The organism is Cutibacterium sp. LaCa_255 (assembly GCF_057458005.1).
In genome coordinates this window covers 2070692-2185243 of sequence record NZ_CP190956.1, presented here as the reverse complement: position 1 = coordinate 2185243, position 114552 = coordinate 2070692, and the positions used below count along the sequence as shown (strand labels likewise).

Annotated in this window: 109 protein-coding genes, 4 pseudogenes and 1 riboswitch (2 of these 114 only partly in view); of the genes and pseudogenes, 66 read left to right on the top strand and 47 right to left on the bottom strand. The window is 63.2% G+C overall.

Features of this window, described 5'->3' with window-relative positions:
* On the top strand, positions 1 to 818 hold the end of the coding sequence (locus ACP8ML_RS09955) for a hypothetical protein (protein ID WP_171048665.1). 1045 nt of this gene lie to the left of the window's left edge; the window shows 818 of its 1863 coding nt (coding positions 1046–1863); the start codon falls outside the window, past its left edge; its stop codon occupies positions 816 to 818.
* Positions 819 to 1086: 268 nt separating this feature from the next.
* Positions 1087 to 2280, top strand: coding sequence for an elongation factor Tu (gene tuf / locus ACP8ML_RS09950; RefSeq protein WP_065673155.1), 1194 nt, complete (start codon positions 1087 to 1089; stop codon positions 2278 to 2280).
* Between the two features lie 160 nt (positions 2281 to 2440).
* Here tuf and ACP8ML_RS09945 read toward each other — a convergent pair whose 3' ends face one another.
* The 3 genes from ACP8ML_RS09945 to ACP8ML_RS09935 form a co-directional block, all read right to left on the bottom strand.
* Positions 2441 to 4102, bottom strand: coding sequence for an alpha/beta hydrolase (locus tag ACP8ML_RS09945; RefSeq protein ID WP_117189707.1), 1662 nt, complete (start codon positions 4100 to 4102; stop codon positions 2441 to 2443).
* 215 nt (positions 4103 to 4317) lie between these two features.
* Entirely contained in the window at positions 4318 to 6291 is a 1974-nt protein-coding gene (locus tag ACP8ML_RS09940) for a bifunctional metallophosphatase/5'-nucleotidase (protein WP_117189708.1), read from the bottom strand.
* Between the two features lie 103 nt (positions 6292 to 6394).
* Positions 6395 to 8092 carry a glutamine--tRNA ligase/YqeY domain fusion protein gene (locus tag ACP8ML_RS09935; protein WP_117189709.1) on the bottom strand — a complete coding sequence of 566 codons (1698 nt, stop codon included), beginning with the start codon at positions 8090 to 8092 and terminating at the stop codon, positions 6395 to 6397.
* Positions 8093 to 8220: 128 nt separating this feature from the next.
* Here ACP8ML_RS09935 and gltX point away from each other — a divergent pair, with 128 nt between their 5' ends.
* Entirely contained in the window at positions 8221 to 9639 is a 1419-nt protein-coding gene (gene gltX / locus ACP8ML_RS09930) for a glutamate--tRNA ligase (RefSeq protein ID WP_249361329.1), read from the top strand.
* 57 nt (positions 9640 to 9696) lie between these two features.
* Here the strand turns inward: gltX and ACP8ML_RS09925 are convergent, their stop codons facing one another.
* Positions 9697 to 11601, bottom strand: a complete 1905-nt coding sequence (locus ACP8ML_RS09925) for a 6-carboxyhexanoate--CoA ligase (RefSeq protein ID WP_065673152.1) — start codon at positions 11599 to 11601, stop codon at positions 9697 to 9699.
* 560 nt (positions 11602 to 12161) lie between these two features.
* Between ACP8ML_RS09925 and rpsJ the strand changes: the two genes are divergently transcribed.
* Genes rpsJ through rpsQ form a run of 11 tightly spaced genes read left to right on the top strand, consistent with a single transcriptional unit; the run spans position 12162 to position 17757 of the window.
* Positions 12162 to 12473: a 30S ribosomal protein S10 gene (gene rpsJ, locus ACP8ML_RS09920; protein WP_002514870.1), complete on the top strand. Its 312-nt coding sequence runs from the start codon at positions 12162 to 12164 to the stop codon at positions 12471 to 12473.
* Between the two features lie 11 nt (positions 12474 to 12484).
* Positions 12485 to 13156 carry a 50S ribosomal protein L3 gene (gene rplC, locus ACP8ML_RS09915; protein WP_015582162.1) on the top strand — a complete coding sequence of 224 codons (672 nt, stop codon included), beginning with the start codon at positions 12485 to 12487 and terminating at the stop codon, positions 13154 to 13156.
* Entirely contained in the window at positions 13153 to 14058 is a 906-nt protein-coding gene (rplD, locus tag ACP8ML_RS09910) for a 50S ribosomal protein L4, sunset domain variant (protein WP_065673151.1), read from the top strand. Before rplC ends, rplD begins: the two co-directional genes overlap by 4 nt.
* Positions 14055 to 14363, top strand: a complete 309-nt coding sequence (gene rplW, locus ACP8ML_RS09905) for a 50S ribosomal protein L23 (RefSeq protein WP_004809053.1) — start codon at positions 14055 to 14057, stop codon at positions 14361 to 14363. Before rplD ends, rplW begins: the two co-directional genes overlap by 4 nt.
* Positions 14364 to 14389: 26 nt before the next feature.
* Positions 14390 to 15226, top strand: a complete 837-nt coding sequence (gene rplB / locus ACP8ML_RS09900; RefSeq protein WP_015582163.1) for a 50S ribosomal protein L2 — start codon at positions 14390 to 14392, stop codon at positions 15224 to 15226.
* Between the two features lie 15 nt (positions 15227 to 15241).
* A complete protein-coding gene (rpsS, locus tag ACP8ML_RS09895; RefSeq protein ID WP_002544164.1) occupies positions 15242 to 15523 on the top strand; it encodes a 30S ribosomal protein S19 in 282 nt (93 codons plus the stop codon).
* A gap of 17 nt (positions 15524 to 15540) precedes the next feature.
* Positions 15541 to 16002, top strand: coding sequence for a 50S ribosomal protein L22 (rplV, locus tag ACP8ML_RS09890; protein ID WP_021107861.1), 462 nt, complete (start codon positions 15541 to 15543; stop codon positions 16000 to 16002).
* Between the two features lies 1 nt (position 16003).
* Entirely contained in the window at positions 16004 to 16813 is an 810-nt protein-coding gene (gene rpsC / locus ACP8ML_RS09885) for a 30S ribosomal protein S3 (RefSeq protein ID WP_021107860.1), read from the top strand.
* Between the two features lies 1 nt (position 16814).
* Positions 16815 to 17234, top strand: a complete 420-nt coding sequence (rplP, locus tag ACP8ML_RS09880; protein ID WP_002516060.1) for a 50S ribosomal protein L16 — start codon at positions 16815 to 16817, stop codon at positions 17232 to 17234.
* A complete protein-coding gene (gene rpmC / locus ACP8ML_RS09875; protein ID WP_004809049.1) occupies positions 17234 to 17482 on the top strand; it encodes a 50S ribosomal protein L29 in 249 nt (82 codons plus the stop codon). The genes rplP and rpmC overlap by 1 nt, the downstream gene beginning before the upstream one ends.
* Before the next feature lie 2 nt (positions 17483 to 17484).
* Positions 17485 to 17757 (top strand): 30S ribosomal protein S17, encoded by a 273-nt coding sequence (gene rpsQ, locus ACP8ML_RS09870; RefSeq protein WP_004809048.1) that lies wholly within the window; start codon positions 17485 to 17487, stop codon positions 17755 to 17757.
* Positions 17758 to 18363: 606 nt separating this feature from the next.
* Here the strand turns inward: rpsQ and ACP8ML_RS09865 are convergent.
* The gene (locus tag ACP8ML_RS09865) at positions 18364 to 19266 is read right to left on the bottom strand and encodes a hypothetical protein (protein ID WP_249361325.1); all 903 of its coding nucleotides are present in this window, start codon (positions 19264 to 19266) and stop codon (positions 18364 to 18366) included.
* A gap of 819 nt (positions 19267 to 20085) precedes the next feature.
* Here ACP8ML_RS09865 and rplN point away from each other — a divergent pair.
* The 15 genes from rplN to ACP8ML_RS09790 all read left to right on the top strand — a co-directional run bounded on the left by rplN (position 20086) and on the right by ACP8ML_RS09790 (position 32826).
* The gene (gene rplN / locus ACP8ML_RS09860; protein ID WP_004809047.1) at positions 20086 to 20454 is read left to right on the top strand and encodes a 50S ribosomal protein L14; all 369 of its coding nucleotides are present in this window, start codon (positions 20086 to 20088) and stop codon (positions 20452 to 20454) included.
* Positions 20455 to 20823: a 50S ribosomal protein L24 gene (gene rplX, locus ACP8ML_RS09855; RefSeq protein ID WP_004809046.1), complete on the top strand. Its 369-nt coding sequence runs from the start codon at positions 20455 to 20457 to the stop codon at positions 20821 to 20823.
* Positions 20820 to 21452, top strand: coding sequence for a 50S ribosomal protein L5 (gene rplE, locus ACP8ML_RS09850; protein WP_016666106.1), 633 nt, complete (start codon positions 20820 to 20822; stop codon positions 21450 to 21452). The genes rplX and rplE overlap by 4 nt, the downstream gene beginning before the upstream one ends.
* Before the next feature lie 7 nt (positions 21453 to 21459).
* Positions 21460 to 21645 (top strand): type Z 30S ribosomal protein S14, encoded by a 186-nt coding sequence (locus tag ACP8ML_RS09845; RefSeq protein WP_002515981.1) that lies wholly within the window; start codon positions 21460 to 21462, stop codon positions 21643 to 21645.
* A gap of 165 nt (positions 21646 to 21810) precedes the next feature.
* The gene (rpsH, locus tag ACP8ML_RS09840) at positions 21811 to 22218 is read left to right on the top strand and encodes a 30S ribosomal protein S8 (RefSeq protein ID WP_004809044.1); all 408 of its coding nucleotides are present in this window, start codon (positions 21811 to 21813) and stop codon (positions 22216 to 22218) included.
* Positions 22219 to 22246: 28 nt separating this feature from the next.
* Positions 22247 to 22789, top strand: a complete 543-nt coding sequence (rplF, locus tag ACP8ML_RS09835) for a 50S ribosomal protein L6 (RefSeq protein ID WP_117189712.1) — start codon at positions 22247 to 22249, stop codon at positions 22787 to 22789.
* Between the two features lies 1 nt (position 22790).
* Entirely contained in the window at positions 22791 to 23174 is a 384-nt protein-coding gene (gene rplR, locus ACP8ML_RS09830; RefSeq protein WP_016666103.1) for a 50S ribosomal protein L18, read from the top strand.
* A gap of 24 nt (positions 23175 to 23198) precedes the next feature.
* A complete protein-coding gene (gene rpsE / locus ACP8ML_RS09825) occupies positions 23199 to 23846 on the top strand; it encodes a 30S ribosomal protein S5 (protein ID WP_004809041.1) in 648 nt (215 codons plus the stop codon).
* The gene (gene rpmD / locus ACP8ML_RS09820; RefSeq protein ID WP_004809040.1) at positions 23846 to 24028 is read left to right on the top strand and encodes a 50S ribosomal protein L30; all 183 of its coding nucleotides are present in this window, start codon (positions 23846 to 23848) and stop codon (positions 24026 to 24028) included. The genes rpsE and rpmD overlap by 1 nt, the downstream gene beginning before the upstream one ends.
* A gap of 1 nt (position 24029) precedes the next feature.
* Positions 24030 to 24470 carry a 50S ribosomal protein L15 gene (rplO, locus tag ACP8ML_RS09815; protein WP_015582166.1) on the top strand — a complete coding sequence of 147 codons (441 nt, stop codon included), beginning with the start codon at positions 24030 to 24032 and terminating at the stop codon, positions 24468 to 24470.
* 328 nt (positions 24471 to 24798) lie between these two features.
* Complete coding sequence (locus tag ACP8ML_RS09810) at positions 24799 to 25782, top strand: ABC transporter permease (protein ID WP_016666101.1); 984 nt, start codon at positions 24799 to 24801, stop codon at positions 25780 to 25782.
* A 12-nt stretch (positions 25783 to 25794) separates the two neighbouring features.
* Positions 25795 to 26802 (top strand): ABC transporter permease, encoded by a 1008-nt coding sequence (locus ACP8ML_RS09805; RefSeq protein ID WP_063280062.1) that lies wholly within the window; start codon positions 25795 to 25797, stop codon positions 26800 to 26802.
* Positions 26799 to 28931 (top strand): ABC transporter ATP-binding protein, encoded by a 2133-nt coding sequence (locus ACP8ML_RS09800; RefSeq protein ID WP_016666099.1) that lies wholly within the window; start codon positions 26799 to 26801, stop codon positions 28929 to 28931. Before ACP8ML_RS09805 ends, ACP8ML_RS09800 begins: the two co-directional genes overlap by 4 nt.
* A gap of 267 nt (positions 28932 to 29198) precedes the next feature.
* Positions 29199 to 30911, top strand: coding sequence for an ABC transporter family substrate-binding protein (locus tag ACP8ML_RS09795; RefSeq protein ID WP_065673147.1), 1713 nt, complete (start codon positions 29199 to 29201; stop codon positions 30909 to 30911).
* Between the two features lie 208 nt (positions 30912 to 31119).
* Positions 31120 to 32826 (top strand): ABC transporter family substrate-binding protein, encoded by a 1707-nt coding sequence (locus ACP8ML_RS09790; RefSeq protein ID WP_065673146.1) that lies wholly within the window; start codon positions 31120 to 31122, stop codon positions 32824 to 32826.
* A gap of 80 nt (positions 32827 to 32906) precedes the next feature.
* On the opposite strand, the gene ACP8ML_RS09785 is transcribed toward ACP8ML_RS09790, so the two are convergent.
* A complete protein-coding gene (locus tag ACP8ML_RS09785; protein WP_249361326.1) occupies positions 32907 to 33596 on the bottom strand; it encodes a hypothetical protein in 690 nt (229 codons plus the stop codon).
* 45 nt (positions 33597 to 33641) lie between these two features.
* On the bottom strand, positions 33642 to 35477 hold the full coding sequence (locus tag ACP8ML_RS09780; RefSeq protein WP_486702924.1) for a prenyltransferase/squalene oxidase repeat-containing protein: 1836 nt from the start codon (positions 35475 to 35477) through the stop codon (positions 33642 to 33644).
* Positions 35463 to 35702, bottom strand: a riboswitch (cobalamin riboswitch). It overlaps the preceding gene by 15 nt.
* 223 nt (positions 35703 to 35925) lie before the next feature.
* On the opposite strand from ACP8ML_RS09780, the gene ACP8ML_RS09775 reads away from it, so the two are divergent.
* Positions 35926 to 38331: a leucine-rich repeat domain-containing protein gene (locus ACP8ML_RS09775; RefSeq protein ID WP_065673887.1), complete on the top strand. Its 2406-nt coding sequence runs from the start codon at positions 35926 to 35928 to the stop codon at positions 38329 to 38331.
* A 133-nt stretch (positions 38332 to 38464) separates the two neighbouring features.
* On the opposite strand, the gene ACP8ML_RS09770 is transcribed toward ACP8ML_RS09775, so the two are convergent.
* From ACP8ML_RS09770 to ACP8ML_RS09715, 12 genes are all read right to left on the bottom strand, one after another.
* Entirely contained in the window at positions 38465 to 39163 is a 699-nt protein-coding gene (locus ACP8ML_RS09770) for a tetratricopeptide repeat protein (RefSeq protein WP_016666093.1), read from the bottom strand.
* Positions 39163 to 40116 carry a VWA domain-containing protein gene (locus ACP8ML_RS09765; RefSeq protein ID WP_065673886.1) on the bottom strand — a complete coding sequence of 318 codons (954 nt, stop codon included), beginning with the start codon at positions 40114 to 40116 and terminating at the stop codon, positions 39163 to 39165. Before ACP8ML_RS09765 ends, ACP8ML_RS09770 begins: the two co-directional genes overlap by 1 nt.
* Positions 40113 to 41102, bottom strand: a complete 990-nt coding sequence (locus ACP8ML_RS09760) for a vWA domain-containing protein (RefSeq protein WP_016666091.1) — start codon at positions 41100 to 41102, stop codon at positions 40113 to 40115. The genes ACP8ML_RS09765 and ACP8ML_RS09760 overlap by 4 nt, the downstream gene beginning before the upstream one ends.
* Positions 41093 to 41560, bottom strand: coding sequence for a DUF4381 family protein (locus tag ACP8ML_RS09755; RefSeq protein ID WP_016666090.1), 468 nt, complete (start codon positions 41558 to 41560; stop codon positions 41093 to 41095). Before ACP8ML_RS09755 ends, ACP8ML_RS09760 begins: the two co-directional genes overlap by 10 nt.
* The gene (locus tag ACP8ML_RS09750) at positions 41557 to 42486 is read right to left on the bottom strand and encodes a DUF58 domain-containing protein (protein WP_138774615.1); all 930 of its coding nucleotides are present in this window, start codon (positions 42484 to 42486) and stop codon (positions 41557 to 41559) included. Before ACP8ML_RS09750 ends, ACP8ML_RS09755 begins: the two co-directional genes overlap by 4 nt.
* Positions 42487 to 42488: 2 nt before the next feature.
* On the bottom strand, positions 42489 to 43505 hold the full coding sequence (locus ACP8ML_RS09745; protein WP_065673884.1) for an AAA family ATPase: 1017 nt from the start codon (positions 43503 to 43505) through the stop codon (positions 42489 to 42491).
* The gene (locus tag ACP8ML_RS09740) at positions 43489 to 44439 is read right to left on the bottom strand and encodes a hypothetical protein (RefSeq protein WP_016666087.1); all 951 of its coding nucleotides are present in this window, start codon (positions 44437 to 44439) and stop codon (positions 43489 to 43491) included. Before ACP8ML_RS09740 ends, ACP8ML_RS09745 begins: the two co-directional genes overlap by 17 nt.
* On the bottom strand, positions 44436 to 45836 hold the full coding sequence (locus ACP8ML_RS09735) for an ATP-binding cassette domain-containing protein (protein WP_065673883.1): 1401 nt from the start codon (positions 45834 to 45836) through the stop codon (positions 44436 to 44438). Before ACP8ML_RS09735 ends, ACP8ML_RS09740 begins: the two co-directional genes overlap by 4 nt.
* Positions 45833 to 46813, bottom strand: coding sequence for a hypothetical protein (locus tag ACP8ML_RS09730; protein WP_065673882.1), 981 nt, complete (start codon positions 46811 to 46813; stop codon positions 45833 to 45835). The genes ACP8ML_RS09735 and ACP8ML_RS09730 overlap by 4 nt, the downstream gene beginning before the upstream one ends.
* On the bottom strand, positions 46810 to 47799 hold the full coding sequence (locus tag ACP8ML_RS09725) for a hypothetical protein (RefSeq protein WP_065673881.1): 990 nt from the start codon (positions 47797 to 47799) through the stop codon (positions 46810 to 46812). Before ACP8ML_RS09725 ends, ACP8ML_RS09730 begins: the two co-directional genes overlap by 4 nt.
* The gene (locus tag ACP8ML_RS09720) at positions 47796 to 48944 is read right to left on the bottom strand and encodes a hypothetical protein (RefSeq protein ID WP_117189393.1); all 1149 of its coding nucleotides are present in this window, start codon (positions 48942 to 48944) and stop codon (positions 47796 to 47798) included. The genes ACP8ML_RS09725 and ACP8ML_RS09720 overlap by 4 nt, the downstream gene beginning before the upstream one ends.
* A 276-nt stretch (positions 48945 to 49220) precedes the next feature.
* Positions 49221 to 49874, bottom strand: coding sequence for a hypothetical protein (locus tag ACP8ML_RS09715; RefSeq protein ID WP_065673759.1), 654 nt, complete (start codon positions 49872 to 49874; stop codon positions 49221 to 49223).
* Between the two features lie 169 nt (positions 49875 to 50043).
* Between ACP8ML_RS09715 and secY the strand changes: the two genes are divergently transcribed.
* The 14 genes from secY (at position 50044) to ACP8ML_RS09645 (ending at position 62585) form a co-directional block, all read left to right on the top strand.
* A complete protein-coding gene (gene secY / locus ACP8ML_RS09710) occupies positions 50044 to 51366 on the top strand; it encodes a preprotein translocase subunit SecY (RefSeq protein WP_065673760.1) in 1323 nt (440 codons plus the stop codon).
* Positions 51363 to 51932 (top strand): adenylate kinase, encoded by a 570-nt coding sequence (locus tag ACP8ML_RS09705; RefSeq protein WP_065673761.1) that lies wholly within the window; start codon positions 51363 to 51365, stop codon positions 51930 to 51932. The genes secY and ACP8ML_RS09705 overlap by 4 nt, the downstream gene beginning before the upstream one ends.
* A 1-nt stretch (position 51933) precedes the next feature.
* Positions 51934 to 52773 carry a type I methionyl aminopeptidase gene (gene map / locus ACP8ML_RS09700; RefSeq protein ID WP_021107845.1) on the top strand — a complete coding sequence of 280 codons (840 nt, stop codon included), beginning with the start codon at positions 51934 to 51936 and terminating at the stop codon, positions 52771 to 52773.
* 637 nt (positions 52774 to 53410) lie between these two features.
* Positions 53411 to 53914, top strand: coding sequence for an endonuclease domain-containing protein (locus tag ACP8ML_RS09695; RefSeq protein ID WP_249361272.1), 504 nt, complete (start codon positions 53411 to 53413; stop codon positions 53912 to 53914).
* Positions 53915 to 53949: 35 nt separating this feature from the next.
* Entirely contained in the window at positions 53950 to 56046 is a 2097-nt protein-coding gene (locus ACP8ML_RS09690; RefSeq protein ID WP_249361270.1) for a prolyl oligopeptidase family serine peptidase, read from the top strand.
* A 155-nt stretch (positions 56047 to 56201) separates the two neighbouring features.
* A complete protein-coding gene (gene infA / locus ACP8ML_RS09685) occupies positions 56202 to 56423 on the top strand; it encodes a translation initiation factor IF-1 (RefSeq protein ID WP_002514837.1) in 222 nt (73 codons plus the stop codon).
* A gap of 78 nt (positions 56424 to 56501) precedes the next feature.
* Complete coding sequence (rpmJ, locus tag ACP8ML_RS09680) at positions 56502 to 56615, top strand: 50S ribosomal protein L36 (protein WP_002514836.1); 114 nt, start codon at positions 56502 to 56504, stop codon at positions 56613 to 56615.
* Positions 56616 to 56993: 378 nt separating this feature from the next.
* Positions 56994 to 57368: a 30S ribosomal protein S13 gene (gene rpsM, locus ACP8ML_RS09675; protein WP_004809012.1), complete on the top strand. Its 375-nt coding sequence runs from the start codon at positions 56994 to 56996 to the stop codon at positions 57366 to 57368.
* A gap of 71 nt (positions 57369 to 57439) precedes the next feature.
* Positions 57440 to 57847 (top strand): 30S ribosomal protein S11, encoded by a 408-nt coding sequence (rpsK, locus tag ACP8ML_RS09670; protein WP_004809011.1) that lies wholly within the window; start codon positions 57440 to 57442, stop codon positions 57845 to 57847.
* A 30-nt stretch (positions 57848 to 57877) separates the two neighbouring features.
* On the top strand, positions 57878 to 58483 hold the full coding sequence (rpsD, locus tag ACP8ML_RS09665) for a 30S ribosomal protein S4 (protein WP_004809010.1): 606 nt from the start codon (positions 57878 to 57880) through the stop codon (positions 58481 to 58483).
* Between the two features lie 250 nt (positions 58484 to 58733).
* Positions 58734 to 59753, top strand: coding sequence for a DNA-directed RNA polymerase subunit alpha (locus ACP8ML_RS09660; RefSeq protein WP_065673763.1), 1020 nt, complete (start codon positions 58734 to 58736; stop codon positions 59751 to 59753).
* 265 nt (positions 59754 to 60018) lie between these two features.
* The gene (gene rplQ / locus ACP8ML_RS09655) at positions 60019 to 60600 is read left to right on the top strand and encodes a 50S ribosomal protein L17 (RefSeq protein WP_117189391.1); all 582 of its coding nucleotides are present in this window, start codon (positions 60019 to 60021) and stop codon (positions 60598 to 60600) included.
* A gap of 117 nt (positions 60601 to 60717) precedes the next feature.
* Positions 60718 to 61956: a glycosyltransferase gene (locus ACP8ML_RS09650; RefSeq protein ID WP_016666073.1), complete on the top strand. Its 1239-nt coding sequence runs from the start codon at positions 60718 to 60720 to the stop codon at positions 61954 to 61956.
* On the top strand, positions 61953 to 62585 hold the full coding sequence (locus ACP8ML_RS09645) for a hypothetical protein (protein WP_065673766.1): 633 nt from the start codon (positions 61953 to 61955) through the stop codon (positions 62583 to 62585). The genes ACP8ML_RS09650 and ACP8ML_RS09645 overlap by 4 nt, the downstream gene beginning before the upstream one ends.
* 43 nt (positions 62586 to 62628) lie before the next feature.
* Here ACP8ML_RS09645 and ACP8ML_RS09640 read toward each other — a convergent pair whose 3' ends face one another.
* Both ACP8ML_RS09640 and ACP8ML_RS09635 read right to left on the bottom strand, forming a co-directional pair.
* Positions 62629 to 63993: an MFS transporter gene (locus ACP8ML_RS09640; RefSeq protein ID WP_065673767.1), complete on the bottom strand. Its 1365-nt coding sequence runs from the start codon at positions 63991 to 63993 to the stop codon at positions 62629 to 62631.
* Between the two features lie 364 nt (positions 63994 to 64357).
* On the bottom strand, positions 64358 to 64978 hold the full coding sequence (locus ACP8ML_RS09635) for a superoxide dismutase (RefSeq protein ID WP_065673768.1): 621 nt from the start codon (positions 64976 to 64978) through the stop codon (positions 64358 to 64360).
* Between the two features lie 701 nt (positions 64979 to 65679).
* Here ACP8ML_RS09635 and ACP8ML_RS09630 point away from each other — a divergent pair.
* Both ACP8ML_RS09630 and ACP8ML_RS09625 read left to right on the top strand, forming a co-directional pair.
* On the top strand, positions 65680 to 66366 hold the full coding sequence (locus tag ACP8ML_RS09630) for an ABC transporter ATP-binding protein (protein ID WP_171048628.1): 687 nt from the start codon (positions 65680 to 65682) through the stop codon (positions 66364 to 66366).
* Complete coding sequence (locus tag ACP8ML_RS09625) at positions 66348 to 67967, top strand: ABC transporter permease (RefSeq protein ID WP_117189389.1); 1620 nt, start codon at positions 66348 to 66350, stop codon at positions 67965 to 67967. The genes ACP8ML_RS09630 and ACP8ML_RS09625 overlap by 19 nt, the downstream gene beginning before the upstream one ends.
* On the opposite strand, the gene ACP8ML_RS09620 is transcribed toward ACP8ML_RS09625, so the two are convergent.
* The 6 genes from ACP8ML_RS09620 to trmB all read right to left on the bottom strand — a co-directional run bounded on the left by ACP8ML_RS09620 (position 67951) and on the right by trmB (position 74040).
* Positions 67951 to 68778 (bottom strand): ECF transporter S component, encoded by an 828-nt coding sequence (locus tag ACP8ML_RS09620; protein ID WP_065673573.1) that lies wholly within the window; start codon positions 68776 to 68778, stop codon positions 67951 to 67953. The genes ACP8ML_RS09625 and ACP8ML_RS09620 overlap by 17 nt on opposite strands.
* Positions 68775 to 70430: an ABC transporter ATP-binding protein gene (locus tag ACP8ML_RS09615; RefSeq protein ID WP_117189388.1), complete on the bottom strand. Its 1656-nt coding sequence runs from the start codon at positions 70428 to 70430 to the stop codon at positions 68775 to 68777. The genes ACP8ML_RS09620 and ACP8ML_RS09615 overlap by 4 nt, the downstream gene beginning before the upstream one ends.
* A complete protein-coding gene (locus ACP8ML_RS09610) occupies positions 70427 to 71689 on the bottom strand; it encodes a CbiQ family ECF transporter T component (protein ID WP_171048621.1) in 1263 nt (420 codons plus the stop codon). Before ACP8ML_RS09610 ends, ACP8ML_RS09615 begins: the two co-directional genes overlap by 4 nt.
* A gap of 73 nt (positions 71690 to 71762) precedes the next feature.
* The gene (locus ACP8ML_RS09605; RefSeq protein WP_065673575.1) at positions 71763 to 72383 is read right to left on the bottom strand and encodes a class I SAM-dependent methyltransferase; all 621 of its coding nucleotides are present in this window, start codon (positions 72381 to 72383) and stop codon (positions 71763 to 71765) included.
* A complete protein-coding gene (gene truA / locus ACP8ML_RS09600) occupies positions 72383 to 73219 on the bottom strand; it encodes a tRNA pseudouridine(38-40) synthase TruA (protein WP_117189387.1) in 837 nt (278 codons plus the stop codon). Before truA ends, ACP8ML_RS09605 begins: the two co-directional genes overlap by 1 nt.
* Positions 73216 to 74040, bottom strand: a complete 825-nt coding sequence (gene trmB / locus ACP8ML_RS09595) for a tRNA (guanosine(46)-N7)-methyltransferase TrmB (protein WP_065673577.1) — start codon at positions 74038 to 74040, stop codon at positions 73216 to 73218. Before trmB ends, truA begins: the two co-directional genes overlap by 4 nt.
* 228 nt (positions 74041 to 74268) lie before the next feature.
* Here trmB and ACP8ML_RS09590 point away from each other — a divergent pair.
* Positions 74269 to 74583 (top strand): annotated as a pseudogene (locus tag ACP8ML_RS09590) (DUF1540 domain-containing protein).
* Positions 74584 to 74714: 131 nt separating this feature from the next.
* Here ACP8ML_RS09590 and ACP8ML_RS09585 read toward each other — a convergent pair.
* Positions 74715 to 75611 (bottom strand): hypothetical protein, encoded by an 897-nt coding sequence (locus ACP8ML_RS09585; RefSeq protein ID WP_117189386.1) that lies wholly within the window; start codon positions 75609 to 75611, stop codon positions 74715 to 74717.
* A 235-nt stretch (positions 75612 to 75846) separates the two neighbouring features.
* A pseudogene (locus ACP8ML_RS09580) lies at positions 75847 to 76794 on the bottom strand (hypothetical protein).
* A gap of 481 nt (positions 76795 to 77275) precedes the next feature.
* On the opposite strand from ACP8ML_RS09580, the gene rplM reads away from it, so the two are divergent.
* The 4 genes from rplM (at position 77276) to ACP8ML_RS09560 (ending at position 80697) form a co-directional block, all read left to right on the top strand.
* Positions 77276 to 77719 carry a 50S ribosomal protein L13 gene (gene rplM, locus ACP8ML_RS09575; RefSeq protein WP_065673603.1) on the top strand — a complete coding sequence of 148 codons (444 nt, stop codon included), beginning with the start codon at positions 77276 to 77278 and terminating at the stop codon, positions 77717 to 77719.
* Between the two features lie 22 nt (positions 77720 to 77741).
* Positions 77742 to 78263: a 30S ribosomal protein S9 gene (gene rpsI, locus ACP8ML_RS09570; protein ID WP_065673579.1), complete on the top strand. Its 522-nt coding sequence runs from the start codon at positions 77742 to 77744 to the stop codon at positions 78261 to 78263.
* 303 nt (positions 78264 to 78566) lie between these two features.
* Positions 78567 to 79919, top strand: a complete 1353-nt coding sequence (glmM, locus tag ACP8ML_RS09565; RefSeq protein ID WP_065673580.1) for a phosphoglucosamine mutase — start codon at positions 78567 to 78569, stop codon at positions 79917 to 79919.
* Between the two features lie 109 nt (positions 79920 to 80028).
* A complete protein-coding gene (locus ACP8ML_RS09560; protein WP_249361280.1) occupies positions 80029 to 80697 on the top strand; it encodes a hypothetical protein in 669 nt (222 codons plus the stop codon).
* Between the two features lie 37 nt (positions 80698 to 80734).
* Here the strand turns inward: ACP8ML_RS09560 and coaA are convergent, their stop codons facing one another.
* Both coaA and ACP8ML_RS09550 read right to left on the bottom strand, forming a co-directional pair.
* The gene (gene coaA / locus ACP8ML_RS09555; protein WP_036976191.1) at positions 80735 to 81718 is read right to left on the bottom strand and encodes a type I pantothenate kinase; all 984 of its coding nucleotides are present in this window, start codon (positions 81716 to 81718) and stop codon (positions 80735 to 80737) included.
* A 129-nt stretch (positions 81719 to 81847) separates the two neighbouring features.
* Positions 81848 to 82864, bottom strand: coding sequence for an esterase/lipase family protein (locus ACP8ML_RS09550; RefSeq protein ID WP_065673582.1), 1017 nt, complete (start codon positions 82862 to 82864; stop codon positions 81848 to 81850).
* 178 nt (positions 82865 to 83042) lie between these two features.
* On the opposite strand from ACP8ML_RS09550, the gene glmS reads away from it, so the two are divergent.
* A complete protein-coding gene (glmS, locus tag ACP8ML_RS09545) occupies positions 83043 to 84890 on the top strand; it encodes a glutamine--fructose-6-phosphate transaminase (isomerizing) (RefSeq protein ID WP_117189384.1) in 1848 nt (615 codons plus the stop codon).
* A 65-nt stretch (positions 84891 to 84955) separates the two neighbouring features.
* On the opposite strand, the gene ACP8ML_RS09540 is transcribed toward glmS, so the two are convergent.
* Genes ACP8ML_RS09540 through ACP8ML_RS09525 form a run of 4 tightly spaced genes read right to left on the bottom strand, consistent with a single transcriptional unit; the run spans position 84956 to position 87987 of the window.
* Positions 84956 to 85729 (bottom strand): amino acid ABC transporter ATP-binding protein, encoded by a 774-nt coding sequence (locus tag ACP8ML_RS09540; protein WP_016666051.1) that lies wholly within the window; start codon positions 85727 to 85729, stop codon positions 84956 to 84958.
* Positions 85726 to 86391 (bottom strand): amino acid ABC transporter permease, encoded by a 666-nt coding sequence (locus ACP8ML_RS09535; protein ID WP_117189383.1) that lies wholly within the window; start codon positions 86389 to 86391, stop codon positions 85726 to 85728. Before ACP8ML_RS09535 ends, ACP8ML_RS09540 begins: the two co-directional genes overlap by 4 nt.
* On the bottom strand, positions 86375 to 87034 hold the full coding sequence (locus ACP8ML_RS09530; RefSeq protein ID WP_117189382.1) for an amino acid ABC transporter permease: 660 nt from the start codon (positions 87032 to 87034) through the stop codon (positions 86375 to 86377). The genes ACP8ML_RS09535 and ACP8ML_RS09530 overlap by 17 nt, the downstream gene beginning before the upstream one ends.
* Before the next feature lie 23 nt (positions 87035 to 87057).
* Positions 87058 to 87987 (bottom strand): transporter substrate-binding domain-containing protein, encoded by a 930-nt coding sequence (locus ACP8ML_RS09525; protein WP_117189381.1) that lies wholly within the window; start codon positions 87985 to 87987, stop codon positions 87058 to 87060.
* A 267-nt stretch (positions 87988 to 88254) separates the two neighbouring features.
* Here ACP8ML_RS09525 and ACP8ML_RS09520 point away from each other — a divergent pair, with 267 nt between their 5' ends.
* Positions 88255 to 88602 (top strand): holo-ACP synthase, encoded by a 348-nt coding sequence (locus ACP8ML_RS09520; protein WP_065673585.1) that lies wholly within the window; start codon positions 88255 to 88257, stop codon positions 88600 to 88602.
* 113 nt (positions 88603 to 88715) lie between these two features.
* Complete coding sequence (locus tag ACP8ML_RS09515; RefSeq protein WP_138774614.1) at positions 88716 to 89882, top strand: ROK family protein; 1167 nt, start codon at positions 88716 to 88718, stop codon at positions 89880 to 89882.
* 13 nt (positions 89883 to 89895) lie between these two features.
* On the opposite strand, the gene ACP8ML_RS09510 is transcribed toward ACP8ML_RS09515, so the two are convergent.
* From ACP8ML_RS09510 to ACP8ML_RS09490, 5 genes are read right to left on the bottom strand one after another with little or no spacing between them, the layout of a single operon-like run.
* On the bottom strand, positions 89896 to 91212 hold the full coding sequence (locus ACP8ML_RS09510; RefSeq protein ID WP_249361267.1) for an ABC transporter substrate-binding protein: 1317 nt from the start codon (positions 91210 to 91212) through the stop codon (positions 89896 to 89898).
* Positions 91213 to 91267: 55 nt separating this feature from the next.
* Entirely contained in the window at positions 91268 to 92206 is a 939-nt protein-coding gene (locus ACP8ML_RS09505) for a carbohydrate ABC transporter permease (RefSeq protein WP_065673588.1), read from the bottom strand.
* A 7-nt stretch (positions 92207 to 92213) separates the two neighbouring features.
* The gene (locus ACP8ML_RS09500; protein WP_249361265.1) at positions 92214 to 92615 is read right to left on the bottom strand and encodes a carbohydrate ABC transporter permease; all 402 of its coding nucleotides are present in this window, start codon (positions 92613 to 92615) and stop codon (positions 92214 to 92216) included.
* Positions 92573 to 93121 (bottom strand): carbohydrate ABC transporter permease, encoded by a 549-nt coding sequence (locus ACP8ML_RS09495; protein WP_486702923.1) that lies wholly within the window; start codon positions 93119 to 93121, stop codon positions 92573 to 92575. The genes ACP8ML_RS09500 and ACP8ML_RS09495 overlap by 43 nt, the downstream gene beginning before the upstream one ends.
* A 28-nt stretch (positions 93122 to 93149) precedes the next feature.
* Positions 93150 to 95309: an alpha-galactosidase gene (locus ACP8ML_RS09490; protein ID WP_117189378.1), complete on the bottom strand. Its 2160-nt coding sequence runs from the start codon at positions 95307 to 95309 to the stop codon at positions 93150 to 93152.
* Between the two features lie 188 nt (positions 95310 to 95497).
* Between ACP8ML_RS09490 and ACP8ML_RS09485 the strand changes: the two genes are divergently transcribed.
* Entirely contained in the window at positions 95498 to 96943 is a 1446-nt protein-coding gene (locus tag ACP8ML_RS09485) for an NAD(P)H-hydrate epimerase (protein ID WP_021107825.1), read from the top strand.
* Positions 96944 to 97010: 67 nt separating this feature from the next.
* On the opposite strand, the gene ACP8ML_RS09480 is transcribed toward ACP8ML_RS09485, so the two are convergent.
* The gene (locus ACP8ML_RS09480) at positions 97011 to 98150 is read right to left on the bottom strand and encodes a glycosyltransferase family 4 protein (RefSeq protein WP_117189377.1); all 1140 of its coding nucleotides are present in this window, start codon (positions 98148 to 98150) and stop codon (positions 97011 to 97013) included.
* Between the two features lie 1372 nt (positions 98151 to 99522).
* Here ACP8ML_RS09480 and ACP8ML_RS09475 point away from each other — a divergent pair.
* The gene (locus tag ACP8ML_RS09475) at positions 99523 to 100992 is read left to right on the top strand and encodes a DEAD/DEAH box helicase (protein ID WP_117189375.1); all 1470 of its coding nucleotides are present in this window, start codon (positions 99523 to 99525) and stop codon (positions 100990 to 100992) included.
* A gap of 27 nt (positions 100993 to 101019) precedes the next feature.
* Here ACP8ML_RS09475 and ACP8ML_RS09470 read toward each other — a convergent pair whose 3' ends face one another.
* Complete coding sequence (locus ACP8ML_RS09470) at positions 101020 to 101700, bottom strand: HNH endonuclease family protein (protein ID WP_171048627.1); 681 nt, start codon at positions 101698 to 101700, stop codon at positions 101020 to 101022.
* 187 nt (positions 101701 to 101887) lie between these two features.
* On the opposite strand from ACP8ML_RS09470, the pseudogene tsaE reads away from it, so the two are divergent.
* The 6 genes and pseudogenes from tsaE (at position 101888) to ACP8ML_RS09440 (ending at position 107291) form a co-directional block, all read left to right on the top strand.
* Positions 101888 to 102779: pseudogene (gene tsaE / locus ACP8ML_RS09465) on the top strand (tRNA (adenosine(37)-N6)-threonylcarbamoyltransferase complex ATPase subunit type 1 TsaE).
* The gene (gene tsaB, locus ACP8ML_RS09460; protein WP_065673595.1) at positions 102779 to 103447 is read left to right on the top strand and encodes a tRNA (adenosine(37)-N6)-threonylcarbamoyltransferase complex dimerization subunit type 1 TsaB; all 669 of its coding nucleotides are present in this window, start codon (positions 102779 to 102781) and stop codon (positions 103445 to 103447) included. Before tsaE ends, tsaB begins: the two are co-directional and overlap by 1 nt.
* The gene (rimI, locus tag ACP8ML_RS09455) at positions 103444 to 103905 is read left to right on the top strand and encodes a ribosomal protein S18-alanine N-acetyltransferase (RefSeq protein WP_065673596.1); all 462 of its coding nucleotides are present in this window, start codon (positions 103444 to 103446) and stop codon (positions 103903 to 103905) included. The genes tsaB and rimI overlap by 4 nt, the downstream gene beginning before the upstream one ends.
* Positions 103898 to 104941: a tRNA (adenosine(37)-N6)-threonylcarbamoyltransferase complex transferase subunit TsaD gene (gene tsaD / locus ACP8ML_RS09450; protein ID WP_065673597.1), complete on the top strand. Its 1044-nt coding sequence runs from the start codon at positions 103898 to 103900 to the stop codon at positions 104939 to 104941. Before rimI ends, tsaD begins: the two co-directional genes overlap by 8 nt.
* Positions 104942 to 105073: 132 nt before the next feature.
* The gene (locus ACP8ML_RS09445) at positions 105074 to 106408 is read left to right on the top strand and encodes a C1 family peptidase (protein ID WP_117189373.1); all 1335 of its coding nucleotides are present in this window, start codon (positions 105074 to 105076) and stop codon (positions 106406 to 106408) included.
* 700 nt (positions 106409 to 107108) lie between these two features.
* Positions 107109 to 107291 carry a hypothetical protein gene (locus tag ACP8ML_RS09440; protein ID WP_081302671.1) on the top strand — a complete coding sequence of 61 codons (183 nt, stop codon included), beginning with the start codon at positions 107109 to 107111 and terminating at the stop codon, positions 107289 to 107291.
* A gap of 63 nt (positions 107292 to 107354) precedes the next feature.
* On the opposite strand, the gene ACP8ML_RS09435 is transcribed toward ACP8ML_RS09440, so the two are convergent.
* The 3 genes and pseudogenes from ACP8ML_RS09435 to ACP8ML_RS09425 all read right to left on the bottom strand — a co-directional run.
* Positions 107355 to 108095 carry an ABC transporter permease gene (locus ACP8ML_RS09435; protein ID WP_117189372.1) on the bottom strand — a complete coding sequence of 247 codons (741 nt, stop codon included), beginning with the start codon at positions 108093 to 108095 and terminating at the stop codon, positions 107355 to 107357.
* Complete coding sequence (locus ACP8ML_RS09430) at positions 108092 to 108442, bottom strand: hypothetical protein (RefSeq protein ID WP_249361286.1); 351 nt, start codon at positions 108440 to 108442, stop codon at positions 108092 to 108094. Before ACP8ML_RS09430 ends, ACP8ML_RS09435 begins: the two co-directional genes overlap by 4 nt.
* A 165-nt stretch (positions 108443 to 108607) precedes the next feature.
* Positions 108608 to 108919, bottom strand: a pseudogene (locus ACP8ML_RS09425) (ATP-binding cassette domain-containing protein); the annotation flags it as partial.
* A gap of 147 nt (positions 108920 to 109066) precedes the next feature.
* Here ACP8ML_RS09425 and ACP8ML_RS09420 point away from each other — a divergent pair.
* Positions 109067 to 110047, top strand: coding sequence for an IS481 family transposase (locus ACP8ML_RS09420; protein WP_486702922.1), 981 nt, complete (start codon positions 109067 to 109069; stop codon positions 110045 to 110047).
* A 118-nt stretch (positions 110048 to 110165) separates the two neighbouring features.
* Here ACP8ML_RS09420 and ACP8ML_RS09415 read toward each other — a convergent pair whose 3' ends face one another.
* Entirely contained in the window at positions 110166 to 110690 is a 525-nt protein-coding gene (locus tag ACP8ML_RS09415) for an EXLDI protein (protein ID WP_036975464.1), read from the bottom strand.
* 624 nt (positions 110691 to 111314) lie between these two features.
* Between ACP8ML_RS09415 and ACP8ML_RS09410 the strand changes: the two genes are divergently transcribed.
* Positions 111315 to 111839, top strand: a complete 525-nt coding sequence (locus tag ACP8ML_RS09410; RefSeq protein ID WP_249361308.1) for a hypothetical protein — start codon at positions 111315 to 111317, stop codon at positions 111837 to 111839.
* 290 nt (positions 111840 to 112129) lie between these two features.
* Here the strand turns inward: ACP8ML_RS09410 and ACP8ML_RS09405 are convergent, their stop codons facing one another.
* Positions 112130 to 112312 (bottom strand): hypothetical protein, encoded by a 183-nt coding sequence (locus tag ACP8ML_RS09405; protein WP_016666027.1) that lies wholly within the window; start codon positions 112310 to 112312, stop codon positions 112130 to 112132.
* Between the two features lie 459 nt (positions 112313 to 112771).
* Here ACP8ML_RS09405 and ACP8ML_RS09400 point away from each other — a divergent pair, with 459 nt between their 5' ends.
* A complete protein-coding gene (locus ACP8ML_RS09400; RefSeq protein WP_117189634.1) occupies positions 112772 to 113263 on the top strand; it encodes an NUDIX hydrolase in 492 nt (163 codons plus the stop codon).
* A 124-nt stretch (positions 113264 to 113387) separates the two neighbouring features.
* Positions 113388 to 114552, top strand: partial view of an ABC transporter substrate-binding protein gene (locus tag ACP8ML_RS09395; RefSeq protein ID WP_117189635.1) — the 5' portion only. Its footprint extends 5 nt past the window's final position; 1165 of the gene's 1170 nt are visible here — the first part of the coding sequence; its start codon is at positions 113388 to 113390; its stop codon lies off the right edge, out of view.

Sequence of the window (114552 nt, the reverse complement as noted above, 5' to 3'; positions counted from 1 at the left end):
TGGATGAGGACTCTTCTGCGCCATCGGACGAGGGCGAGACGAGCACTCAGATCATCAGGGGCAGCGCGCCTTTGAAGTTGGACGTGCCGCTGGAAACCAAGAAGACCAGCACAACGGTGCACCTGAACCCGGGGGGAGAGGTCTCGTACGAGGCCAATCTGACCTTCGACAATGCTGTCCTGGGGGACAACAAGGAGGAGGTCAAAACACTGCTCCGGGGAGCCGGGAACTGGTCGGTTGAGCAAAAAACTGACAAGAGCACCACCCGGTACACGGTCAAGGGGAGCGCCGACGACCCTCTCACCTTCAGCAAGAAGTACTCGGGAAGTGATTCTCCCCTGGTTGTAGAGAACGAACTGAAGCGGACGACGTTCAAGAACCACTGGATGATCGCCATTACCCCCTTAGCTTGGATGCCGAGGGGCGAACTCAAGGTCATTACCGATCACGGCAAGTTCGACGATGGCAGCTCTGAAAGGACGTGGACAACCGGCGAATCTACGGTGTTCAGCGCCCGTGCGAGTACCCTGCGGACCGGTCCTGTCGTTGCCGCGGTCGTCATCGGGGTTCTCATTGTCGCCGCCGCTGTTCTGGCCTACTTCAAGCGCGATGCTATTCGGGCACGGAGTAAGAAGCGTGCTGAGGCTGCGCGTCAGCGGGCTGCCCAGAACGGGCAGTACCGAATTCCTGTGCAGGGTCACACGCAGCAGAATCAGCAGCGGCCATCGCACCCCGGCGCCCCGGTGCCTCCGCCGCCGGGCGGATACCCGCCTGACCACAGTGGCGGTGGCCAGTGGACAGAAAACGATCTGCAATAGGCGCCCTTTCCTCCAGCGATGGAGGTGCCCGCTGCCACGTGGCGCGTCGGGTCATGGATCCGGCGTGCAGTCGTGGCGGCGGCTGGCGCATTGTGGCCAGCAGGAGGGAAAGACCTGGTTTGACTATCCCTGGGCACGTGCAGAATAATGAGAGAAGTTCCCTGACCTCTGGTCGGGGGTCCGTCCAGAAACGTTCCTGGGAACCTCCCAGGAATATCCACATGACGCGTCCCGTGCACAAGCGGGCGACATTCCAGAAGGAGCCCCAGTGGCAAAGGCCAAGTTCGAGCGGACCAAGCCGCACTGCAACATCGGCACCATCGGACACATCGACCACGGCAAGACGACCCTCACCGCGGCGATCTCCAAGGTGCTGCACGACAAGTACCCGGAGCTGAATGAGGAGTCGCCGTTCGACCAGATCGATAAGGCTCCCGAGGAGCGTCAGCGCGGCATCACCATCTCGATCGCCCACATCGAGTACCAGACCGAGAATCGTCACTACGCTCACGTTGACTGCCCCGGTCACGCTGACTACGTCAAGAACATGATCACTGGTGCTGCCCAGATGGACGGCGCCATCCTCGTGGTCGCCGCCACCGACGGCCCGATGCCCCAGACTCGTGAGCACGTCCTGCTCGCCCGCCAGGTGGGCGTGCCGGCCATTGTCGTCGCCCTCAACAAGTGCGACATGGTCGACGACGAGGAGCTCATCGAGCTCGTCGAAATGGAGGTTCGCGAGCTGCTGACCTCGCAGGACTTCGACGGTGACAACTGCCCGGTCGTTCGCATCTCCGCCTTCCAGGCCCTCCAGGGTGACGAGAAGTGGACCCAGTCGATCCTCGACCTCATGGATGCCGTGGATGAGTACGTCCCGCAGCCTGAGCGTGACCTCGACAAGCCCTTCCTCATGCCGATTGAGGACGTCTTCACCATCACCGGTCGTGGCACCGTTGTCACCGGTCGTGTTGAGCGCGGCGTCGTCAAGACCAGCGAGGAGGTCGAGATCGTCGGTATCCACGACAAGACTCAGAAGACCACCGTCACCGGCGTCGAGATGTTCCGCAAGATCCTCGACGAGGGTCGCGCTGGCGAGAACGTCGGTGTTCTGCTCCGTGGCACCAAGAAGGAGGACGTCGTTCGCGGCATGGTCCTCTGCAAGCCCGGTTCCACCACCCCGCACACCGACTTCGAGGGCCAGGTCTACGTTCTGAAGAAGGATGAGGGTGGCCGTCACAAGCCGTTCTTCTCGCACTACAGCCCCCAGTTCTACTTCCGCACCACGGACGTGACTGGCACTGTTGAGCTCCCCGAGGGCACCGAGATGGTTATGCCTGGTGACAACACCGACATGACCGTCCACCTGATCCACCCGATCGCCATGGAGGAGCAGCTCAAGTTCGCCATCCGTGAGGGCGGTCGCACCGTCGGTGCTGGTCGTGTCACTAAGATCATCAAGTGATGTGATCTGAGTTTTTGACGAGGTCCGTCCCCACGGGGGCGGACCTCGTTGCATGTCTGGATATGGGTGGAGGAGGCCGGGCAAGACGTGGTCCACATTCGTGGCAACCACCCAGCTGCGAGGGGATGGCGCGCGACATCAGCCCCCACAGACGCGGCGATCACCGAGGAGCTGAGGTCTTGGGGATCGCTTTCGCGATGGCATCCATGGTGTGACGATCGCAGTGAATGCCGAGGACTGCCGACCAAATGGGGATGAATTCGCTGTGGTAGTTGTGCCCATGCCCACCAGGCGGAGTCGTCGACAAGGCCATGTCGGCCGTGACCTGCCAGAAACTCGACCATGGCGTCCACTGAATGTGGGGATTGACGTCGTCTCCAGCGCGCTCGCGCATCCAGTCGGGCTCTGACCAGATCATCTCGGGGGACCACCACGTCACCGGATCGGACGGGTGCTGTACATAGGCGATGCGTGTGTGGGCTGACCAAGGAGGATAGGCGGCTCCCCAATGGTCGTGGTAGATCTCGCCCGGATTACCCATGAACCTCACGATTCGGCCATCGTCGATCACGGGGACGATGGCGGGGGACCCCTCTCGTCGGTTCGCCTCCAAATCCTTCCAGATCGGCGTGAACCCGGGGGTTCCGACCCACACGGCGCCGTCAACCTTGGCGATCATGTCGTCGATGGATGGGAAGGCGGACTGACCACCGTAAGAACCCAGGGACACACCGCTCGTGTAGAGCTTCGGACGAGTTTCGGGGGCCAGGGTGGCCCAGTAGTCGTGGATGACGCTGAACAGGGCCTGGGCACCTTCTTTGGGCGATTCGCGGTCCAGGAGGAAGGCCCCGACGCTGCCCAGGTACGAGTACTGCATCGTGGCCGTCGCGCAGTCACCGCCGGTGAGATATTCCACGGCCGACACCGACCACTCCTCGATCCAGCCGGACCCGGTGCCGTTCTGGACGACGAGCGCCTTGCGATTGAACGCCCCAGTACGGATGAGCTCGGCGAGAACGCCATTCGCCTCGGCGACGTAGTCACGACGGGAATTGAGTCCGGCGTAGACGCGGATGGGCTCCTTGGCCGACTGACCGGTGACCTTTTCGATCATGGCGGCGTCGGGGCCGTCAGTGACGGCATCCTTGCCCTCCCGGCCCAGGCTGTCCCAGGTCTGAAGTGAGGCGGAGGATCCAGACCGAAGAGGCGACGTCGGGGGTTTCCGTCCGGCGGCCGTCTGCGCATTGGTCTCAGCCATGACGTGGGCAACACCGTTGGCCGTCGTCCTGACGATGACATTGTTCGTGGCCCAGAGCAGGAGTGAGATGCTCAGCACCACGACGACGATTGCCAGTACCGGCTGGGCGATGAGACGGTGCACGCCGGTGTACAGATTTCGGATGCCATGAGCGATGAGGCGGATGAGCAGTACCGTCGCGGTGAAAAGGATCAGCCCCGTGAACACGCCAATGGTCTGCGCGACCCAGACCTTCCGTGGCAGACCGACTTCCTCTGAAACGTGCTTCTGCTGTCTCGTGCACCACACGAACATCCACAGCGATATCAGGGCGAGAATGGCGTACCAGCTACGTCGGATGCCCCGGACCGCGTGAGTTGAGATCATCACCTGCAAGCGCGTGATCTCAGCCAGCCACCGGGAAATCCGCCCGATGAGCCCTCCGACCCCATAGGCGAGAAGGGTCGACAACCACACGTTGATGGCCACCATCCACCAGGTCCGGGGGACCAAGGACGGTGTCAGGGCGGTCCACAGACCGAAAAGGGCGAAGACGAGGCCAGCAATGCTGGCACGGCGCAGCACCCTTGCCGGCCAACGTCGGTTGCCCAGCCGAGCCGGGAGTCCATGCCTGGGATCCCGCGGAACGATTTGGGTTGTCAGCGCTGCGTCCTTTCATCTGTCAGTGGTGGAGGTTGCCGTCTCCAGGTGCCACGGGACACTCTTCCACGTCGTGAGGACAAGAAGGGCCTCGGCTTACCAAGTCGGGTGGGCCGAGGCTCAACTGTTGTCGGAACCGGTCAGACGCCGGTGCGCGGCAACGTGGTCGGACGATCGCCGGAACCGGGCATGATGCCGTTGCCGGGCTTCGTGCCGTCGCCGAGCTTGGTACCGTTGCCGGGCTTGCCCGTGGCCGGCCAGGTCTCCCCAGTCGTGGTGAGGAACCAGTTGCGATCGAAGAAGTCCTTCGGATCGATGGTCTTCATCTTCGAGGCGGTGTCGATGAGCAGCTGACGGATCTCGAGGATCTCGTCCCAGACGACCGGGGCCTCCGCGACGTGCGGGTAGGCGCCGCCACCGCTCATGCGGTAGTTGTTGATGGCCAGGACGAACTTCTGGTCGTCGGTGACCGGCTTGCCCTGCCAGGACAGGCCCAGGATGCGCTTGCCCACCGGCTTGGAGACGTCGATGGAGTACTTGACACCGGTGACGGCGTCGTAGTTGTAGTCCCACACCGGCTTGCCCTGGTAGTCAGCCTGGGTGTCGCCGCCCTCGCTGGCCGGAGCCGGGTTGACGATGGCGCCCTTCTTGACCTGCTTGAAGTACTTCGCGGAGTACTCCAGGTAGTCCTTGAGTTGTTTACCGGTGAGCAGGAGGCCTGCCAGTGTGTTGTCGAAGACGTACAGGCCAGCGATGTCCTTGATCTTGACATCGCCCTTCGGGAAGGCGGCGGTGCGTGAGAACGGCGAGACCTGGGCGATGACCGGAATACCGTCGTACTTGCCACCCTTGATCGCCTTGGCGACGGTGTCGGCCTCGACCTTGCCGATGAAGTCGAGGATCGGGGTGTCCTCAACCATCGAGCGCTCGGTGGTCAGCTTCGTCGTCGAGGTGGCGACGACCGAGTTGACGTACGTGACGGTGGCCTTGTGGCTGGCCTGCAGCTCGGGGTCAGAGGCGAACTCCTTGTCCTCCTCGACGTCACGGGTGTAACGCGGCTTCACGGCGACCTTGTCGTGGAGCACGGAGACCTTGCCGTCGGAGAAGTCGAGCGGGATCGTCACCTGGGAGACCGAACGGGCCCAGTAGTCGGGCTGGGTGATGACGACCTTGTGGCCCGAGATGCCGTCGATGATCTCGACCGGGTCGTCCTGGTGGGTGTGACCGATGACGACGAGGTCGACCTCGGGAACGGATTTAGCCAGGACGGTGGCGTTGTTCTCCGGCAGACCCTTGTAGACCGGGGTGGCCTGGTCCTCCGACAATCCGGCGTGGACGAGGACGACAACGACGTCAGCCCCTTCCTTGCGCAGCTTGACCGAGTGCTTCGCAGCGGTCTTGACCGGGTCGGCGATGTCGACGTTGCCAGTGAGGTTCGCCTTGTCCCAGACCATCGAGCCAGGGGTGGTGACGGCGACGACGCCGACCTTGACCCGGTGGCCGTCGACGGTCTTGGTGAGCATGAGAGTGCCCTGGGTCAGCGGCTTGCCGGTCTTGAGGTCGATGACGTTGGCGCACAGCAGTGGGGCGTCGAGGTCGTTCTTGTAGCGGTTGAGTTCCTTGAGTCCGTAGTTGAACTCGTGGTTGCCGATGTTGGCCGCGTCATAACCAACGAGGTTGAATGCGCGGGCCATGACCTCGGTGCGGCCAAGTTTCTCGGGCTGCTTGGCAGAGAGGTAGGTCAGCGGGGTGCCCTGGATGGTGTCACCGTTGTCGAGCGTGACGACGGAGTCGGCCCCCTTCTCGGCGCGGACCTGCTTGACGATGGTGGCCACCCGGCTCACGCCCAACGGAGCTGAGGACCGCCCCTTGTCCGACGGCGAGTAGGGAGCGTCGGCGAAGTAGTCCCAGTCGTAGACGTGACCGTGGATGTCCGTGGTGGCGAGCACCGTCAGTGCTGCGGCACCGGCAGCAGAGCCTGCGGTGGCGGGAGCGGAAGACGTCGACGGCGACGCGAAGGAATTCCCGACGGCAGTCATCGCGAGCCCTGTCCCCAGGGTGCCGACCAGCACGGCGCGACGCGACAGGTTCGTACCAAGTGGGTTGTCATGCATGGATGGTGTCCTTCTAACGGGATAGGAAAGCGGTACCATCTTTGCCGAAAGAAGTGACGGACGGGTGACAATTTGATGGATTGCTGCCGTCAACAACACCTGTTCAGCCCTGACGCCTCTGCAGCTGGGCCCATTCGTCACGCAGACCAACGGTGCGGTGGAACACCGTGGTGTCCTGATCCGCCGCGAAGTACCCCAGCCGCTCGAACTGCACCACCTCGCCGGGGAGCACCTCGGCCAGGGCCGGTTCGGCCATGACGTTGGTGAGGGTCTCGCGCGAGTTCGGGTTGAGGTCGTCGAGGGCCTCGCCGCTCTCCGATCCGGGAATCTCGGCGGTGAAGAGACGGTCATAGAGGTTCGCTGTCACCGGCACGGCGTGGGCGGCGGACACCCAGTGCATCGTCGACTTCACCTTGCGACCGTCGGGGGCGGTGCCGCCGCGGGACTCCGGGTCATAGCTGGCGTGAACCTCGGTGATGGTGCCGTCAGGGTTCTTGACGACGTCAGTGGCCGTCACCAGGTAGGCACCACGCAGACGCACCTCGCGACCGGGGGAGAGACGGAAGAACTTGCGGGGCGGGTCCTCGCGGAAGTCGTCGGCTTCGATCCACAGCTCACCGGTGAAGGGGACGCGCCGGGTGCCGTCATCAGGATTCTCCGGGTTGTTGACGAGCTCGAACCATTCGACGACCGGGTTGCCGTTCTCGTCAGTAGGCCAGCCGTCGAGGACCAGTTTGAGCGGGTGCAGGACGGCCATGCGGCGCTGCGTGGTGGCGTTGAGCTCGCGGCGCACGAAGGACTCGAACTCCTCGATGGCCTTCACGGAATTGTTCTTGGTGGTACCGACGGCCTGGCAGAAGGCACGGATGGCGGCAGCCGGGTAGCCACGACGACGCATCCCGCGCAGGGTGGGCATGCGGGGGTCGTCCCAACCGTCGACGACGCCGTCGGTCACCAGGGACTTGAGGCGACGCTTCGAGGTGATGGTGTGGGTCAGTTCGAGACGGGCGAACTCGCGCTGCTTGGGGGCCGGGGCGTCGAGCGGCACATGGGCGAGGAACCAGTCGTATAGGGGTCGGTGGCTGTTGAATTCCAGGGAACACAGCGAATGGGTCACACCCTCTATGGCGTCGGACTGACCGTGGGCCCAGTCGTAGGTGGGGTAGATGCACCACGTAGTGGCGGTCGAGTGATGGGCCTGGTGGCGGATGCGGTACATGATGGGGTCACGAAGCCACATGTTCTCCGCCTGCATGTCGATCTTGGCGCGCAGACAGCGGGAGCCGTCGGGGAACTCGCCGTTGCGCATCCGCTCGAGCAGATCGAGGGATTCCGCTGCGGGACGGTCGCGGTAGGGGCTCTCGATGCCCGGCTTGCCGTAGCCGCCCTTCTGCTCGCGAATCGTCTCGGGGGACTGGTCGTCGACGTAGGCCAGGTCCTCGCGGATGAGGTACTGGGCCCACTCGTACAGCTTGTCGAAGTAGTCGGAGGCGTGGACGACGTGGGCGGGGGAGTAGCCGAGCCACTCGATGTCCTCGATGATCGACTGGACGTACTCAACCTCCTCGGTGCCCGGGTTGGTGTCGTCCAGACGCAGATTGCAGATGCCGCCGAAGTCCTCCGCGACGCCGAAGTCAGTGACGATGGCCTTGGCGTGGCCAATGTGCAGGTAGCCATTGGGCTCGGGTGGGAATCGGGTCTGGACCCGTCCTCCATAGGTGCCCTGTTCGTTGTCCGCGCGAACGACCTGACGAATGAAGTCCGAGCCGGACTCGGCCGAGGTTCCAATGGGTTCTGCCATGGCGGGAACCTTACCGGAGTCTGTCGGTACTTCCCGATAGACTCCGAGGCATCATGACTGAGTTGCATCCCGCGCGCACACGCGTCGCCCCCTCGCCCACCGGAGACCCTCACGTCGGTACGGCCTACATGGCGTTGTTCGACAAGGCTTGGGCCCAGCGCACCGGCGGCCAGTTCGTGCTGCGCATCGAGGACACCGACCGCAACCGTCTGGTGGAGGGTTCGGAGGAACAGATCTACGAGACCCTCGACTGGCTGGGTCTGTCCCCCGACGAGTCGCCGCGGGTCGGTGGACCGTACGAACCGTACCGGCAGTCTGAGCGTTTGGACACCTACAAGCCGCTCGTCGACAAGCTCATCGAGTCTGGTCACGCCTACCGTTGCTGGTGCTCCCAGGAGAGGCTCAAGGCACTGCGCGAGGAGCGCGCGGCCGCGAAGTCCTCGGACTCCGGTTACGACCGCATGTGTCTGGGCATGTCCAAGGAGGAGCGGGCCAAGCTGCCGGGTTTCACCGAGACACCCGTCGTGCGCATGCTCATCCCTGAGGACGTCGAGCTGGAGTTCGACGATCTCATTCGCGGCAAGGTCCACGCCCCACGTCCCGATGACCAGGTCATCCTCAAGGCCGACGGATTCCCGACGTACCACATGGCCGTCGTCGTCGACGACCATCTCATGGGCATCGACACCGTCGTTCGTGGTGAGGAGTGGATCTCTTCGACGCCGAAGCACCTGTTGCTCTACAAGTGGCTGGGTTGGGAGGTGCCGAGGTTCGCGCACATGCCACTGCTGCGCAACACCGACAAGTCCAAGATCTCCAAGCGCAAGAACCCGGCTGCTCGGTTGATGTGGTTCCGTGAACAGGGTTACCTGCCCGAGGCGCTGCGCAACTTCTTGCAGCTGCTGGCATACCCGACGATCGCCGAGGGCCAGGAGATGGAGGACCTCGACTCCTTCGTGTCCCGCTTCGACTGGGCGAGCGTCTCCACCGGCGGGCCGGTTTTCGACGTCACCAAACTTGACTGGCTCAACGGCCAGTACATCCGCAGTCTTGACGCCGAGGACCTCACCGATCGCGTGCTCGAGTACGCCGATCGCACCGGACAGGCCCAGGAGGTGCTCGGTCGTGATCTGACGAGTGAGGACCGTGAGATCATCCACGCCGCCATGTCACTCATTCGTGAGCGTCTGGTGCTGCTGTCGGAGGCACTGCCGAAGCTGGCATTCCTGCTGATCGACGACGATGCCCTGGTCTTCGACGGGGATTCCGTGGCCAAGCTCAAGGCAGGAGCCGACGAGATTCAGCAGGCGTCCACCGAGGTCCTCAAGGGTCTTGACGACTTCTCCGCCGATGCCATCCAGGCTGCGCTGCGCACCAAACTCTGCGACGAGATGGGTATCAAGCCGCGTCTCGCCTTCGCCCCGATCCGCGTCGCCGTCACCAGTTCGCGGGTGTCCCCGCCACTGTTCGAGGCCATGGAGATCCTCGGCAAGGAGTCGACCCTTCGTCGTATGGAGCGGTTCTGCGCCGAGCTGGATTCCAAGTGATCGGAATTCTTCAGGGAGAAGGGTGCGTCTGAGGTGATCTCGGATGCACCCTCTTTTTCAGACGGTGTTGAGAACGTCGCGCAGTGAGTCGACCAGCGCATCAATGTGTGCATCGGTATGTGCAGCGGTCAGGCACACCCGCAGGATCGCCTCGCCCCTGGGGACTGCCGGGTAGCGGATGGCGCCGATCATGAGTCCCCGTCGTCCCAACTCCTCTTGCGCCGCGACGGCACGATCCTCGGGACCCACCGGAACCCTGATGATCGGACCGAGATCATTGGCTGCAGGGGCGGGAATGAGCCCGGCTTCGAAGAGTGCACGGCGCGCGCGGGCCACAGTGGTCTGGAGCCTCTGGACGGGAGAGACGTCAGTTCGTAGTTGATGCACGGATGCCGCCACGGCTGCTACGACGGCGGGGGAGGGGGCGCTGGAGAACACGTATCCTCGAGCGCAGTTTCGAATCAGTGTTGCCAGAGTCTCGCAGACGCAGACGAAACCGCCCTCGACGCCCAGGGCCTTGCTGGCCGTTCCCAGCAGGATGTCCGGTCGCAGTTCCTGGGGCAAACCTTCGGTGACGCCACGCCCGGTGGGCCCGACAGTGCCTATCCCGTGGGCGTCGTCAACGATGGTCAAGGCGCCGTGACGACGTGCGATCCGGGCGAGGTCAGCAACGGGAGCGACGTCACCTCCCATGGAGTAGACCCCCTCCGTGAGCACGATGGCTCTTTCGGTGGTGACGTGATCAAGGGCATGGTCGACGGCATCGAGGTCAGCATGAGGGACGACGACCGTGCGCGCCCGAGCCAACCGGCACCCGTCGATGAGGCTGGCATGGTTATCCGCATCGGAGACGACGGTGACGTCAGGACCTGCCAACAGCTGCATGGTCGCGACATTTGCCTGATAGCCGCTGGCCATGAGGACTGCCCGGGGATACCCCAACCATGTGGCGATCTCGTGTTCAGCATGGTGGTGTGCCACCGAGGTTCCTGTCGTGAGGCGTGAGCCGCCAGAACTGCATCCCAGCTTACTGATGACGTTGATCATGGCCTCCTGGACGGCCGGCTCCGTGGACATGCCGAGGTAATCGGAGGAGGAGAACAGCAGGGCAGGACCGTCGGTGGTGATGGCGTCAGGAATCTGAGACGACGAGAAGGTGCGTGGATGGCGCTCGAGGCCGGAAGCCCGCCACGAGTCGAGACGGGATCGAATGTGGTCATGCCAGGACGTGGTGGTGTCAGTACTGGGAGAGTGGGTGGCAGGTCCGATGAGAACGGGGTGATTCTCCAGCCAGTCCGTGACCATGGCGGGATCTGCGCACGAGGTGTCGACAAGAATGACGCGGCCCCCGTTGGGGTCCCCATCGGCCTTGACGTTCGTCACGGTTGTGTACACCCCGTCGACGCAGACATAGCCACGGGTGTAATGGGGATCGTCGGAGATGCAGAGTTCCGCGAGAACTCCGGGTGCAGCAGCAACCTTGCTCGCGAGGAGGACCGCTTCATGATGGTGCCTCTTGTGAGCCAAGGACGTCCCCGGGGCAGATTCCGTGAGATCCCCGAATCGAGTCACACGAACGCCACGCAAGGGATCGGTTTCCAATCGTCGTCCACTGCCCACCTCGACCATGGCAGCCCCACGCATCGTCGGTCCGGCGGTGAGAATGCGCATGATCTCCTCCGGATTGGGCACGAATCGGGACAAGACGTCAAGGAAGTGGTGATGTGCGGAGTCGATGTCGATGCATTCGTTGATGTCTGCGGGCAGGGCAGGGATGACAGCGGGATCGGCGTCAAGCTGATCCAGGCTGAGTCGCACCTGCCGAGCCTCGACGGTGTGACCAGGGGAGAGCGCGCGATGGATGAGCCCCGTCAACGTCTGCCCGATCATGTCCGGAGACACCAGCGACTCGGCTCCGCTGACGTGGTACGGCTCCCCGTCGATGATTCCGGTCGCGCGCATCCGCACACTCCACCAAGGCGTGGCAGTAGGTGTTTGCGATGGATTTGACATGATGACTCCTCGGCGTTGGCGACCGCTCAACATTGAACACCATTCAATTCCCTGGGGTTCAGAGAGGCCGTCATTCCGATTTGCCTTGTTGGTTCATCGGTGACAGACTGTACAAGTTGCTCCGAACGGGGCTGCGGTGCGTCACGCTCATGATCCTTGAGGTCGAGCCCGGCCACTGAAGCCCGACGGCAGAGGTGTCACCACCACGGTGAGTCCGCTGCCGGGCCCACGGGAGCGGGTCAGCATCGGAAGTCGGCAGACAAATCCACAGTGTTCACGGGGTCCTCGATGACTGGTGAGCGGTGGGCGTCCTGCGGCTTGTGATGCGCGACACGCCCGAGCGCGTGGGTCGGGGAGGGGTGATGTGACCTCCCGGTTTTCACACCAGTTGGAAACCGTCAGGTTGGGACCAATGAGGAGTTCGCTCCTCACGCCGGAACCCTCTGGGCGTACCGGACTCCCATGTCAGGGAATCTTGGACGCGGCAGAGACGAGTAGAAGGAACAACTGTGGCGGGACAAAAGATCCGCATCAGGCTGCGGGCCTACGACCACGAGGTCATCGACTCGTCGGCGCGCAAGATCGTCGACACGGTGACCCGCACGGGTGCCAAGGTCGCCGGCCCGGTGCCGCTGCCGACTGAGAAGAACGTTTTCTGTGTGATCCGTTCGCCCCACAAGTACAAGGACAGCCGCGAGCACTTTGAGATGCGCACCCACAAGCGGCTCATCGACATTCTCGAGCCGACCCCGAAGACGGTCGATTCGCTTATGCGTCTCGATCTGCCGGCCGGTGTCGACATCGAGATCAAGCTTCCGTGAGGTTGAGCACCATGACCAATGAACGCACTGTCAAGGGCGTGCTGGGCACCAAGCTCGGCATGACCCAGCTGTGGGACGAGCACAACAAGCTCGTTCCTGTGACCGTCATCCAGGCCGGGCCGTGTGTCGTCACCCAGGTGCGCACCCCCGAGACTGATGGCTACTCCGCCGTCCAGCTTGGTATCGGAGCCGTCAAGGCCAAGAAGGTCACCAAGCCGGAGGCCGGCCACTTCGAGAAGGCCGGCGTGACCCCTCGACGTCACCTCGTCGAGTTGCGTACCGCCGATGCCTCTGAGTACACCCTGGGCCAGGAGATCACCGCTGACGTGTTCTCCGAGTCCGATTTCGTCGACGTCACCGGCACCAGCAAGGGCAAGGGCACCGCTGGCGTCATGAAGCGTCACGGCTTCGGCGGCCTGCGTGCCACCCATGGTGTGCACCGCAAGCACCGCTCGCCGGGCTCCATCGGCGGCTGCTCGACGCCAGGCAAGGTCATCAAGGGCCTCCGCATGGCTGGCCGCATGGGTGCCGAGCGTGTGACTGTCCAGAACCTGCAGGTTCACTCCGTCGACGCCGAGCGTGGGATCATGCTGGTCCGTGGCGCCGTTCCCGGCCCGAAGGGGTCCCTGCTCGTCGTCCGCAGCGCCGCCAAGAAGGCCGCCAAGAATGGGGATGCCGCATGAATGAGACCAAGACCATCGACGTCCTTGACGTCAAGGGCAAGAAGGCCGGATCGGCTGAGCTTCCCGGTGACGTCTTCGACGCGAACACCAACATTCCCCTGATCCATCAGGTCGTCATCGCCCAGCTCGCGGCTGCCCGTCAGGGCACCCACGCCACGAAGACTCGTGGCGTGGTCTCCGGTGGCGGCAAGAAGCCGTGGCGTCAGAAGGGCACCGGTCGTGCCCGTCAGGGTTCGACCCGTGCACCACAGTGGGTCGGTGGCGGCACCGTTCACGGTCCGCAGCCGCGCTCCTACGCTCAGCGCACCCCCAAGAAGATGGTGGCCGCTGCTCTGCGTGGTGCTCTGTCCGACATGGCTCGCGACAATCGCATCTTCGTCGTGACCTCCCTGGTTGACGGTGACAAGCCCTCGACCAAGCAGGCCAAGGCCGTCCTCTCCGGTCTCGCCGAGCTCCGCAAGGTGCTCGTCGTCCTGGATCGCAGCGAGGAGGTCGCCTGGCTGTCCGTGCGCAACCTCAACGGGGTCCACGTCCTGGCCGCCGATCAGCTCAACACCTACGACGTCGTCAACGCGCGGACCATCGTGTTCAGCCAGGCCGGACTTGACGCCTTCGTGGGTGCTCGCAGCGCCAGCACCCAGGCCCTGGCCGCTGAGTCAGAGGTCCCGGAGACCAACGTTGCGGACCAGCATCCCTACGGTGAGGACTCCTTCCGCGGAGACAACCCGCCGGCCGGATTCGACATCAAGGGCAACGAGGACTCCAAGAAGTTCCACGCCCCGACGTCGCCCTGGTACGGACGCACCATCGCTGAGGTGTGGTTCCGTTCCGCCGAGGCTGCTGAGGCCGCTGGCTTCGTCAACGCCGTCAAGTCTGACTCCGACAAGGAGGACGCCAAGTGAGCGAGCTGAAGATCCGAGATCCCCGGGACATCATCCTCGCCCCGGTTGTCTCCGAGAAGAGCTACAGCCTGCTCGACCAGAACACCTACACGTTCCTGGTCAAGCCGACTGCCAACAAGACCGAGATCAAGATCGCGATCGAGCAGATCTTCGGTGTGAAGGTCACCTCGGTTAACACGATGAACCGCAAGGGCAAGGCACGCCGTACCCGCTTCGGCATGGGCAAGCGTCCCGATACCAAGCGTGCCATCGTGACCGTCGCCGAGGGTGATCGCATCGACATCTTCACCGGCCCGGTCGCCTGAGCCGCGAGAGAAGGAACGAAGTACCAATGGGTATCCGCAAGCACAAGCCCACCACTCCGGGCCGTCGCGGCTCGAGCGTGTCGGACTTCGTCGAGCTCACCCGCTCGACCCCTGAGAAGTCCCTGCTCGTTGCCAAGCCCAAGACCGGTGGACGCAACAACACTGGCCGCATCACCACCCGCCACATCGGCGGTGGACACAAGCAGGCCTACCGCATCATCGACTTCAAGCGTTACGATAAGGACGGCGTGCCGGCCAAGGTCGCTCACATCGAGTACGACCCGAACCGCACTGCTCGCATTGCCCTGCTCCATTACGCCGACGGTGAGAAGCGTTACATCATCGCCCCCGATGGCGTCAGCCAGGGAACCGTCGTGGTGTCCGGCCCCGAGGCCGACATCAAGCCGGGCAACAACCTGCCGCTGCGCAACATCCCGGTCGGTACCACGGTTCACGCCGTGGAGCTGCGTCCGGGTGGTGGCGCCAAGATGGGTCGCTCCGCTGGCGCGTCGGTGCAGCTGGTCGCCCGCGAGGGCAAGTACGCCACCCTGCGCCTCCCCTCTGGTGAGATGCGCATGGTGGACATCCGTTGCCGCGCCACCATTGGCGAGGTCGGCAACGCCGAGCAGACCAACATCAACTGGGGCAAGGCCGGCCGTAACCGCTGGAAGGGCATCCGCCCGACCGTCCGTGGTGTGGTCATGAACCCGATCGACCACCCGCATGGTGGTGGCGAGGGTCGTACCTCTGGTGGTCGTCACCCGGTGAGCCCCTGGGGCAAGCCCGAGGGTCGTACCCGTAACAAGAACAAGGCGAGCAGCCGTCTCATCGTGCGTCGCCGCAAGTCCGGCAAGAAGCGCTGATTGGGAGTCTGAGACATGCCACGCAGTCTGAAGAAGGGCCCCTTCGTCGACGAGCATCTGGCCAAGAAGGTCACTGCCCAGAACGAGGCGGGCACGCACAACGTCATCAAGACCTGGTCACGTCGATCGATGGTTACCCCCGACATGATCGGGCACACCATCGGCGTGCACGACGGTCGCAAGCACGTCCCGGTTTTCGTGACCGAGTCGATGGTCGGGCACAAGTTCGGAGAATTCGCCCCGACCAGAACCTTCAAGGGTCACGTGAAGGACGACAAGAAGGCGCGCAGGCGCTGACGAGAGGGATCTGATTCATGAGCAACACTGAGAGGCCCAGCCGTCGCGCCGCCCTGCTCGGCGATCGCCCCGGCTCGTACGCCATCGCGCGTCACGTCCGGATGAGCGCCAGCAAGTGTCGTCGCGTTGTCGACCTGGTTCGCGGAATGGACGCCGCTGACGCGGTGGACATGCTGAAGTTCCAGCCGCAGGCCGCGGCTGAGCCGGTTCGCAAGGTCATCGCCTCGGCCATGGCCAACGCCGAGCAGACCGAGGGTCTGCGCGCCGAAGACCTGTACATCTCGCAGGCCTTCGTTGACGAGGGCGTCACCATGCGCCGCATCCGTCCCCGCGCCAAGGGATCCGCCAGCCGAATCCTGAAGCGCTCCGCCCACATCACCGTGGTTGTCGAGCCCAAGGACGCCCGTCCGGCCCCCAAGAAGGCCAAGAAGGGTCGCCCGGCGGCTGCAGCCAAGTCCGAGACCGAGAAGGGAGCCTGACATGGGCCAGAAGATCAACCCCCATGGTTTCCGTCTCGGTGTGACGACCGATCACAAGACCCGCTGGTACGCCGAGAAGCAGTACGCCGAGCTCGTGGGTGAGGACGTCAAGATCCGGGAGTGGCTCCACAAGAACCTGGAGCGCGCCGGTATTTCGTCCATCGAGATCGAGCGTCGCTCCGAGCGCGTGACCATCTTCCTCTACGCCGCCCGCCCGGGCATCGTCATCGGGCGCAATGGCGCCGAGGCCGAGCGCGTGCGCGGTGAGCTCGAGAAGCTCACCGGCAAGCAGATTCAGCTGAACATCCTCGAGGTCAAGAACCCCGAGACCGATGCCCAGCTGGTCGCCCAGGGAATCGCCGAGCAGCTCGCTGCCCGTGTCGCCTTCCGTCGCGCCATGCGTAAGGCCCAGCAGTCCGCCATGAACGCAGGCGCGCTTGGTATCCGTATCAAGTGCTCCGGTCGTCTGGGCGGTGCCGAGATGAGCCGTTCCGAGGGTTACCGCGAAGGTCGTGTGCCGCTGCACACCCTCCGCGCTGACATCGACTACGGCTTCTTCGAGGCCCGCACCACCTTCGGCCGCATCGGTGTCAAGGTGTGGATCTACAAGGGCGACGTCACTGGCACCCGTGCTGAGCGCGCTGCCCAGAAGGCTGCTCGCCAGGCCGCCCAGGGCGGTCGCGGTGGACGTGGTGGCCGTCGTGGTCGGGGTGATCGTCCCGACCGTCGCGGTGGACGTCGTCGCGCCGAGGCCGCCAAGCAGCAGTCCGCCGAGACCCCGGCCCCGCAGACCGAGAACGCAGGAGCCTGACATGTTGATTCCTCGTCGAGTGAAGTACCGCAAGCAGCACCATCCCAAGCGGACTGGCGCTGCCAAGGGCGGCACCCAGCTGGCCTTTGGTGACTACGGCATCCAGGCCACCGAGGGTGGGTACCTGACCAACCGTCAGATTGAGGCCGCTCGTATCGCCATGACCCGCTACATCAAGCGTGGTGGAAAGGTGTGGATCAATGTCTACCCGGACCGCCCGATGACCAAGCACCCCGCCGAGTCCCGTATGGGTTCCGGTAAGGGCACGCCTGAGTGGTGGATCGCCAACATCAAGCCCGGACGAGTTCTCTTCGAGCTGTCGGGTGTGCCGGAGGACGTGGCCCGCGAGGCCATGCGTCTGGCCATCCACAAGCTGCCGATGAAGGCTCGTTTCATCTCTCGTGAAGGCGGTGACAACTGATGCCCAAGCTTTCTGCTGCTGAGCTGCGCCAGCTTTCCGGTGAAGAGTTGCGCAACAAGGTTCGCGAACTCAAGGAGGAGCTGTTCGGGCTGCGTTTCCAGTCGGCGACCGGCCAGCTCGAGAACACGGCTCGCCTGCGTGAGGTCCGCAAGGACATCGCTCGCGTCTACACCGTGCTCCAGGAGCGCAACCTCAACATCGTCGATGATCCTGACGCTGCCAATCCCGAGAACGATAAGGAGGCCTGAGCATGAGCGAGAACACCGCTGAGCGGACGACCCGCCGCAAGGTCCGTGAGGGACTGGTCGTGTCCGACAAGATGGACAAGACGATCACCGTCCTGGTCGAGGACCGTGTCAAGCACCCGCTGTACGGCAAGGTCATGACCAAGTCTGTGCGCCTCAAGGCCCACGACGAGAAGAACGAGGCTGGCATGGGAGACCGCGTGCGGATCATGGAGACCCGTCCGCTGTCCGCCACCAAGCGCTGGCGTCTGCTCGAGATCGTCGAGAAGGCTAAGTGACCCACTGGTGAGTTGATCACCAGGTTTTGCTGCAAGGCGACCCATCCGAGAGGGTGGGTCGCTTTGTTGTGTTTGTGGTCGCGGGGGAGTGGGCGCGTGTGGGAGTGAGGACGTGGCACGGATGCGCGTCACGTGACTGACGTGAGCCACTTCTCCATGAAGCCCCGAGCCAGCTGCGCCAAGTATGCGCAGTTGCGCCGCCTCTGGCCATTTGCGCCGTCGTTGTTTACCTGCGCCACCTGTGCTCAGTTGCGCCGCGGTTGAGCACCTGCGCCATTCCTGTTCACTTGCGACAGGGGGGTGACGGCTTAGTCTTCTGTAGCGTCAGTGACCGGCGTCCCGTTGCGCCGCCTCCGATTATCTGCGCCACTGTCGCGCACCTGCGCCTCGGCTCCCTTCTCGACCTGCGCCGTTGGTAAGCAGTTGCGCCTCTGTAGCGCGTGCGGGCGAAGCGGTTGCCGACGTGAGGCCATCAGTTGCGCCATGGTTGTGCAGTTGCGCCGGGCAAAGACGGCGCAACTGCACGTCCAAGGCGCAGGTGGCGTGGACTGGTGGGATGACGTCGTCAGAACGACCGGCTTTGATGGCCCCCCGGTAGCCGTTGTTTCACCCCGCCTGCGGCCCAGCAGCACGCCCCGCGCGGTCCAGGGCACGAAGAATGCGCTGCGCCGAACCATCGGTAGTGGCGAGGTCCTTGACGGTAAAACGAAGTACCGTCCAACCGGCGTCGACGATCCCAGCCTCCCGCTTCTTCTCGGCGATGATGACGTCCTGGACGCTCTGGCCAGGTTTCAACAGAGAGCCGTACTTCGTCCGACCGTCATATTCAGCCAGGACGCGTTCGTCCGGCCATGCGAAGTCTCCTCGGCCCAAGAACTGGCCAGTTGAGTTCCGGATCACGAACTGCGGTACTGGTTGCGGCATGCCTGCGCAGTGCCATTTCGCGCGTATCAGTGATTCTCCGGGACTCTCGATCCTGCCATCGGCAAACGCCACAACTTGACGCGCATGGCCCAACCCGCGAGGCCGACCGCATGTTTCCAACACATCAGCGAGTACCTGCGGATCCGCGCCGAGACGTAGCCCCGCATCGGCCGTCATCAGTCCGGTTTCAAAGCCGAATTCAGTGGCCATGTCGATGACGGTCCGTTCAAGGGTCGTTGTCCGGCGCCCGTCGATGACGACGACGTGCTCCGGTGGGAGCATTCGGCCGATCGTCGTCATGAGGCGTCGTCGGTGGCCGCCGCCGGGGCGCGGGTTCGTCACCCAGAGGTGGTCCAGGCCCTTCGAGGGCAAGGGAAGGGCGTGAACCGCGGACGCCGTCACGTGGCTGAGGGCCGAGGTTGGCGCGAGGAAGGAGGCTGCCGTGACGAGGTCCAACTGGTGTTGTCGTGCTGTCGTCTCGCCCGCGTTGGCCCATGCTCCGGGGCGTAGTGGGATTAACCGTCCTTCGTTCACCTCTCGGGCGATTGCTCGTCGCGATGTCCCTGATGCGGCGAGTGAGGTCACGGTGTGAATTCTGCGATTGGTCGGCATGGAGGCAGTCAGCCACGGCGGAGACGAAAAAGGGGAGGGGCGAATTGCGAATCTGTGGACAACCTCGGGATTGTCGCGGTCACTGCAGGAATGCCATGGAAATCCTGCGCAAAATAGCCGAATGGGGCTCCGGGCTGTGGATAACTGCGACGTCAGGCACGTCGGCGGCGGGTCTGTCCGTGCAGCGTCATGTCACCAGCAGGTCGCGCCTTGGACGTGCAGTTGCGCCGTGTTTGCCCGGCGCAACTGCACAACCATGGCGCAACTGATGGCCTGACGTCGGCAACTGCCCGGCTCGGACGCGCAATGGAGGCGCAACTGCTTAACAATGGCGCAGGTCGAGAAGGGAGCCGAGGCGCAGGTGCGCGACAGTGGCGCAGGTGAGCAAAGGTGGCGCAGCTGGAGGAAGCCAGGAACCAGGCGCTGCGGGCCCCCAAGGAGGCCGTCTGAAAACCGGACATCCGGCACCTTGCCATCCCGTGCACGCTGCCATCCGGCGGGGGAGTCAGACCACCGCCGTTACACCAGGTCGCCGTCAATTCGCTATCCCGGCTGAAGAGAGTTAAACTGCTCAAGTTGTCTTGCGACTGTGCCCACCTTCAAGCACAGTACGGAGCTTCCGACTCCACGGAGACGGAGGCCATCGTGCGCCGCCCGAGGGTGGCGGGACCTCTCGCGGACGACAGCCGCGTGCCCCCTGAGGTACGGGTTGCCCCCTGGCAAAATCCAGGGGGTTCGTGTTCAACAGTCCTACCAGGCCCGGGAGGGAACCAGTGGGACAAAGGAGAAGACATGATCCAGCAGGAGACGCGACTCAAGGTCGCCGACAACACTGGTGCGAAGGAGCTCCTTTGCATCCGTGTTCTCGGTGGATCGAAGCGTCGCTACGCCTACCTCGGTGACACCATCGTGTGCACCGTCAAGGACGCCATCCCCGGCGGAAACGTAAAGAAGGGCGAGGTCGTCAAGGCCGTCGTTGTTCGCACTGTGAAGTCGCACCGCCGTCCCGACGGGTCCTACATCAAGTTCGACGAGAACGCCGCCGTGCTTCTCAAGAACGACGGGGAGCCTCGTGGTACCCGTATCTTCGGCCCCATCGCCCGCGAGCTGCGCGAGAAGAAGTTCATGCGTATCGTCTCGCTCGCCCCGGAGGTGATCTGAGTGAAGTCCCTCAACATCAAGAAGGGTGACCGCGTCAAGGTCATCGCCGGAAACGACAAGGGCACCATCGGTGAGGTTCTCTCGGTGGACCCGGCCCGTGAGCGCGTCGTCGTCGAGGGTGTGAACATTCGTAAGCACCATCGTCGTGACATGCCCACCCCGCAGGGCGGCACCACCAAGGGCGGAATCATCCAGTCCGAGGCCCCGATCCACGTCTCGAACGTCCAGCTCGTGACGAAGATCGACGGCAAGGACGTCGTGACCCGTGTCGGCTACCGTCGTGAGGACGTCACCAAGCGTCGTCCTGACGGCTCCGAGTACGCCGCTCAGCGCAGCGTCCGCTACCTCAAGAAGGAGGAGGCCAAGTGAGCACCGACACCTTCGCGCACGAGATGCCTCGTCTGAAGAAGCAGTACCGCGAGCAGATCCGTCCTGCCATGCAGGAGGAGTTCGACTACAAGAACCCCATGCTCATCCCCGGTCTCGAGAAGATCGTGGTGAACATGGGTGTTGGTGACGCCGCTCACGACTCCAAGGTCATGGACGGTGCCGTTCGCGACATCACCGCCATCACCGGCCAGAAGCCGCAGGTCACCAAGGCCCGCAAGTCCATCGCTCAGTTCAAGCTGCGTGAGGGACAGCCCATCGGTTGCCACGTCACCCTTCGTGGTGACCGCATGTGGGAGTTTGCTGACCGTCTGCTGACCCTGGCCCTGCCCCGTATCCGCGACTTCCGCGGACTCAACTCGAACCAGTTCGACGGCAAGGGCAACTACACGTTCGGCCTGTCCGAGCAGGTCATGTTCCTCGAGATTGACCAGGACAAGATCGACCGCGTCCGTGGCATGGACATCACCTTCGTGACCACCGCGCAGACGAACGAGGAGGGCAAGGCCCTGCTCAAGCACCTGGGATTCCCGTTCAAGGCGAAGGATGACTCGAAGAAGGCGAAGACCAAGCGCGGTCCCGCCTACTACGCCAAGAAGAAGAAGAAGTGAGGATCTGATGGCCAAGACAGCTCTGAAGGTCAAGGCGGCCCGCAAGCCCAAGTTCGGTGTCCGTGCTTACACCCGTTGCCAGCGCTGCGGTCGTCCGCACTCGGTGTACCGCAAGTTCGGCCTGTGCCGAATCTGCCTGCGCGAGATGGCCCACGCCGGTCAGCTCCCGGGTGTCACCAAGTCCTCCTGGTGACCAGCGCGCGTCCGTCAAGGATGCAGATCCATGGGCCCTACCAGGCCCCGGCGGGTTGGTAACCCGCCCCACAAACACCTGAACAACACAGAAGGTCCCCGAGCCGGACGCCCCAGGGGAGGACGGCAGCAGGGAAACCGTTGTGAGAAAGAGGCCAAACCAGCCATGACCATGACTGACCCGATCGCAGACATGCTGACCCGTCTGCGCAACGCCAACCAGGCGTACCACGACCAGACGTCGATGCCTCACTCGAAGATCAAGGCCGGAATCGCCGAGATCCTCAAGTCGGAGGGCTACATCGCCGACTACAAGGTCAACGAACCCAAGGAGGGCGAGGTCGCCAAGACCCTGACCCTCACCCTCAAGTATGGCGAGAGCCGTGAGCGTTCCATCGCTGGCGTTCGCCGTATCAGCAAGCCCGGACTTCGCGTCTACGCCAAGTCCACCGCCCTGCCTAAGGTGCTCGGCGGCCTGGGCATTGCCATCATCTCCACCTCTCAAGGGCTGCTCACTGACAAGCAGGCCCACGAGAAGTCCGTGGGCGGGGAAGTCCTCGCCTACGTGTGGTGACCGTCGACGAGACAGATAGGAGTAATCAATGTCGCGCATTGGCAGGCTTCCCATCGCCGTCCCGTCCGGTGTCGAGGTGAAGCTTGATGGGCAGGACGTGGAGGTGAAGGGTCCGAAGGGAACCCTGAACTTCACCGTTCGCGAGCCCATCACCGTGAGCAGGAATGATGAGGGAGAGATCCTCGTTGAGCGTCCGGACGACGAGCGTGAGAACCGCTCGCTGCACGGCCTCACCCGTACTCTCATTAACAACATGGTCATCGGTGTGACCGAGGGCTACGAGAAGAAGCTGGAGATCCAGGGCGTGGGTTACCGCGTGATGTCCAAGGGTCCCAAGCAGCTCGAGTTCAACCTCGGCTTCTCGCACCCGGTGATCGTCGACGCCCCGGAGGGAATCACCTTCGCCGTCGAGAACCCCACCAGGTTCTCGGTCCAGGGCATCGACAAGCAGGTCGTCGGCGAGACCGCGGCCAACATCCGCAAGCTTCGCAAGCCGGAGCCCTACAAGGGCAAGGGTGTGCGTTACGAGGGCGAGAACGTCCGTCGCAAGGTTGGAAAGGCAGGTAAGTGACATGGCAAGCACCCTGACTGTTCGCAAGAGCCTGTCCGACCGCGCCAAGGCACGTGCTCGTCGCCAGGCCCGTGGTCGCAAGAAGATCTTTGGGACCGTCGAGCGTCCCCGCATGGTCGTGACCCGTTCGTCGAAGCACGTCTTCGTCCAGGTCATCGACGATGTTGCCGGAAACACCCTCGTGTCGGCTTCCACCATGGAGGCTGAGCTGCGCGAGATGTCCGGGGACAAGACCGCCAAGGCTGCCCGCGTTGGCACCATCATCGGTGAACGCGCCAAGGCCGCTGGCATCGACAAGGTCGTCTTCGACAAGGCCGGGAACCAGTACCACGGGCGGATCGCCGCGCTGGCCGATGCGGCCCGCGAGGCCGGTCTCGACTTCTGACCCACGAAAGGCAAGTGAGCAACGATGAGTGGAACCCAGCGCCGCGGTGGCGGTGCAGGTGGTGAGCGTCGTGGCCGTGACAACCGTCGTGGCCAGAACGATCGCAACCGCAATCAGAATGAATATCTCGAGCGCGTCGTGGCGATCAACCGCGTCGCCAAGGTGGTCCAGGGTGGCCGTCGCTTCAGCTTCACGGCGCTGGTCGTCGTGGGTGACGGCGAGGGCACCGTGGGCGTCGGCTATGGCAAGGCCAAGGAGGTGCCCGCGGCCATCGCCAAGGGTGTCGAGGAGGCCAAGAAGCACTTCTTCAAGGTGCCGCTGGTTGGCCGTACCATCACCCACCCGGTGATTGGTGAGAAGGCTGCCGGTGTCGTCCTGCTGCGTCCGGCTTCCCCCGGTACCGGTGTCATCGCCGGCGGTTCGGCCCGCGCCGTTCTCGAGTGCGCCGGCGTGCAGGACGTGCTCGCCAAGTCCCTTGGCTCCTCCAACGCGATCAACGTGGTTCACGCCACCGTTGCCGCGCTGCAGCAGCTCGAGGAGCCCGAAGAGGTTGCCCGTCGCCGTGGTAAGTCCGTTGAGGACGTCGCCCCGGCAGCCATGCTTCGTGCCCGCAAGGAGGCCGACGAGGCCGCTGCTGCCGCCCGCATGGAGGAGAAGGCAGGGGTCAACTGATGAGCAAGCTGAAGATCACCCAGATCAAGTCCGGCATCTCTACGAAGCCGAATCATCGCGAGACCCTGCGCAGCCTCGGACTGAAGCGCATCGGTGACACGGTCATCAAGGAGGACCGCCCGGAGTTCCGCGGCATGGTCCAGACCGTTCGTCACCTCGTCACCATGGAAGAGGTGGACTGACATGGCTATTGAGCTCCATGACCTCAAGCCCGCTCCTGGTGCCCACAAGGCCAAGACCCGTGTTGGTCGTGGTGAGGGTTCCAAGGGCAAGACCGCTGGTCGCGGTACGAAGGGCACCGGCGCACGCAAGAACGTGCCCGAATTTTTCGCCGGCGGCCAGATGCCGATTCACATGCAGGCCCCGAAGCTGGGCGGGTTCCACAACCCGTTCCGCACCGAGTACCAGGTCGTGAACCTGGACAAGGTCGAGGCCCTGTTCCCCAAGGGCGGCAAGATCACCGTCGACGACCTCGTCGCCGTCGGTGCCGTCCGTGACAACGAGCTCGTCAAGGTTCTCGGAACCGGCGAGCTGACCGTCAAGGTCGACCTCGTCGTCGACGCCTGGTCCAAGTCAGCCCAGGAGAAGATCGAGAAGGCTGGCGGCAGCGTCACCAAGCGCTGATGCCAACTGCAAGTATCAAGTGACGTCGTGAACACGACCGAATGACGTGTGAGGGACGGGAAACATCACAGTTTCCCGTCCCTCTTGTCATCTGCCCGTGCAGTGCATTTGCAATGACGAAATGCATCGCCCTTTTGGTCTCAACAGACAGACCCAGGGGTTTGGTGTGTGTAAGATCACACGCACCAAAACGGCCCGCGTGCCGAGATGACCCCATGCCGAATCGTGTGCAGCGGTAGAAACTACCACCAGGGTCACTCCCCGGCCACACTCGCCGGCGGCCCACCTGCCCTCCCGGCAGGCCTGCACACTGTGAGAAAGGACGATCGTGCTCAGATACGTGGTGCGTCGCCTCATCAATTACGTCGTGCTGTTGTTCATTGCGGTTTCCTTCGCATACCTGCTCGCCTCGTATGCCTTGGACCCGCGCAACGCTTTCGACCAGACGAATCCGAAGCTCAACTGGACGGCGATCAACCAGTCACTGACCAACTACAACATCAACCCCGACACCAGCATCTGGGTGCGGTACGAACGGTGGTTGAAGATGGTGTTCCTGCACTGGAACTGGGGCTGGACCCCACATGGTGACGCGATCAACTCGCTGATTGGCACCCGCATCGGTGTGTCCGTCCGTCTCGTGATCTGTGGAACGATCATCGGCATGGTCGGCGGTGTCGCCATCGGTGCCTGGTCGGCTGTCCGCCAGTACTCGGTCGCTGACCGAATCGTGTCCTTTCTGTGTCTACTGCTCATCTCGACCCCGACGATGGTGTTGGCGGTCCTGCTGCAGCTCGGTGCCATTCACATCAACCAGGCGACCGGAACGCAGTTCTTCCAGTTCATCGGTGAGGTCGGATCTCACGGCAATTACTTCGGGGCCGAGCTACTCAGCCGTATGCAGCACCTGCTGTTGCCGACGATCTCCCTGTCGGCGTTGAGCCTGGCGAGCTACTCGCGGTACCAGCGCAACCTGATGCTCGACACCCTCGGTGCTGACTACGTCCGTACCGCACGTGCCAAGGGTCTTCGCAAGGGACGCGCCATCCGTCACCATGCGCTGCGCAACGCCATCATCCCGATGGCCACCTATTTCGCCTTCGGCGTGGCCAACATCTTCGTCGGTGCCACCATTTCCGAGCAGGTCTACGCCTGGAACGGTGTCGGTTCCTACTCCGTGATGTCGATTCAGCAGAACGACATCAACGGTTCGGTCGCGGTCGTCGCCTTCTCCGGCCTCTGCACCCTGACGGGTGCCCTTCTGTCCGACATCCTCATTGCGGTCATCGATCCGCGTGTCCGGGCTCGATGAGGAGGAGCCGTCATGTCTGAACCCACCAACAACTCCAGCGTTGAGCTCAACACCCCGAAGACGGGCCCCTGCGCCCCCATCAAAGGTCCCGACGCCCTGAGCGCTGCCGAGCGCAACGAGAAGCACAAGCCGGGACGCAATGAGCGTGACGGCAAGCACATGTCGCGTAGCCGTCTGATCCTGCGACGTTTCTGGCGTCCGGTTGGCTCCAAGATCGGTGTCATCGGACTCGCCCTCGTCGTCCTCCTGGCCCTCATCGGCCCGTACATCGCCAACTGGGACTACTGGGTGGTTGACGACAACGCCTTCCTCGCGCCGCCGGACCAGTACCACTGGTTCGGTACAAGCCAGGGTGGCTTCGACCTGTTCGCCATGACGGTCGAGGGTCTGCGCAAGTCGCTCATCATCGGTTTCTGCGTCGCACTCATCGTCGAGACCCTGGCCGCCCTCATCGGTTCGGCCGCGGCCTACTTCGGCAAGGTGGCGGAGAAGATCATCCTGTGGTTCATCGACCTGCTGTTGGTGATCCCGTCTTTCCTCATCATCGCCATCCTGAGCCAGCACACCTCCGGCAAGAGCACCTCGACGGCCCTGCTGATCGTTCTGCTGTCGGCATTCAGCTGGATGCTGTCGGCCCGTGTGGTCCGCGCCATGACCCTGTCGGTGGTCAATCTCGACTACGTTACGGCCGCTCGTTTCATGTCGGTGCCGCCGTTCACGATCATCGTCAAGCACGTCATCCCGAACATCGCCAGCTACCTCATCATCGACCTGACCCTCGGTGTGGTAGCGGCCATCATGAGCGAGACGGTGCTCTCCTTCTTCGGTTTCGGCGTGCAGAAGCCGGAGACCTCCCTGGGCACCCTGCTGGGTGACGGCATGACGGCGGTCACGACCTCACCGTGGCTGTTCATGTTCCCGGCCGGCGTGCTGGTGATCCTGCTGCTGAGCGTCAACTTCATCGGAGACGGCCTGCGTGACGCCGTCGATCCCTCCTCCAAGTCTGGTGGTAAGGCATGAGCAAGAAAACTGCCACTGCGGCCAACCTGTCCGACGCCCTTCCCGAGCGTCAGGAGGGTGTGCCGGTCCTGCAGATCAAGGACCTCAACGTCCGCTTCCCCTCCGAGGACGGCGTCGTTCATGCCGTGCGTGGGGTCAACATGACCGTTCATGCCGGCGAGGTCGTCGGCCTGGTGGGCGAGTCCGGTTCCGGTAAGTCCGTCACCTCGATGTCGGTGATGGGCCTGCTGGACGAGGGCGCCAGCGTCGAGGGGTCCATCAAGCTTCACGGTACCGAGCTGCTGGGACGTGACGACAACTGGATGTCGGACGTGCGAGGCAAGAAGGTCGCCATGATCTTCCAGGACCCGCTGAGCGCCCTGACCCCCGTGTACACGATTGGTGCCCAGATCGTCGAGGCCCTTCAGATCCACTCGAACATGTCCGACAAGGACGCCTGGGACCGAGCCCTCGAGCTGCTCGACATGGTCGGCATCCCTAACCCGGAAGTTCGTGCCAAGGCCTTCCCGCACGAGTTCTCCGGTGGTATGCGTCAGCGCGTCGTCATCGCCATGGCGATCGCCAACGACCCCGACCTCATCATCGCCGACGAGCCGACGACGGCTCTCGACGTGACCATCCAGGCGCAGATTCTCGATCTGCTGCGGGTGGCCCAGCGTGAGACTCACGCCGGTGTCGTCATGATCACCCACGACCTCGGTGTCGTTGCTGGTCTGGCCGACCGGGTGGCCGTCATGTATGCCGGTCGCATCGTCGAGCGGGCCAACGTCGACGAGTTGTTCTATCGCTCCCGTCACCCGTACACCATCGGTCTGCTGGGATCCCTGCCTCGTCCTGACCTTGACAAGGACGAGCCGTTGACCCCGGTCGAGGGCAACCCGCCCTCCCTGCTGAACCTGCCGTCGGGCTGTCCTTTCGCGCCACGCTGCCCGATGGCGATTGATGCCTGTCGTCAGGCCGAGCCTGAGCTGACGCCCACCGACCTGGACAAGCACGAGGCCGCCTGCATACGGCACGCCGAGCTCATCGACCGCACGTACGCGGAGATCTACCCGCAGGTCGGGGAGCGCAAGAGCCGCTTCAAGGCAGCGCTTGGGACCTCCGACCGCGAGGCCCTTGAGGACGTCCTGGAGGTCAAAGACCTGGTCAAGACCTACCCGCTCATGAAGGGTGCGGTCTTCAAGAGGCGCGTTGGCACCGTCCATGCCGTTGACGGCATCTCCTTCCGGATCAAGAAGGGCGAGACCCTCGGCCTGGTGGGTGAGTCTGGCTGTGGCAAGACCACGACGATCATGTCGATTCTCGAGTTGGCCAAGCCGGAGGCGGGTACCGTCGTCGTTCTGGGACGTGACGCGGCCAGGATGAATGCGAAGGATCGCAAGGAGACCCGTCAGGACCTCCAGGTGGTCTTCCAGGATCCGATGGCATCCCTGGATCCGCGTCTTCCGATTGCCGACATCATCGCCGAGCCTCTGAAGTACAACGGTTACCCGAAGAACAAGATCGCGGAGCGGGTCGACGAGCTGATGGCCTTGGTCGGCTTGGAGCCCGCTCACGCCAACCGCTACCCGCGGAACTTCTCCGGTGGCCAGAAGCAGCGTGTCGGTATTGCCCGTGCACTGGCCCTCAACCCGAAGTTGCTGGTGCTCGACGAGCCGGTCTCGGCCCTCGACGTGTCGATTCAGGCTGGTGTGTTGAACCTGTTGGAGGACCTGCGCGAGAAGCTGGAGTTGTCCTATCTCTTCGTCGCCCACGACCTGTCGGTGGTCCGCCACATTGCTAACCGTGTTGCTGTCATGTACCTGGGGCGCATCGTCGAGTTGGGCGAGGTCTCGGAGGTCTTCGACCACCCGATGCACCCGTACACCCAGGGCTTGCTGTCGGCCATCCCGGTGCCCGACCCGTCCAAGGAGCACAACCGCCACCGCATCTTGCTGGAGGGCGACCTGCCGTCACCGGCCGCACCGCCGCCCGGGTGTCCATTCCACACTCGCTGCCCGAAGTTCAAGGAGCTCGACGAGGCCTCCCAGGCCACGTGCATGGGGGAGCGTCCTGAGCTGTTCTACCCGCAGCCGGACATCGATCGGCGCACGGCATGTCACTTCCCCGAGGAGATCCGGGTGTTCTGAGACTCTGCAGTGAATCCCTGACATGGGGTGGTGCCGTTGCGACGCCACCCCATGCGTCATGTTCAGGGCCCGCCTGGTGGTCTCGTCGGCGCCTTGACCGATGGGCGGGTGTGATCTTGACGATAATCACGGTTGGATCAAGGAAAGGTCAAGATTTCATAACGAAACCGCATTCTGGGGCCGTTTGCACTGGTCGGTCCGGGCCAGGAGTGCCAGGCTCATGCCATCCCGATCCACCCAGGATCCTCAACTTTCCGGAGGTTTACCGTGCGCAAGACCTTGACGACCGCAGTGGCTGCTCTGGCCGTGGGCTCGCTTGCCCTGACTGGCTGCGGACAGAAGAACCAGTCCGGCGGTGACCAGAACAAGGGCGACAAGGCCACGTCGGCGAGTGCGCCGCTGGCTGCCCTGAACATCAAGCCTCGTGACCAGATCAAGGACGGTGGCACCCTCCGCCTGACCATTACCACCTTGCCGACAGGCTGGAACCCGATGCAGGTCGACAACAACTCAGTTGACCTGCAGACAACTATCTGGCAGTTCATCGGTGTCAACAACTTCGATATTGCCGAGGATGGCACTCCGAAGCCGAATCCGAACTACATCGAGTCGGTCAAGGTGGACACCAAGGATGGCAAGCAGGTTGTCACGTTGCACCTCAACCCGAAGGCGAAGTGGAATTCGGGTCGCACTATCGATTACACGGACTACCAGGCCACCTGGAAATCCTCCAATGGTGAAAACGACAAGTTCCTTCCCGCCACCACCGATGGTTTCAACCAGGTGACGTCGGTGGAGAAGGGCGACAAGGACACCGACGTCGTCATCAAGTACAAGGCGACTTATCCCGACTGGACGGCGACATGGAGCAATGTGTTGCCGAAGGAGGGTATCTCTGACCCCAATACCTTCAATTCCGGCTGGAAGACCCCGAACCCTGACTGGTTCACTGGCCCATTCACCCCCACCAAGGTCGACCAGGCCTCCAAGACCCTGACCGTCAAGCGTAATGACAAGTGGTGGGGCGATAAGGCGAAGCTTGACACCGTCACCTTCAAGGCGATGGAGGACGCTGCCAAGACGAAGGCTTTCGCCAACAAGGAGATCGACGTCGCCGACATCATCATCACCAAGGATGGTTATGAGACGGCCAAGAAGCGTGATGACGCCGACATGCGTGCTGCCGGTTCGCTGCAGTGGCGCCACTTCACCTTCAACGCCAAGTCGGCGAGCCTCTCGGACAAAGAGGTTCGTCAGGCCATCGTCAAGGGCATCAACCGTCCGGCCATCGCCAAGTCCGATCTTGCGGGATTGCCGGTTCAGGCCGACTCGGTGATGCTCGGCAACCACTTCTTCATGCCGGGCCAGCCTGGTTACAAGGACAATTCCGGGGACTACAAGTACGACCCGAAGGCTGCCGAGAAGCAACTTGATGAGGCCGGTTGGAAGAAGCAGGGTGACTACCGCGTCAAGGACGGCAAGACCCTCACCGTCAATTACGCTCAGCTGACCGGCGTGCCCACCTCCGAGAATGAGGGTGCGCTGTTCAAGCAGGACATGGCGAAGATCGGAGTCAAGGTCAACCTCGTCAACACTCCGTCCAGCGATATGCAGAAGGTGCTGACGAACCACTCTTTCGACGTCATCGCGTTCACTTGGCAGGGCACCCCGTACCCGATGGCCAACGTCCGTCAGATCTATGGCGCTGCTGCTGAGGGCTCCAAGAAGCCGTCGCAGTCCAACTTCTCCCAGATCATCGATCCCGAGGTTGAGAAGCTCATCCCGCAGATCGACACTGAGATGGACGTCAACAAGCGACGCGAGCTCACCAATGAGGCCGACAAGCACATTTGGGACGATGTGATGGTGCTGCCGTTGTACCGGCGCATCATGTTCTCCGGTGCCCCGAAGAACCTTGCGAATTACGGCTCCGCGACCTTCCAGAGCACCCGTGGCGAGGACATCGGTTACGTCAAGTGAGCTTGATGGGTGATTGATCCGGAAAGGGCCCGGCAATGGTAGTTGTCGGGCCCTTTTCATGGCTTGTACAGGCGATTTCGGAGAATCGCGTGGCCGGGGGTGGTTTCGCGGCTCCAATGGTGGTTTCGTAAGGTGTGATGTCCGGTTTCCGAAGAAGAAGCCGGATCGTGGCAGGAGCGTCCTGCCATTCACTTCACTGGAGGACATCTTGCGCAAGGCGATCGTGGCCCCTGTGGCGCTGCTGGCCGTGTCGGCCATGGCACTCACCGGGTGCGGACAGAAGAACCAGTCCGGCGGAAGCAAGCAGTCAGGGGTGACGTCGGAGTCGGCCCCGATGGCCCAGCTCAACGTGGCTGACCGGAGCCAGCTCAAGGACGGTGGCACGTTGCGCCTGGCCATTGAGCAGCTTCCGACGGGATGGAACCCCATGAACGTCAATGGCAACACTGTTGACCTCTCAGCGACGATCTGGAACTTCGCCGGCGTCAACAACTTTGACATTGCTGAGGACGGCACTCCGAAGCCGAACCCGAACTACATCTCCTCGACCGATGTGGAGACCAAGGGCGGCAAGCAGGTCGTGACCCTGCACCTCAACCCGAAGGCCAAGTGGAATTCCGGTCGTACCATCGACTACTCGGATTACCAGGCCACCTGGAAGGCCAACAACGGTTCTGAGCCCGGCTTCCTTCCGGCCAGCACCGATGGTTTCAACCAGATCACCTCGGTGGAGAAGGGCGACAAGGACACCGACGTCGTCATCAAGTACAAGGCGACTTATCCCGACTGGACGGCGACATGGAGCAGCGTTCTGCCCAAGGAAGGGGCGAAGGACGCCGCTACCTTCAACGAGGGATGGAAAAAGCTGAACCCGGACTGGTTCGCCGGACCGTTCATTCCGACCAAGGTCGACCAGGCCTCGAAGACCCTGACCGTCAAGCGTAATGACAAGTGGTGGGGCGAGAAGTCGAAGCTTGACACCGTCACCTTCAAGGCGATGAACAACGCCACTCAGACCAAGGCTTTCGCCAACAAGGAGATCGACGCTGCGTCGGGCATTGTCACGAAGGACGGCTACCAGACGGCGAAGAAGCGTCCCGACGCCGAGATGCGTCAGGCCGGGTCGTTGCAGTGGCGTCACTTCACTTTCAACGCCAAGTCGGCGAGCCTTTCGGACAAGAAGGTTCGTCAGGCCATCGTCAAGGGCATCAACCGTCCGGCCATCGCCAAGTCCGATCTTGCGGGATTGCCGGTTCAGGCCGACTCGGTGATGCTCGGCAACCACTTCTTCATGCCCGGTCAGGCTGGTTACAAGGACAATTCCGGGGACTACAAGTACGACCCGAAGGCTGCCGAGAAGCAGCTCGAGGATGCCGGTTGGAAGAAGCAGGGTGATTACCGCGTCAAGGACGGCAAGACCCTGATGATCAACTATGCCCAGCTGACCGGTGTGCCGACCTCTGAGAATGAGGGTGCGCTGTTCAAGCAGGACATGGCGAAGATCGGCGTCAAGGTCAACCTCGTCAACACCCCGAGTGACTCCTTCACCCAGACGCTGAGCAGCCACTCCTTCGACGTCATTGCCTTTGCCTGGAACGGCACCCCGTATCCGATGGCCAACATCCGTCAGATCTACGGTGCCTCCGCTGAGGGCTCCAAGAAGCCGTCGCAGTCCAACTTCTCCCAGCTGATCGATCCTGAGATCGAGAAGCGCATTCCCAGCATTGACGCCGAGTCGGATGTCTCGAAGCGTCGTGAGCTGACCAACCAGGCCGACAGGATCATCTGGGACAACGTCATGACCCTTCCGCTGTACCGTCGCATCTCCTTCACCGCGGTTCCGAAGAACCTGGCGAACTACGGTGCTGCGACCTTCCAGACCGTGCACGCAGAGAACATCGGTTTCCAGAAGTGACGATGAGTTCTCAGGTATGAGAAGCGGGGCCGGGGATGATTCCCCGGCTCCGCTGTCACCGCGGTTTGTTGCGGTATGTGTCAGGACTGACGACGGCGACGCACGACGAGTGCGACGATGAGGGCGATGACCACGACGGCAATGACGACGATCGTGGCAACAGGCCCGGACTTGGAGCCATTGTCTGACGACGTGTCGGCGTTCTGGGTCTTCTTGGTGTTGTCGCCGGTCAGCTGGAAAGAGGCGCCACCGGCGCTCCCGGCGGCCAACTTGGGGGGAGTGCAGGACTTGGTCTTTGGCTTGTTGTAGCACCAGCCTTCGATCGATCCGGGGGCCGGCTTGTACTGGTCAGCACCCTTCTCGGAGTAATCCCACGCAGCCCCGGCGCCGGAGGCGTGGTAATACGCCCAGTACTGACCGTTAAAAGTCTTGGGGCAGGTTTCGGGATGGTTGTTCATCGTGCAGATGAGACTGGATTTGTTCTTGCCGACGGTAATTCCGGCCTTCTTGAGGGCGTCGGCGCCGGTGGATGGCGAGTTGACGCACTGGTTGGACAGCACTTTCTGGTCATCTGTGATGACGAAGACCCAGACGTTGTTGGCGTTGAGGCAGTCGTCAATGGCTTTCGCCTGTCCAGTTTCGGCGCTCGGTGAAGGTGTGGCCTGCGCGGCGACCGAGAAGAAGATGGTCAGGGTGGCGAACAACACAGCGGCGAGCACTCCAACCATGGGTCGGAGTGCTCGCCGACTCTCGATGCGGGGAATACTCACCTGACGATCATGCCTCAGAGGAGAGTATTCGACCCAGCAGCTGTCTCAGACGCCGGTACGCGGCAGCGCTGGACGGTCCGAGGGACGGTTCGACGGGCCGACCGGGGCTGGTGTCACTGGGGCGGGTGCCGTGGCCGATCCAGTTGCGGTGGCCGTTTCGGTGGCGGATGGCGTCGGAGTGGCCGATCCGGTCGGGGTCATCGTCGGTGTGCCGGTGGGAGTGACGGTCGGGGCCACTGTCGGGGAGACGGATGGCTTCGGCGTCTGGGTCGGGGTCACGCTCGGATTCGGAGTCGGGGTAGCCGAGGGGTCGTATGGTGTTAGACGGGCATCCCAGCTCGGTCCAGCATTCCAGTCAGCGGCGGAGGACTTGAAGTACCAGCCTTCAATGGATCCGGCCTTGGGCTGGGCGCTCGCGGCGCCGGTCCTCGAGTGCTCCCATGTCGCCGACTTGTCAGCGCCAGCCGGGGTGGCGTGCCAGTAGGACCAGTACGCCTCGTGGGTGTCGGTTTTCGTCGGGTAGCCGTTGATCATGGTGACCATGCTGCCCTCGGCCTTGACGATGAATCCGGCGGACTCAAGCGCCTCCAGACCATTGCCGAACTTCGAGGCGCAAGCACCCTCGGAGGTGCCGTCGTGCTGCTCAACGTAGACCCACACATGGCCCACGGCGATGCACTTCTGGGCGCCGCCCATGTCACCGGGCTTGCCGGTAGGGGTGACAGTGGGCTTGGTGGTTGGGGTGGTTTTGCAGGAGGGGGTGTTTTTGGGGGTTTTGCCGGACCATGTTGAGGCGTAGCCGTGGCCGGTGATGGCCATGATTGCTTGGTCGGTGGCCATGATGTTGGGTTCGTGGTCGTTGCGTTGGGCTTGCCATGCGCCGACTTTCGTGAGGTTTTGTTGGCGGATGAGCCATTGTTTGACGGTTGTCATGTCTTCGCCGCGTTCTGCGAGTGCGCTGGCGAGCATGCCGGTGGAGTTGGCGGCGGAGTAGGTTTCCCAGTAGTCGCCGTCGTCGTGGGTTTTGGTGTTGATGGCCCATGTGGTGGCGTTGTTGGCGGCAGTGTCGATTTTGGTGTGGTAGCCGTCTGGGATGAGGTGGGGGTTGCGTTGGAGGAGGGTGAGGTCGGACAGGGCGATGCCGGTGTAGTCGGGGTCGCCGACGAAGGTTTTCGTGCCGTCGTGGTTTCGTTTGGTGTATCCGAAAGCGCCGGCATCGTCACCTTGGGTGCCTTGGGTGGACAGCAGTTTGTCGAGGATCTTCGTTGGTACCGGGCGGTTGGCGCGGGTCAGTGCGATGGTGATGAGGTGCGGGCCCCAGTACATGGTGACGCGGTTTTGCATGCCTGGGGTGTCGTCGTTGATGTAGCTGGCGAGCTTGATCCACAGGTTTCCGGTGTCTTTGCCGAGGAAGTAGGTGGGATCCTCGCCGAGAATTTCGGCGGTCATGATCACCTTGGCCAGGCCAGCCGGGTTCTTGTCGACGTACTTCGGGCCGGCTTCCTTGAGGGCTGTGGTCATTTCTGTGACGGTGTCGGGGTGGGCGTCTGAGCCGACCAGGGCGATGATGCCGTCGGCGATGCCGCCGGCCTGTCTGTAGTTTGTCGGGTCTTCCTGCCACTTCTGGGCGAGCCAGTCGGCGGCTTTGGCGACGTAGGTGCTGGTGGCGGCGGTGTCGTTGACCGATCCGGCCCACATGGCACCCTTGACCGGGTTGGCCGGCGGATCGAAGCAGTAGGGAGCAGAGCCGTCATCAATGGTGGCGGTGATGGCTGCATGGGATGGCGCGGGCTGCGGGTCAGCGAACGCTGGTGCCGCGAACGGCGATGCGACGAGCGCACCGGCGGCGAGGCCGGCGACCCATTGATTGAGCCTGGTCATGTGGCGGGCCTTCTTCCTGAGGCTGCGTTGCGCTCCGGACGGGAAGGGCCCCTGAGTCGAACTCACCGCAGTCCTCGACGGTGTGTAATATTCCTTCGACAACCCAGGTACTCCGACTCGGGATGAGCCCCTCACGGTTGCGGGTCAGTTCCGGATTCGCACCGGATTCCCCTGCGGTCGCGGTGTCAGTTTAGGCTTGGCGCCACCACATGTCCACATTCGGGTTCGGCGACGAGAACACCTTATGTTAGGATCCTGGTGGTTTCATCGATGGGGAACCTGGTGTGAATCCAGGACTGTCCCGCAACCGTGTAGTTCGACAGAGATGTCGGCAAAGTCGGATCACCGTCGTTGAGATGTCTCGTACTCAATTCCGTCGTGGACAGCGGAATGGTCGGTCCTGTCTTTGGATGACGACGAAGCGTCCACGCAGTGAAAGGCAGGACCTGTGAGACGGTTCAAGGGGTTGGCCGTGGTGTTGTCTGTGGCCATGGCCATACCGATGGCCATCGTGTCATTCGTTCCGGCGTCGGCAGCACCGGCGACGTCGTACGACGATGAGGCGCAGAAGTGTATCGATCAGAAGCACGTGTTCGTGTATGCCGAGCGTGATGACGGGCATGTCGACACCGGCTGCGCGTCGAAGTTCTCCACTGGGGTGGAGGCGTTGAAGTCAGCCGGTTTCGACATCGGCAGCACCGATTTCGGTGGCGACCTGGGAATGTTCATTGATTCAATCAATGGATATCCGGAGAACCCCGATAAATTTTACGCCTATTGGGGTTATTTTCATGGTCAGCCGGCTGGTAGGAATGCCGAGACAAAATGGGAGTACTCGCAGCTAGGTGCCAGCAACTACCACCCGAAGCCTGGCTCGATCGAGGCCTGGCATTACATGCTCATTGATGGCCCGTGGGAGGTTCCTCCGACCTGGAAGCCGAAGGTTGATCCAGCCCCGACGACTCCGGTAGCGTCCTTCGAGATTCCTGACAAGGCCCTGCAGAAGTGCATCACTGACAAGTTGGACACCACTACCCCTTCCAAGGATCAACTTGCTGGCGTGACGAGCCTGAGTTGCCGGAATATGGGAATCAAGGACCTCACCGGCCTTGATCGGCTGACCGGTCTGGGAAAAGCCTTTCTGTCGGGTAACAAGATTAGTAATCTCAAGCCGTTGGCCTCCTCGACTGGCATTTTCAGCCTGGATGTCAACAGCAATGAGATCACCGACGTCGCGCCTCTTAGGTCCTTGACGAAGCTGTCCCGGCTGGACGTCGGCAAGAACCACATCCGTGACCTATCCGCGCTCAAAGACATCAAGGGTCTAGGTGACGCCGACATCACCTCGAATTTCCAGGCCGTTGACGGTGACTCGGCCACCGCCGGGGTTCAGGTCCCCGTCCCGACAGCTGTCGACCATCACGGTACGACCTTCGTGGCCGACCGCGAAGTGCCTGAGGGTGTCAAGATCAAGGGCAAGAACGTCACCTATCCCTCTGCTGGCGACTACGTGTGGCAGTTCCGTGACGCCTCGACGTACTTCAACGGGTCCATCACTGTCCATGTCGTCGCGGCTCCCGAACCACCGAAGCTCGTCGATATCCCCGATGCGAACTTCAAGTCCTGTCTCCAGGATGCCGTAGGTGCCGGTAAGCCGCTGACGGCTGAGAATCTTGGTGCGCTGACTGAGGTCAAGTGCATCGGCAAGGGCATCGAGGACATCACGGGTGCCGAGGCCCTCACCAATGTCAAGACGCTGTACCTGACGACCAACGAGATTGAGAGCGTCGATCCGCTTGCCGGTCTGACGAAGCTCGAGACGCTCTACCTGCCCAACAACCACGTCAAGGATTTGGCTCCGCTCGCGGGTCTGGGGAATCTCAGGACGATGAGCCTGGATCAGAACCCCATCACCACGGTGAAGCCGCTGTCCTCGCTGACGAGTCTCACGGACCTGACGATCAACCAGAACAGGCGCGGCAAGTACAAGTATCCGGGCATCACCAGCCTCGACGGGCTGGGCGCGCTTCCCAAGCTTGCCCGTTTGGTGGCGAACAACAATGTCAACTTGGCCGATCTGTCCGGGATCTCCGGTACCACCTCATTGAAGAAGCTGTTCCTCAACGGTGACAAGGTCTCCGACCTGACCCCTATCAAGGGGTTGACGAACCTCGTCGAGGCCGGTTTCGACAACAACGAGATCTCCGATGTTTCCGCTCTGGCCGGGATGAAGAATCTCACCAAAGTGGGGCTCAGCTCAAACCACATCTCCGACCTGTCCCCGTTGTCGGGTCTGGAGAGCATCGCATTCATGGGTCTGCGTGCCCGCTGGCAGACCGTGACGGCCTCGGCCGTTCCAGCCCGGCAACAGGTCGCGGTTCCGATGGCGAAGGCTGCCGACGGCTCCAAGGCTGAATTCATCGCTCCTGAAGGTGTGACGGTATCGGGTGACAAAGTGACCTATCCGGAGGCCAGCGATGGTTACAGATGGACTTGGTCGCACAAGGACGCCACCAGCCACTCCGAGGACTTCTCGGGGACGTTGATCCAGCCAGTGACGGCTGCGGTTCCAGCGCCGACTGTCACCCCTACGGTGACTCCGACCCCTACGTCGACGGAGACCCCGACCGTTGTGCCGACTGCCGCCCCCACCGAGACGCCCACGGTGTCCCCGACGATGACTCCCACGGCCGTTCCTACCGGAACTCCGACTGTCGACCCTGCGGCAACACCGACTCAGGCTCCGTCGACCTCTCCGGACAAGCGCGGACCTCATCAGGGCAACATCCCGGTGAATCCGTCCTTCCCGGACGATCCCACGCGCCATCCCGGACTTCCCTCCACGGGAGTCTGATTCCCGAGTGACCGGAAGGGGCCCCACCGCCCATGGTGGGCCCCTTCGTCATCTCACACGCGGGTCGTGCCAGACAACGAGATCTGTTCGCGGCCACGGCTTCGAGTTCTGAGGATGGACGCGTACCGGTGAGCTACCACGTCCGTCCGGTGCCGGAACCCGAGTCCTTCTGGGAGGTATTGGCCTGGTCGAGCGCCTTCTGACGCTGTTCCTGAGCCTTCCTGAGCTTATCCTCGAGCTCGTCTTTCTTGTTCTGCTGACCGGAGGAATCCGCTTCCTCACCGGCATCTCCTCCGCCACCATTCTGGCGCTTGCGATCGAGTCGAGACCTGGTGTTGCTCGCCGCAGCTTTTTGGGACGACGAGGTGCAGCTCGCGTCAGTGAGTACATCCTTGCCCTGACGCCACCGCACGAGGGCTTCGTCGCGGTTGTCGGCCTCGGCATAGCGATCAGCCGACGCCTCCAATGACCACGCCCAGTTCAGACGAACCCAGCACTGCTCCTCATCAGGGGCCAGACCGGCGGCCTTCTCAAACTTGCTGGCAGCTCCGTCGTAGTTGCCACGGGTGTACCGAGCGACCCCGGTGTCATAGGGGGCGATCCATTTGTCGATGGTCGCCAACTTCTCGGCGGACGTGAACTTCCCCTCGGCGCTGGCGGCATCCCCCCGGCCAAGGTCCGCTCGTCCATGATCAACGAGGATCATTGTCCGCGCGGGAAGAACTGCTGCCGCGAGGGCGACGAGGGTGACGACTCCAGCTCCAACTCGTAGCGTCCACGGTGTCCTGACGCCGTGCATGCCACCACGTCCTGGTCTTTCCAGGGTCGCCATCACGTCACCTCCTTGTGCATCCGACGCCATGCCCGCACGCTGAGCCAGGCATCCGCCATCTCGCAGATCAGGGCGGTTGCGGCGAACCACCAGGCCCAGTGGCGAATGCGTCCAGGCTGTCGATTTACCGGCTGCTGGAGCGGGTTCTCCCACCAGGCCACCTTGCTGGTGGCATCGCGCTGGAGGAACCGTCCGCCCATCTGCCCGGCCATGGTTCGCAAGGTCTGCGGATCAGCATGGGACACCGCAGCCGAGCCATTCCTGGTCACCTTTTCAGTGGCACGAGGGCGAATGGGCATGGTGCCTCCCGAGGTCGTCCCGTAGCCGAGGACCAAGCCGCCGTCGATGAGTCCGGAGATGTCGGAGAAGCTGTGTGGAGCCGAGGACGCCGTCTGCTCGCCGTCGCCCATGTATACCAGATACCTCTTCGCGGCGGGGCGGCTTTTTCGTGCCATGACGAGCATCCGGCGGGCCAGTGGCTCGGCCAGGCCGATGTCCGTACCGGTGGCGTTCACCGTTTCTCGCCAGCCCAGGGTCTCGGCGAGGGCGCGCAGAGCGGCTGGGTCGGTACTGGGAGGTAGAGCGATCCGTGCCTGGTTGTCCGAGGCGATGACGGTCACCCGTGCTGACGGCATCGCGGCGGCAAGGGAGACGAGGTCAGCGGTCACCCCAGACATTCGTGGCTTACCGTCAAAGTCGGTTGCTCCCATCGAGGTGGTGCGGTCGACGATGACGACGACCTCGGCGCCGGCTGCCTCGTTGCTGCGTGAGGTGTCGGCGCTCCCGGGGCGCAGAGCCGCTCCCACGAGCAGCAGGGCAGCGAGCACCCGGCACCACATCGCCGCGTTAGATCGGGGGGAGGAACGGCGTCGTGTCGTCACCGCAATGGCAGCCAGGGCGAGTGTTGCCAGGATGGCCACTACGAGAAGGATCCAGTCGGGACTGACGGTCATGAGTCCTCCCCCCGACGCCTTGGGGCAATCTCCATCGCCGTCGCCGCGACGAGGCACACCAAGGCCAGCACCCCGAAGGGTAGGACGACGTCGACCTGGGTCCACCGGGCGGTTGCGGCGGTTGTACGCGCCTCCTGGTCACTCACCGCTGTGATGATGCGATCCTGGTCCTCCAGATTCGTTCCGGTGACCAGGGTGACGTCGCCTCTCGTGTGTGCCACGGCATCATGAAGGACCGACACCGCGGTGGCATCTGCCTCCGAGGGGGCAATCCCCTGGACGAGGACCTTCTCCCTGGCGGCCTGGCGGATCGCTTCGTTGAGGCTGAAGATTGGTGTTCCGGAGAGCTGATTGTCGGTGGCTAGTACGACGGTGCGCCCGCGTCGATCGTCAGACCCGTCGAAGCGTTGGAGGCAGGAGGCCAGACCGTCGCCGATGAGGCTCGAACCGCTCGCGCCTGCCCGGGATCCCGGGATGGGTCCACGGTCCAGGTCATGGGAGAACTGGGCGAGCTGGGAGTCGATGTAGTCGGCGTCGTCGGTGAGCGGGAAGATCGTCACGGCAGCCGAGTCGAAGGCCACCAGCCCGATCCGGTTACCGCCAAGGCTGTCCGCTAGCTTCCGGTAGGCCCCGATGACGTCACGGTCGACGTCGGCCATGGACCCGGAGACGTCGAGGCACAACACGACGTCATGGTTGCGACGTTGCTGCCAATCCTCGTCGGGTTTTGCGGGACGGCCCACCAACGCCGCCAGGCACGTCGCGGCGACGAGAACGCACACCACCTGGATGAGGTGGCGTCGAAGTCGAGCCTGAACGAGGTGCTGGTAGCGGGGGAGGGCCCGCAGCCGGTCCAGGTGGTCCAGTGGGACTGCCGAGTGCTGGATCCGACGGCGCCGATTGAGTGGCCACAGGAATGCCGCGATGACGACCGCAAGTATGACGATGGCAGCGACGATGGCGAATGGCCATTGCATCAGTGCCATGAGGTCACCACCTCCCGTCCAGACTCGATGAGGTCGTGAGCACGGGACTCGTCGGGCTGCGGGCCGAAGCAGGCGTCACGGGCCTGCTCCGAAAATGCAGCGGCTGGTTGCAGCCGGGGCTCACGTCGAGCAACGCGCGACAGGTCGGAGGCGGTGAGGTAGTCGGCATTCTCCGTGCTGACCAGGCCGATGAAGCGACGCACGATCTGGCTGGCCTCCTGACAGGCTTGGCGTGGGGAGAGGTCCTTGCTCAACCTGGCGGAGACGTCGTCGAGGGCCCTGAGGCACTCGGATGACAACTGTGCGACGTCATCGCGGGGCTCCTCGCTGACGTCATGACGCCGAGACATCACGACGAGAGCAACCAGGACGGTGATGCAGATGGCAGCAAGGACGGCGACGAGGATCCACCAATGGGTGGGGATGGGAACGGCGGGATTGATCTTGAGGAGAATCATGGTCGCCTCCCGCGTCGCGACAGGGCCAGGGCTAGGGCCTCCGGCGCCTCGGAGACGGTCTGTGCTCGAGCATGGGCGATACCGAGATCATCGAGCATGGCGTCGCTGCGCTGGGCGAGGTCGATCTGGGCGGAAGCGGCCGCCTCGCGGAGCCGACGGTCGTCAAGAACCTCCTGCATCACGGAAGGGCCACCATCGGCTGCCATGATGGTGCGGCCGGCAAGCCTGGAATCCGTGGCCAGCATGTCGGTGAGGGTGACGACGATGACGTCGTGACGCACTGTGGCTCGGCTCAATGCATTGGCCTGGGCCGAGGTGAACTCCTCGTCTTCACGGATGAGGAGAAGCAACCCAGGGCGTCGCATGGCATTCGTGGCTGTCCCGAGCACCGTTTCCACGACGTGGGGGCCGGGGGAGCCGCTGGCCCCCTCGAGGCTGATGATCTCGTGGAGCATCCGTTCCACTTGTGGCATGCGGACGGTCGGACGCCACGAGGACGTCCTGTCAGGCCTGGCGCAGACCATGGCGACCCGGTCGCCATGGTCCATGGCGATCTGGGCCATGATCGCGGTCACCACCGCCGCCAGATGGGCCTTCGTCACGTCCATGTCGCACCAACCGCGCATCGTCGGTGTACCGCAGACCCCGACCATGAGGGTGGCCTGTCGTTGAGCGACGTGACGACGGATGAGCAACTCCCCGCAGCGGGCCGTGGCCTTCCAATCGACGTCCTTGACGTCATCGCCGGGGGCATAGGCGCGCAGGTCGTTGAAGTCGATGCTGCGACCGACGTGGACCGAGTCGTGGTCGCCGTCGAGGAGGGACTCCACCCGGCGCCGCAACATCAGCGGCACTCGGGAGCGGACGGCCTGGATGAGGGCTCGCTCCCGGCTGCTCAGCACGCTGGCGGAAGTGCGGGTGGTCACGGTCACGGGGTGGGCACCGCCTCGAAGATGGCGTCGATGACGTCGGTGGGGCGCACTCGTTGGGCCTGGGCCTCGAAGCTGAGGACCAGACGGTGACGCAGCACGGCGTGACGCAGGGTGACAACGTCCTCCGGGATGACATGGGCGCGACCGTCCCGCAGGGCCAGAGCACGCGCAACGGACATGAAAGCGATCGAGGCACGCGGGGAGGCACCGTACTCGATGGCACGCGCGGCGGAATCCGACAGGGCGGTCTCGGGGCGGCGCGTCACCGCGACGATGTCGACGATGTAGCGCTTGATGGCCTCGTCGACTACGACACGACGGGTGAGGTCTTGCAAGGTGAGGACGTCGTTGGTGCTCACTGCTGGGGTCGCCGGTGCGTCGATCGATCCGTCCTCAACGCGGTTGAGGACCTCGAGTTCCTCGGAGACGTCCGGGTAGTCGAGCACCTCCTTGAGCAGGAAACGGTCCATTTGGGCGTGGGGGAGGACGTAGGTGCCTTCCTCCTCGATGGGATTCTGGGTGGCCAACACCATGAAGGGGTCGGGCAATGGGTGGATGACGCCACCGATCGACGTCTGACGTTCCTGCATCGCCTCGAGCATGGCGGACTGAGTCTTCGCGCTGGAACGGTTGATCTCGTCGAGCAGGACGATGTTGGCGTGCACCGGGCCCAGCTCGGTGCGGAAGGTTGCCGTTGACTGGTCGAAGACCTGGGTGCCGATGATGTCGGACGGCAGCAGGTCAGGGGTGCACTGCACGCGGGTGAAGGACCCGTCGACCGCCGAGGCCAATGTGGAGGCCGCGAGGGTCTTCGCCAGCCCGGGGACCGACTCGAGCAGCACGTGCCCACGGGCCAGCATCGCCACCAGCAGGCTGGTGCGCAGGGCGGACTGCCCCACCACGCGATTGCTGAATGCGGTCGACAGAGCGCCGAGTCGATCCGCGGCCCAGCTCAGCTCCGGCTTACCGAGTGGGGGACATGTCGGGACGTCGGCGTCAGTGCGGTGTGTCATCGTCGTCTCCTGAGGGGTGAGTGATGGTCTGGAAGGAATTGGTGAGGCCACTGAGACCTCGTTTGTCGAGGGCCTTGGCGTCGACGGCTGAGATGACGGGTCTCACCCGCGCCGATGCGCGCCGATCCGGGGCCAGCGCCTGACGCAGGGCACGAATGACGAACGGGATCACGACGAGCCAGACGGCGGCGTTCACGATGGCTCGGGTCATGTCGAAGGCCAGTGAGGTTGCTTTCGTCCAGCTCCACAGACGTTGTGTCTCCTTGAGCGGGCCGAGCCCGGCGAGGAAGGACTGCCCGGGGTCGGCCTCGGTCCACGCCCATCCCATGAGGTTGAGCAGAAGTCCGGTGATCGGGCCGAGGGCCAGGCACCACAGGGTGCCGGCAAGACAGGTCGTGACAGTGCGCAATCGCACCATGGCAGCTCCGGCCAACCCCCACAGCTGCCAGACGACGAGCTGCCCTGCGAGTGGGGTGGCGACCGTGCCGATGGCGGCCGATGAGACCAGACAGGTGAGAGTTCCCGCGAGTACGCCACCGGGCGCTCCCAGCACTGCGCCGACGAGCATGGGAATCCAGAAGACCGGCTCGATGCCGTTGGCCCCCGGAGCCAGGGCGGCACGGACCCCGGCCGCGAGGACGGCTGCACCCAGCACCAAGCTGAGAGGACGGGCGGACCTGGTCTCGCGGACGAGGACGACTGTCAGGACAGCGCTGACGCCGATCTGGGCGGCGACGAGCCATGGTGCAGTTGACTCGGCCTGGGTCTGGAGGGCGGTGGTACGGGAACTCCACACCGGCCAAGTGAGCCAGATGACGCCGAGTAGGACCTGGACGATGGCGATGGTGCGGCTGAGGGGGCCTGAGGTCGCGCCGATTGTGCGCCAACGGCTAGGACGTTCTGCCCGGGCGGCGGCTGTGCTGGTGGTCGTCATGACGTCCTCCCCTCCACGAGATCGAGGGAGTCGATGACGTCACCCAGGGTCATGTGGTGTTGGGAACCGGTGAGTGCCCCGACCCGGGTGAGGGGAGCGAGCCCCAGGGCCAGCGGAGACCGGTCTGCAATGACGCGATGACCATCGATGACGATGACACGATGGACGGCTCGTACCAGGAATTCCACGTCTCGGGTCGTGACAATGCGCAGACCGGCCGGTTCGTCGAAGAGGCTCTCGGAGACCTGAGACCTCTCGATTGGGTCGAGGTCGTGGTCGGCATGGGCGAGAAACAGTGGATCGAGTGACCTCAAGCGGTCGTGGACACGGAGCCATGCTCGTTCACCGCGGGACAGGTCACGTTGGCGTCGCGACGCTAACTCAGTCGTACCTGCCAGCTTGTGCAGGTCCTGGCTGGGACGTAGCGACGCCGAGGACAGAGAGCGGCCCGGTCGGGGGAGTGCATGCAACAACTGCGAGGCGACCGGTTCCGGACGGACTGGGGCGTCCGGGTCGTGAGCAGCCTTGAGGTCAGTGGCGTCGGCGAGGTCCTCGGCCCGGACGATGGCCAGTGACTCACGATCATGGATGACGATGTCAGGACCTTCCAGACCGAGATCGTGGCAGTCGATCACCGTCATGACAGGCCCGGTGCGGTGCTCGTGGTCGTGGCGGGGCCGGGGTAGGCCCGAGAAGACGGTGGGGAGGGTGCCAGCGGGGATAGCAGAGTCTTGGTGACCTGCCAAGGAAGCCAGAGCTCGGCCAATCGGTAGCGGAAGGCCCTGGGGCACCCAGGACCCAGCAGGTGAGTCGGACACGACGGATCCTGCTGACATCTCCACGATGCGGTCGGCTCCGGCCCAGACAGCGTCAAGGTCGTGATCGGCCCACAGCACCGTTGCGCCACGATCGGCGAGTTCGCGCAACCGTGTGGTGAGGACATCGCGTTGTGAATTATTGAGCCCGGAGGTCGGGTGGTCGACGAGGATGATTCCCTGCGTGTTTGCCACGGCAGGGGTGACGAGGGATGCCGCAAGCTGAGCTCGGACGTCGAGTGGCCATGTGCCGGGAGGACGACGAGTCCATGGGCCGACTTCGACGGAATCCGAATCTGGTAGATCTGCCAAGGTCAGCAGGTCAGTGTCGATGATCTGGGTCGTCTCCGCGAGGAGATCTGGCCCCAGGTCCATGACGTCGGTGCCATCAATGAGGGCCCTTCCCTGCACTCGGGCACCAGCCGGCAATTGTCCGGCCAATAGCCGGAGCAGCATTGTCGCCCCTGATCCGCGACGACCGACGAGACACGTCACGGTGCCAGCATCGAGGGAGAAGGTGACGTCGTTGACGACGGTACCTCGGCCGGGCAGCCACACCGTCACGTCATCGAGAACAATCACGCTGGCACCTCCTGACGACGACGCGGGGTGGTAACAGCAACGACTAGGGGCAGTGCAACGGCGCAGATGAGGCCGGCGACCGGGATCGGCGGCCAACCCGGGTGGGGAGCGACCGCAGACTTGTCGGCGCCGATCACCCACAGTGCGAGAGTGAGGACGGCCAGGATCGCCACGACGAGGCTGGGTCCCGAGATCGTCCCGATGGGCTCCCCGGTCGGCAACAAGGAGGTGAGGAGAATCGCCACTATCAAGGTCAACAAGGCGGTCGTGGGCTGGTCGATTCCGGGTAACGGATGCTTGGACACCAGCGCGACGACCGGGACCGTCATGCATATGACAAGGATCAACGCGCGTACCGGGGCAGTCCAGGCGGCCAGCGGACGGTGTCGTCGAGCCAGCCCGGACGCCTCTTCACGGGTCGTTGCGGCGATCTCGGCAGGACGCATCGACGCGGAGACAGCGTGGCGATCCAAGGCGGCAGGTAGGGCAGCGCAGGGTTCCAGGGCAGGAGACCACGAGCCCAACAGGCGACGTCCCGCAGCTGATGCATCGGCTGGTCGCACTGCTGATATGCCGACGCCCGCGATCACAACCAGGACGAGAGCTCTCAGCGTGGACGTCGCGGTCAGCAGGAGACCCGAGGCCGTCATGACGCCACCGAGGTGAACTCCCGGCCCGGGATTCCACGTCGGCAACCGCCACATGACAGAGCCCAAGGTCGGATCCGCCGAGGGGCTGACGATCGCCATGATGATCCACCACACACAGACGACTCCTGACAGCCGTCGAGCCATGGCAAACGCTCCCGGACGGTTACCCAACATCGCGAGGGTGGCCACGAGGCACACCCACATCACCGCGAGAAGCAGGAGATTTGTCGTCGAGACGGCGATGGCCGCCAGGACGAGGAGCTCAGCTCCCCATGCCCAGGCCGGGATCGGGGTTGCTGAGGTGGAGTGAATGCGCGAGACCGTCATGAAATACTCACCTCGCCGGAGGATGCCTGCTGTGCGCGGTTGGCGTCCTTACCCCTGCGGCTTTTGGGGCGGGACGTGGTGGTGAGGGCGAGGGCGGAGACGACTCCGACACCGAAGAGGACTCCGGTGGCAGCCTTGATGGCTCCCTCGGGATGGTCGCCCCGATCAGTCGTCGGTACGCCGAGATTGGTGCCGACCGGCGGAGGAGTGAACAACGGACTGCGAGCAGCCTTGACCCCGTCGACGGTCGGAATGAGCGTCCACGAGGTCGTCCGCTGTGGATCAGTGACCGACTGCACCCTGACGTCGTGTTTCGTACCCGTTAGTCCGCGCGGCACTGTCCAGCGGATGTGGCTGATCCGTGAGGGATTGGCGGCAGCCTCAGGAATCTCGCCGGTCGCGGTGGCGTCGTGCCAAGTGTCGCCCTGCTTGACTTGCACCCGGTAGTTCTCGCCTGGGACCGCACCGACGGCCTGCATGTCGAGGGTCTGGCCGGCAGGTTTACGCTCAGAATAACCGTCACCCTGTAAATGCGGTATAAGGGAGCCGAAGGGGACGAATTGGCCCGGCATCCGGGTGGTGTCGAGGCCCTGGACGTCGGAGAGGCTCACCAAGGCCCAGCCGCCCTCACCAATTTCCGGGGAGGAGCCGATCGGGACCAACACATCAGCGACGCCCTGTGCATCGGTGTAGAAATTGGCCCCCTTGCCGATCGGCTCGAATCCGGTCAACGCGTTGTCCGTGATGGAGACCCGGAATATTCGCACCGTGCCACGGACATTCGGATTCCCGCGTACGATCACCCTTGGGGTCGTTCCCTCACGTAGCCATCGATCAGTGGTCAGACTGCACACCTTCGCTCCAGAACACAGGCTGGTCGTCTGGGCGCTCTGCTCGGCGTGGGCGGGCGCGGCCCCGGCCACAGCGCTGACGGAGATCGTCAGAAGGGCGACCGCCGCCGCACTCATTGTGGAGATGTGGCTCATTCTTCGTCCTCCCGATCAGGACGACGGGAATGACGACGACCGATGGCCGCCAAGGCCGGGCCAACCAGGGTGATGACTCCGACACCGACCGGTACCCACCACGGGGCACCTTCGTGTTCACCCTTGTCGGGAGAGCGACGCGTGCGGTCCTCACGTCCCCACACTGGGGAGGAGGATGACTGCGGGGCCAGCGAGGAGCCGGCACTCGCAGCGGGAGAGGACGCGCTGGGGGTCGGGGTCGGCGAGCTCGGGGTGGTCGAGGGGGACGACGGGCGAGGAGACGGCGTAGGTGACGTGGTGGTCGGACGGGCGGTCGCGATGGTGTTGGGGCGGCTGTCCGTATTGTCGTGGTTCTTGCCGGGCTTCGGTCCGGTGCTGTGCTTCGGTGCCGTCGGGTTAGGACGGTTGTGATGGTCCCCACCGTGGCCGTGACCAGGCTCGTGGGACGGTTTGTCTCCGCCATGCCCTGGTCCGTGAGTGGGCTTGCGCGTGGGCTTGTCGTGGCCACCGGTCGGCTTGTGAGTGTTGCCGGTTGGGCCGTGACTGGGTTTGCCGGTCGGGCCGGTCGATGGTCCGGGGCCCGGGCCGGGACCTGGCCCTGGTTCGTCGCCGTGGTCACCGCCCTTAGCGAATGTGGGCGTGATGGGAGGGAGTTGTTCGTTGTCGGAGGAGAACACAACAACGCTGAACCCGTTGATCTTGAGATTCGGATCCCAACGGGGAGTCTCGTCCCAGCGGCCACCGGAACCCTCCTCCCAGGTGCCGGTGTGGTACCACCACGTCGCTGGGATTTCGGCGTAGGGGTCGGCCTCGATATCGTTTATCCTGTTGACGATCTGACCGGTGCCGCCATCATGCGAGAAACCAGCCAGGGTCAGGGCGTCCGCCCTGCCGTCGGGACCAGAAACGTTGTGCGATCCGATGATGCATCGCACGAGAGTCTTCGAGTTGAGGTTGCCCGGAACCTCGGGCTTGACGTCCGCGGGTTTGGCCGGCCAGTACAGGACTACCGCGAAACCTTCGTCCTTCTGACACCACCCGTCGTGGAATCCCGCCCCCTCGGCATTGATGGGGGCGACCACCATCGACCCCGCAGCACACGTGAATGTCAGCAGGCTCGCAATGGTGACTGGGCGGCGACCCATCAGGCTCCTCTCGGTGGGTCGCCGCGACGAACGAGAGGATCGTCACGCCACGTAACCCACGACATGGCATCAACGCTCAACTGATTCGGCGATCCGGCTCAGCCATACGGCATCACGGTTGCGGGACAGCGCCGGACTCTCACCGGCTTCTCCGTCACAGTTGTCGGTCCCGGGGCACACGGCCTCGGACGGCCCTTAGTCTACAGCGTGAGCTTCTGGGGTGCGACCTCGGCCACTTGACGAGCTTCGAGGGCCCTGATCGGGGGAAAGATCCCGTCAGATGATAATGACGGCAGCGACGAGCACAACCGTGATGCAGATCGTCATCCAGTTCGGGTGAACCTGAATTTCTCCGTCACGAGACATCCCGTCCCTGGGCTTCTTCTGGTCCGGCCCCTGCTCGGTCTGCGTCGCAGCCGTCGCCCTGGCCACGGGACGACGCTCGATCCTCTCCATCTCGATGAGACGAGCCGTCGAGTGGGAATCCAGCGACCACCTCATCGGAAGCTCGGAACCGACGATGACCTGCGGGACGTGGTCGACATTGCCCTTCATCGCGGTGGCCGTGCCGCGTGCCGGGGCAGCCCACGCCGAGATCGTGCGTGGCTTGCGTATCCCCTCGGCGTCAGGACGACGCTCGGCTGTCAGCGCCAGCCCCCAACGCCCGGTGACTTCGGTAATTCGACGCCAAGGAACGTCCCAAATTCGGAATTGATTGACGACGGTCACCCCATCGTCATTGATCCGAATTTCGGCAACTCCCCAAATGATCCACGTCAGCCACACGAAAAGCAGCAGGGCGGGCAGGTTCGTCAATCCAGCCAGACCGGATCGAATGAGGTCGAGAATCGTCAGCACGATGATTACCGCGAGGACGATCCCGACGCCGATTCGTCCTCGATGCGAGGAGATGATGATCGGCGGTCTCATGGCGCTCCAGACGGGGTCAGACAAGTGGTGGTGTGCGGTGACGTGGGTATTACCGTCGTGAGTTGATAGGCTACCCCCGCTGTGTCCATGCTCCCAGACATTTGCCTGCAGCGCGTCATGGGGGTTGGATCTGCGTAGTCAGTAGTCCACGAGATGGGAGAGGGCCCGGATGCTTTCCGCCTTCGCCAATGCCTTCAGAACGCCGGATCTTCGCCGCAAGATCCTGTTCACGCTCTTCATCCTGGCGGTTTTCAGGCTCGGGTCCGTCATCCCCGTCCCGAACGTCAACGTGTCTAACATCAACACGTGCGTCAGCCAGGCGAGTTCCGGGTCCTCTGCCGGTCTGTACTCGATGATCAGCCTGTTCTCGGGTGGCGCCCTGCTGAAGTTGGCGATCTTCGCGCTCGGCATCATGCCCTACATCACGGCGTCGATCATCCTGCAGCTGCTGACCGTCGTCATCCCGAAGCTGGAGACCCTCAAGAAGGAGGGCGCGTCCGGCCAGAACAAGATCACCCAGTACACCCGTTACCTCACCCTGGTGCTCGGCCTGCTGCAGGCGACGGCCTTCGTCACCCTGGCAACCTCGGGACGTCTGTTCACCGGCTGCGCCCTGCCGGTCGTGTACTCCACCTCGATCTTCGAGATCATCGTCATGATCCTGACAATGACGGCAGGCACGACAATCGTCATGTGGATGGGTGAGCTCGTCACCGAGCACGGTATCGGCAACGGCATGTCGATCATGATCTTCACCCAGATCGCTGCCCGCTTCCCCGACTCCCTGTGGTCCATCAAGGTTGCCCGTAACGGTGCCGGCCAGGCCCACGCCTGGTTCGTGTTCGGCTTGGTGATCGCCATCGGCCTCCTCGTCATGGCAGCCGTTGTCTTCATCGAGCAGGGCCAGCGGCGCATCCCGGTGCAGTATGCGAAGAGGATGGTCGGGCGCCGGATGCTCGGCGGCTCGACGACCTACATTCCGCTGAAGGTGAACCAGTCCGGCGTCATCCCGGTCATCTTCGCCTCGTCGATTCTGTACCTTCCGGTGCTTTATGCCACCTTCCGACCGCAGACCGACGCGGCGAAGTGGATTGGTCACTACTTCACACGTGGTGATCACCCGATTTACAACATCGTCTATTTCCTGCTGATCATCTTCTTCTGCTACTTCTACGTGGCCATCACTTTCGATCCCGTCGAGATGAGTGACAACATGAAGAAGTATGGTGGATTCATTCCCGGCATCCGGGCCGGGAAGCCCACCGAGGACTACTTGGCCTATGTGTTGTCGAGGCTGACGGCACCTGGGTCCTTGTACCTGGGCCTCATTTCGATGATCCCGACGCTCGCGTTCGTGTATCTCAAGGCGAACCAGAACTTCCCGTTCGGAGGTACGAGCATCCTCATCATCGTGGGTGTGGCGCTGGACACCGTCAAACAGGTCGAAAGCAAGTTGCAGCAACGACACTACGAAGGATTCCTGTCATCATGAGACTGCTGATCATGGGCGCCCCGGGCGCAGGCAAGGGAACTCAGGCCACCGCCATTGCTGAGCACTGCTCCGTGCCCGCGATCTCCACCGGCGACATGTTCCGTGCCAACATCAAGAACGGCACTGAGCTGGGCAAGAAGGTCAAGGCCATTATGGATGCCGGCGACCTCGTTCCCGACGAGCTGACCGATGCCATCGTCGTCGATCGCCTCCACCAGGACGACGCCGCCAACGGCTTCCTGCTCGACGGCTACCCCCGCAACATGCATCAGGTCGAGGCCCTCGACGCTTATCTCAAGGAGCACGGTCAGGAGCTCGACGCAGTCATCAGCCTCGACGTCGACCCCGAGCTGCTCACCCAGCGTCTGCTGAAGCGTGCTGAGATCGAGGGGCGTACCGACGACAACGAGGAGACCATCCGCAACCGTATGAAGGTCTACTCCTCCCAGACCGAGCCGCTCCTGGAGCATTACCGCTCGGCCGGCATTCTCGTTCCGGTTGACGGCGTCGGTGAGATCGACGAGGTGCGCCAGCGCATCTTCGCTGCTCTCGATTCGAAGAACTGACGTGCTGGGCCGCAATCGATTCCAGATCAAGACACCCGACCAGATCTGCAAGATGCGTCGGGCGGGACTGGTCGTCGCCGAGGGCTTGGAGGCCATGAGAGCGGTTGCCGTGCCTGGGGCCACCACCGCCGACATCGACCGGGCCGGCCGCGAGGTGCTCGAGCGTCACAACGCTGGTTCTAACTTCCTCAATTACGGGGGAGATTGGGGCCTGCCGCCCTATCCGGGCGTGGCATGTGTGAGCCCGAACGAGACCATCGTCCACGGCATCCCCGGTGATCGCGAGCTTAAGGACGGCGACATCGTCTCCATCGACTACGGAGCCATCGTCGACGGGTGGCACGGTGATGCCGCCCGAACGGTTCTGGTGGGAGACGTCAGCGAGGAGGCCAGGGCCTTGTCCGAGGTGACTCGTGAGTCCATGTGGGCCGGCATTGCCAAGGTCGCGGCCGGTGCTCGCATCGGTGACGTCTCCGCTGCTGTACAGGCCTCCCTGGAGTCCCACGACCGTGATTACGGGATCATCCGTGAGTACACCGGCCACGGGATCGGCACCGAGATGCACATGGATCCGGACGTCCCCAACTGGGGCCGAGCTGGACGTGGCCCGAAGATCGTCGAAGGTATGGTGCTGTGCATCGAGCCGATGGCGACTCTCGGTATGGAGGACACTGCCACCCTGGACGACGAGTGGACGGTTGTCACGGTGGACGGCTCGTGGGCCAGCCACTGGGAGAACACCGTTGCCGTGACCAGCAAAGGTCTGTGGGTGTTGTCCGAACCCGATGGCGGCAAGGCCGAACTCGAGAAGCGCGGAGTGCCATTCGGGCCTCTTGATTGAGATTGAGTTCTTGTGGTGGTCGCCGGGACGTTGGTCCCGGCGACCACTGTTTTGTGGGGGTAGAGGGTCGACACGCCCTATCTGGGATTCTCTGCGGCTCAACCAGGTTCGGAACTCGTCGTTACTACACGGAGCTGCCAAAAACTGCGCTTGGTAACGTGAACATCGTGTGTTTGGCCTAATTTTTGGCAGCTCCGTGTAGTTGTCCCCACGTAACAGCCAACCGCCGCACCAAAAAATACCTGTGGACAAGTGAAGGATCCGGCTTGCGTTGACGATAACTGTCAATGTGAGAACTTCTGATGTTGCGAGCCATGGTGTGCCATCCGAGCTCTGCCCCGGCGGCGTGGTGTCCACAGGTGTGCTTTCGTGCTTCGGCCTCGATCGTGAAGCGATCCGGTCAGCGAAGAAGAGGGGTGAACTCAGCTGGCTGAGAATGGGTTGGTGGGCCCTACCGGATGCCGACCACGACGTCGTCACCGCGGTGAGGGCAGGAGGCGTGCTGGGGTGTGTCAGTGCTCTGAAGATGATCGGGGTCTGGTCGCCGCCCGATTCGCAGATCCATTGCCGGGGCCACCGCGAACCACTGTCCCCGGCTGTTCGTTCCTGTCCCGCGCCTCGTCGCGCTGCCCCCATCATGGCAGTCGATCCGCCCGACATTGCTGTGCAGTCAGTCGTGCGCTGCCTCGATCGTGATGAAGCCGTGGCGGTCCTCGACTCTGTGCTGCGGAAAGGGGTACTCACTCGCGAACGGCTTGAGGAGTGTCTTTCGCCGATACCGGCGGGTCGGCGCATCCTTCCCGACCTCGGCTGGGCCGACTCAGGTGCCGAGTCCCTCGTCCGATGCCGGTTACGCCGCCTCGGTCTCCCCGTGAGAACTCAGGCCAGCATCGATGGCGTGGGGAGAGTCGACATGCTGGTGGGGAGCCGGCTCGTCATCGAAGTCGATTCGGTGGCACACCACACGGATGCCTTCGCATATTCCAACGATCGTCGTCGTGATCTTGAACTCGTTTCCCGCGGCTATCTCGTCGTCCGGATCACCTGGCACCAAGTCATGTACGACTGGGAGTGCGTCGAGCAGCACATTCTGGAGATCGTCGGTGCCGGTGACCACCTGGGTCGTGTCCGGGCAGCCTGACAACAGGGGTTGACGAGGGTGGTTGTATGTCTGCCATGAGCTTTGCCATAGGCCCTGCCCCACAGACTCGCCGTGACGACGTTGTCGAGATCCTCCACGGGCGCACCATCGAAGACCCGTACCGCTGGCTCGAGGACGCCGATTCCCCCGACACCGTCGACTGGGTGGAACGACAGCGAGCCTTCACCGAGGAAGCCTTCACCAAGCTGAGAACCCGGGAGGCGTTCCGCAACCGACTCACTGAGCTGTACTCCCTTCCTGGCGACACGATCGACAAGCACTGCGGCGGTCGCTATCTCATGTGGCACGACGACGGTGATGCCGCCCAGCCAGTGGTTCAGGCGGCCGAGGACTGGCGCGACCTGTTCGATCGTCCCATCACTCTCCTCGATCCCAACGATTGGTCCGAGGACGGTACGACCTCCCTCAAGGATGCGGCCATCAGCCCCGACGGCTCGACCCTGGCGTGGGCGAGCTCGGCGGCCGGCTCGGACTGGACCTCCTTCACCCTCCGCAACGTGGCCACCGGCGAGGAGCGCGACCCCAGAATCCGTACCAAGTTCAGTACGGTCAGCTGGTTCCCAGATTCAGTGAGCCTGCTCGTCCTGGACTTCCCGGACAAGGAAACTGGTGAGACCGCGGTCACCAAGGCCGCGGGCGACCCACGTCTTGTCATGGTCCGCACCGACACTGGTGAGCGGACCGAGGTGCTTCCGGCTGGCCCGGAGGGGACCTTTTACTGGGGTGGGATCAGTCACGAAACCGACGAGAACGGCGACCGCACCGGGGAGGGCTGGGTGGTCGTCAGCGACATCATCGGCACCTCCCACAACAGCGGGCTGACGGTCTTCCGTCATCACCTCGTCGACGGACACTCCGTGGTCGAGAAAGGGCGTCGCATTGCCGAGGCTGACGCGAGTCATCATCCCGTCGGCATCGTCGGCTCAACGTTCTTTGTCCTCACTGACGACATCACCCCGACCTACCGACTCGTCGCCATTGACCTTGCGGCGGACGAACCAACTCCGAGCGAGGTCATTGCGTCCTCGGAGTACCCGTTGTCGACGGTGGTCCTGGCCGGGGAGACCCTCGTCGCCGTGTACATGGTTGACGTCTCGCCGCGCATCAGCCGATGGTCTACTTCAGGGGAGCATCTCGGTGACGTCGACATCGAGGCTGGTGACGTCCATCTCACCGCTCCCGACGAGCACCAACCCGACGTGTTCATTCACGCCACGGGCCCGAGCAGCCCGAACGTCGTTTACCACCTCGACGCCACATCCGGTGAGTTGGAGAAGATTCAGTCCGCCGAAGTTGGCCAGTTCCATGCCGGTGTGGAGCGTCGTCATGCCACGAGTGTCGACGGCACCCAGGTGCCCTACTGGTACATGCGCGACGAGTCCAACGACGCGACCGGGCCCCTGCCGACCATCGTCTACGGATATGGCGGATTCGACATCACCATCACCAACACCCATTCCCCTCTGTGGCAGGCGTGGATGGAGGCCGGCGGTGCGGTCGCCCTCGTCAACGCTCGTGGCGGTGGCGAGTTCGGATCCGAGTGGTACCGCGACGGTGTTCTCGACAACAAGCAGCACGTTTTCGACGACCACATCGCCGTTCTCCTTGACCTCATCGAGGCCGGACTGGCGACCCCAGCCACCCTGGCAATCAGTGGTGGTTCCAATGGTGGTCTGATGGTCGGTGCCGTGCTCACCCAGCGTCCGGAGCTACTAGCTGCGGCAGTTCCCGAGGTCGGAGTGCTCGACTTGCTGAGGTTCCACAAGTTCTCCTCGGGGGCTGCATGGATGTCGGACTACGGCAACCCGGAGGACACCCACGACTTCGAGGTCGAGCTGGCCTACTCGCCGCTGCACAACGTGGGGGAGGGACGCCACTACCCGGCGACCCTCGTCATGACCGGTGACCACGACGATCGCGTCGTGCCGGCCCACAGCCACAAGTTCACCGCCACCCTGCAGCGAGCCCAGGGAGGGGACGCCCCGATCCTCACCCGCATCGACCAGTCGGTGGGGCATGGTGCCGGGCGTCCCCGTGCTTCCCGCGTCGATGCGTCCGCTGACAAACTCGCCTTCATCGCTGAGTTCACGGGCCTGACACCGCGGTTCTGACCTCGTCTCGGTTCTCTACCGGCACGGCCTGGTGATGACGCCGCCGCCAATTTGGGGCGACGGCATCAAGCAGGTATCGTTAGCTGTTGGCTCCTTCTGTGCGGAGCCAACAGCCGTGCCCGCAGGGGGTACGGCCAGCGGACAGATGGGACGTAATGGCCAAGAAAGAGGGAGCACTCGAACTGGAGGGAACTGTCGTTGAGGCTTTGCCCAACGCCATGTTCCGTGTCGAACTCAAGAACGGGCACCGCGTTCTTGCCACGATCAGCGGCAAGATGCGTCAGCACTACATCCGAATCCTGCCGTCGGACCGTGTCGTCGTTGAGCTGTCGCCCTATGACCTCACTCGCGGTCGGATCGTCTACCGCCACAAGTGAGCTGCGGCTCATTGCCAAGCGCTTAACGGCGCACCACCCAGGTTCCCGCCAGGGGATCGTTACGCGAAAGAGAATCTCATGAAGGTTCAGCCGAGCGTCAAGAAGATCTGCGACAAGTGCAAGGTCATCCGTCGCCACGGCCGCGTGATGGTCATCTGCGACAACCCGCGCCACAAGCAGCGTCAGGGCTGAGCCCACGCCGCGACGGGATCGCAGATCGTCCACGCGACGGTCAGCAGGAATGCAGGGGTTCGGCCCCTGAGGTCCACCGTCAGGCCCACCCGCCAGGTGGGAGCGGTGAACAATTGAACTGCACAACAGAAAACGCACCGGTTGCACACGCTGGTGCAGACCTCCCGGGCATTGCCCGGGACACCGTGGAAGCACGTCCCGGAGCCCCGCTCGAAACCATCGAGCACGGATCTGGGCCACCACCCCCGGACGAAGGCCGGGGCCTCGTCGGACGGTCAGACACCGCCCATCGTTCCCAGGAATGACGAGGACGCTCCACGCCGGACACCTTCGCGGCTCGACTTCGTTCGGGTCGAACGAACAAGAAAGGGATGCCACATGGCACGCCTCATCGGAGTTGACCTGCCGCGCGACAAGCGCCTCGAGGTCGCCCTGACCTACATCTACGGAATCGGCCGCACTCGCGCCACCGAGACTCTGAAGGCCACCGAAATCAGCGGTGACCTGCGCGTCCACGAGCTGACCGACGATCAGCTCGTGGCTCTGCGTGACCACATCGAGGCCAACTACCACGTCGAAGGTGACCTTCGTCGTGAGGTGGCCGCTGACATCCGCCGCAAGATCGAGATCGGCACCTACCAGGGCCGTCGTCACCGCAGCGGACTCCCGGTCCGTGGTCAGCGCACCCGCACCAACGCCCGTACCCGCAAGGGCAAGAAGAAGGCCGTCGCCGGCAAGAAGAAGGCCAAGTGAGTCACTGCCCATCGGGCACTCACCAACCTTCATCGATGCGCAGATCACACTGATTTCAGGAGAGACATCACATGGCTACTGCAGGCCGCAAGGCTGCACCCAAGACCAAGGTGCGCCGCAAGGAGAAGAAGAACGTCGTCGCCGGACAGGCGCACATCAAGAGCACGTTCAACAACACCATCATCGCCATCACCGATCCTTCCGGTGCGGTGATCTCGTGGGCCTCTGCCGGCACCGTCGGCTTCAAGGGCTCTCGTAAGTCCACCCCGTTCGCCGCTCAGATGGCCGCCGAGGCCGCTGGACGTCGCGCCATGGAGCATGGCATGAAGCGGGTTGACGTCTTCGTCAAAGGTCCCGGTTCCGGCCGTGAGACCGCCATCCGTTCCCTCGGGGCCGTCGGCCTGGAGATCGGTCCGATCTCCGACGTCACCCCCGTTCCGCACAACGGATGCCGCCCGCCGAAGCGCCGCCGCGTCTGACCCACTCCGAGAGCAAAGGACTGATACACAATGGCCCGTTACACCGGCCCCCTCACCAAGAAGTCCCGTCGCCTCGGGACTGACCTTGTCGGCAACGACAAGTCCTTCGAGCGTCGTCCGTACCCTCCGGGTGTCCACGGTCGCGGTCGTACCAAGGATTCCGAGTACTCGCTGCAGCTGCGCGAGAAGCAGAAGGCTCGTTACGCCTATGGCGTCCTGGAGAAGCAGTTCCGTCGTTACTACGAGGAGGCGGATCGCGCCCAGGGCAAGACTGGTGACGTCCTGCTGCAGATCCTCGAGTCGCGTCTCGACAACGTCGTGTACCGCGCCGGACTTGCTGCCACCCGTCGTCAGGCTCGCCAGATGGTCAGCCACGGCCACTTCCTGGTCAACGGCAAGAAGGTCAACATTCCTTCCTACCGCGTGAGCACCCACGACATCATCGACGTTCGCGAGAAGTCCAAGGACCTTCACCCGATCGTCGTCGCCCGCGAGACCTTCGAGACCCGCGACGTTCCGGCCTGGCTGGAGGTGCGTCCGAACAAGGGACGCATCCTGATCCACCAGCTGCCCACCCGTGAGCAGATCGTCGTCGACGTCAACGAGCAGGCCATCGTCGAGCTCTACTCCAAGTGATCCGAGAGGTCACCCCCTTGGATCCCCGAGGGGGCCAAGTCACTGCGTATCTTCACCGGCTCGGTGATTGCGCATTGCTCTGAGGCCACCTGGAAGCTGATGAGGGGTGACCCCTTGCAGCCCAGCTTTCCCCGGGTCGACTTCGGTCGGCCCGGGGATGCAACAACTGAATAACCTTGCGGCGGGGAGTTCCCGTCATCCTGTTCCCCTCTGCGCCTTCATATAGCGGTCGGCGCGAAAGGTAGAAAACATGCTCATCGCACAGCGTCCCACCCTCACCGAGGAGTCCATCTCCGAGTTCCGCTCGAAGTTCATCATCGAGCCCCTGGAGCCCGGCTTCGGCTACACCATCGGCAACTCGCTGCGTCGCACCCTGCTGTCGTCCATCCCGGGCGCCTCTGTGACGAGCATCAAGATCGAGGGAGTCCAGCACGAGTTCTCCACCATCGAGGGCTGTGTCGAGGACGTCACCGAGATCATCCTGAACCTCAAGGGCCTGGTCCTCTCCTCTGAGGAGGACGAGCCCGTCGCTATGTACCTGCGCAAGTCCGGCGCCGGCGAGATCACCGCTGCCGACATCAACCCGCCGGCCGGTGTGACCATCCATAACCCGGACCTGCACATCGCCACCCTCAACGACGATGGTCGCTTCGAGATGGAGCTCATCGTCGAGCGTGGACGCGGCTACGTATCCAACGCCCTCAACGACGACCCGAACTCCGAGATCGGTCGCATCGCCGTCGACTCCATCTACTCCCCGGTCCTCAAGGTCACCTACAAGGTCGAGGCCACCCGAGTCGAGCAGCGCACCGACTTCGACAAGCTCGTCGTCGACGTCGAGACCAAGCCGAGCATTCAGCCGCGCGACGCCGTCGCTTCTGCCGGTAAGACCCTTGTCGAGCTGTTCGGTCTGACGCGTGAGCTCAATGCCGACGCCGAGGGCATCGAGATCGGTGCCGGCCCGGTTGACGAGGAGTACGCCGAGAGCCTCGGAACCCCGGTTGAGGAGCTCAACCTCACCGTCCGTTCCTACAACTGCCTCAAGCGCGAGGGCATCCACACCGTCGGAGAGCTTGTCTCCCGCTCCGAGCAGGATCTGCTCGCCATCCGCAACTTCGGATCCAAGTCCATCGACGAGGTCAAGGAGAAGCTGACCGAGCTCGGTCTGGCTCTCAAGGACTCCGCCCCGGGCTTTGACCCACTCGCCGCCGCCGAGGCCTACGACGAGGCCAGTGACGACGATGATTTCGCGGAGACCGAGCAGTACTGAGCTGATTGATGCAGGGACCCCTGCATCCCCCGAGCGAGTCGGCTCTGCTTCGCAGTCGCGGGTTTGCCTGCGGTTGAGTAGCGGGTCGAGTCGCTCTTGACAACCAAAGATTTCCTCTCTTCGGAGGGGAGGCCAGGGGGGTGGACCCTGGCCACACCCCCACCCGTCGCTTGACGGGGAACGGGAGGGGAGGACAACCGTCCTCCCTCAGCCGGATCGCGGCGGGTCCACCTGCCCGCCACACCGACACACAAGGAGAAAAAGAATGCCGAAGCCCACTAAGGGTCCCCGTCTTGGCGGTTCCCCCGCCCACGAGCGGATCATCTTGCGCAACCTGGCCAGCCAGCTCTTCGAGCACGGCCATGTCGTGACCACCGTCACCAAGGCCAAGCGCGTCCGCCCGCTCGCCGAGAAGCTCATCAACCGAGCCAAGACCGACACCGTCGCCAACCGTCGCATCGTCAACCGCACGATCACCGACCGCGGCGTCGTGCACATCCTCTTCACCGAGATCGGCCCCCTCATGGAAGGTCGCGACGGCGGTTACACCCGCATCACCCGCATCGGCAACCGCAAGGGCGACAACGCCCCCATGGCCGTCATCGAGGTCGTCACCGAGAAGGTATCCTCCAAGGCTCCGGCCAGCGCTGCTGACGCCAAGGCGCAGATCAACACCGCCACCGAGGTGGCTGATGCCAAGGAGCCCGAGGTCAAGGAGGTCGCCCCCGAGAAGACCGAGGGTGACGCCGCTATCGAGCACAACACCCTGGCCGAGAACGCCGCTGCTGACGCCCCCGTGGCCGTTGAGCAGGACGCCGTTGAGGCCGAGGAGAAGACTCAGGCCTGATCCTCCTTCCTTGAAACACCCGAGCGCCGGTCCCTGAGGGGTCGGCGCTCGGGTGTTTCCGCGAACTCGACCCAACCCCGGACGCCGTCATGCGTCATCACCACATAGGCTGGAGAAGTGACGACCCTCCGTATCGCTCAGCTCGCCAACTTCGTCGGCCCTGTTTCGGGTGGCATGAAGGTGGCCATCGACGCCCTCGGCAGGGGATACGTCGCTGCAGGGCACGAGCGTATCCTCGTCATTCCAGGACCGAGGGACCGCATCACGGAGTCGGAGTCCGGCATCACGGTCGAGATCGCGGCACCACGAGTTTCGGCCGGTTACCGTATGATCGCCACGCCTTGGCGTGCTCTCGACATCCTTGATCGTTTCCGTCCCACGTCCATCGAGTCCTCCGATAAGTGGACCCTCACCCCAGCTGCCGGCTGGGCGACCCGACGCGGCATCGGTTCGGTTCTGTTCAGCCATGAACGCCTCGACGACATGCTGACGATGTGGGTGCGTCGTCAGTTCGGCGTCGCCGCCGCTGTCGGCGCCCTGAACCGCCGTCTGTCCAAGTCCTTCGACGTGGTCGTCGTCACCTCGGACTACTCCGCGGGCGAGTTCGCCGACACGGGAGCTCGCCTCGTCAAGGTTCCTCTCGGTGTCGACCTTGAGACTTTCCATCCGGACAAGCGCGAGCCTGGGCTTCCCACCCCGCGCCCGGACGGGCTCCTCAGGCTGTGCTACGTCGGCCGGATGAGTCACGAGAAGAGCCCGCAGTTGGCTGTCGCTGCCGCCGTCGAATTGCATCGCCGCGGTGTCCCGCTGCGACTGGACATGTACGGTGTCGGTCCCGATGCTGACACCCTGAAGGAGCAGGCCGGCGACGCCCCGGTCTTCTTCAACGGTTTCGTGGAAGGGCGCGACGAGGTTGCCCGTCGATTTGCGGCTGCAGACCTCTCCATGTCAGTTTGCCCGGCAGAGACCTTCGGGTTGGCATCCTTGGAAGCTCTCGCCTGCGGAACCCCGGTCGTCACTGCGAACCGAGGAGGCGCACACGAGATCGTCGATGCCACCAGCGGAGAGGCTGGCAGTCCCGACGCCGACGGTTTGGCGGATGCAACCGTGCGTCTGGCCGACCGGCTAGGACCCGACCTGCGAGAGGCCGCTCGACGGCGAGCCGAGCAGTTCACCTGGGAAGCCAGTGTCGAGAAGATGCTGGCTGTTCATTCCGAGATTGCCGCACGTCCTGGTAGGAAGCCCTACTGGAAGCAGAAACTCAAGGACCGGCACGACGTCCTAAGCGGCGTCGACGACCCACTCGCCCCGCAGACAGGCGACCATCAGATCGACGACCATCAGGAGCGCAGATGAAGAAGATCCCACTCGTGCTGGCCGGTGTGGCAGCCATCGTCGTCCCGGTCGTCGTGGCGGCGCCGAAACCAGAACCAGCCCTGCCTGAGGGTCCCGGCGACGAACCGCTGCGTACCTTTGACGACGTCGTCGCGGCCTGCCGAGCGACGGGCAAGACCGGTTGGGCCCTCGTCGACGAGGCCACCCAGCTCGTCCACCGGATGTACACCCATTACTCTTGCTGGCATCTGTGGCTCAGCCCGGAGGCATCTCTCGCGGCTGGTCACGGCCACTCGGGGCAGTACAACATCGTCCTCGGGCGAGTGCTCGAGGAACTCGGATTCCAGGTGAGGCCGGTCCATGCTGCGCGCGTCCGGTTGGAGCACCACCCCTGGTACCACACCGGCCACAGCTGGCTTCGCGTCACATACGAGGGCAAGGAGCTCGACGTCTGCGCATCACGTCCGGGCAACACTGCCGGAGACGTCGCCTTCGTCCCGATCACCGACGTCCTGGACCGCACCAAGCTCAACAGCATCGACACCACCATCGCCCTGGCGCCGATCACCGTCGTCAGTGTCTGGAAGTCCTGGTTGACGGGGTCGGGAATCCAGAGGTGGATATACCGGCCATTCGGGGTCTCCGCCTGACATGGCCGGCCCGGGATCGGGCGAGATCCCAGGCCCCAAGTGCTCAGGTGTCCATGAGGTCGCCGGTGGACGTCCTGGTGAGGGAGCGGTTCATGGTCTCCGGGGCCATGAACTGGCCAGTCACCGCGCCAATGACACACAATCCTGCCGCAATGACCATGCACCACTTGATGCCGATCGTCCCCATGCCGATGGGCAGCAGGTAGGTGCCGAGGAAGGCGCCGATACGGCTCATCGCCGACCCGAGTCCGACGCCGCTGGAGCGAATGTCGGTGTCGAAGATCTCTGACGGGTACACCGCGGTGAGGATGTCACTATAGGAGTTGACCAGGGCAAAGACCGCCAGACCGAGCACCAGTACCCACGACGGCGCGTTCGTCCACAGGCCGACGACCAGCAGGACCACCATCTGCACCCAGAACGGGCCAATGAGCATGCGGCGGCGACCGATCCGGTCGATGGCCAGCAGGCCGATGAGGGCACCGATCGCGCCGACGGTGTTCGAGAGGATCGTGCCGGTCGCCTGGGACTTCACATTGAGGGACTCCAGCACCTTCGGGGCGTAGGTGAAGATGGCGAAGTACGGGGTGACGATGCACGTCCAGAAGATGCAGACGAAGACGGTGCGTCGCAGCTGACCCTTGCGGAAAAGCTTGCGGTACCCGTCCTCGCCGACCGACTCTGCGGCGAACTCCTCGGCCTCGAAGAACTCCGGACCCATGTGTTTCTCGACGATCTCACGCGCCTCGGCCTCTCGGCCGTGACGAAGCAGCCAGCGTGGGGACTCGGGCAGACCGATCCGCAGGCCCAACACGACGAGGGCAGGAATCACCGAGGTCGCCAGGATCCACTTCCACGAGATCCCGAGCCACAACAGCGCGTAGCCCAGCAGAACAGCGATGAGGAAACCGATACGCCAACACAACTCGAGGAAGGCCAGCTTCGATCCACGCTCCCGGGCCGGGGCGAATTCCGACAGCATCGGGGCACCGATCGAGTACTCGGCGCCGATGGCCATGCCCAGCAGGAATCGGAGGATGGCCAGGGATACCCCGCCGGTGACGAAGGCCTGGGCGACACCAATGACGATGAAGGAAATGATGTCGACCATGAACATCTTCTGGCGGCCGAACTTGTCGGTGAGGTAGCCGAAGAGTGGAGCGCCGATGAAAATACCGAGCAAGCTTGCGGCGCCGACCAGACCTTCCATCGCGGGGGAGAGACCCAGGTCATGATTGATGTGCAGGATGACGACGCTGATGATACCGAGGTCGAATCCGTCGAGTCCGCCTCCGAACGCCGTGGCAGCGGTGACATGGCGCAGGAAGCGTCTGGACTCCGGGGAGATGCGTGTTGACGCTATCTCAGTATTGGGCATCGAACTGGTGGGCAGCGTGTTGGCGGCCATCGTGGCAGCCCCTTCCGGTGGTGGACAATGCACCACGAGACGATACCGAGCGGATCCGTAAGCCAATCGGCTCACCGTTTCGTGGCTGGTGGGCCGTTAGTTACGGTTTCGGCCCTGTTGAAATTTAGCCGTGGAGGGGGTCGCCTCGCTGAGATTCGTGAGTCTCGTGCATATATCGAAAGGATGGGGTGGGGCTGTCATCGCATGTGGCAGCTGGTGAATAGGTTTTCGGGATTACCACCAGTTGGTGGGTCGAGGTGGGGGCCAGCCGATCAGGGCAACGGCTCCTCGGGGGAGTGCGGCCCCAGACACAGGACGAGGGGCTCGTCAAGAAGACGAGCCCCTCGTGAGTTCAGACGGTCTCTCAGATGAGGCCAGGGGTCTGGGAACGGGCACGATCGAAGCGAGCTTGGGCGTCGGCCCAGTTCACGACGTTCCACCAAGCGCTGATGTAGTCGGCCTTAACGTTCTGGTACTGCAGGTAGTAGGCGTGCTCCCACATGTCGAGCTGCACGATCGGGATCTGTCCGGACGGCAGGTTGCCCTGCTGGTCGAACAGCTGCATGGTGTTGAGGCGCTGGCCCAGGACATCCCAGACGAGCATGCCCCAGCCGGAGCCCTGAACGCCCTTGGCGGCCTCCTCGAACTGCTTCTTGAAGCCGTCGAAGGATCCGAAGAACTCGTCAATGGCAGCGGCGAGCTCGTTATCCTCGGGACGGCCGCCGCCGTCGGGGGACATGTTCTTCCAGAAGACGGAGTGGTTGATGTGTCCACCGAGGTTGAAGGCCAGGTCCTTCTCGAGCTTGTTGACGGCTCCGAAGTCGCCCTTCTCGCGGGCCTCGGCCAGCTTCTCCAGGGCGGTGTTGGCACCCTGCACGTAGGTGTTGTGGTGCTTGTCGTGGTGGAGCTCCATGATCTTGCCCGAGATGTGGGGCTCTAGTGCGCCGTAGTCGTAGTCGAGATCGGGAAGGGTGTAAACAGCCATTCTTCCTCCTGTGGAACGAGATGCGCCATGGCTTCCGTCATGACGTGGCCCTTGGCGGGGCCGCTTGCTTGGTACAACACCGGAACTGTCTCCATCATTCCCACAACTGCGAGATTTTTCACGTAATGTGCCGGAATTGGTCCTGGCTAGAGCTCTTCAGCCTTCACCGACAGCGACGAGGCCCCGTCCTGACGCTGTAACCATGACCTTCACGTACTACCTCTGACGTGAGGCCTGACCGCTGACGCGGCCGGTCACACCAGACAGGAGCAGCCAGGTGCGCGCCGACACCCTTCCCCTATTGCTGATGCTGGCCTTCGTCGTTGCGATGCGATGATTGCGAGGTCCATCGCCAATACCAGCGGTGGCTGCTCCACCCTCCCCGTCGTCCTGGTCGGCGCTGAGCTTTTCCTAACCTGGTGCATCCCCATGAATGTGACCAGTACCGGGACCTTCGGAACAGGTGGTCATACGCGGGCGGAACAGACGATCTGGCCGTGGCTGCAGCGCTGATCGGTTCTTTAGGTGTGGTCTGACAATGTGATTTGATGAATGATGTGACTGACCCCACAGGATCCTGGCCCATCCCTCAGACCGACGTGTCCACGCCTCTGGCGGCTTTGCCGACGAGTGACCCAGCCGTGAGAATCGACGGCCTCACCAAGAGGTTCGGCACCAAGATTGCCGTCGACAACCTGACGATGTGGGTTCCGCGTGGCTCCATGTTCGGCTTTGTCGGCCCCAACGGGGCCGGCAAGACGACGACGCTCTCTATGGCCACTGGGTTGCTGCGTCCTGACAGCGGCCGAATCGAGGTGCTTGGCCATGATGTCTGGGCAGATCCGGCCGCGGCCAAGGCCCAGATGGGCGTCCTTCCCGACGGGATGAAGACCTTCGACCGACTTTCTGGCCGAGAGCTGCTCCATTTTTGTGGGATGCTGCATCGCCTCGACGAGGGCACCGTCAATGAGCGCACCGACGGTCTTCTCGACGCCCTCGGCCTGACGGAATCTGCCAACATCCTGGTGTGCGACTACTCCGCCGGCATGACGAAGAAGATCGGTCTGGCCTGCGCCCTCATCGCCGACCCGGCCCTGCTCGTCCTCGACGAACCCTTCGAGTCCGTCGACCCGGTTTCCGGTCAGACGATCCGCGCAATCCTGCGTCACTTCGTCGACGGCGGCGGGACGGTCGTGATCTCCAGCCACGTCATGGAGCTTGTCGAGTCCCTCTGCGACTCGGTGGCCGTCATCGCGAAGGGACAACTTCACGCCATCGGGACCATCGACGAGGTCCGTCAGGGCAAGTCCCTGCAGGACAGGTTCGTCGAGCTCGTCGGCGGAAATGCCAACACTGGGGAGGGGCTCACGTGGTTGCGCAAGTCCTGAAATACCAGTGGCGAACCACTCTGGCCCCGTGCCGTAAAGGCGCCAAGGCCGGTGAGACGGTCGGACTGATCTTCCTTATTCTGATGGCCCTGTTCCTCGGTGGGAATTACTTCTCCTACGTGTTCTCGACCGGTCAACTTGGCGTCGATCCTCGCGGGGCCAGCACCGTGGCTGCAGGGGCCTCCCTCATGGTCTTCTGGATCGTGCTGCCGGTACTTTTCGGTGCCCAACCGATCTACACCGACCCCTCGCGGTACGCCATGTTCCCCAGGCGTTCTCGGGAGCTGATGCCTGCATTCGTGACAGCCGGTCTGTTGGGCTTGGGGGGAATTGTCACCCTGGTCGCGGCAGCCTCACATGTTGTTGCATGGTCCAGTGCGGGCGCGATTTCGGTCGTTGTGGCCGTTCTCGGTGTCCTACTGGGATGGTCCGGTACCATGATCACATCGAATCTCCTGCTGGCCGCGATGTCGGCGGTGCTGGCCAAGCGTCGATTCCGCGAGACCATGATGGTCCTTCTCGTACTCCTGTGCTGCGGACTGGGCGTCGGGATGCAGTTCGTGACAAGGGCTGATGCGACGACCAACGCGATTCCGGTCAACGTCGGACGGATTGTTGGTTGGACCCCGCTAGGATGGGCCTGGTCGATGCCCTGGGAAGCTGCCAGCAGCACGTGGCTGGCACTCATCGTCAAGCTCGTCCTCAGCATCGCTGGTCTTGCACTCATGGTCTGGGCCTGGCAGGCCATCGTTGACCGTCGCCTCGTCTCGCCAGCTGGAGATGGCGGCGGTGCCGAGAAGATCAAGGCTGAAAGCCGGATAGATCGCATGTTTCCGGTCACCCCGACCGGAGCTATTGCCGGACGCACCCTGCGCTACATGAAGCGCGATCCTCGAATGGTGTCTCTGCTGCTCAACACCTTCCTTATCCCGGTTTTTGCTCTGGTCCCGATGTTCATCAATGGCGGGGACAAGGTGAGCGGCACGACGTCAGCTCTCGTTTTCACCGCCCTCCCCTTCATGGTCATGCTGTGCGCGGTGCCGCTCTACGCGGGTTCGCTCATCAGCTACGACGGGACGGCCTTGTGGCATCACATTGAGGCGTCGGTCGCCGGTGCGGAGGATCGACGCGGTCGCGCGATTGCTTACCTCATCGTCACGATGCCGGTTGGTTTGCTGCTGGCCCTCGTCATGGTGTGGCGTTGTGGTCAGTGGGAACTGTTGCCGGTGGTGGTCGCCGAAGCCTGGAGTGCCCTCCTGCTCTCGACGGGGATCGGCTCGTGGATGGGTGTCGTCAATCCGATGCGGGTGGCTGACAATCGTAAGGGGAGCGGGTTCAACTCCGGTTCCGGATCGTCGACGGGTGCTGGCTGCCTGGGGGCCCTCATCGGCATGGTGGCAGGTGTCATCACCGCCATCCCGATCGGCCTGCTCGTGATGCTGGTGGGGATGACCGACAACTCGTGGTGGAGCATCCTCCTGACCTTCGTCGTCGGGCTGGCGTGGTCCCTCCTGATACTGCATGTTGGGATCATCGTGGGCGGACGGAAACTTGATCGCAGCTGGGACGAGGTGCTGAAGAAGGTCACTCCGGTGTCGTGAGCTGCGGCGCCAATTCTGCCGTTGACGCGCCGAATTGAGCGCGTCGGGAGGCTCGACGCAACACCTGTAGTATCGGACCGCCCAGCAGCGCCAGGCAGATGACGTTGGTGAGCGCGCGTCCCAGGTTCCAGCCCATGGACGTTGCAACGTTGAACAGCACGAAGTGCCACAGATTGGTCAGCGGAGACGCGTGTGGGTCGAAGGAGAGCTGGGTGCTGGTACCCAGGTTGAACGGCCAGAAGGCGAAATCCATCAGCCAGCCGTAGATGAAGGCTGAGATGAATCCCCAGCCGCACAGCCACGCTATTTCGGTTTTCCCTCTGGCACGGGGGAGGAGGCCCGCTCCCAGCCCGACGAAGCCCGAGGCGATCATCTGGTAGGGCAGCCACGGTCCAAAGCCTGCCGTGAGGAGGGCGGACGCGAACATCGTCGTCGTACCGAGGACGAATCCAAACCCTGCGCCGAACACCCTCGCGCCGAGAATCATGAGGATGAAGACGAAGGAGATGCCGGCCATCGACGGGCTGAGGGTTCGTAGCGCGGCCCCACAGGCGGTGAGGACGCCGATCATGGCGATGGCCTTGACGTCGATACCGTCCGAACTGAGCTGGGACACCACTACGGCGAGCACCACCGGCAGGATGGCTGCGAAGAGGAAGGGGGTGCGCGTCTCGTAGTCGGTCGAGCTGCCGGGGTCGAGGAACAGCGGCCAGCAGAAGGCCAGCAGACCCATGAGCGCGGTGACGACGAGAAGCACCCGCGATGTCGTCGACGTGCGGACGGCGACGTTCTGCTTCTGTCGGTTGCTCATCGGCCCGCACCTCCCGGGTTTCCCACGAGCCTCTTGACATCGGCGATCGTCATGACGTCGGCCGGGTGGAAGACCTTGGCGATCTGTGGGCTGAAGGCCGGTGAGGAGGTGCACACCGAGCGCGTGGATCCGTCGGCCACAACGTGGCCGGTTGCCATGACAATGGTGCGGTCGGTCGTTGCTGCTGCGAATTCCACGTCATGGGTGGCTAGCAGGACGGCCGCAGGAGCTCCAGTGGCGCCGGCGGCGATGTCCTTGACGATTCTCGCCAGCTCGTTCTTCATGGCGTAGTCGAGGCCGCGGGTGGGCTCGTCCAGGAGGAGAACGTCAGGGCGACTGGACAACTGGATTGCGAGCACGAGGGCCAGCCGCTGCCCCTCCGACATGTCACGAGGGTTGCGATCTTCCGGTAGTTCCACGCCTAGCTGGGAGATGATGGCCCGCGTGGTTCCCTCGGGAACGTCGGACTCCTTGTCAGCCTGGGCGCACTCCTCGGCCACCGTCGGCAGGTAGAGCAGGTCGGCGGCGGATTGGGGAACCAGGCTCACCATCTTCCGCGCGGTTTCGGCGTTCGCCTTGCGCGGGTCGGTCCAGGATCCGTCATGGTTGACAAGGACCTTTCCCGAGGACCTCGTCGCCCCCTGGACGGCCCACATCAGCGATGACTTGCCCGACCCATTTCGCCCCATGAGGCAGGTGACGGTTCCGAGCCCCAGGGTCGTCGTCATGGCGTCGACGGCGTGGACCGTGCCGTAATCGACACCGACTTTCTCCAGCCGCAGCACCTCGTCACCGTGGTCCTGCCAGGTCATGGTTTCGGAGGGTTGTGGTGCTTTCGGGAAGTCGGGGCGCGTACCGACACGACGGCGGGCCTCGCGCACTGACAATGGAACGGTCGGCCATCCCATGGCCCGGCCCAGTGCGGCCAAGGGTGGGATGACGTCAGCGTGAGCCAGGACTTCCTCCGGGCGACCCTGCACGATGGACCCGTCACCGGGAAGCCACCAGACGGTGTCGGCGGCGTGCATGACGCGTTCCAGTCGGTGTTCGGCCAGCACCACCGTCAGTCCGACGTCATGGACGAGCGTGGTGATGGAGGCAAGAACGTCCTGGGCTGCGGTGGGATCCAGCGCGCTGGTGGGTTCGTCGAGGACGAGGATGCGAGGCTGGGCTGCAAGTACAGCGGCGATGGCCACCCGCTGTTGTTGGCCGCCTGACAGGCTCAGCAGGGCCCGACGTCGCAGGTCGGCGATCCCCATGAGGTCCAGGGTTTCCTCGACTCTCTTGCGCATCACCGACGGGGAGATGCCCAGCTGTTCCATGCCGTAAGCGATCTCGTCCTCGACGGTGTCGGTGACGAATCCGTTGACCGGGTTCTGCCCAACGACTCCGACGACGTCAGCCAGATCGCGGGGACGATGTGTGCGGGTGTCACGTCCGGCCACCGTCACGGTGCCGTCGAGACGCCCACCGGTGAAATGGGGGACGATTCCGTTCAGCGCCCCCAACAAGGTTGACTTGCCGGTGCCGGTACGCCCGACGACCAGCGCCAGGTCACCCTCCTGTACGGTCAGGTTGATGTTCCTGAGGGTCGGAGCCGTGGCACCGGGGTGGGTTATCGACACGTTCGACAGGGTGATGACATCGGTCATGACTCACTCACTTGATCTTTCCGGGGTTTCCACGAGGCCGCCTGCTCCGGGTCGGCTGACGCGGATCGTTGAGGCGCCGGGGTGAGCACCCCGGGCAGGGCGGCCGCCACGACGACGATGAGCATGGCCGGTTCCAACGATGGCCAGACCACCGGCGAGGTGGGGACGGTGATGGCCTTCGGATTGGCCTGGGACAGCCAGATCATGGCAATCATCGCGACGGCGCCGCACAGGCATGACGCGGTGGCCTGCCAGGTCCAGGGATCGGGACGGTACCGGCTCACCCCGAGACGACGTCCCGAGGTCCGCAGACCGATGATCGACCCGATGACGCCGACGACGATGAGTAGGATGCCGATGTGTTGGCCCATCCGGTCGGCCAGGAACCACGAGCACAGGCTGCCAGGGGCGCAGGTCGACGGGTCAGCGCTGAACGATCCGGTCGGGTTGGCCAGGATCCCGTAGCAGCCCAGGGTCAGCCCCATCACCGAGAGGACGAGCAGAATTCGTGTCCCGGGGCGGACCCGTCGGTCGTTGCGGGTTCGACCGTACCCACGCGACTCCATTCCACGGGCTAGGGACATCGAGGTCTCCACCGAGTCCTCGAGCACGGGGACGAGCACTGCGACGAGGGCTCTCATTCCCTTTCTGGTGTCGCCACGCAGCCTTCGGGCCCGTCTGACTCGTTGCACTGACGCGATGAGTTGGGGAAAGACCGCCAGGGCGATGACGATGGCCACCGAGACGTCGTGCAGGGCGGCCGGGACCGACTTGAGGACTCGCCGTGGGTTGGCCAGGGAGTTTGCGGCGCCGAAGCAGATCAGCATGCCGGCCAGGCGAAGGGCGTCGTAACCGGTGGCAGCCAGGCCCTCAGCGGTGACTGGTCCACCGATCCGGATCCCGGCTGCCCAGTCAGGCAGGGACACCTCGGGTAGTCGGAAGAGGACGGTCCCTGTCCCGTCTCCTCCTATCAGAACCTGGAAGAACACCCGGATGACGACGACCGTCAGGGCCATACCGGCGTAGACACCGGCAGAACGAGCCCAGGGCTCGTCGGTGCGACGCAGGGTGACGACGAGTGCCACGGCCGCCGTGACGAGTACGACGAGAAGGGGATTGTTGGTGAGGCTGATGGCGATTCCGCAGCCGGCCGCCCAGCCCCACCACGACCATGGGTGGACTGTCCGGGTGCTGCCGTGCGTCGTGGCAGAAGGATTCTCGACGACCGGGTCGGCCGTCCTCGTCACCAGTCTTGACACAGCTCAGCGCCAGTTCCAGTCGTCATGAGGCATGGCTTCCCTTCCTATCGCACCACGTCAGCTTACGACGAGCTCAGGCGTTGACGTCGATGACCCGGAATCCTTTTGCAGAGGCAACCCGGGCGGCGTCGAACCCCTGGTCGCACAGCCAGCGGGTGAGGGAGTCTGCGCCGAGGTTCTTCCCGACGACGAGGTGCGCGACTCCCTCGTCGGTCAGCCGCGCCAGCCAGGTCGTCAGCATCTCGTGCAGGATCGGCTTGCCGACGCGGATCGGCGGGTTGGACCAGATCTCGTCGAAGCGCAGGTCCGAATCGACGTCCTCGGGACGGCAGGCGTGGACACGGTCGCCGATCCCGAGGGCCTTGGCGTTGCGATTGGTGAGGTCGATGGCGAGGTCGTTGACGTCCACGGCGACGACCTTTGAACCGCGGCAGGCCCGCGCCAAGGCACAGGCGATGGGTCCGTACCCGCAACCCAGGTCGAGGAAGGTGCCGTCGGAGGGCGGGGGAGTGACCTCGCGCATGAGGACGGCGGTTCCCGGGTCGAGACGTGCGCCGGAGAACACTCCACCGGCGGTCGTCATCATCATGGAGTCGTCCCAGACGTTGACGGAGATGGTGCGGGTCTGCACCGGCCCCTCGGGGGTCGTGAAGTAATGGCTGGGCGCGTGGTCATCGCGGCGGGATCGGCTCATCAGTCCTCCCAACAGGTGTCGCAGAGTTCGTCGTGGCTTCGACGGGAACGCGCTTGGGCGGCACGCTCGGCAAGGTCTTCCTCGGCTGGGTAGCCGACCTCTTCCAGGGTGAGTCCGCGAGCTGGCATGACGAGCACCGACGACGCCCGCGACGTGCTGGCGGCGACCTCGTCGAGCCAGTGCTGGCCGCGGCGGCCGGAGGCGACGGCCGTCAGAGCTCCGATGAGGGACCTCACCATGGAGTGGCAGAAGGCGTCGGCCCGGACGGTCACCTCGATGGTTCCGCACGGGTCTTCGAGGCGTTCGGCGTGGCAGTCCAAGAGGGTGCGGATGGTTGTCGCGCCCTCGCGGTACTTGCAGAAGGCGGCGAAATCGTGCAGCCCGAGAAGGGAATCGCCGGCCGTATTGAGGCGGTCAAGATCGAGGTGCCCTCGTACGGATGCCACGTGGAATCGCGTCAGCGGATCGGGTCGGGAGGACCCGTCCCACAGCCGGTAGACGTAACGACGCCACAAGGCCGAGAAGCGAGCGTCGAACTCGCCGGGAACAGGGCGGATAGACCTGACGACGACGTCGGAATCGAGGACCCGCGCCAACCGGCGCAGCATCGAGGAGGTGTCGATGTCGTCGGGAAGATCGACGTGGGCCACCTGACCGCGGGCATGGACTCCGGCGTCAGTTCGCCCAGCCACCGTCAGTGGGGTTGGCTCGCCGAGCCGGAGCACCCGGGGAATCCATGTCTCCAGCTCTCCCTGAACGGTGCGACGACCCGGCTGTGCCGCCCACCCCGAGAAATTCGCCCCGTCGTAGGCGATGTCCAGACGCCAGCGGGTCATGACTCGTCCACACGACGCCAGGTCAGGTCGTGGACGGTTCGCCCAGCCGCGAGCCCCTTCTTCTCGTAGCGGGTTACCGGGCGTTCGTCCCAGCGTGGGCTGAAACCGTTAGGGCCCGCATTGACCGGCTCGAGCAGTGGCTCGGCCGACAGCACCTCGACCATCCAGGTCGCGTAGTCGTCCCAGTCGGTGGCAAGACGCCACAACCCTCCCGGGCGTAGTCGTGACGCCACCAGGCGGGCCATGTCGGGGTTGACGATGCGGCGCTTGTGGTGACGCTTCTTGTGCCAGGGGTCAGCGAAGAAGGTCCAGATCTCGTCGACCTGACCGGGATCGACGAGGTGGTCCAGACCAGCGGCGGCGTCAGCGAGAATGATGCGAGCGTTCGTTGCGCCAGCGACATGGAGCTTGTTGAGAGCGCTGGCGGCCGAGGGCAGATATACCTCGAACCCGATGAAGTCCCGCTCGGGATGGGCTGCCGCGAGGGTGGCCAGGACGTCGCCGGACCCGGCCCCGATCTCGAGGGTGAGTGGGGCGGTGCGTCCGAAGATCCGGGACAGGTCCAGATGGGCGTCAGGGGCCACGGACGTGCTGGTGGCGTCGCGCGGGACATCAATCATGTACGTGCTGGCCAGGGTGTCCATGGCACGCTGCTGGGAGATGTTCATGCGGGGGGACCGACGGACGAAGGAGACGACGCCGCGCCGAACGCGGTCACCCGAGCGATGTGCGCCAGCTGAGTGGTCGTCGGAGTACTCCGCGGTATTGGGCAGCGGGGTAGGGGAGTCGCACCCGGAGGCGGCGTCGAGGTCGTCGGTCATGAGCACACATGCTAGGCGATGGTGCCGACAGTGCGCGTCGACGAGTTTCCGAAAACCAGTGGTTCTCAATTCCATCTGTTGCAGAAAATGCGAACACCTGAGTATCCGACAAGTCGACCGAAAATCAGTGATTTCATTAATTTAAGGTTCATTTCACCTTGCCGGACGCAACTATGGGATGAGAATTGCCTCTCTGGTGGATGCTGTTTTCAGTGTCTGTCATTGACCATGCTAGACGTGCGATGGTCATGCACGAAAGATTTCGATATGCCTACCGTGACCCCATTGTTTCCTGAAGCTGCACCGATTGCGCCTCCAATGATTCCGGCTGCGCCGCCTTCGCGGTGGCTGCTGGGGAACCGTCGGAAAGCCCACCCATGAAACCATGCTCATCTTGGTGCTAGCGCCGGCCTCACCTCGGCTGACGGACGCGTTGGTGCATGTCGTCGCATCGAGTGCATCTGTGACGACAGGCTCCGGAGCGCCGCCAACGACGTCTCCATCAGTGGCGCTGTGGCTTGCACGGCTCACCGGGCCCGGTAAGCCAGTCGTAGGTATTCTGCCTGTTCAATATGACGCCGTGAGGCACCGCACCCCTGACGCAACTGACCGCCGTGGTTCAGGCGTGGGCCCCCTCGGGGGAGAGGAGGCCCACGCTGTCCCAGTTCCGGCTGTCAGACACGCGTAGGGCGTACCGGACCCGAGTTCAGGGGGAGCTGGGCCACGGCGGCCTCGAGCTCAGAGAGGGACGATGCCTCCCGGTCCAGAGGAATGAACACCGCACCCGTTTGATCGGGGTTGACGTACATGAGCGTCAGCCCGGTGCGATCAATGTCCGCGCAGAACACCCGTCCCACGGTGTGGGGACATGCGTGGTGGGTGGCGCGCGACCAGCAATTGCAGCCCGGCAGTTTTTCCTGTCTCACCGCGTCGCACAGCTGCGACAGGTGGAAGTCGCCAAGGGAGGCGACGACGTCGAGGGCTGAGAGCTCGTCGTTGATTGATGGGAAGACTTCCTCATTCGGCATATCGGCGATGAGAGTGGGGATATCGATCTCTGCACTTCCCAGGGCGTCGTGCAGGATGGCTTGACGCGGGTCAATGACGCCAATGAGGCCATCGTCGAATTCGGCGATCATCGAGACTTCGCTCGGCAACACGTCAGTTGCCAGCAGGTGATCGATCTGGTTGACGCTCAGCCAGGTCACGGTTCCGAGAATGTGGAGGGTCGCCGCCAGCAGTCGGATTCCCGGTTCTGGGGAATCCTTGGAAATCTCCAGGCGAACGTCGGTCGATAGGCCGGCGGGAATCTGGCAGAGTGCCTGGGTTGACTGGGGGCGCAGGGCGACGACGAATCGTCCTGATGCCGTGACTCCGTGAGCCTGTAGATCGCACGTCCACTCATCGAGGTTTCCGTCGGCCGATATCATCGCGTGGGCGACCATCGTGACCATGCCGGCGCCGCCGAGTATGCGTCGGGCGAGTGAAGAACTGCGTTGTGACAAGGTCGATGCGATGCGGGTCTTCGGATCCGGGGCCATGCCGTCGTTGGTGTTGCCGTGGGCAGTCATTGTCACATCCCTTCCTCTTAGGCGAGCCTAATCTAACATGATGAAGCCGTGGGGGGACAGGACGGGGTCGGATTGCTGAAAGGTCCCGTGGCGATACCGATAAGCAAAGAGGCTCGTGCCACCTGGAGTGGCAGCAACATTCGGTCTTATCGGTAATTCCACGAGCCGGGCAGCATGAGTGGCCGCGGTAGGGGCAGGGTCTCGGTGCAGTGGCTCTCGGTGAGAAAAGCGAGTGTCAGGCGGGAACGATGCCAGCCATGGTCTGGCGCAGGATGTGTTCGGGGAACGTCGTCCGGGGACGGTGCCGCCGGTGAAGGTGGGAGGCAAGCCAATCCAGTACGAACTGTGGATGTTGCCGAATCATGGTCGGAGTGGTGTGGAGGATCTTCCATCCGGAGCGATCAAGGTTCGCTGAACGCATCATCGTGTTCTCGTAACCGTCAATCGTTCCGTGGATCGCTCGGCCGTCAATCTCGACCGCGACCTTCTCGGCCTCGAAGGCCTTGTCGAGGATGTATCGACGGTCTCAGGCTCGCACGGCCTGATTTGGTTTCACGCCGGTGATGCCGACAGCTCGCATCAGCCGTCCGAATTCCAGTTCCGGAATTGACCAGGATTTGAGGTTGATGTCGGCGAGGGCAGAACTGATCTGGTGTCGGCTGAATCGCCAGGACAAACTGGATCGCGAGGCTCGACACGACTCCGGGCTCACCAACCCCTGCCGGAGTGCTTCGCAGACCCACGCCCAGTCCCCGTCGAGTGCCAGGAGGAGCACTGACACCTCGGGCTCCACGACCCACATGCCATATTTCTCCGTCACGTACCGACGGGGGACTCGCCATCGGTGAACGCGGATCCCCTCCCGTTCAATTGAACGGGTACGTGAATAGGCCTCGACCTCCTTCACGGCATCGAGGTCGTGGAGGTGCTGGCCAGGTGGTTTCAACCCCTGCATGACAAGGGCGGCCTTGCCGATGAGCACGGCGTCCCGGTGCCACATGTGCACCGCTTTGATCCGCACCCTCGGGTCACTCGCAACTGATGTCGGGGACACAACGCCGGGAAGTATCCGCACCGCCTTTCCGGCAGCCACCGCTCGGTCTGCTTGCCCTCGCAGGTGACTGAATCGATGGATACGGGCCACCCCGCCATTCGCACGCCATTCGAAATCGAGTTCGTTCATACCCTCAGTTGTCGTCTGAGGCTCCGAAATCCGTCATCCACTTTGAAATCTGTGGACAACTGGATGGGAGCGCTCCAAGGCTGTTGTGGACAACTCTTGATGGGTGCTTCTCGCTACTGTCACAGGAGGCAGTCGGGCGGCGACCTCACGACATGGCCTCGCGGTCAGGAGCGGGGAGGGGCATGAGGCCGGGGCTGAATACACCTGGAATCGCGAAGCTTGGGCACGGTCGTCGCGTCAGCCGTGCCACCTCTGATTTGAACCCAAGCCTGCAGTCCGTGTATGTTTCTGCTGTTGCCTTCGAGCAAACGGGAGTTGGCCGCCGCGGTCACTCCGTCTGTCCGACACAGCGATGTCGTGATGCGGTTCCGGTCTCCGGCGTGTCACGCCGTCGAGTGGAGGAATTGCCCGCAGAGCACCACCACGTTGCAAGATCCCTGTGCGTAATTTCACGCATGGGACCGAATTCGAGAAGGTACCTGTGACCACCTACAGCCCCAAGGCCGGCGAGGTGCAGCGCAATTGGTACGTCATCGACGCCGAGGACATCGTCCTGGGTCGTCTGGCCACCACCGCTGCCAACCTCCTGCGCGGCAAGCACAAGCCGCAGTACGCACCCCACATCGACACCGGTGACTTCGTCGTCGTCATCAACGCCTCCAAGATTGCGTTGACCGGCAAGAAGGCCACTGACTCGCTGCGGTACGACCACTCCGGTCGCCCGGGTGGTCTGCGCGTCACCAGCATCGGCGAGTTGCTCGAGAAGGACCCGCGCCGCGCTGTCGAGCGTGCGGTGTGGGGCATGATGCCCAAGAACAAGCTGTCGCGTCAGCAGCTCAAGAAGCTGAAGGTCTACGGCGGCCCTGAGCACCCGCATGCTGCGCAGAACCCGCAGCCTTACGAGATCACCCAGATCGCCCAGTGATCGCCCACGAAGGATTGTGACAGTGACTGACACCGCAACCGAGAACCTCGAGAACACCGAGGTCACCCCGTTCACCGAGGGCGACCGTGAGATCGCCTACCGCACCGACTCTAACCCGACCGTGGCCGCTGGCGACTCCAATCGCCCCGCCATGATCGCCCCCGGTGCTGCCACCGGCCGCCGCAAGGAGGCCATCGCCCGCGTCCGCATCGTCCCCGGCTCCGGCCAGTGGAAGATCAACGGCCGCACCCTGGAGGACTACTTCCCGAACAAGGTCCACCAGCAGATCGTGACCGAGCCCTTCACCACCGCTGGCGTTGAGGGTGCCTACGACGTCATCGCCCGCATCGGCGGTGGCGGCATTACCGGCCAGGCTGGTGCGCTGCGTCTGGGCGTCGCCCGCGCGCTCAACAACGTTGACGCCGAGGCCTCCCGCCCGGCCCTCAAGAAGGCCGGCATGCTGACCCGTGACGCCCGCGTCAAGGAACGCAAGAAGGCTGGACTCAAGAAGGCCCGCAAGGCCCCGCAGTACTCGAAGCGCTGATCTGGTCCTTTCCCGGGACTCGGGGCGGCCTTCCCATGGTGGAGGGCCGCCTCGAGGCGTTTCTCGGCTCACTTTCGGTTGTAGACGAGAGAGGGTTTCTGTAACGCGCGTGGTTTGCCCGGGAAATCGCCAGCTCGCTGTCATCTCTCGTAGCAGCACCCGAGGTGCTCATCGGTAACTCCACGGGTGATCTGAAAACCCCTCGAAGACACTCCCGACGCCAGTTATCGAATCAGCCCGATCCCGGTGGGCTCAGCGGGTATTTCGTTCACTTGGTGTGAGCGGTGGGTAGAGTGGCACTTCGTGGCACGACTTTTTGGAACTGACGGAGTGCGCGGTGTGGCCAACCAGGACCTCACCGCCGAACTGGCCCTCGACCTCTCGGTTGCGGCCGCCCACGTCCTGGGTGAGGCTGGCGCCTTCGGGCACCGCCAACCCACCGCGTTGGTGGCACGTGACCCTCGCGCCTCGGGCGAGTTCCTCGAGGCGGCCGTGTGCGCTGGTCTGGCAAGTGCAGGAGTCGACGTCCTGCGCGTGGGCGTCATCCCGACTCCGGCCGCGGCCTACCTCGTCAACGAGTACCGCACCGACCTCGGCGTCATGCTGTCGGCCTCTCACAACCCGATGCCTGACAACGGCATCAAGTTCTTCTCCCGCGGCGGTGTGAAGCTCCCCGACGACCTTGAGGACGCCATCGAACAGCGTATGGGGGAGCCGTGGGCCCGACCCGTCGGCGACAAGGTTGGACGCATCCGTTACACCCCGCAGGCCGTTGACACCTACGTCGACCACTTGGTGCGTTCCTTGAGACAGCAGGACACCCTCAAGGGTCTGAAGATCGTCCTCGACACCGCCAACGGTGCCTCTTACTACACCGCCTCGGCCGCCTTCAAGGCCCAGAGTGCGGAGGTCGTCGCGATCCACGACCAGCCTGACGGCCTCAACATCAACGAGCGCTGCGGTTCCACTCACCCGGAGAAGTTGCAGGCCAAGGTCGTCGAGGTCGGGGCCGATATGGGCCTGGCCTTCGACGGCGATGCCGACCGCTGCTTGGCCGTCGACCACGAGGGCAACATCATCGATGGCGACCACATCATCGCCATCCTTGCCCTGGCTCTGCAGGAGGATCATCGCTTGGCCTCCAACACCGTTGTCGCGACGATCATGAGCAACCTCGGCCTCATCCTGGCGATGCGTGAGCACGACATTCACGTCGACCAGACCAAGGTCGGTGACCGCTACGTCCTCGAGTCGATGAATGCGAACGGGTTCTCGCTTGGCGGCGAGCAGTCCGGTCACGTCATCATGAGCGAGTTCGCCACCACTGGTGACGGCGTCCTCACTGGTCTGCATCTGGCAGCCCGCGTCGCCCGCACCGGCAAGACCCTCAAGGAGCTCGCCTCGGTGATGACTCGTCTGCCGCAGGCCCTCGTCAACGTGCGCGGGGTCGACAAGCTGCGTGCCGGTATCGACCCTGACGTCAACAAGGCGGTTGCCGATGCCAACCAGAAGCTCGGTGACACCGGGCGCGTCGTGCTGCGCCCGTCGGGCACCGAGCCGGTCGTGCGCGTCATGGTCGAGGCCGCCACCCAGGAGGAGGCTGACCAGATCTGCGCCGAGCTGGCCGAGACCGTCAAGAGCTGCCTGGCTCTGTGAGGCTCTGATTATGGCGTTGTTCCGTCGCCGCCCTGATGCCGACCTACCCGGTCTGGACGTTGGGGCGGCGAGTCGGTTGCGTGGCATGGTCGAGGAGTCTTTGTCGGCCATGGGAATCGACGCGAGGGTCGAGGGTGATCATGCCGTTACCTCTGTTGGTGACATCCCTCTGGTCCCCATGGTCGACGAGCTCGACGGTCATGATCGCCGGGACTGGCAGCTGGTCGTCGACGAGCTCGTCACCCGCATGGTGCGCTCCCTCCTCGACGGGGCGACCCGTCTGACCGACGCTACCCTCGCTGGCCACGTCGTCGTGAGGATCCTGGGAGACCGGGAGCGAGCCGGACGCAGTTTCGACTACGCGCGTCCCCTGGTGTCCACCGCGACGGGGTCTCCGATCCCGGGACTCGTCGTCGCCCTGGCGTGGCTGAACGACGAGGTCGAGCTTCTCAACGACGCGGCTCTGGTTGAGATTGACGATCTGGACGCCGCTTACCGTCGCGGCTCGGAGAGGTTGGCGACCGTCTTGGCCGACGGTCTCGACGTCGCCCGTGAGGGGAATGTTGTCACCGTGAAGGGGTCGTCCTGGCTGGTGTCCTCGTGGCCCCTCGTCACGGGGTTGGGGCAGCCCATCGTCGATGAGGTGGGAAATGATGTCCTCGTCGGGATTGAGTCCCCGGACAAGGTCTTCGTGTCGGCGATTGGCCATGCACACGAGCTGGATTGTGCCTTGTCGCCGTCACGAGTCGCAGACCCCTTTGCCTGGCGCATCGGCTGAACAGTCGTTCCGGTCGACCGTGGCCACGCGGTATTGCTCAGACCTTCCGAATCCACACGTTGCGGACCTCGTGGTCGGGGCCCTTGTGGAGGATCGCGGTGGCGCGTCCGCGGGTGGGCAGCACGTTCTGCACCAGGTTTGGGCCGTTGATGGTGTTCCAGATCTCCGTGGCCACGGAGATGGCCTCGTCGTCGGGCATGCGCGCGTAGTCGCCGAAGAAGGAATCCGGATCGGTGAATGCGGTCTGACGTAGGGTCAGGAACCTGTTGATGTACCACCGAATGATGTCGGTTTCCTCGGCGTCGACGTACACCGAGAAGTCGAAGAAGTCGCTCAGCGCCAGCCCCATCGTCCCGCTGCTGCGGCGACGTGGTGGTTGCAGGACGTTGAGGCCCTCGATGATGAGGACGTCTGGTTGGCGGACGACGAGCTGCTGGCCAGGGACGATGTCATAGGTGACATGGGAGTACACCGGGGCAGTGACCTCGGGCATCCCGGACTTCACGTCGACGACGAATTTCAGCAGCGCCTTGCGGTCGTAGGACTCCGGGAACCCCTTTCGCGACAGCAAACCACGCTCTTCGAGAATCTTGTTGGGGTAGAGGAACCCGTCGGTCGTCACCAGATCGACGACCGGGCGACGGGGGGAGCGCCCCATCAATTCCTGCAGCAGACGGGCCACGGTCGACTTGCCTACCGCAACCGACCCGGCGATTCCGATGATGAACGGGGTACGTCGCATGCCATGGCGGGTGAGCTGCAGGAAGTTGTAGGAGGCGTCGAAAAGGGCGCCGGTGTGCATGCAGTACAGATGGATGAGCTGAGTCAGCGGCCGGTACACCTCGACGACATCACGGTGGCTCGTGGGGTCGCCGAGACCACGGATGCGATCCAGGGTGGCCTCATCAATGTCGATCTCGGTGGAATCAGCAAGGGCGGCCCAGGACTCCCGCGACAACTCGATGAACGGGCCGGGTTCGGTGTTGTCGTCGTCTGCGGGGGCGGGCGGGGTGAGATTCACGGTGGACACCTCATCGTGGCTGTACATGACGTCGAATGACTGTACTCATCGGAGGGCACTCTGCACAGCCGAATGCGCTGACGGCGCAGCCCCGCAGGGCCGCGCCGTCAGTGTTGAGGACGGACACGATCAGCCGAGGAAGGGCTGGGGGACGCAGACGACTGGCTTCGCCTGGTCAGGATCCAGGGCGTTGACGGCCATCTGGTACACGTTGGTGTCGTAGGTGAAGTTGACATGGCTGGCGTGGTCAGAGTGGCAGATGTTCTGAACGAGGATGTTCTTGACGCCGGGCTCGTACAGGAAGGCGTTGGTGAACGGCACCACGGTGTCGTCGTAGCGGCCTTCGATGACTGTGTACTTGACGCCGGGGCGGGTCACCGGGCCGTTGCCGTACAACTCCTTGTTGAAGTTGGAGGAGCCGAGCTGTTGTTCGTAGCTGGCGATGTGGGCCTTGTCGAAGGCACCCTCGATCTGCTCGTGGGTGGCCTCGTCAGCGGCCTCGTTGACGAACTTGGAGACGGCCGTCGGACCGAGGCCATGGTTCGACGGGGCGAGGGCGATGAGTTTGTCGACCTTCTTGTCCCCTCCGAGTTTGGTGATGTAGTAGTTTGGTAGCGGGCCACCACCCTGGGACCACCCGATGAGGTCGACCTTCTTGGACCCGGTGGCTGCGAGGACGCGGTCAACGAAGCCGGAGACGGCCTTGGCGGAGACTCGGATGTCACCGGTGTAGGCGAAGTTCGGCAGCAGCTTCAGCCCGTTGAAGTTCGGGGAGAAGACGCAGTATCCGGCCTTAGTGAGCTTCGGGGAGTACATCGACCAGGATGCGTAGGCGTCGGAGTTCGTGCCGGGCAGCAGGACGACGGGGTTCTGCCCCTCACGCGGTTTGCAGCCGAAGTCGTTGGCCCCCTGGGGATTGGTACCAGGGTGGGCCAGGGCGTAGATGGAGGCTGGGTAGGTGAACAGCTTGCGGGGTCCGTCGCCGGCAGACGGAATGCCATCCGGGCTGCCGGGCATGGTGATCTCGGGCGGAACCGAGGTATCGGTTTCGGCGGCATGTGCCGGGGCAGCCGAAATGGCCGCGAAGGCAGTGGCCACGACGGTGGTCAGGGAGGTCAGGACTGCTGCGAACTTCTTTGATCTCATGCTTTTCCTCAATCTTGCGTCGGTGCAGGATGTGAGAAAATCTATGAACCGGCAGGGTCACGGTGGGCTGTGCATCCGCAAACCAGGTCATTCGTGCAAACGGCATTGTTGGCGAGTGTTCAAATGGGCAGGCGTTTCGGTTCGCTAGAACGCTCATGATTCATGTACGTTTCTTGCCATGTGTGGAATTGTTGGGTACTGCGGCCATCGACAGGCTGAACGTGTCATCATCGACGGGCTGCGACGTCTCGAGTACCGAGGATATGACTCAGCCGGACTGGCGGTTGTGGCGGGTGGAAGCCTGCACCGGGCCAAGAAATCGGGCAAGTTGACAAATCTTGAGGAGGAGCTCGCTGCTCATCCGCTCCCGGAGTCCAACCAGGGCATCGGCCACACCCGCTGGGCGACCCACGGTGCCCCGACCGACGAGAATGCCCACCCCCACCTGTCCTTCGACGGCCGGGTCGCGGTCGTCCACAATGGAATCATCGAGAATTTCGCCTCCCTGCGCGCTGAGCTTGAGGGATATGGCGTCACCTTCACCTCGGAGACGGACAGCGAGACGGCCGCTCACATGCTTGCTCTGCAGATGCAGCAGGGTTCCTCGTTGGCCGAGGCCATGGGTGCGGTGGCCTCTCGTCTCGACGGCGCTTTCACCCTCGTGGCCGTCAGCGCCGACGCCCCTGACACCGTCGTGGCCGCTCGTCGCAACTCCCCGCTGGTCGTTGGCCTGGGGCAGGGGGAGAACTTCCTCGCCTCTGACGTCGCCGCTTTCATCGAGCACACGCGTGAGGCCCTCGAGCTGGGTCAGGACCAGGTCGTCGTGCTGACGTCCGAGGACGTCACCGTCACCGACTTCGACGGAAACCCCAGCCAGGCTCGCCCGTACCACGTCGACTGGGACCTGTCGGCGGCCGAGAAGCAGGGCCACGACTGGTTCATGCGCAAGGAGATCTTCGAGCAGCCGCGTGCGGTCGCCGACACCCTGCTGGGCCGCTGGTCTGACCGTGGAGAATTGGTCCTCGACGAGATTCGCATCTCCCCGGAGGATCTGCGACGCATCACCAAGATCGTCGTGGTGGCCTGTGGATCGTCCTACTACGCCGGGATGGTCGCCAAGTACGCCATCGAGCACTGGACCCGAGTGGCCTGCGAGGTCGATCTGGCCAGCGAGTTCCGCTACCGCGACCCGATCATCGACCCGACGACCCTGATCGTGACGATCTCCCAGTCCGGCGAGACCGCCGACACCCTCATGGCCATTCGGCACGCCCGTGAACAGCATGCCAAGGTCATCGCGATTTGCAATACCAATGGTGCGACGATTCCGCGCGAGTCCGACGCCGTCATCTACACCCACGCTGGCCCGGAGATCGGCGTCGCGTCGACCAAGGGATTCCTCACCCAGGTCGTCGCCTGCTACCTCCTCGGCCTTTACCTGGCCCAGGTGCGTGGCATGAAGTACGGCGACGAGATCCGCGGCGTCATGTCCGAGCTGGATCAGATGCCGGGCAAGATCCAGGAGGTCCTCGACGAGATCGAGCCGGTCTACGAGTTGGCGCGAGTCATGGCCAAGGAGGAGGAAGCCGTCTTCTTCCTCGGACGCCACGTCGGTTACCCAGTGGCTCTGGAAGGTGCCCTTAAGCTCAAGGAGATCGCCTACATGCACGCCGAGGGCTTCGCCGCCGGCGAGCTCAAGCATGGCCCGATTGCCGTCATCGAGGAGGACACCCCGGTCTTCGTCGTCGTGCCTCCGAAGGGTCGCGATCAGCTCCACGACAAGGTGGTTTCCAACATTCAGGAGATCCGCGCTCGTGGCGCCAAGACAATCGTGCTGGCCGAGAGCGGGGACGAGGATGTCAGGCCGTTCGCCGACACCTTCATCGGTCTGCCGCCGTGCTCGACCCTGCTGCAGCCCCTGGTGGCAGCGGTCCCGCTGCAGGCCTTCGCCTGTGAGCTGGCCACCGCCAAGGGTCACGACGTCGACCAGCCACGCAATCTGGCCAAGTCCGTCACGGTGGAGTGATTTCTGCACGATTTCGCCCCCGGAATCCGAGGATTCCGGGGGCGACGTGCGTTCTGCGTCAGGGGTCAGCGGGATGACTGCTCCTGGTGATCAACCTCGTCGAAGTTGAAGATCTGCAGGAAGGTCTTGGCACGCTCGCTCGTCGGGTTCGTGAAGAACTGGTCCGGTTCCGAGATCTCGACGATCTGTCCGGCGTCCATGAAGACGATCCGGTCGGCGATCGCCCGTGCGAAATCCATCTCGTGGGTGACGAGGACGAGGGTCATGCCGTCCCGGGCGAGCTCGAGGACGACGTCGAGGACCTCGCGGACCATCTCGGGATCGAGGGATGCCGTCACCTCATCGAGAAGGACGACTTCTGGCTCCATCATGAGTGCTCGCACGATGGCCGCACGCTGCTTCTGGCCGCCCGAGAGCTGACGGGGCAGGGCGGAAGCCCGGTTGAGCAGCCCGACGCGGTCAAGAAGTCGACGGGCACGTTCCCGCGAGACCTCGTTGGGTTCGTGCTTGACGAGCCGCGGGGCCAGCAGCAGGTTGTCCTCGACGCTCAGATGCGGGAACAGCTCGTAATTCTGGAAGACCATGCCGACGCGTTCGCGCATCTGGCGCAGTCCTGACGGGGTGTACTCGAGGGCCTTGCCGTCGAAGGTGACGGTGCCCGAATCGATCGTCTCGAGGCCGTTGATGGTACGCAGCAAGGTGGATTTACCACATCCAGAGGGCCCGACGATGACGACGACCTCGGACCGGGCGACGTCGAGAGAGACATCGCGCAGGGCCGTCACGCCATTGGCATAGGTCTTGGTGACCCCTTCGAGGGTCAGGTGATGATCTGTCATGACAGCGCCATCTTCCTTTCGAGGTGACGGGAGTACAGGGAAATGACGAAGCAGACGACGAAGTACAGGCAGAAGACCGTCCCGTAGATCCACAGCGCGGTATCCGGATGTTCGAAGCGGTTGCGGTCGATGATGGCTTGGGCCACCTTGAGGATCTCGACGACGCCGATGAGGGAGACCAAGGCTGTCGTCTTGATCATGCGGGTGACGAGGTTGACCGTCAGCGGCACGAGCTGGCGAAGTGCCAGCGGCATGACGATGTGTCGTCGTACCGCACGGTCGGACATGCCCAGGGCCTGGGCGCTGACGATCTGGTGGTGGGGGACCGCCGCGATGGCACCACGGACCAGATCGCCCATCTCCGCCGTGCCCCACAGCGTGAAGACGATGATTGCAGCTGCCTCGCCACTGACATCGAGACCGGCCACTTGTGCCATGTCGAAGTAGACGACGAAGAGCAGCACGAGCTGGGGAAGCAGCCTCAACGCCTCGACATAGCCGCGAGTCAGGATCCGCAACCACAGATGTCGGGAATCCATGACGAGGCCGAGTGGGATCGCGAGCATGATGGACAACACCATCGAGACGAGGGCGATGCGCACCGACACCCACAGTCCCTGCAGTAGCAGGATCCAGGTCTGGGGGTCAAGCAGTGGCTGCATGACGACGCGTCCTCCTTTCCAAGTACCGGCCCAGCAGGGCGACCGGGATGAGGATGAGCAGGTAGAACACGACGAGGAGGAAGAGGGCCTCGGTCGTCGTGTAGGAGTTGCCGATCTGTTCCTTGGCTCGGTAGACGAGGTCGGGCAGGGCGACGACCGACACCATCGAGGTCTCCTTGATGAGGAAGATGGTGTTCGCGGTGAGGGCCGGCATCGCGGTCGCCACGCCTTGGGGCACCAGGACGTGGATGAACGTCTGACGACGGTTCAGCCCGAGGGCTGCGGCGCTCATGCGATGGATCGTGGGAATCTCGTCGAGTCCGGAGCGCAGCGCCTCAGCCATGTAGGAACCGCCCAGGAAGGTCAGCCCGACGATGGCGCAGGTCTCGCCGGACATGGTGACGCCGACCTTCGGCAGTCCGTAGAACAGGAAGAACAACTGGACCAGCAGCGGGGTGTTGCGCGACAGCTCGACGTACACGGCGACGATCTGGCGTACCACCGGGATGCGGAAGTACTGCACGGCCGCGCAGAGTGCGCCGAGGAGGAGTGACGCGAGGACGCCGATGATGCCGATGCGAGCAGTGAGGGCGGCCGCCTCCGCATAGAGCGGAAGCGACCGTCCGATGACGTCGAAATCCATGTGATCTGACGTAGGGGTGAGCCCTACTTCCTTCCACCTTCGATGACGAGCTGGTCGGGCTTGATGGTGTCGCCGTAGACCGGCTCCAGGGTCTCCTTGAAGTTCTTGTGGAAGAACTGCTCCTTGCCGAGCTTGACGAGGTCGTCGTTGATCCACTTGCGCAGCGGGTCATTGCCCTTGTGGACGGCGGGGGCGATGGTCGCCTTGTCGCCGAAAGAGGTGATTCCGGTGACGAACTTCTTGTTCTGGCGCGTGAACGCCACGGCCTCAGTGTTGTCGGTGATCCAGACATCGCCGCGGCCGTCGGCCAGGGCGCTGGTGACTTCGGCGTATTCCTCGAACTTCGTCACCTTCCACTCGGGGTGGTGCTCCTGGATCCAGGCGTCCTGGCTGGTGCCCTTGACGACGAGGATCTTGGCGTTGTCGAGGTCGGAGACCTTCTTGACCGGGTGGTCCGTCGGGGAGACGGCACCGAAGGCCACCTGCATGTACGGGTTGGCGAAGTCGACTTTCTTGGCGCGGTCCTTGGTGACGGTGAAGTTGGCAAGGATGATGTCGACCTTGCCCGACTTGAGGAACTCGACCCGGGACGCGGCGTCGACGGGGACCCATTCGAGCTTGACACCCATGTCCTTGGCGAGACGCTCGCCGTAGGTGATGTCGTAGCCCTGGTAGGTGTTCTTGCCGGTGAGGGATCCGAAGGGGGCCTTGTCGGCGAAGGTGCCGATGTGAATGGTGCCGTCCTTCTTGATCTGCTCAGGGGTGCGGGTGCCGACGTTGCTCGCGGTCTCTGCAGAGCCTCCGGAGTCCCCGCCCACGTCAGGGGATCCACACCCGGCAGTGGCGCCGACGGTCATCAGTCCGCAGAGCATGGCAGCGACGACTGCCTTGGTGCGGGTGCTAAGAGCGGTGCGCGGGTTCGTGGCCCGGCCGTGACGCATGATGCGGGACATGGGGAATCTCCTGTTGTTGATGTGTCCTCTGTGCTTGGAATATCACATTGGACTCTGGCGCTCCGGTCAATGTGGACAGTGATATATCTCTATTTGGGCGCGCCATGAAGCCAAAAACGTGGTTTCCGAAACCACTGAAAATTTGTTGAAAATGTCTTTTATATCGATATGCCATACCAAATAATGAGAATATGCGCTCTATGGGATCAGCGTCAGGGAGCATCCGCGATGCAACGGTGTGCAGTGTGCAACGCATAGTCTTGACGGGTGATCATGGGAATCGGGGTGGACGTCTGCGATGTCTCCAGGTGGGAGGCCGCTGTCGAGCGTCATCCGGGGATGGTTCGCAAGGTCCTCGCCGAGGCCGAGGCCCGGACGCCGTTACGCTCCCAGGCTGCCCGATTTGCCGCCAAGGAAGCCTTGTATAAGGCATTGGGCGGGAGAGACGGGCTGTCCTGGCAAGATTGCGAGGTGGTGTCCGACGGTGGCGTTCCGCAGTTCGAGTTGCGCGGATCCCTGGCACGACGGGCATCCGACCTGGGGGTGACGCGGGTGCATCTCTCGCTGAGTCATGACGCTGGAGTGGCGGTGGCCATGGTGGTCTGCGAGGGGTGACAGCGTGGACCGTGCGCACAGGCCACAGCGCGATTCTGGGTGCTGAGACCAAGGACTTGGGACCATACTCGGTGACAACACGTCACAGAGCTGATGAGTGGTAAGGAGCATGTGTGTTTGTCGACCCGCGAAAGGCTGCACCCTGGGACAGGGGGTTCGGTGCGAGGAGTGTCATTCCGCGCAAGGTGCTCGATGGCTTGCTTCGCCACGGGCCGTGCACTCGGGCCCAACTGAGTCGGATGATCGGGGTTCCGAACGGATCAGTCACGAAGGCCGTCAACGTTCTGCTCGATTGCGGACTGGTGGAGACCGGGGAGTTGACTACGACTAGGGCCCAGTCCGGGATGGGACGTCCGGGAGAGATCATCAATCCCAACAGCAGCCGTCTGAGTCTCTTGGGGATGAAGATCCTCCCAACCGCAATAGTTGGGTGTCGGACGAACCTGGCGGGTGATGTCGAGCGATCAGAGATGATTGAGACCGGGGGAACCACACGTGACCAGATCCTCGCCGGATTGTTCGACGCGGCTGGTCGGCTCGTGGAGGAGAGCATCGTCATCGGGATAGGAGTCTCGATCGGAGGAATCGTCGATACTGACCACGCCACCCTCTTGTTCAATGACTTGGTCGAGGCGGAGCCCGGAAGGATTCTTGACGGGCTTGCCGAACGCCTGGGGGCCCCTGTGTACCTCGAGAACGACGTTCGGTGTCTTGTCGCGATGGAACAGCGAGTAGGACTTGGGCGCCGGACCCCCTCATTCAACGTCATCACGGTGGGGATGGGCGTCGCCGTGTGCATCGTCGATGAGGGTGTTCAGGTGCGTGGAAGTGACGGTGAAGCTGGTCTGCGGCAGCACGTCATCACCTATTCGCGCGAATGCGAGCAGTTTGTTCCGGCATCTCGAGTACTGACAACCGGCCCGGTCACAGCGCGGGCAGCGGAGCTCGGTCTCCCCACCGACATCGATCAATTGGCGGTGTTGGCCGAGACCGACGCGGATGCGGTGGCTGAACTGGGACGATACATGGCAGTCGGTTTGGCACCGATCATCGCGAATCTTCAGGCATTCACGGATCCGCAAGCCTTGCTGGTCGGAGGAGAGCTCGGTCCAATTGTGGAGACCGGCCTTGACGAACTCGAGCGGGAGGTGGGACGCATCACCGGAGGATGCGCCCACCTGCCGCCCGTGCATTTTGCTGATTGGAATTTCGAGGACTGGGGTCGGGCTGCTGCGATGACCGCCTTGGCGCTCCTGCTGGCGCCCGAACCCAGTCCATGATCGGGTCAATCAGTTATCGGATGGCCTTGTTCACGCGCTCATTCTGTTTGATGAAGACAGATGGTTTTTCCGTTCCCATCCACACCGAATCCAATGAGGGCTGCAGGATGGAGTCGACAGTGGCCGCGTTGTCGACGATCGGATACAGCGCAGTTTCACGACGTTTCACCCGATCGGTGAATGGCGTCACGTCGAGGCCTTCCTCGTCAAAGGCCTCGATTGCCGCTTCGGTCCCTCGTGGCCGAGCCGGGAACACGATGGCATCCTGTCCCATGACGACTTGGCATGCGTCAGAGCCGAGATAAGACACGAGTTTTCCTGCCTCGGTCTTGTGCTTAGAACTCCGCGATATCGAGTCGCCGAGACCGTTGTACAACGAAACCGGATGGCCAGATGGTCCGCTCGGAAGGGGAGCAATGCCGAGTTTGATCCCCTTGAGATGAGCATAGGTCTGAAGCATCCACGAGCCGGTGAGACTCATGGCGACCTTTCCGGACCCGAGCTGTTGATCACTGGTCACGCTCTTGCCGAACTGACCCATCTTGGGCATGTACCCCTTACGAGAGAGGCCGGTGTACCAACCGATGGACTTGATGAACCGGGGATCGTCGTATTGGAATCGAGTGCCCCACGTGGGCTTGTCCGTATGACGCCAACCGGTCGACAGGGCAAAGGGGGACCAGTTTGTCTGGCCGGCATAGTCGAAATACGGGTCAGTACCAAGCGCGTACTGCTTCACATGCGCCGGGTCGAACGTCGGGTCATCGCCCCGACGTCCCTTGTCATCGATGGCGAGTCTGGCCAAGATCTTCTCGAGGCTGCCCCCGTCATCTGGGTTCCAGGTCGCAGTTTCCAGTTCCTTCGTGGTCACTCCGGCGTCTTCGAGCTTCTTCTGGTCGTACATCAGGGCGATGGTGTCGTAATCTTTCGGCATCCCGTAGAGGTGTCCGTCGTCCCCGGTCCACAGGGATGTCAGACCGGGCATGAAGTCAGAGGGCTTGACCTTTCCAACGCTGTCCACCTCGTCCAGCGGTTGCAGGACGTTTCGTCGCATGAACTGCGGATAACGGCCGACATGGTCCGTGAAGACGTCGGGGGCTGTCCCGGCGACGAAGCTGGCGGTGAGCTTGGTCCAATAATCGTCCCATCCGATCTGAGTGATTCGAACCGAAATGTCAGGATTCTCTGCTTCAAACCCGTTGATGCACTTCGCATAAGAGGGAAGCTGATTTGCGTCCCACAACCAGTAGTCGATCTGGGTCCTGTTGGATGTTGTTTGGCTGCATCCCGCACTCGCAGCAGCCATTGCGGCGACGAGGGCAAGTGACATGATTCGGGACCGGATTTTGCGGGAGTTTCTCTTCTTTTCCTTCATGATTGATGACTCACTTGATTCCGTTGAAGCCGATGGAGTTCACGATGCGCTTGGCAAAGCATGCGAACAGGATGAGCATCGGGAGGGCAGACACGAGAGTGGCGGACATGAGTCCTGACCAGTCGGTGCCAGACTGCGGGGACTGAGCCCTGAACACTCCGAGGGCGACGGTGAGGACGCGTGACTTGTCGGTGTAGGAGATCATCAGCGACCAGAAGTACTCGTTCCACGCCGTGATGTAGGTCAGGAGCGCGAGTGTGGCGATGGGGGCCGACGACATGGGAAGCACGAGCTGCCAGAACACCCGCGTCTTTGACGCGCCGTCAATGAGGGCGGCTTCCTCGACCTCGCGGGAAATGTTCATGAAGAACTGCCGGAGGAAGAACACTGCGAATGGGGAGATCAACAGGGTCGGAAGCATGATTCCCAGCAAGGTGTCGATGAGGTGCAGATGCTTCATGAGGACGAAGTTGGGCAGCAGGGTGAAGATCGATGGGATCATCATCGCTCCTAGGAAGATGGCAAAGATGGTGTCCCTGCCGCGCCACTTCAGACGCGCGAAAGCATATGCGGCCATGGCGCAACTCAATGTCTGCACGACGGTGATCATTGTTGCTACGACCACCGAGTTGAGGAGGTAGCGCCAGAAATTCATCGACGCTCCTGAACCGCCCTGTGCCACGGCGGTGGCGACATCTTGTTTGCCGAAGACACGCCCGAAGCCACCGAGATTCGTTCCCACCGGGAGTAGGGAATCAGGGTTGGTGGCGAGCATGGAATTGCTGGACAGCGCCGTTCGGAGAATCCAGTAAAACGGGAAGAGTGTGATGAACAGGATGATGAGCATGAATGCCCAACCGATGATCCGTCCGACGGTCAGCCGCTTCTTGCGTGGCTTCGAGGATGCGGCCTGAGTGGTCTTGGGTGATGCAATCGTAAGTGATGACATTGTTCCCTCAGTTCAGGTCCGTCTGGCCAGCGCGGGTCAGCTTGTACTGGATTGCGGTGATGATGACGAGAATGATCAACAGGGCCACGGACAGGGCCGAGGCATAACCGAAGTCGTACTCGCCGAAGGCCTTCTGATAGATGTACATCTGCAGCACGTTCGATGCGTCGGCCGGTCCGCCGGTCGTGGAAACCGCGACGGTGTCGAACACCTGGAACGATCCAATGATCGTCATGATCAGGACCAGGGCGAGGATGGGCCGCAGTAGAGGCATGGTGATGCGGAAGAACATCGACACCTCGGAGGCGCCGTCCGTTCGTCCGGCCTCGTAGAGGTTCTCGGGGATTCCCTGTAAGCCTGCGAAGATCAGCAATGCTGTGTAACCCATGTTTCGCCAGACATTGACCAACGCGATCGTCGGGATGACCCACTTTGGATCACTCCAGAAACCGATGGCCTCCCCCCCAGCTTGACGATGAGCTGGTTCACGATGCCGAACTGGATGTCGAGCATCCACAAGAAGGTCAGCGCCGTGACGACGTTTGACACAAGGTACGGGCTGAGGATGAGTGACCGGACCACTGTCGACTTCGTCAATCTGTGCATGAGAGCGGCGATGAGGACGGCGAGGATCGTCTGGACACCGATGTTGATGGCGACGTACTCGACGGTCACTTTCAGGGAATTCCAGAACCTGTCGTCTGCGATGAGGGCTCGGTAGTTGTCCAGGCCCGTCCATCGAGGCGGGGTGAGGACGTCATAGCTCGTGAAGCTGTAGTAGATACCAGTGATGAGAGGCCAGATGAGGAACACGATCAGGCCAATGCTGGCTGGAGCGATGAACCGCAGGGCCAGGCTCAAGTCTGAGCGGTGTGCTGGACGTGGCCGCCTCATCGTTGAGGCATGGGTTGACATGTGATCTTCCTTCTGTGATCTGTTGTCGTCAGTTCTTCGACATGCCGGAGATCTCGATAAGCAGTGCATGCTCGGAATTGAGTCCCGGAGCCTGGATGCCGGCAGCCTCCAATGCAGCGCCGGTGAGGTCGACCCCGTCGAACCATGACGCATCGACCATTCCCTCGACCGGATGGCCCACCTGAACCGGTCTGACGTGATACGTCATCTCAGGGTCGAGTCCTGGGAAGCGGATGTTGCCGCGTGGGGACATGGGCGAGCGGTACCTGGCAACCAGGCTGAACAGAGCGTGGTGACGATCTTGAGAGACGACTCCGTGCAGCCACAGGGACTCGTCCGCGCGGTCAGCCCGGACGACCGTCCCGGTGTTGAGGAACTGACGGTTCTCCTTGTAGAAGTCGATCCATTCCTTGAGCTCAGCCAGCTCGTCGTCATCGATGGAAGTGATGTCCCACTCGATGCCAAGGTGTCCAAAGATGGCGGTCGCCGCACGGAAGGACAGGTCATGGGTACGACCGGAGCTGTGGGAGGTGGCTGACGCGATGTGACTTCCCAGGAACTCCGGAGGGAGGAGCTGCTTGGCCCAGCGCAGCATCGTCTGACGCTCCAACGGATCAATGCAGTCGGACACCCAGATTCGAGAGCAGCGGCGCATCAGTTCGAGGTCGACGCGAGAACCACCTGACGAGCATGACTCGATCTCCAGGCCGGGGTGTTCGGCCAACAAAGTCTCGATGAGTCGGTAAGTCGCCAGTGTCTGTTCGTGCACGGCGGGTACACCGGTCGCGCGGGTGCCCGACTCGAGAAGGTTTCGGTTGTGGTCCCACTTGATGTAGTTGAGCCCGTACTCCTCAATGATCGCCGCGACACTGTCATGGATGTACTGCCACGCCTGTGGGATGGTGAGGTTGAGCACTTGCTGGTGACGCCATTGGCGGGGGAGACGCTCCCCGGGGGCCATGAGCCAGTCCGGATGATTGCGAGCCAGGTCGGAGTCCTCGTTGACCATCTCGGGTTCAAACCACAGTCCGAACTGCATGCCGAGGGATTTCACGTGGTTGACCAACGGGTGGAGACCGTTAGGCCACACGTCAGGTGAGACAGTCCAGTCTCCCAGTCCGGAGCGGTCGTCTCGGCGGGAACCGAACCACCCGTCGTCAACGACGTATCGCTCGACGCCGACGGCGGCAGCGCGGTCCGCAAGGGTGATGAGCTTGTCGAGATTCTGGTCGAAGTAGACGGCTTCCCAGACGTTCAAGGAGACCGGACGATCAGGGGCCAACGGGTGCAGGTTGTGACGGACATGATCGTGGAAGCGTGCGGCGACCCCGTCGAGGCCGATGGCATGGTTGAGGTAGAGGTCGGGTGAGGTGTAGCTCTCCCTGGGGTGCAGGACGACCTCGCCGGGTAGCAGGATCTCCCCAGCAGCCATCACCTGGAATCCTTGGACGAGCTTTTCGACGTAGTAGCGGTTATTTCCCGACCAGGCGAGGTGAGTCGCCCAGATTTCACCATGACGGAACCCGAATCCAGGGGTACCGACGTGCATGACCCATGCGGTATCGGGGCCCGTGACGCCGCGGCGCACCTCTCGGCAGTGAGTTCCGTAGCTGACTGGGGTGCGTTGCGGAGTGTGTTCAAGTCCCCAACGTCCAGTGAAGTCAAGAATCTCGCTGGCTTCAAAGGGAACCGGAGCGCAGTGCTGGAGCGAGTCCAGGTGGTAGTCGTCGGATCCTGTGTTGCTGAGGCGAGAACTCACGGTGACAAGGCCGGACGGCAACATCGTCAGGGTTGAGGTGAGAGCGATACCTGCATCAGGGTCGACCGAGTCCACCTCCAGGGTGCCAGTGCTTGCCTCAGCGAACTCCTCGACCTCCCGACCGTCGAGGCGGACGGCCGTGGTGTGGAGTTGGGGAGAGAAACCACTGCGGGACTCGCGATGCCCCTCGATTCCGGGCCTGCCGAGCCAGCCGTCCCCGGACTGGGGCAGTAGTGCGACGTGTACGGGTTCGTCAATGGAATTACCGACCTGGGTCTGAATGCACGAGGATCGCATGTCCTCGGCGAGGTGCGCATTGAGGTGGCCGAGATCACGGCCCCAGTAAGTGATTGATGCCTGACGGTCGTCGACCACGGATATGACGAGTGAAACTCCGGCGGTGTGCAAGTGAATGTTGGTGCCCTTCATGGCGACCTCCTGTCATCGAGCGAACGACTTTGTTTCTCTAGAAAGTAAGTCTCGTAAACAGTATCTCAGGCATGCCTTCACCGCAACGTGCCACGTCCGGGCCGCATCTTCCCGACCCAGCTCTCCCGCCGTGGTTGAATGAAAGTCAGTCTGTAGCGAGAACCCCAATCGGGGCTGGAGGGACCGTCATGGCAATTGTCTGCACCGCTGAGGCCACCCGAGCCGCTGAGCAGAGGTGGTTCGACGCCCGGCCTGGCCAGGACCTCATGGACGTCGCCGCCCATGCTGTCGCCCGCAAGGCCCAGGAATTGCTCCTCGGCGGGGCCATCGGGGACGTGGTGCCGGACTGGGCAGCCACACAGTGCGTCCTCGTACTCGTCGGCGGCGGAAACAACGGCGGTGACGGCCTCTTCGCAGCCGCTGCACTGGCTCAGCGTGGTTGGCGGGTCGAGGTGGCCCAGGTCATGGGTCAGCCTCACGAGGCTGGCATGGCGGCGGCGTTGGAAGCCGGCTGCATTCGCACACCGCTGGGGGAGGTCACCAGTCATTCCTATGACCTCGCCATCGACGCCGTCCTTGGTATTGGTGGACGCCCCGGCATCCCGCAGTCCCTCGAGCGGATTGACGGTTGGCTGCGGGATCATCAGATCCCGGTGCTCTCGGTTGACCTTCCATCAGGACTGGACGCCAATTCCGGTGAGGTGGAGTCCTGCGTCCACGCCACCCACACCGTGACCTTCTCGAGTCTCAAGTGGTGCCACATCACGCATCCGGCCGCGAAGTTCTGCGGACAGTTGGAGGTCCATGACATCGGCCTGGACCTCGTCGATGACGAGGGAAATGCGCTCGACGGTGTCGACGATTACTGCGATCTGGCCGAGATCGCCGCGCTCTGGCCGGTACCAGGTGTCCGCGACGACAAGTACTCCCGCGGAGTTGTCGGTGTCGACACCGGATCTGAGAGGTTCCCCGGTGCAGCGGTGTTGGGTGTCCTGGGAGCGCTGCGCAGTGGACCAGGGATGGTGCGATTTGCCGGGCCAACCGCCATTATGGCCTTCATCCTCAGCCGAGCCCCCTCGGTCGTCATTGGGGAAGGGCGCGTCCAGGCATGGGTTCTGGGCTCCGGCTGGGGCACCCACGACGGCAACGCCGATCGGTTCATCCGGCGAGCTGCTGACGGTGTCCCCATGGTCATCGACGCCGACGCCCTGGGTCTGCTGCCTGCTGAATTGCCAGAGGGATGTCTGCTCACCCCGCATGCCGGTGAACTTGCCCGGATGCTGCAGATTGAGCGGAGTCAGGTGGAAGCCGACCCGCGGGCGGCAGCCGTCCGTGCGGCCCAACGCTTCAGGGCGACGGTTTTGGTGAAGGGCTCGATCCAGTGGGTGGCGCGCCCCGACGGCACCGTCCGCGCTGCTCTGCCGGGCCCTGCATGGACGGCTCAGGCGGGTTCTGGCGACGTGCTGGCTGGTATGTGCGGCACTCTCATGGCTGCGGGGCTGGATGCTGCTGACGCGGCGGTGTGCGCTGCAGGGATGCAGGCTGCCACGGCGATTTCCATGCCTGGTCCGTACGCCCCCGACCAGATTGCCGAGTTGCTGCCCGGGATCGTGACGACGGTCCTGGGTCGCTGACCAAGCACACTGCGCGTACTGGCTCGCGAGGAGCTCCAGGGTGCTGGACTCCTCGGGCAAGACCCTCTCAGAGGGCGGCGCGAATCCTCGTCGAGCGTCCGGCCAGTCGGATCGCGTCCTCATAATGCACGACGAGCTCGCTGCACAGGTTCTCCCAGGTGCGGTTCTCGATCGAGGCTCGGGCGGCTACGCCCATGGCGCGACGCTTGTAATCGTCACCAACGAGGTCGACGACTCGAGAGCGGAAATCCGCCATGTCTCCGGGCTCGTAGAGCCATCCAGTGCGGGACGGGTCAATGAGGTCGATCGGCCCGCCCTTGCGGGGGCTGATGACCGGCACGCCACAGGCCTTGGCCTCTTGGACAGCCTGGCAGAAGGTCTCGAGCTCTCCGGTGGAGCAGAAGACGTCCATACTGGCGACCGCGCGGGGGAGTTCCTCTCCGCCCAGACCGCCGGTGAAGACGGCATTGGGAAGCTGCTTCTCCAACTCGGATCGAGCCGGGCCATTCCCTACGATGACGAGCTTGGTGTTGGGGATGTCCGCGAGGTTTGCCATGTCGGCGACGCGCTTCTCGGCGGCAAGCCGTCCCATGTATCCGACCACGACCTCACCATGGGGAGCCCACTTGTCATGAAGTTCCTGGGAGTACTTCGACGGGTTGAAGCGAACCTTGTCGACGCCGCGACCCCAGATGCCGACCCGCGGCACCCCATGGCTGACGAGCTGATCGCGGGAGAAAGTGGACGGGGCGTAGGTTGCGACTGCCAAGGAGTGGATCTGACGGACGCGGTACCAGCCGTAGAACTCCAGCTTGCCGAGACCGTAGCGGCCGGCGTAGGAGGGGATGTCAGTCTGGTAGATCGCCACCACGGGGACGCCGAGGGATGCGGCTGCCAGTGCGCCCTTGTACCCGATCATGAAGGGTCCGGCCAGGTGAACGACATCAGGCTCGAACTCGGCGAGGTAGCGTTCCATGGTCCACTGGGGGCTGGTGGAGACGCGGACGTCCTGGTAGCCCGGCCAGTGCAGGGAGGCCAACGGGATGACGGGAAATCCGGCGTACTCGCGGGGAGTCTGAGCATCACCGGGAGCGAGCACGAGGGCCTCGTGGCCGTTGTCGCGCAGGTGCTCCAGCACTCGTAAGACCGAGTTCGTCACTCCATTGACCTGGGGAAGGAATGACTCCGTGATGATCGCAACACGCACAACTTCATGGTAACCGGGACACGCGACACCTTGGCGGGGTCGCGGTGTCGAGGTGGTGAACTTGGGGTGACGAGATCGCCGTCGCCTGGGGCTTCGTGAAGGCGAGGAATGACATGTGTTTCAGGGAGTCGTGGCGACTCACCGCGTGGCCGCGTCGATTGCGATCACCTGCGGCTCACGGGGAAAGGCGTGCAGGGTGGAGCGCCTTCCGCTTTGCGGTGTTCTGTGCGCGCTCGCGGGATCGGTCATGGTTGGTTCCGCCCTCGGTTCCACGATCCACCGTCCCTACTCGTGGAACACGACCATCAGCGACTGACGTTCCTCGAGGGATGTGGTTGATTTCGTCGATACGACCTTTTTGGGTAGGGTGATGGCGTTGGCAACGGCCTGACTTGCTCGGGCCCATGATGCGTTTCAGTTGCTCGATGTGCCCTAAGGGCATGGCGGAGCCCCCGGCTCCGGGATTGATTCACTGCATTCACCTGCACAGCAGCTATTCGCCCGGCCATCGAGACAGACAATCAACCCAGGATTCCATGTCACCGAGACCCGCTGGGTCCGGTGCGTCGTGGCCAGATTCCGCGACCCGTGCAGTGACGCCGCGCCCTCATGCGCGGTGACGTGGTCCGCCAGCGCCCGAGGAGTCCGTCCATCGTGAGGGATGACCCCATTGAGCAACAAGAAACGCAACCCCAAGTCTTTCAAGGCCGACGGCACCCCGAAGCGTCGCTGGACGGCCGCTGAGCGCGCCGCTCGCGGTCACAAGCCCCGCACCAGGGGAGGGGTCCGCAACGGTCACACCGATTCGCACGGTCGCAACTTCGAGGCATGGACTCCCCGTGAGGACTCTCGTCGCGGCGAGGATGGGGCTGGCAAAGATCGTCGCTACTCCCAGGATCGACGCGGCCGCGATGAGTGGTCCGATCGTCGTGACGACCGCCGCCATGACCGCCGTGACGGCGACCGACGCCGGGGCGACCGCTGGGATCGTCGCGATGAACGCCGTAACGACCATCGCTGGTCCGATGACGGCGAGTTCCGTCCCCGCAAGTCGCGTCGTCCCAACAACCGTGCCAACCGTGACTGGAGGCATGACGATCGTCGCGGCTCGAGGTGGGATCGTGACGACTGGCGTGATGACCGTCGTGGTCAGCGTCGCAACGACTGGCGCGATGATCGCCGTGACGACCGTCGGGATCACGGAAACCGTGATGACCGCGGTTACCGCGGCGACCGCGACCGTCGGGACTTCCAGAAGAACCGTGACTTCCGCGAGGACCGTCGCCGCGACGACCGCTGGTCTGATCGCCGTGACGATCGTCGTCGCGAGGACCGCAGCGACTGGCACGCCGATCACGACGACGCCGACAACATGAATTGGAAGGCCACTGAGCTGACCGATCTGGACGTGTCCGGTATCGATCACGAGGGTGGATTCTCGGCCCTCGGTGTTCCTGACGAGATCGTCGCCGCCCTGGCCGCCACGGGCATCACCGAGCCCTTCCGGATCCAGATTGCCGCCATCCCGGACGCCATCGCCGGGCGTGACGTGCTGGGTCGTGCGTCGACGGGTTCGGGAAAGACCCTGGCCTTCGGCGTTCCGCTGCTGTCGCGTCTATCCACCGAGCCGCGCGAGGACAAGCGTCCGCGCGCCCTCATCCTCTCGCCCACCCGCGAACTGGCCATGCAGATCGCCGACGTGCTGTCGCCGCTGGCCTCGTCAATGGGTCTATCGACCATCCTCATCGCCGGTGGCATGAGCTACGGCCCGCAGACCAAGGCCTTCAAGAAGGGTGTTGACCTCGTCGTCGCCACTCCGGGACGCCTCGTCGATCTGCTGGAGACCGGTGACGCCGACCTGTCCGGCGTCACGGTGACGGTCCTCGACGAGGCCGATCACATGGCCGAGCTGGGTTTCATGGAGGCCGTTGGGTCGATCCTCGACGCCGTCCCCTCCGAGGGCCAGCGCCTGCTGTTCTCGGCAACCCTCGACGGTGCCGTCAACAAGCTGGTCAAGCGCTACATGCACGACCCGGTCACCCATGAGATCGACCCCGACAAGGGATCGGTCTCGACGATGACCCACCACGCCTTCCAGATCAAACCGCACGAGAAGGTTGGGCTCATGTGCGAGATCACCAACCGCGACGGTCACACCATCGTCTTCGCCCGCACTCAGCGGGGCGCATCCCGGATGGCCGAGCAGATGCGTGAGGCCGGCGTCATGGCCGGTGCCCTACATGGTGGTCTGACCCAGGGTGCCCGTGCCCGCGTACTGGCGGCCTTCAAGGACGGCTCCCTGCCGGTCCTGGTCGCCACTGACGTCGCGGCCCGAGGCATTGACGTTGACGACGTCACCCTGGTGCTGCAGGTTGACCCGCCGATGAACTCCAAGGACTACCTGCACCGTTCCGGTCGTACTGCTCGCGCCGGGCACGACGGGGCCGTCGTCTCGCTCATCCTGCCGCACCAGCGCCGCAGCATGTCGCGTCTGTACCGTCAGGCCGGTGTCAAGCCGGTCGAGGCCCAGGTCGTGATGGGTGACGACCACGTCGCCGAGGTGGCCGGTTGCAGCCCGGCCCTGGGCGCGCCGATCGACGAGAAAGACTACGAGGCCCTCGTCGCCCCCAAGCAGCAGCGCGGCAAGAAGTCCCGTGACGGCAAGCCCGGCCGTGGCAAGGGCGGACGCAACCGCGGTGGTCGCGGTTACGACCGGGATCGTCGCGGTGGTCACGGCCATGATCGTGGACACGATTCTCGCGGTCACAACTCCCGTGGACATGACGGACGTCGTCGCGACATCGAGACCAGGTACGGTCGCTCCGGCAACGACACCTGGTGATCCGACGCCTAATGAATCGAGGCGGAGTCACCTCGCGGGCAACGGCTGGTTCGGGCACGTCGACAGTGCCCGAACCATCGCGTTGCGTTCCGCCGAGGTGACCCAGAGGTGATACTTCTTCTTCACCGCGATCTGACGAGACACGTAGTCACAGCGGTAGGACTTGTTCGGCGGTAGCCACGTCGCCGCATCCCCGGCTCCCTTCTGCTGGTTGGCCCGTCCCTCGACGGCCAGCAGGTTGAGGGGGTCGTTCGCGAGCGCCTGGCGTCGGTCCATCGGCAACTGTTGGGCCCCGGTGACCCAGGCGTTTCCCAGCGCGACGACATGGTCGATCTGTACGACGGCCGATGTTTCGCGCCCACGTTTCCACCTGATCGTCCGGCCGGTGTAGGGATCGTGCAATTCCCCGGACACAACGCGGCACCGGCTGCCGGATTTCAGCTTCGCCCCGACGAGGTCGCGGGCCAGGGCGTCATCCCGGGTGCCGCAGCCGTTGTGCCCCCACGGGCTCGTCAGGACGGGGTCGGAGCTGTCGCTCCATGCCTGTCCGAACTGTTCGCGGGAGTATCCCGTCATGGGTGCGCGCCCTTTGACGGGAAGCTGTCCGAGAACTTCGGCCGCCTGTCCGTAGGCCGTCGATCCCTCGTGAGGAGCGGCCCGGCGATAGACGCCGATGAGAGCCAACGTTGCGACGACGATCAGCACCAACCACTCCCACCGCCGACGAGTCCGCGTCTCCATGTCATCACCCTCACAATCTCGACAACCGGTGGCCTGACGCTACTCGCGACCACCGACTCAGCAGAAGGGTTAAGGCGAACACGTCTGCCACGCCTGGGTAGCGGCACCCGGACGACGAGAGCCCGGCGCGTTTCGCGGACTATCCTGATGCCTTGTGGATGAACAGACGAGCCCGCAGGACGTGACCCCGGAACTCGCGGTCGCAACTCCCGAGGAAGCCGCTGACTTGGCGCGCGCCCTCGACCTTGACGAGACGACCGTGTCCACCTGGTTGACCCGGGGCATCGGAATTACGGCACGCCGTGGCGCCGCGACCGCCGGCCTCGCCCATCTCGTCGACGACGGTGGTCATGCCGAGGTCGCTGATCTCGTCCTGGCCGCTCCCGACGACGACATCGCCGCGGCCCTCGTCCAGGGAGCCGAGCAGATCGCCACCGACCTGGAGTCGCGCATCCTCGTCGTCTCCTGCATGCAGTCCGCTCCCAGCCCCGCCTATCAGCGTGACGGTGACGACTGGGTGCGTGTGCTGCCCACCCGCCTCGTCGTCCCCACCACCGAGGCCATGCACTCCTTCGGCTCCACTCTGGCGACCGAGCTTCGCGCCGGTGACATCGTGTTGGCCTCCGGAGACCTAGGGGCCGGGAAAACCACCCTGGCCCAGGGGATCGGTCTGGGTCTGGGGGTCGAGGGGCCGGTCATTTCCCCGACCTTCGTGCTGGCCCGACGCCATGCCGGAGTTGACGGGCGCCCGGGACTCGTCCACGTCGACGCCTACCGTCTCGGGTCAGCCGCAGAACTGGTCGACCTGGACCTCGACGAGACCATGGACCAGGCCGTCACCCTCATTGAGTGGGGAGCCGGTATCGCTGAGGACCTCGGCGGCTCCCACTTGGACATTGACATCCGTCGTAGCGGGGACCCCGCCGACGGGACCCGCGTGGTCTACCTGGAAGGTTTCGGCCCCCGCTGGCAGGACGTCGACCTGTCGCCACTGTCCGAATTTCCCCTTGGCACCACCCCCTGACGAGACCGGAGACAACATCTGATGAACACGATCGTTCTGGGAATCGACACCTCGACGGCCGTCAGCGTCGGTCTGGCGCGCGGGTCGCAGGTGCTCGTCAGCCTGCACCACGACGACCCTCGCGCCCACGCCGAGCAGCTCATGCCCCTCATCCACACCGCGTGTGAGCAGGCCGAGATCGCCCTGACCGACATCGGTGACGTGGCCATCGGCGTCGGCCCTGGCCCCTATACCGGACTGCGCGTCGGGGTGGCCACCGGACGAGTGCTCGCCCACCTGGCTGACCTCACCCCTCACCCGGTGTGCTCCCTCGACGTCCTGGCCCGCCAGTGGGCTGACGGCGGCGTCGACGGCGAGTTCGTGGTGTGTACCGACGCCCGTCGTCACGAGCTGTACTGGGGTCGCTACGACGCCTCCGGCAACCGTCTCGACGGACCCAACGTCACCCGGCCCGAGGAACTGCCCGAGGGTATTCCGGTCGGCGGTCCGGGATGCCCGGTTCGCGGTCTGACGCCCGCCCCCGGATCCCCAGAGCGTCTGGACGCCGGGGTGCTCGCCGCGTCCTGGCAGACCATGCCCGACGTCGGTCTGGAGCCGCTCTACCTGCGAGATCCCGACGCCACCGTCCCGACGACGCGCAAGGCCACCCTGACCCCGACTCGCCTGACCCTGCCCGGCATCAAGCGATGACCAGAGTCGCCAGCCCGGCTGATCTCGATGCCATCATGGCCGTTGAGCAGGCCAGCTTCGACACGTCCCGGCAGTGGTCCCGGACCTCCTGGGCCGAGGAAATATCGCCGGCCGACCACCGCCTCACGCTGGTCGCCGGGGAGGACGAGGTCGCGGCCGTCGCCACCTTCCACGGTTTCGACGTCGCCGATCTTGACCGGATCATGGTCACTCCCGTGGCACGGGGGCAAGGACTGGCCGTCGAACTGCTCTCTCGTGGCATCGACTGGGCACGCTCCCGGGGGTGCCGCACCATGATGCTCGAGGTGCGCCGAGACAATGACCCGGCCATCTCCTTGTACCAACGCTTCGGATTCGAGACGATTTCCCAGCGTCCCAATTACTACGGCGGCGGGGTTGACGCCCTCGTCATGTCCGTCGACCTGCCCGCGACCACAACCGAGGAGAACCATGTCTGAACCGCTCATCCTGGGCATCGAGTCGTCCTGTGACGAGACCGGAGTCGGCATCGTCCGTGGCAATGACCTGCTCGCCAACGAGGTCGCATCCTCGATGGAGCAGCACGTGCGCTTCGGCGGGGTCGTCCCCGAGGTGGCGTCGCGTGCCCACCTGGAGGCGATCGTCCCGGTGCTGGAGAAGGCCACGGCCACCGCCGGGGTGGATCTGTCCGAGCTCGACGGCATCGCCGTGACGGCGGGTCCCGGTCTGGCAGGGGCGTTGGTCGTCGGTCTGTCGGCTGCCAAGGCGCTGGCAAGCTGGCTCAACAAGCCGCTTTACGGCGTCAACCACCTGGCCGGACACGTCGCCGTCGACCTGCTCGAGCACGGGGACCTGCCGATGCCGTGCGGTGCCCTGCTCGTCTCGGGCGGCCACACCAGCCTGCTGCGGGTCAATGACATCGCGACCGACGTCGTCGAGGTGGGTTCGACGATTGACGACGCCGCTGGCGAGGCCTACGACAAGGTTGCCCGCGTCCTCGGCCTGCCCTACCCAGGGGGCCCGGTCATCGACAAGGCCGCTGCCGAGGGAGATCCCAGGGCCATCCGATTCCCGCGCGGACTGACGGCCCGTCACGACATGGTCGAGCACCGCTTCGACTACTCCTTTTCCGGCCTCAAGACGGCGGTGAGTCGTTGGGTCGAGACCCAGCAGCGTGACGGGGTCACGTTCCGGGTGGAGGACGTCGCCGCCAGTTTCCAGGAGGCCGTTGCCGACGTGCTGACCGCCAAGGCCGTCGACATGTGCCAGGAATACGACCTCAAGCACTTCCTCATCGGTGGGGGAGTGGCGGCGAACTCGCGGCTGCGCACCCTGCTCGCCGAGCGGATGGAGGCTGCTGGAGTCGAGCTGCGACGCCCGCGTCCGGGGCTGTGCACCGACAATGGGGCGATGATCGCTGCTCTCGGTGTGCAGGTCGTCAAGGCTGGCCTGCCGCCGTCGTCGATGGACATCTCCGCTGATTCCGGGCTGCTCATTGAAAAGGTGATCGTCTGAGGTGGTGGATGCCGACGGTCTTCTGGGAGGTGAACGCGAAGCCGCTTGAATACTGCTGGTCAGAACCCGCTCGTCGTTTGCCTCGCTGTGCCATTCTGTGGGGCATCAGTAATCGACAGGAATGGATGAGGAATGAGTGAACCCTTCGTTCTCGATGCCAGTTTCAGCGCCTTTCGCGCCGAGTCCTTCGCCAACGACGTCACCGGGCGGCTGGTTCAGAATGCGGTGACCGGCACCGGAGCCGACACCGTCAGTCTGGATCGCACCGTGGTCAACGGCATCGACGAGACGACCTCCGAGCGGTTGGATTCCTGGAAGGTGACCGACCAAAAGCACTCCGGACGGTGCTGGGAATTCGCGGGGCTCAACGTCCTGCGTGCCAAGGTCATCGACGAGCTCAAGGTCGACGACCTCGAGTTCTCGCAGAATTACATCGCCTTCTTCGACAAGCTCGAGAAGGCCAACCACACCCTTGCTCGCGCCATCGCCACGGCATCGCGTGACGCTGACGAGGAAGAGGTGCGCGCCATCATGGACTACCCGGCCGAGGACGGCGGATGGTGGATGCAGTTCACCGACCTTGTCGCCAAGTACGGCGTGGTGCCCTCCTGGGTCATGCCCGACACCGAGTCGGCTGGCAACACCCTGCAAATGAACCGCGCCCTGTCGACGGTGCTGCGTCGAGCCATCGGAAAGATCCGCGACGCAGCCACCAATTCCGACGCCAATGAGGGAGCCTCTCAGATGGAGGCCGCCCGTGGCGAGGCCTTGGACGCTGTGTGGAAGATCCTCGCGATCCACCTCGGCACCCCGCCCACCAGTTTCACCTGGCAGTACCGTGACAAGGACAAGAACTTCCACCGCAAGGGCACCTACACCCCGCTGGAGTTCGCCCACGAGATCGTGCCGCAGGCTTTCGAGCCGTGGGTCAGCCTCGCCCATGACCCACGTGAGGAGCACCCGGTCGGTCGCACCTACGTCCACGAGCACACCCCGTACATGGAAGGTGGCACCCCGTACTGGCACCTGTCGGTAGAGCTGGACGTCATGAAGAAGGCGGTCATCGACTCCATCGCAGCAGGCGAGCCGGTCTGGTTCGCCTGCGACGTCAAGAAGCAGTTCGACAAGGACCTGGGCATCTGGGATGCGAAGCTGCATGACTACGAGGCCCTTTACGGCATCGACATGGAAATGTCCAAGGCCGAGCGGTTGCGCTTGCGCGAGTCTGGTGGCACCCACGCCATGACCGTTGTCGGTGCGGACCTCGTTGACGGTGTCCCGGTGCGCTGGCGGGTTGAGAACTCCTGGGGTGACGAGGTCGGCAAGAAGGGGTTCTTCACGATGAACGACTCGTGGTTCGACGAGTACGTCTACAACGTCATCGTGCCGCGCTCCCGGGTCTCCGAGGAGATCGCCAAGGCCTGTGACCAGGAGCCGATCGTCTTGCCCGAGCACGACATGATGTGAGTCCCCTGCCGACACGGATCTGCCCGCCCGTAGGAACGCGGGCGGGCAGATCCGTGTCGGCATTCCTTGTCGCGCGTGCAGAATCCGTCAAGTCGGGGAGACTCTGCCAGCCCGCTTATCTGGGGGACAGAAACGTCTCAGGTACGTGTCCCCTAGTCGTCAAGTTCATTAATGCCCCCGCATCTGAGTCCACATACTAGCCAGTTTATAGCCCATGTTAGCTCCACGCTGGGCTGAACGGGACGGACGCCCGCTAGACGAACTCCGCATCGCAATCGTGACCTGGATTGACCCCGCCTACCGCCGCCGACGACGCCAGAAGAGACTCGGACGGTTGATCTCCATCGAGCTCGAGATGATCATGAAAATCAGCAGCCACTCAGGTTGCATAACCACTGTCACCTGTTCTTCCAGCAGACCCGTACGAGAGCTCGACCGGGCGAGGATCAGGCGGTAAACACGTTGGCGTGGAGGCGCGTTCAATGGCTTCGATCGCTGATCCCGTTGTAAGGAGACAAGCGCCACATCCGAACCGTACCGCCGTCGGCCAGAGACTCATAGTGACCTTCCCAGTAGCCCGAGCTTTGGGCGAGCTGAGAATTTTGAATCCGCGAAGGCGATGCGTACGCTCCCATTCGAGCGGACCGCATGTTAACATCTCAAGTGGGTTCGCCCTCCCTTCCACTCCAAGGAGTTTGCCATAAAGCTCACCACCACTTCCTCCCTCGAGCACCGCGTCCGCACCACGCAGCTCGCCGTCACGTCCGCCTTCGGCGGTGCCAGCGCCAACGTCGACCTGCTAGCCCCGGGCGGCTCGACCTGCAGCAGCGCCGGCTCGTCCTCCTCGTGCTCGACCTGCGCCGTCATCGCTCCGGTACGCTGAGCAGAAAGCCCGTCGAACTGACATAGGTGTGCCGAGAACCCTAGGGTTCTCGGCACACCTATGTCAACGCCTCCGGTTGAACTCGCGGGTCGCCCATGCGAACGCGATAGCTGACATCAATAGTGCGATGATCCAGCTTAACGCGGCTGGCGCCACCACTCCCCTGGTGCTGAACTGTGCCCGGGCGCCCTGGACCAGGTACCAGAGTGGGTTGATGTGTGCAGTGACGACGATCCAGTGCGGTGCAAACGACATGGGCAGCATGATCCCGGACAGCAGGAGGATCGGCAGCAGGATGAGGTTGAAGATCGCGGACAACGCTCCTTCACTCTTGGTCTTGAGTGCCACGGCATAGGAGACTCCCGCGAACGTCACACCCGTCCCCAGAACCGTTACGAAGTAGGTCATCAGCCCCCATGCGCTGGGTCTGGCCCCAAGGGCGAGGCTAATGAGGAAGATGACCAGTATCGGGGCCAATATCACCAGCACGTCACGTGAAATCCTGCCAGCCATCATGGTGCTTCCCTTGGCTGGAGTGCTCCAAATGCGTTCAAGGATCCCGAGGCGATATTCAAGGATGATCGTGAGTCCGACGAATGCCCCGATGGTCATCGCCATCTGGATCGACATGCCTGTGACGTACATGGAGTACGCGGCAGCCCGGGTGACTCCTTGTGTCCTCATCGTGGAAACGAACAGGGGACCGAAGAGGGCGAGATAGACGAGAGGCTGCGCGAAGGTCAAGGTGAAGTCACGTCGCGCCCTCAGCGTCAACGTCAGGTAGCGTGAAAAACAGGCTTTCATGAAAGCTGCTCCTTCCCGGGGGTTGCCGTGATCGCCAAGAATGCCTCTTCAAGGGACGCATCACGGATGCCGATTGAAGTCATCTCGATGGCGTTGGTTGCAAGGATGTCACTGACCACGGCCGCGTCGCGGTTGGGGTGCTTTGACCGGATGCGGATCCGATCGTCGTCTTGCGTAGTGTCAGGGAAAGGATCGGTCAATAGATTGGTGGCGCGCTCGGTAATGCCTCCCCCAACGGTGACGACCACCTCTCCCAACGCGTATTGCTCGCGAATTGCTGCAGGGGAACCGCTGGCGACTATCGAGCCGTGGTTCAACACACTGACATTGGATAGATGGTCGGACACCTCGTCGATGTAGTGGGTCGTGATTAGGAAAGCGGCTCGGGTCTCGTGTCGAGCGGCCTGGACCGTCTGCCACAGAGACAGCCGGGTCGCAGGGTCGAGGCCCAGGGTCGGTTCGTCGAGTAAGACCACAGATGGATGCCCCACCAGTGCAAGACCAACCTCGACGACCCTCTTCTGGCCGCCGGAAAGTCGGCCAACATCCCAGTCCATGAGATAGCCACAGTTCAGCATCGCCGCAACGGCGTCGACGCTCGCGCGTGCCTGCCGGGCCGACTACCCGAAACATTGGGCATGGAAGGTCATCTCTTCCCGGCATGTGAGGCCGTATTGGAGTCCACCCTTCTGGGATACATAACCCAAGCAGGAACGCCCCTCAGATGATCCCCACACCACGTCACCGGAGTCAGCGGAGAGAAGACCGGCAACGATTCTGACGAGAGTAGTCTTCCCAGCCCCATTGGGTCCGAAAAAGCCCATCATTTCACCGAGGTAGAGATCTAGGTGTAACCACCACACAGGTTAGGTACATCGGGCTGGTTAGAGACAGCTGTGGCTGGACATGGGCGAGGGCCTCTGGGTGGAGTGTGTTGCTACCACACAAAGCACGACTCTCAAGAGGCCCTCATGACCCATCGTAATGCCCCGTTGTCCGAAACCGGACGTTTGCGCCTGGCCTGCTGCATCGTCGAGGATGGCTGGCCCCTGCGTCGGGCCGCCGAACGCTTCAACGTCAGCGTCACCACGGCCCAACGCTGGGCACAGCGCTACCGCGCCCACGGGCCGGCCGGAATGCGTGATCACTCCAGCCGACCCCACCACCAGCCCCGACGGGTCTGCCGTCGCACGCAACGACGGGTGGTGGGATTGCGCATCACCCACCAGTGGGGCCCAGCACGCATCGCCTACCACCTACGCCACCAGCACCTCGGCGTCTCGACTGTCGGCAAGATCCTGCAACGCTACGGATGCCCACCCCTGACCTGGATCGACAAGGCCACCGGCGCCCGGCTACGCGCCCGGCCCACACCCGTTTGCTACGAACACGACACCCCCGGTTCCGACATCAAGAAGCTGGGCCGGATCCCCGACGGCGGCGGCCACCGCATGGTCGGATGCGCCCAAGGAGTACGCAACCGTGGCCGATCCGCCAGCGGGGGTGGGTATCACTACATCTACAACGCCGTCGACGACCACTCCTGCCTGGCCTACGTCGAGGTCCTCAGCGATGAGCGCAAGGACACCGCCGCCGGGTTCTGGACCAGGGCCCAGGCCTGGTTCGCCAGCCAGGCCATCACCGTCAAGCGGGTCCTGACCGACAACGGCTCCTGCTACCGGTCCAAAGCCTTCACCAAGGCACTCAAAGACACCCACATCACGCACAAGTACACCCGGCCCTACACGCCCAAGACCAACGGCAAGGTCGAGCGGTTCAACAGGACCCTGGTCGCCGAGTGGGCCTACGCACGGCCCTACGCCAGCGAGACCGACCGCCTGGCCGAACTCCCCGGCTGGCTGCACCACTACAATCACCACCGCGGACACACCGCGCTCAAAGGCACATCACCCGCCGACCGCGTACCTAACCTGTCCGGCGATTACACCTAGGGAAACCCCGCATAGTGCCGGGATTTCATACCTGCCATGAACGACGTACTTCTTCGTGAGCTGCGCAATAGAGAGTGCTGGCACCGAGGATGCACGGTTTGCGATGGGCGAACACATGTCAGATGTCCAGAACTTCGAGAGGGGGGATGGAGAGGGCTGATTCAACGCGTTCAGCCAAAACAGCGTGTGCCTGACGCAGGTGCTCGGTATCGGGGTATACGACCAGCGTCTTGTCTCCAGTGGTCCAGAAGTCGCGGTCCCAGGTCTCGGGGTGTGACCAGATGTTCTCCTGGCTTGCGGTCCAGTCGGGTAGCTTCCTCTGAATCTTGGTGGCGACAGCCAGCTGGTTCTTGGCCGTCTGATAGACGGTGTCGATGCGGGTCCCTTCTGGAACTGGTTGCCTGACGCGAACCAGACGCCGTCCCATGAAGGTCGCCCGGTGGTCGGCGCCGTCAGTGCGCAGCGCGAGCTCGATCTCCTCGTAGCCCTCAGCCGCTCGCTGATGCTTCTTCACGTAGTCGCGGAGTGCCTCCGCGACGGCCGCCGACAGGCCGCCAGCGATCTCACTGGCTTCGGTGAATAGACTCACGTCGTCTTCTGACACGTACACGTTTCTACTGGGCATGTATATAATTATGCGCATATATGTAGCGTTCGTCAACCCTCTATCCACATAGAGATCGCTGAACGCTGAGCACCTATGGGCTCCTAGTGTCGCGGGTGTTCGGGAGACGTCAGGGGAGATGGAACATGGCATCTACACCTAGCGGGTTACGCAAGGCCAGCTCGGCCGTGACCTCGTATCGAGCACAGAGTCCGGGGACGGAGGGGGTGGGATTCAGGACCCATCAGTTCCGCTGTGACAACACGGATGGACAGGGGCTATCCAGCGCGGCAGCTGACTTCCTCCTGGCTTCCCGGATCGGTCGGGGTGACATGGAATTCAATGTCTCGGTCGGTGACTACTTCGTTGATCCGATGATCGTCACGTACGGCGAGATGGATCGCGACTCACTAGTCGATGAGGGGATTGGCCTTCCCCAGTCCAGCAAGTTGCGCGTCCCGCTGGAACAGGTGATTGCCCGCCGCCGCAGTGGTTCGCCCTTACCTTCTTCGGGGCCGCTCTGTTCGCCTGTAACCATTCAGTCTTCGGAAGGGGACAAATCTTGGCGAAGGTGCCGCTCGCAGCGTTAGGAACCGTCCTGTTTCTCTACTGGGGCCTCTGGGCCTGCGTAATGGCCCATATCGTCTACAACGCTCAGTACTGGTGGAACAGGAACTCGACTCATCGGCGCAGGATACCGAGCGCATGATCAATACCGTGATAGTCGTGACCCTCTACGTCGGCTACTACTTCGTTTCTAAACCGTTCCTCCGCAAGCTGTCCAGCAGCGCAGCCCGGTCAAGTCTTCCAATCCTCACGAGCGCGACCATCGCCGAACGCCAAGCAACATTCCAGATGTCCTTGGTGGTGGCTGCTCACCTCATCATGGTGTGCATCTTGTCTTTCTTGGTCTTGCCTCCGCAGTGGTGGCTCCACCAAACAAGTCACTTGGGATTCCAGAGCGTCGCTGTGCTACTCGCCATGCTTCTGGGGATTGGAGAATCCGTTGCTTCAGGAGTCCTCGCGGAGATGCTTTACGGTTTGCTCGGTTGGATCGATAGACGCCGCGAACAGCTGGTCCGCCCATCGCGCTTGGCAGCCGACATGGTGGAAGCCAGTGCTGGCGGCCGGATGAAGACGATCCGTGGGGCGGTTGAAGCCAACTTGATCATGGGGGGACCCTGCTGACAATGCAGTTGGCCTGCGAAGAGATCATTTTCCGATTCATCTTCCCCCGCTGCCTGCCGGGGCACATGTGGACCGCTGGGGCCCCATTTCATCATCATGCAGTTCAGCGGTTTGAAGCGACCGATCGGAGGAGCCTTCGCAGCGGTTGGAGCGATCGTGATGGCGGTCAGCCAAGGATACCTCGCGGCCCGATCAGACGTTCTGATCCCCCTCGTCGCGGCCCACTTGGCTATGTTCCTCAGCTCACGCGCCCTGTCCAACAAGTGAGGGGGTCGAAGGACCCAGTCTAGTCAGTTGCCCGGTTGCGCCACGACGGCACAGGTTGAGCAGGAGCAGCACGAGCCGGAGCTAGAGCTGGTGGACCCGCCGGGAGCGAGCATGTCCACTTGGGAATCGATTCCCAAGGTGTTGCTCATGGCGGTCTGTACGGTGCGAACCCGATGGTCGTTGGCGGTCGTGACGGTGATCTGCATGATCGCAATCCCTTCTCTCGTTGAAAATGCCGCCAATGACAACGTAGCAGCCGAAAGCTTCAGCTCCCAGAGCCTCATTCATTTCACATGGCCCGTGGCACCTTCTGATGAGGTAGCAGGACTTGGCAAACAGGGAACTAGAGAAATCACCTACTAATTAAGCGGCGAGGTCATTGCGGTGGTTCTGGGATGTGCGCTCCTGAGCAGGGCGGCGAGGGACCCCTGTCGACCCGTTGTGCGGCCTGAACATGGACAAGGGCTCCAGACCTATCGCCCGCCATCGCCCGGCAGTCAGACACACAGCACCATTTAACGCGTGACCCACGACTTGCCGGACCGGTTACAAGGACGCGCAGCCATGTAGACATCAAGCACCAAAGACCCCAGATAAGCTTCTGTGACTTGTCGAGGCTGCTTTTCGCTTACTATCCATTTCCGTCCCTTTGAGAGGATGTCTACATGATGACCCCGATCCTCACCACCCTTGGCTTCGTCATGCACCCTGACGGAGAGCGCGTCCTCATGGTGCATCGCATCGCACGTCCTGGCGACGAGCAGCTCGGCAAGTACAACGGGCTGGGAGGCAAGGTGGAACCGGGGGAGGATGTCGTCGCTGGCATGAAGCGCGAATTGCGCGAGGAGGCTGCGATCGAGGTTGACGCCATGCGCCTACGTGGCACCGTCTCGTGGCCGGGGTTCGGGCGGCACGGAGAGGACCATTTCGGATTTATCTTCCTCGTCGACTCGTGGCATCCCATTGCCGACGCCATCCCTGACGCCAATGAAGAGGGGCCACTGACCTGGGAGCGCGTCGATTCGCTCGACGAGTTACCGATGTGGGAGGGGGACCGCTACTTTCTGCCGCTGGTTTTTGATCCTGATGTTCCGCAGTTCCACGGCTGTCTGCCCTATCACGATGGTCGACCGACCGGGTGGTCATACTCGGTGTAAACCTTTGACGCTGGGGGCTTCGTGGATGCGCGGCGTCATGCTTGCACCAAGGCTTAGGTAAAGCTAACCTTAAGCCCACTTTGTATTGACGCTGTACGCCCCCACAGGAAGGCCCGCCACCATCATGAATGTCACAAGAACTCTCGGCGCCATTGCCACGATTGCTCTTACGTTAGGTCTTGGTGCCTGCGCCGGTGGTGCCCAGGAGAAGGCGTCGAGTGGCCATACTCCCGCTCTGAGTGTCACCGATGTTGCAGGGCGCACGGTTTCCTTTGACGCCCAACCTAAGCGCATTCTTTTGGCTGAGGGGCGCGCGCTGATGGCCACCAGTGTCCTGAACAAGGAGAATCCGGCTAAGGATGTGGTAGCCATCGGCGCTGATTTACACAAGGCGGCGCCCAGCTTCGAATCTGCATTGCGTCAGGCCCGCCCACAGGTGAGCAAACTTCCGATGATTGGCAGTATCGAGAAGGGGGACGTCACTGTGGAGAATATGCTGTCGTTCAAGCCCGATGCGGTGGTCATGACTCTGGACCAGAAAGAGGCTGCGGAGAAGGCTGGATTTCTTCAGAAAATGGACCAAGCCAAGCTTCCCCATGTTTTCATCGACTTCCGCAGGAAGCCTCTAGAAAACACCACGAAATCGATGGCGACACTCGGTAAAATCTTTGGTGGAAAGGCTATTTCCCGAGCTAAGGAATTCAATAAATTCTATCAATCAAAGGTTGATGACGTGTCACAAAGAGTCTCCCGGGAAAGTGACAAACCTCGCACATTTCTGTGGCGTGCTGCCGGGCTTAAGGACTGTTGCTCCACCTATGCGAATCTCAATCTGGGCGACGTCATCACCGCTGCCGGAGGCCACAACCTTGGGGTGGACCTCCTTCGGACATCTGCAGGTGACGTCACCCCAGAGAAGATTGTGGCAACCCAACCCGAACACATCATCGCCACCGGTGGTTCGTGGGCTAAGGATCCGAAGAAACCGGAGTCTGTTCCTCACGTCGAACTTGGATATAACGTCACTGATGACGATGCACAGAGGACCTTGGCTGGCCTGCTCAAGACCCCGGGATTTTCCTTACTCAAGGCCCCGAAGGATGGAAAGTTGCATGCCGTCTATCATCAGTTCTACGACTCTCCCTTTAATGTTTTCGCACTTGAGCAGTTCGCGGCATGGCAACATCCGAAACAATTCAAGGGTGTCGACCTAACGAAGGATTTCGCTAAATTCCATGAGGACTACTTGCCTTTTGGCTACCGTGGCGTGTTTTTCGTCACGCTGAAGA

Excerpts from the sequence above, each read along its gene's own strand:
- ACP8ML_RS09940 (WP_117189708.1), bottom strand. The coding sequence starts at position 6,291 with ATGCATGACAACCCACTTGGTACGAACCTGTCGCGTCGCGCCGTGCTG.
- ACP8ML_RS09935 (WP_117189709.1), bottom strand. The coding sequence starts at position 8,092 with ATGGCAGAACCCATTGGAACCTCGGCCGAGTCCGGCTCGGACTTCATT.
- gltX (WP_249361329.1), top strand. The coding sequence starts at position 8,221 with ATGGCGTTGTTCGACAAGGCTTGGGCCCAGCGCACCGGCGGCCAGTTC.
- ACP8ML_RS09925 (WP_065673152.1), bottom strand. The coding sequence starts at position 11,601 with ATGCGCGCGACCGGAATCATCGACGGGGAGCCGTACCACGTCAGCGGA.
- rplC (WP_015582162.1), top strand. The coding sequence starts at position 12,485 with ATGACCAATGAACGCACTGTCAAGGGCGTGCTGGGCACCAAGCTCGGC.
- rplD (WP_065673151.1), top strand. The coding sequence starts at position 13,153 with ATGAATGAGACCAAGACCATCGACGTCCTTGACGTCAAGGGCAAGAAG.
- rplB (WP_015582163.1), top strand. The coding sequence starts at position 14,390 with ATGGGTATCCGCAAGCACAAGCCCACCACTCCGGGCCGTCGCGGCTCG.
- rpsS (WP_002544164.1), top strand. The coding sequence starts at position 15,242 with ATGCCACGCAGTCTGAAGAAGGGCCCCTTCGTCGACGAGCATCTGGCC.
- rplV (WP_021107861.1), top strand. The coding sequence starts at position 15,541 with ATGAGCAACACTGAGAGGCCCAGCCGTCGCGCCGCCCTGCTCGGCGAT.
- rpsC (WP_021107860.1), top strand. The coding sequence starts at position 16,004 with ATGGGCCAGAAGATCAACCCCCATGGTTTCCGTCTCGGTGTGACGACC.
- rplP (WP_002516060.1), top strand. The coding sequence starts at position 16,815 with ATGTTGATTCCTCGTCGAGTGAAGTACCGCAAGCAGCACCATCCCAAG.
- rpmC (WP_004809049.1), top strand. The coding sequence starts at position 17,234 with ATGCCCAAGCTTTCTGCTGCTGAGCTGCGCCAGCTTTCCGGTGAAGAG.
- rpsQ (WP_004809048.1), top strand. The coding sequence starts at position 17,485 with ATGAGCGAGAACACCGCTGAGCGGACGACCCGCCGCAAGGTCCGTGAG.
- rplN (WP_004809047.1), top strand. The coding sequence starts at position 20,086 with ATGATCCAGCAGGAGACGCGACTCAAGGTCGCCGACAACACTGGTGCG.
- ACP8ML_RS09845 (WP_002515981.1), top strand. The coding sequence starts at position 21,460 with ATGGCCAAGACAGCTCTGAAGGTCAAGGCGGCCCGCAAGCCCAAGTTC.
- rpsH (WP_004809044.1), top strand. The coding sequence starts at position 21,811 with ATGACCATGACTGACCCGATCGCAGACATGCTGACCCGTCTGCGCAAC.
- rplF (WP_117189712.1), top strand. The coding sequence starts at position 22,247 with ATGTCGCGCATTGGCAGGCTTCCCATCGCCGTCCCGTCCGGTGTCGAG.
- rplR (WP_016666103.1), top strand. The coding sequence starts at position 22,791 with ATGGCAAGCACCCTGACTGTTCGCAAGAGCCTGTCCGACCGCGCCAAG.
- rpsE (WP_004809041.1), top strand. The coding sequence starts at position 23,199 with ATGAGTGGAACCCAGCGCCGCGGTGGCGGTGCAGGTGGTGAGCGTCGT.
- rpmD (WP_004809040.1), top strand. The coding sequence starts at position 23,846 with ATGAGCAAGCTGAAGATCACCCAGATCAAGTCCGGCATCTCTACGAAG.
- rplO (WP_015582166.1), top strand. The coding sequence starts at position 24,030 with ATGGCTATTGAGCTCCATGACCTCAAGCCCGCTCCTGGTGCCCACAAG.
- ACP8ML_RS09805 (WP_063280062.1), top strand. The coding sequence starts at position 25,795 with ATGTCTGAACCCACCAACAACTCCAGCGTTGAGCTCAACACCCCGAAG.
- ACP8ML_RS09800 (WP_016666099.1), top strand. The coding sequence starts at position 26,799 with ATGAGCAAGAAAACTGCCACTGCGGCCAACCTGTCCGACGCCCTTCCC.
- ACP8ML_RS09780 (WP_486702924.1), bottom strand. The coding sequence starts at position 35,477 with ATGACCAGGCTCAATCAATGGGTCGCCGGCCTCGCCGCCGGTGCGCTC.
- ACP8ML_RS09770 (WP_016666093.1), bottom strand. The coding sequence starts at position 39,163 with ATGGCGACCCTGGAAAGACCAGGACGTGGTGGCATGCACGGCGTCAGG.
- ACP8ML_RS09765 (WP_065673886.1), bottom strand. The coding sequence starts at position 40,116 with ATGACCGTCAGTCCCGACTGGATCCTTCTCGTAGTGGCCATCCTGGCA.
- ACP8ML_RS09760 (WP_016666091.1), bottom strand. The coding sequence starts at position 41,102 with ATGGCACTGATGCAATGGCCATTCGCCATCGTCGCTGCCATCGTCATA.
- ACP8ML_RS09755 (WP_016666090.1), bottom strand. The coding sequence starts at position 41,560 with ATGATTCTCCTCAAGATCAATCCCGCCGTTCCCATCCCCACCCATTGG.
- ACP8ML_RS09745 (WP_065673884.1), bottom strand. The coding sequence starts at position 43,505 with ATGACACACCGCACTGACGCCGACGTCCCGACATGTCCCCCACTCGGT.
- ACP8ML_RS09740 (WP_016666087.1), bottom strand. The coding sequence starts at position 44,439 with ATGACGACCACCAGCACAGCCGCCGCCCGGGCAGAACGTCCTAGCCGT.
- ACP8ML_RS09730 (WP_065673882.1), bottom strand. The coding sequence starts at position 46,813 with ATGACGGTCTCGCGCATTCACTCCACCTCAGCAACCCCGATCCCGGCC.
- ACP8ML_RS09725 (WP_065673881.1), bottom strand. The coding sequence starts at position 47,799 with ATGAGCCACATCTCCACAATGAGTGCGGCGGCGGTCGCCCTTCTGACG.
- ACP8ML_RS09720 (WP_117189393.1), bottom strand. The coding sequence starts at position 48,944 with ATGGGTCGCCGCCCAGTCACCATTGCGAGCCTGCTGACATTCACGTGT.
- ACP8ML_RS09715 (WP_065673759.1), bottom strand. The coding sequence starts at position 49,874 with ATGAGACCGCCGATCATCATCTCCTCGCATCGAGGACGAATCGGCGTC.
- secY (WP_065673760.1), top strand. The coding sequence starts at position 50,044 with ATGCTTTCCGCCTTCGCCAATGCCTTCAGAACGCCGGATCTTCGCCGC.
- ACP8ML_RS09705 (WP_065673761.1), top strand. The coding sequence starts at position 51,363 with ATGAGACTGCTGATCATGGGCGCCCCGGGCGCAGGCAAGGGAACTCAG.
- ACP8ML_RS09695 (WP_249361272.1), top strand. The coding sequence starts at position 53,411 with ATGGCAGTCGATCCGCCCGACATTGCTGTGCAGTCAGTCGTGCGCTGC.
- ACP8ML_RS09690 (WP_249361270.1), top strand. The coding sequence starts at position 53,950 with ATGAGCTTTGCCATAGGCCCTGCCCCACAGACTCGCCGTGACGACGTT.
- infA (WP_002514837.1), top strand. The coding sequence starts at position 56,202 with ATGGCCAAGAAAGAGGGAGCACTCGAACTGGAGGGAACTGTCGTTGAG.
- rpmJ (WP_002514836.1), top strand. The coding sequence starts at position 56,502 with ATGAAGGTTCAGCCGAGCGTCAAGAAGATCTGCGACAAGTGCAAGGTC.
- rpsM (WP_004809012.1), top strand. The coding sequence starts at position 56,994 with ATGGCACGCCTCATCGGAGTTGACCTGCCGCGCGACAAGCGCCTCGAG.
- rpsK (WP_004809011.1), top strand. The coding sequence starts at position 57,440 with ATGGCTACTGCAGGCCGCAAGGCTGCACCCAAGACCAAGGTGCGCCGC.
- rpsD (WP_004809010.1), top strand. The coding sequence starts at position 57,878 with ATGGCCCGTTACACCGGCCCCCTCACCAAGAAGTCCCGTCGCCTCGGG.
- ACP8ML_RS09660 (WP_065673763.1), top strand. The coding sequence starts at position 58,734 with ATGCTCATCGCACAGCGTCCCACCCTCACCGAGGAGTCCATCTCCGAG.
- rplQ (WP_117189391.1), top strand. The coding sequence starts at position 60,019 with ATGCCGAAGCCCACTAAGGGTCCCCGTCTTGGCGGTTCCCCCGCCCAC.
- ACP8ML_RS09645 (WP_065673766.1), top strand. The coding sequence starts at position 61,953 with ATGAAGAAGATCCCACTCGTGCTGGCCGGTGTGGCAGCCATCGTCGTC.
- ACP8ML_RS09640 (WP_065673767.1), bottom strand. The coding sequence starts at position 63,993 with ATGGCCGCCAACACGCTGCCCACCAGTTCGATGCCCAATACTGAGATA.
- ACP8ML_RS09635 (WP_065673768.1), bottom strand. The coding sequence starts at position 64,978 with ATGGCTGTTTACACCCTTCCCGATCTCGACTACGACTACGGCGCACTA.
- ACP8ML_RS09630 (WP_171048628.1), top strand. The coding sequence starts at position 65,680 with ATGTGGGTTCCGCGTGGCTCCATGTTCGGCTTTGTCGGCCCCAACGGG.
- ACP8ML_RS09620 (WP_065673573.1), bottom strand. The coding sequence starts at position 68,778 with ATGAGCAACCGACAGAAGCAGAACGTCGCCGTCCGCACGTCGACGACA.
- ACP8ML_RS09615 (WP_117189388.1), bottom strand. The coding sequence starts at position 70,430 with ATGACCGATGTCATCACCCTGTCGAACGTGTCGATAACCCACCCCGGT.
- ACP8ML_RS09605 (WP_065673575.1), bottom strand. The coding sequence starts at position 72,383 with ATGAGCCGATCCCGCCGCGATGACCACGCGCCCAGCCATTACTTCACG.
- truA (WP_117189387.1), bottom strand. The coding sequence starts at position 73,219 with ATGACCCGCTGGCGTCTGGACATCGCCTACGACGGGGCGAATTTCTCG.
- trmB (WP_065673577.1), bottom strand. The coding sequence starts at position 74,040 with ATGACCGACGACCTCGACGCCGCCTCCGGGTGCGACTCCCCTACCCCG.
- ACP8ML_RS09585 (WP_117189386.1), bottom strand. The coding sequence starts at position 75,611 with ATGACTGCCCACGGCAACACCAACGACGGCATGGCCCCGGATCCGAAG.
- ACP8ML_RS09560 (WP_249361280.1), top strand. The coding sequence starts at position 80,029 with ATGGGAATCGACGCGAGGGTCGAGGGTGATCATGCCGTTACCTCTGTT.
- ACP8ML_RS09550 (WP_065673582.1), bottom strand. The coding sequence starts at position 82,864 with ATGAGATCAAAGAAGTTCGCAGCAGTCCTGACCTCCCTGACCACCGTC.
- glmS (WP_117189384.1), top strand. The coding sequence starts at position 83,043 with ATGTGTGGAATTGTTGGGTACTGCGGCCATCGACAGGCTGAACGTGTC.
- ACP8ML_RS09540 (WP_016666051.1), bottom strand. The coding sequence starts at position 85,729 with ATGACAGATCATCACCTGACCCTCGAAGGGGTCACCAAGACCTATGCC.
- ACP8ML_RS09535 (WP_117189383.1), bottom strand. The coding sequence starts at position 86,391 with ATGCAGCCACTGCTTGACCCCCAGACCTGGATCCTGCTACTGCAGGGA.
- ACP8ML_RS09530 (WP_117189382.1), bottom strand. The coding sequence starts at position 87,034 with ATGGATTTCGACGTCATCGGACGGTCGCTTCCGCTCTATGCGGAGGCG.
- ACP8ML_RS09525 (WP_117189381.1), bottom strand. The coding sequence starts at position 87,987 with ATGTCCCGCATCATGCGTCACGGCCGGGCCACGAACCCGCGCACCGCT.
- ACP8ML_RS09510 (WP_249361267.1), bottom strand. The coding sequence starts at position 91,212 with ATGTCACTTGCCCTCGTCGCCGCAATGGCTGCTGCGAGTGCGGGATGC.
- ACP8ML_RS09505 (WP_065673588.1), bottom strand. The coding sequence starts at position 92,206 with ATGTCATCACTTACGATTGCATCACCCAAGACCACTCAGGCCGCATCC.
- ACP8ML_RS09495 (WP_486702923.1), bottom strand. The coding sequence starts at position 93,121 with ATGTCAACCCATGCCTCAACGATGAGGCGGCCACGTCCAGCACACCGC.
- ACP8ML_RS09490 (WP_117189378.1), bottom strand. The coding sequence starts at position 95,309 with ATGAAGGGCACCAACATTCACTTGCACACCGCCGGAGTTTCACTCGTC.
- ACP8ML_RS09485 (WP_021107825.1), top strand. The coding sequence starts at position 95,498 with ATGGCAATTGTCTGCACCGCTGAGGCCACCCGAGCCGCTGAGCAGAGG.
- ACP8ML_RS09475 (WP_117189375.1), top strand. The coding sequence starts at position 99,523 with ATGAATTGGAAGGCCACTGAGCTGACCGATCTGGACGTGTCCGGTATC.
- tsaB (WP_065673595.1), top strand. The coding sequence starts at position 102,779 with ATGAACACGATCGTTCTGGGAATCGACACCTCGACGGCCGTCAGCGTC.
- rimI (WP_065673596.1), top strand. The coding sequence starts at position 103,444 with ATGACCAGAGTCGCCAGCCCGGCTGATCTCGATGCCATCATGGCCGTT.
- tsaD (WP_065673597.1), top strand. The coding sequence starts at position 103,898 with ATGTCTGAACCGCTCATCCTGGGCATCGAGTCGTCCTGTGACGAGACC.
- ACP8ML_RS09445 (WP_117189373.1), top strand. The coding sequence starts at position 105,074 with ATGAGTGAACCCTTCGTTCTCGATGCCAGTTTCAGCGCCTTTCGCGCC.
- ACP8ML_RS09435 (WP_117189372.1), bottom strand. The coding sequence starts at position 108,095 with ATGAAAGCCTGTTTTTCACGCTACCTGACGTTGACGCTGAGGGCGCGA.
- ACP8ML_RS09420 (WP_486702922.1), top strand. The coding sequence starts at position 109,067 with ATGACCCATCGTAATGCCCCGTTGTCCGAAACCGGACGTTTGCGCCTG.
- ACP8ML_RS09415 (WP_036975464.1), bottom strand. The coding sequence starts at position 110,690 with ATGCGCATAATTATATACATGCCCAGTAGAAACGTGTACGTGTCAGAA.
- ACP8ML_RS09405 (WP_016666027.1), bottom strand. The coding sequence starts at position 112,312 with ATGCAGATCACCGTCACGACCGCCAACGACCATCGGGTTCGCACCGTA.
- ACP8ML_RS09400 (WP_117189634.1), top strand. The coding sequence starts at position 112,772 with ATGATGACCCCGATCCTCACCACCCTTGGCTTCGTCATGCACCCTGAC.